The sequence below is a fragment of the Helicobacter pylori genome (assembly GCF_011140715.1).
GTDB classification, from domain to species: domain Bacteria; phylum Campylobacterota; class Campylobacteria; order Campylobacterales; family Helicobacteraceae; genus Helicobacter; species Helicobacter pylori_DA.
Map to the genome: position 1 here is coordinate 1 of NZ_SFZZ01000012.1, position 104,564 is coordinate 104,564.

A 104,564-nucleotide genomic window follows, 5' to 3' on the forward strand; every position below is an offset into this window, starting at 1 on the left:
AAAGCCCTTACTGAAACAAGGAAATGAAAGTATAGTCATAGAAAGCTTAAGGTTTGCTTAAATCTAGGGAATGTTTGGGAAAATATTTTGATTTTTTAGAGCGCTTAAAAATTGCACGATCTTTTCTTTAGGGATAATCACTAAACTTTCGTGGTTTTCTAAAGTGCTGCTAGCCATTCCCATAAACTCCCCCACTTCGCTAAAATAAGGTCTCCCTCCCCACAACACGCTCCCCTTTTTAAAAGAACTATCAAGCGAAAGAAACTTTTTAGATTTCAAAAGTTCAGCCACAGAAATATCCGTTGTCTGTATGGAAAAAGAATTCCCCTCATTTAACGCTGGGTAGTAGAGATCAGAGTTGGGTGTTTTTTGATTGGTATAGGGATTTGAATGAAAAGTTTGAGCGTATTTGGCATAAATCCTTGCATGATAATAGCTCTCTTCTCTTTTATGGCAATAATCGTCTCTAAAATCGGCGGTTTTTAAAAGCGAAAGCCCTTGATCCCTATCTATCGCTTCAAGGCGCAAACTGGCTATACAAATCAGTTCTCTAGCGCTGCTGTCTTGCATTTTGGCTAAAATCATTTTAGGGTACAAGCCATTAGAATAAAGCGTTTCAGAAGAAGCGATATAACGCCCGTTTTCTAGCAAAGTCGCATAGCCTTCTTTATAAGTCCCATCGCTAAAATACACTTTCAATAACGCAACAGAATAAACCCATGCAGGGAGCGTTGGATCAAGGGGTGAATCGTCTCTAACGATTTGGATGTTATTAGCGTTCATCATGCATGAAAATAAAACGATACAACAACCCACCGCTAATCTTTTATGCCAAAACGCCATCATCAAAACTTACCGCTTAAATTTCAAAAGTATCCTACAACACTATCGGCCAAAATACCATTTGTTTTAATTTATTGCTATAATAGATCATTTGAATGACAAAAGCTTATCGCAAAGGTTTATGATGGATCCAATTAAAACTTATGAAATTAAAGAAGAAGAGCTTGCAAAAACCGCTTACGCCACGATCAAAACCAATAAAGGCAATATCGCTTTAGAGCTTTTTTATAAAGATGCGCCCCAAGCGGTGAGTAACTTTGTGGCTTTAGCTAAAGAGGGTTTTTATGATGGGCTTAGCTTCCATCGTGTGATCGCAGGCTTTGTGGCTCAAGGAGGTTGCCCTTATGGCACAGGCACAGGCGGGCCAGGACACCGCATTAAATGCGAAGTGGCCCATAACCCCAACAAGCACAAAAGAGGCTCACTCTCTATGGCGCATGCCGGAAGAGATACAGGGGGGAGTCAATTTTTCTTGTGTTTTGTGGATTTGCCCCATTTAGATGGCGAGCACACCGTATTTGGCAAAATCAAAAACACAGAAGGCCTTAATGTCTTGGATAAAATCAAACAGGGCGATATTATAGAGAGCGTTGTGTTTAGCTCTTCTCTATAAGGAACAAGAAATTAGACATGCTCATACTCAGCCGCAAAGTTAATGAAGGGATTGTCATTGATGATAACATCCACATTAAAGTCATTTCCATAGATAGAGGGAGTGTGCGTTTAGGGTTTGAAGCGCCTGAAAGCACCCTTATTTTGCGCACTGAACTCAAAGAGGCCATTGTGAGCGAAAACCAAAAAGCTTCTGTCTCCGTAGATGAAAGCTTGTTAGAAAACATCAAAAAGGTCATTAAGCCTTGATGCATGCCTTTGAAGTTTATCCTAAAGTCAATATTTTTTTAAAAATCCTTCACAAAGAAGGGGCTTACCATAAGATCATTTCTCGCATGTGCTTGGTCAAAGATAAATTCAAAGATATTATCAGTGTCAAAAGCGCGCTTTCCTTTTCGCTAAAAGGGGATTTTGACTGCCCTTTAGAAGAAAACTCGCTCTTTAAAGCCCTCCAAATTTTAAAAAATTTTTTAAAATCAAAAAATTTCTCTCATTCCACAATCAAATCCCTAGACACCCTAGCGATTGAAGTGGAAAAAAACATCCCCACTCAAGCCGGGTTAGGCGGTGGGAGCGCTGATGCTGGGGGGCTATTGTATCATTTGAATCAAATTTTTGACTGGCGTTTGAGTTCAGAAGAGCTTTATCGCATGGGATCTTTAGTGGGCACAGACACCAACTTTTTCATCTCGCAACACAAAAGCGCTAACGCCACTTCTTATGGCGAAGTTGTTGAAAATTTTGAAGAAGAGCCTTTAGAAAATCGCCTAGAAATCTATGCACCAAACCATGTTTTTTGCAGCACCAAAGCCATTTATCAAGCTTATAAGCCTGAATCTTGTTTTTCTCAAGCTAAAGAGTGGCTTAAAAAACCGAGTTTAGAATGCCTAAAGACTTATGACAGAAGCGAATTAAACGATCTTTTAAAGCCGGCTTTACTCACTAACCAAGCTTTAAGAGGTATAGAAAGCGAATTAGGCAAGGAGTGGTTTTTTAGCGGGAGCGGGAGCGCGTTTTTTAGGCTAAAGCCTATGCAAAAAGGGGGCGAATGAAACTCATTGCCAGCAATAAAAAAGCCTATTTTGACTATGAAATTTTGGAAACTTTAGAAGCGGGATTAGCGCTTTTAGGCTCTGAAGTGAAGGCTTTGAGGCAAACTAGGGTGAATTTAAAAGATAATTTTGTTAAAATAATCAAAGGAGAAGCTTTTTTATTTGGTGTTCATATATCATATTTAGATACAATCCATGCGTATTACAAGCCCAATGAAAGGCGAGAGCGTAAGTTGCTTTTACACAAAAAGCAATTATTGAAATGGCAGATTGAAGCGTCTAAAGAACGCTTGAGTATCGTAGGATTGAAATTGTATTTTAACCAAAGAAATAGAGCTAAAATCCAAATTGCTTTAGTGAAAGGAAAAAGATTGCACGACAAAAGACAAAGTCTTAAAGAAAAAGCGCTCAATAAAGAAATTCTTGCTGATTTAAAACACCACTTTAAAGGACAATAATGAAAGAAATGGTAGATTATGGGGTTATAGGGTTTTTGATCTTTTTATCAGTCATCGTTATAGCGATCGCAATAGAAAGGTTGTGGTTTTTTGCCACTCTTCGTGTAGATGACTACACAGACAGGCGTAAATTAGAGCTAGCCCTACACAAACGACTGACTTTAGTGGCCACGATTGGCTCTAACGCCCCTTATATTGGCCTTTTAGGAACGGTTATGGGGATCATGCTCACTTTTATGGATTTAGGATCCGCTTCTGGCATTGACACTAAAGCGATCATGACTAATTTAGCCCTTGCTTTAAAAGCGACTGGCATGGGGTTATTGGTAGCGATCCCTGCGATTGTGATCTATAATTTGCTCGTGAGAAAAAGCGAGATTTTAGTCACTAAATGGGATATTTTCCACCACCCGGTTGACACGCAATCCCATGAGATTTATAACAAAGCCTAAGGATTAAGCGGTGAAAAAAGTAGAATCCATGAATGTGGTGCCTTTCATTGACATCATGCTTGTGTTGTTAGTGATCGTGCTTACAACCGCGTCTTTTGTGCAAACTTCAAAGCTCCCTATTAGCATTCCTCAAGTGGATAAGGACAGCACTGATTCTAAAGACGTGTTGGACAAAAAACAAGTTACGATCGCCATTTCTAATAAAGGCTCTTTCTATTTTGACGATAAAGAAATCAGCTTTGAAAATTTAAAACACAAGGTTTCCACTTTGGCTAAAGACACCCCTATTGTCTTGCAAGGCGATAAGAAAAGCAATTTGGATAACTTTATCAAAGTGGTGGATTTATTGCAAACGAACAATCTGAAGCAGCTTTACATTCTTGTTGAAGATAAAAAGAATCAAAAAAATTAGTTTTAGTCAATTTTTAGCATTCTTTAGCTAAAATCTGTGTTTATGTTTAATTTTTATCAAGGGAGTTTTAAATGAAACGCACTTACCAACCACACAACACACCAAGAAAGCGAACCCATGGCTTTCTTGTGAGAATGAAAACCAAAAACGGGCGCAAGGTGATTAATGCCAGACGAGCTAAGGGCAGAAAAAAGCTTTCCGTCTAAACCCTATGACTCTTTAAAAAACAAGAGCGAGTTTGATAGGGTTTATAGAAAAGGTTTTAAAAAGCATAACCCTTTTTTTTCGCTCTTTGTTTTGGATTTGTCAAAAGAGTCGCTAAAAGGAAAAGAGGGCTTTAAAGATCCGCTCTCTTGTAGGCTTAAAGACAAAAAAACGCTTTATTTATTAGGCTTGAGCGTGTCCAAAAAAGTCGGCAACGCCGTGAAACGAAACCTTATCAAACGCCGTTTGCGTTCGCTTACATTAAAGCATGCCGCTCTTTGTCAAGGGCTTGCTTTGGTGTTTGTGCCTAGAAGCGATTGTTGCCATTTGGATTTTTGGGCTTTAGAAAAACATTTTTTAGAAATGCTAACTTCCATTAAAAACTATATGAACAAAGCCTTGAAAGGCTTGAAAAAAGGAATGACTCATACCTATGCGAAACCATAAAACGCCTTTTTTGAGCGCGATTTTTACGGCATCAATTAGGGGTTACCAACGCTTTTTTTCGGCTTTCACCCCTTCAAGTTGCCGGTTTTACCCCACTTGCTCCAACTACGCTCTATGGTTGCTCTCTTTTGAAAGCCCCCTAATTGCCATAGGTAAGATCGCTATAAGGATACTCTCATGCAACCCTTTTTGCTCTGGGGGCATTGCTTACCCTACTACTCGCTTGAAACGCCCAAGCCTGATCCAATCTCATAAAGATTTTAACCGCAATTTTAAAACCATCACTTTTTGGCTCATTCCCACCAAAAGCCGCACAACTTACTACATCATTAAGGTTTAATCACAATGGATAGAAACAACAATAATAATCTCCGCTTGATTTTAGCGATCGCTCTGTCTTTCTTGTTTATCGCTCTTTATAGCTATTTTTTCCAAAAACCAAACAAAACAACAACCCAAACCACAAAGCAAGAAACAACCAACAACCATACAGCAACAAGTCCTAACGCGCCCAACGCCCAACATTTTAGCGTTACTCAAACCATCCCCCAAGAGAGTTTGTTAAGCACGATTTCTTTTGAGCATGCCAGGATTGAAATTGATTCTTTAGGGCGCATCAAACAGGTTTATCTCAAGGATAAAAAATACCTAACCCCCAAACAAAAGGGCTTTTTAGAGCATGTGAGCCATCTTTTTAACCCCAAAGCTAACCCGCAAACCCCCCTAAAAGAACTCCCCCTTTTAGCAGCCGATAAACTCAAGCCTTTAGAAGTGCGTTTTTTAGACCCTACGCTCAATAACAAAGCGTTCAACACCCCTTATAGCGCTTCAAAAACCACTCTTGGGCCTAACGAACAGCTCGTTTTAACCCAAGATTTAGGCGATCTTAGCATCATTAAAACCCTGACTTTTTATGATGATTTGCATTATGATTTAAAAATCGCATTCAAATCGCCTAATAACCTTATCCCTAGCTATGTCATCACCAATGGTTACAGGCCGGTGGCTGATTTAGACAGCTACACCTTTTCAGGCGTGCTTTTAGAAAATACCGACAAAAAAATTGAAAAAATTGAAGATAAAGACGCTAAAGAAATCAAACGCTTTTCTAACACCCTCTTTTTATCCAGCGTGGATAGGTATTTCACCACCTTGCTTTTCACCAAAGATCCTCAAGGTTTTGAAGCCTTAATTGATTCAGAAATCGGCACTAAAAACCCTTTAGGGTTCATTTCCCTTAAAAATGAAGCGGATTTGCATGGCTATATTGGCCCCAAGGATTACCGCTCTTTGAAAGCGATTTCACCCATGCTCACGGATGTGATAGAGTATGGCTTGATCACTTTTTTTGCTAAAGGCGTGTTTGTTTTATTGGATTATTTGTATCAATTTGTGGGCAATTGGGGTTGGGCTATCATTTTTTTAACGATTATCGTGCGCATTATCCTTTATCCTTTAAGCTATAAGGGCATGGTGAGCATGCAAAAACTCAAGGAATTAGCCCCTAAAATGAAAGAACTCCAAGAAAAATACAAGGGCGAACCCCAAAAGTTGCAAGCCCACATGATGCAGCTTTACAAAAAACATGGGGCTAACCCGCTAGGGGGTTGTCTGCCCTTGATCTTACAAATCCCGGTGTTTTTTGCGATTTATAGAGTGCTTTATAACGCCGTGGAATTGAAAAGCTCAGAATGGATTCTATGGATTCATGACTTATCCATCATGGATCCGTATTTTATTTTACCGCTTCTTATGGGAGCGTCTATGTATTGGCACCAGAGCGTTACGCCAAACACCATGACCGATCCCATGCAAGCAAAGATTTTTAAACTCTTGCCCCTATTATTCACGATCTTTTTAATCACTTTCCCTGCAGGGTTAGTTTTGTATTGGACCACAAACAACATCCTTTCGGTGTTACAGCAACTCATCATTAATAAAGTCTTAGAAAACAAAAAACGCGCGCATGCTCAAAACATAAAGGAATAATAAAGGAAAATTGATGCAAAATCCTATTGAAATCAAAGCCAAAACCTTAGAAGAAGCCCTCATTCAAGCTTCTATCGCCTTGAATTGCCCCATCATTAATTTGCAATATGAAGTCGTTCAAACGCCCTCTAAAGGTTTTTTAAATATAGGTAAAAAAGAAGCCATTATTTTAGCGAGCGTTAAAGAAAGCGTTAAAGAGGTTAAAGAAGAAAGCGTTAAAGAAATTGACACGAAAGGAATCCATCAAAGCGCAGAAGAAAAAAAACAAAACTTAGAAACAGAAACACCGCAAGAAGAAAGAATCACCCCTAAACCCCCTAAAAAAACCCTTAAAGAAGAATCTCATGGCGGAGACAAGCTCCATGAGATTAAGCAAGAATTGAAAGACTTATTCTCCCACTTGCCTTATAAAATCAACAAAGTGGAAGTGAGTCTTTACGAACCGGGAGTTTTATTGATTGATATTGATGGCGAAGATTCCGCTCTTTTAATTGGCGAGAAAGGTTATCGTTACAAAGCCCTTTCTTACTTGCTCTTTAACTGGATCCACCCTGCTTATGGCTATAGTATCCGCTTAGAAATTTCCACTTTTTTACAAAACCAAGAAAAGGTCATGGAAGCACAACTCCAAAGCACGATCATGACCGTGCATGAAGTGGGTAAGGGGCAGATGAAAGCCCCTGATGGCGTTTTAACCTATATCGCTTTAAAGAAACTACGAAAAGCGTTCCCTAATAAGTATGTTTCTATCAAAACCAATTTAAACGATGAAAAATACATCGTCATCAACGACTTTAACAATGAATGACACCATCGCCGCTATCGCTACCCCTTTAGGCAAGGGAGCGATTAGCATCATTAAAATCAGCGGCCATAACGCCCTAAACATCCTCAAACAACTCACCCAAAAACAAGACTTCACCCCCAGATACGCTTACGTGTGCGACATTTTTTCTAATGGCGTTTTATTGGACAAAGCGTTAGTCATTTATTTCAAAGCCCCCTATAGTTTCACCGGTGAAGATGTGTGCGAAATCCAATGTCATGGAAGCCCCCTTTTAGCGCAAAATATCCTTCAAGCTTGCTTGAATTTAGGGGCTAGGCTCGCTAAAGCGGGGGAATTTAGCAAAAAAGCCTTTTTAAACCATAAAATGGATTTGAGCGAGATTGAAGCGAGCGTTCAGCTCATCCTTTGTGAAGACGAAAGCGTTTTAAACGCTCTAGCCAGGCAGCTTAAGGGCGAGTTAAAAATTTTTATTGAAGAGGCCAGGAACGATCTTTTAAAGCTTTTAGCCAGCTCAGAAGTTTTGATTGATTATAGCGAAGAAGACATCCCTAGCGATTTTTTAAAGGAAGTATCTCTTAATTTAGAAAAACAAATCGCCTCTTTTAAAGACTTATTGGATTTTTCTAACGCACAAAAACAAAGGAATAAGGGGCATGCCTTAAGCATTGTTGGCAAACCCAATGCCGGCAAAAGCTCCCTATTAAACGCCATGCTTTTAGAAGAAAGGGCTTTAGTGAGCGACATTAAAGGCACAACAAGAGACACCATAGAAGAAGTCATTGAACTAAAAGGGCATAAGGTGCGCTTGATTGATACGGCTGGCATTAGAGAGAGCGCGGATAAAATAGAGCGCTTAGGGATTGAAAAAAGCCTTAAAAGTTTAGAAAATTGCGACATTATTTTGGGCGTGTTTGATCTTTCTAAACCCCTAGAAAAAGAAGATTTTAACCTTATGGACACCCTTAATCGCGCCAAAAAGCCTTGTATTGTCGTTTTGAATAAAAACGATCTAGCCCCCAAACTAGAGCTTGAAATTTTAAAATCTTATCTTAAAATCCCTTATTCTATCCTAGAAACTAACACCCTAAATTCCAAGGCTTGTTTGAAAGATTTGGGCCAAAAAATCAGCGCTTTTTTCCCCAAACTAGACACTCAAAACAAGCTCTTGCTCACTTCCATAGCCCAAACAACCGCCCTAGAAAACGCCATTACTGAATTGCAAAACGCTAAAAACCATTTAGAAACTTTGGAGCTTTTTTCTTATCATATTTTAAGCGCGATAGAAAACTTGAACTTGCTCACCCGCCCTTATGAAACCAGCCAAATGCTTGATAGCATGTTCAGCGAATTTTGCTTAGGCAAATGAAATCGCTTAAAGCATGGATTAAAACCCCTTTAGTGCTACTTTTTAAGACTTTTTTACCCATTAGCACCGTTTAGTATCCGTATTTGCAAAAACCATACTGCCATTTTTCAAAAAGGGGTAAAATAGGCTAGTTTAAAATATATACATGCTATCAACTACTTTTGAGTAAAAATGTTAAAAAAGACCATTAAGGAGATTCCATGCTAAAACTCGCCAGTAAAACGATTTGTTTATCCCTAATCAGCTCATTCACCGCTGTAGAAGCCTTTCAAAAACACCAAAAAGACGGCTTTTTTATAGAAGCCGGGTTTGAAACCGGGCTATTACAAGGCACACAAACTCAAGAACAAACCATCGCCACCACTCAAGAAAAACCCAAACCCAAACCAAAACCCATTACCCCTCAAAGCACCTATGGGAAATACTACATCTCCCAAAGCACCATTTTAAAGAATGCGACTGAGTTGTTTGCAGAGGATAATATCACCAACTTAACCTTTTACTCTCAAAACCCTGTGTATGTAACCGCTTATAACCAAGAAAGCGCTGAGGAAGCAGGCTATGGTAATAACAGCTTGATTATGATACAAAACTTCTTGCCTTATAACTTGAACAACATTGAGCTGAGTTACACGGACGATCAAGGCAATGTGGTCAGTTTGGGCGTGATAGAGACTATCCCTAAACAATCTCAAATCATTCTGCCCGCAAGCTTGTTTAACGACCCGCAACTTAACGCCGATGGCTTCCAACAACTCCAAACCGCCACCACACGATTTTCTGATGCCAGCACGCAGAATCTGTTTAACAAGCTCAGTAAGGTTACAACCAATCTTCAAATGACTTATATCAATTACAACCAATTTTCTAGCGGTAACGGCACTGGTTCTAAACCCCCATGCCCCCCATACGAAAACCAAGAAAATTGCGTGGCTAAAGTGCCGCCTTTCACCTCTCAAGACGCTAAAAATTTGACCAATTTAATGCTGAACATGATGGCGGTGTTTGATTCTAAATCTTGGGAAGACGCCGTCTTAAACGCTCCTTTCCAATTTAGCGACAACAACCTTTCAGCGCCATGTTATTCTGATTATTCTACATGCGTGAACCCTTACAACGATGGGCTTGTTGATCCTAAATTGATCGCTAAAAATAAAGGAGATGAATACAATATAGAAAACGGGCAAACAGGCTCAGTGATATTGACGCCGCAAGATGTTATCTATAGCTATAGAGTCGCTAATAATCTTTATGTGAATCTCTTGCCCACAAGAGGAGGGGATTTAGGGTTAGGGTCTCAATATGGTGGCCCGAATGGCCCAGGCGATGATGGCACCAATTTTGGCGCTTTAGGGATATTGTCTCCTTTCTTAGACCCTGAAATACTATTTGGCAAAGAATTGAATAAAGTCGCCATCATGCAATTAAGAGACATCATCCATGAATACGGCCATACTTTAGGCTATACGCATAACGGGAACATGACTTATCAAAGAGTGCGCATGTGCGAAGAAAACAATGGGCCAGAAGAGCGCTGTCAGGGCGGGAGGATAGAGCAAGTGAATGGGCAAGAAGTGCAAGTGTTTGACAACGGGCATGAAGTGCGAGACACCGATGGCTCTACCTATGATGTGTGTTCTCGTTTTAAAGATAAGCCCTATACAGCGGGCAGCTATCCTAATTCCATTTATACCGATTGCTCTCAAGTCCCCGCCGGGCTTATAGGCGTTACCAGCGCTGTTTGGCAACAACTCATTGATCAAAACGCCCTACCGGTGGATTTTACTAATTTGAGCAGTCAACCCAACTATTTAAACGCCAGTTTGAACACGCAAGATTTTGCAACCACTATGCTTAGCGCGATCAGTCAAAGCCTTTCATCTTCTAAATCTAGTGCTACCACCTATCGCACTTCAAAAATCTCACGGCCCTTTGGAGTCCCCTTATTAGGCGTCAATCTTAAAATGGGCTATCAAAAATATTTTAATGATTATCTAGGGTTGTCTTCTTATGGTATTATCAAATACAACTACGCTCAAGCCAACAACGAAAAAATCCAGCAATTAAGCTATGGTGTGGGAATGGATGTGCTGTTTGATTTCATCACCAATTACACTAACGAAAAGAACCCTAAAAACAATCTAACTAAGAGGGTTTTCACTTCCTCTCTTGGGGTGTTTGGGGGGTTGAGGGGCTTATACAACAGCTATTATTTGTTGAACCAATACAAAGGGAGCGGTAATTTGAATGTGACCGGTGGGTTGAATTACCGCTACAAGCATTCTAAATATTCTATAGGCATTAGCGTTCCTTTAGTCCAATTGAAATCTAGGGTCGTTTCTAGCGATGGCACAACTACCAATTCTATCACCCTCAATGAAGGGGGCAGTCATTTTAAAGTGTTTTTTAATTACGGATGGATTTTCTAAGGGTTAAAAATTGGCTTTAACTCCCTATTGACTCTAAAACGCTCTTTTTAGCGTCTGTTATATTGCTAGGCGGTTTTGGTTCTGTTTTGTACGCTGTTTTAAGCGTGGGCGTTAGTGTTCGCTCTTTTTGTTCTTGTATCGCTTGCGTGATTTCTTTAAGCTCGTTGAAGCTTTTTTCCGTCTCATTTGTTTGTTCTCTGTTTTCTTTTTCCTTTCGTTCTCAAACGCCCTTTTTTAGGAAGTTACAAAAATTAAAATTGCGTTAGCTTTTAAAAATGTTAGTTAGATTTGGGACAAATAAGTGAGCTAGGGGGTTTGAGGATTTTGAACGCCCAAAATCATTCGGTTTTTTCAAATAAGCTCGCTTGCGTAGGCTCTTAAAAAAGATTTTAGTTTTTGCGGGTTTTAGTTTTTAGTGGGTGTGTTAAGGTGAGTGTGTGGGATAAAGAGTATTGAATAATGTGTTTTAGTTTATTTGGCGAGAACAAAAGCCATGAACTTTTAGGGGATTATTTTAATAGGTGCAAAACACCACACAAAACAACAACGCTACAAAACTGAATGAATAAGCATAAAGCAAGATTAATACCCTGCTTATAGCCCCGTATTGCCCTGCCCTTCTTTATTGGCATAATCTTTCAATTTTTTATAAAGCAAAGATTGCAAGCGCGTGATAGCAAAATTCTTATTCTTCTCATCCACTTCAAGACTTCTATTCAATACGGGCGTGCCTTGACAATCGCTCGCGCTAACAACCACTCTAATGCGTGTGATGCCATTAGCGCTGTCTGTGAAAACTTCATTTTTGATTTGATAGAGTTTTTCTTCATCGCTAGGGGTTAGCACTCTGGCATAAGCGCTCATGAGAGCGTTTTTAATCTCTGCGTCGCTGTTATCATCAAAAGCGATTCGCACTTTAGGCTTGAAAGCGTTTTGATAGTAGATTTTTTCATAATTTTCTAACGAACTCACTGGGACAGAATACGCTTTTAAAATCCTTTCCATAGGCGCCGCTTTAGCCAATAAATCCCCCATGCTCTTGGATTGCTGTAAAAAAACCCCTTTACAAACCTTAGGCATTAAGGTGGAAAACTGCCCATAAAGAGCGTTATACTTATCCCTTAAACCCTGCAAAAACAAGTTTTGATTGATCCTTACTCTGGTGTAGTAGATCCCTTTTTGCGCTTCTTGATTGACAATTTCTACATTATTCAATTCCAAGTCATCGGTTTTTAAATTAATCGTTTGCGAATCACTGGATTTTAACTTATTATCCACACGACTTTTTTGAATATGGATTTGTGAATTGACCACCACGCTAATAGACGCCACTAAATCCGCTAACGCTTTTTGTTTAGAAGCCTCTTTAGAAGTGGCTGAACCACTCCCATAAAGATAGCCTTTTTGGGTGTTTGTTTTGTTATAGGCCTTGCTATACCACTTAGGCTCTGCGCTTAAATTGGCACCCACAAAAGCCACAAGGCATGCAAGAATAATCTTTTTCATTATCAATCCTCACTCATTCATTAAAGCGACATGCTTCTTAGTAATCCTTAGAAGCACATAAACTTTATCCGTATCAATAAAAGTGGCCTTTAGCTCACTAGCCTTAATCTCTACTTTATCCCCCTTGAAAGCTTCCATCACTTTCTCTAAGGCGTTTTGTCTGGCTGAGGACAAGCTATAATCCATATCTGAAAGCAATATATCGCTCATCCCACACACTAAAATTTTTTCATCTTTGGTTTGGGTCTTTTCAATCCGCATCTCTTTTGAGCAATCTTTTGCCCACTTAGGCAAGGATTTCCCCCACACAAACCCCAACACCAAAACAAGTGCGATAGCAAGGCGTTTCATTAAAACCCTACTTTTTAACCATGCCTAACTCTTCGCGCACTTTATCCACAATTTGCTTATCCAAGCCCACTAAAACAAAAACCCTATCTTTACCGACATAGCGGGCGAGCATTTTAGAAGCGATCAATTCCTTATCCACTAATTGAGAAATTTTTTCAGTATCAGTGCCGCTTATGGACCTTTTACCAGAAGCATCTACCGTTCTGGTTTTTTCATTTTCCAAATCTTTTTGTAAAGTGGATTTTAGATTCGCCGCTAAATTAGCCCTAGCCTTCGCTGTAGCCTGGTTAGTAGAATAATCCACATCATTATTAGTGATCAAATCCTCAGCCCTTCCTAAAAAGACCCCTGAATATTTTTCATACTTCGCCACTTTTTCCAAATCCCCTACAACCCAATCAGGAGCACCTTTAGTCGCTTCTTTGTAAGCCTTATTGCTTTTACTGATACCTGATTTTGGGGCATGGCTACAACCTACGATCACCATCGCTGCTATCACACTCATCCCTAAAATTTTTTTAACTTGATTTTTCATCGCTCATCCTTTCAAATATAAATTTAAAACATACGCTTATTGCTAGCATTTTTCACAATAGGCTTAACATCGCTCCATACCTCTTCACCCGTTTTCCTGTTGGTAAGGCTTAGGGTGAAGTCGTAGTCCAAGCGCTGCCTAGAACTACTAATAGAGGCTGCGATACTAGATACTTTACCACTTAAAGATAAATCAGCGGCTTTTAAAGTGCCTTTTTCTACAGTGGTGTCTTGATTATACTCTTCGCTCTCTCGTTCTTTTTCGCGCTGTTTCACCATTCGGCTATCGGCTGCAATGCCACTTCCTCCACTCGCCCTTGTGATATTGAACCTCCCATTAGATCGCAACCGCAACTGCCGCGCAATTTCAGTCGTCAAAAGATTCATATCCAAATTGGGCTGCGTGGTGTCGTTAATAACATCTGAAACTTCAATCAAATGCTTGCCCTTGAGTTGCTCAAAATTAGGGTCGCTAAACATGGAATCTAACATCGCGTTAGCGGTTAGCAATAAATCCGTGCTGTTAATACTTGCAGTCGTATTTTTAGTGGCATCATTCACATTTTGATAAGTTGCCATTTCGCTTGAACAACCCACCCACAATAAAGTGCTCAAAATCACCGAGCTTATAATTTTTAATTTTGTTTTCAATACCATAGTGATAGAAACTCCCTATTCAAAATTTAAAACAGATACTTCCGTTCCTAATTTTAAACTTCTAATCTAAACACACAGTGTTTTTGCGGATTTTAGCATTTTATGCGTCTTTTTTTTCACATTTTACAAGTTTTAGCCCTACAAATTTCACACTGCAAGCATTAATACCACAAATTCGCTCATTTTTAGCTTAATTAAAGGAACTTTTTTAACAAACATGCTGATTTAAAAACGATAAAAAACGATTTTTTGAGATAAAGAAATAACATAAAAGCTATTTGAAGTTAGCCCCCTATCAAAAAGGGGGCTAAAAAAAGGGACTATAGAAAAAAAGACTAAATAAAAAAAGAGTTAAAAGATTTTTAAACTCTTATTTTTACAATAAGGCTCTTTGATAACGCCCTTTATGATGCCCTTTACAATAACGCTTTTAGAGCGTCTTCAATCGGTTTTTGAGAGCTAGGTTCTACAAGCCTTTCACCCACTTCTTTGGCGTTTTTGTAAAAAATCAAAGTAGGGATCTTGCGGATGCCTAAGCTCTCTTTGAGATCCTGGCTCTCATCAAAAGAAACCTTAAAAAATTCCACCTTGCCTTTGTAAGTTTTGGCTAAATTTTCCATAATCGGCTCAATCTTCCTGCAATCCGGGCACCAATTCGCCCCCACATTAACCACTACTGCTTGATGAGCGGTTTTTTCTGCGTAATTCTTCCCGTTAATCACTTCTAACATGATAATCCTTATTTTTTATTTCCCCCGACCGCCGAAGTATAGCATAACTCAAGCGCTAATCCCCTTTAGTATTAGCCCTATTAGCCATAAACGCATGCAACTCATTGTATTCTTGGCGGTTTAGAAAACGCATTTTCCCTACCGGCAAGGCATTCAAATTCACAAAACCATAACGAACGCGCCTTAAATCCAACACCCCAGCGTTAAAAAACGCAAAAAAACGCCTCAGTTCTCTGTTTTTCCCCTCATTGATGATGACTCTAAGCTTAGAATATTTGGCATGGTTTTTGATGATTTCATAACCAATAAAGGGGGCAAATTCCATGCTTTTAATGGGGGTTTTTTGGTGCGCTCCCTTAGTGGCGTTTTCTAATTTCAAGCCCTCTTGCATCGCGCGCTCCATCTCTCTTGTAACAAAGCCTTGAATTTTAACAAGATACTCTTTTTCTAAATTCGCATGCATTAAAGCGCTCACCACTGCTTTACTATCGCTTAAGAGTAGCACCCCCTCGCTCGCAAAATCCAAACGCCCCACCGGCGCAAAATGGGCGTATTTTTTCTCCAAGCTTTCATAAATCACGCGCCGTTTTAAGGGATCGTTTTTGCTCACTAGTTCGCCCTTTGGCTTGTGATAGATTAGCACGCTGAATTTTTTGTTTTTTAAGGGCTTGATGAGTCGTTTGTCTAAAAACACCTTGTCGTTTTCTTTAACCACGCTAGCGAGTTTGGCATGCTCATGGTTGATTTTCACCCGCCCTTCTAAAACCAATTTTTCAGCCTCTCTTCTTGAGCACTTGGTATAATGGGCTAAAAACTGGTTGATCCTCAAGCTAAATCCCTCCACTCTAACCCTTTAAAATCGTCCTTAATCTTTTCATTTACCATTAAATCGCTTTGGATTTTGAATTGCTTATCTTTATCTTTGATGATCAAATACAAGGGGCGTTTACCCTGGTGTTTTAGAGCGCTCTCTTTGATTTGTCTTAAAAACTCTTTTTTCACATCGTTTTCTAACACGATCGCTAAAGAGCAAGAACTAGAGGCAAGCATTTCAAAGGGGGGGATTTCGCGCACATCTTCTTTTTGCTTGTCAGGGTCTTTATAGCGGGCTTTAGGGATTTTAACCTCCCTAGCGCTCTCTAAATCCAAGATTTCAAAAAGCCTTAATCGCGCCACCTCTTCTTGCTCTTCAATCTTGCATTTAAACACTAAAGGCTTATTAATATCCAACTCTTCTAAGGCGTTTAATTGCTTTTCAAACAGCATGAGTTCAAACTTGCCGTATCGATCCAAAATATCCGCTGTGCCATAAGGCTTACCGCTTCGTTTGCCAATTTTCTTTTTAACTTCCATGATTTTACCGAGCAAATAAGCCTGCGAGCCAATCTCCAACTCTTCAATATCAATGCTTTTGACTAAATTTTTAAAGCCCTTAATTTCTTCTTTAAACTCGTCTAAAGGGTTGCCTGAAACATGGATTCCTAAAGTTTCATACTCACATTCTAAAAGCGTTTTAGCGTCATGTTCGCCCAAATCAACCATATCTAAAATAACCTGCTCTTTGGTTCCGCCCTCCATGGCTCCAAAAAGAGAATTACCCCCTTGCATCATTTCATTAGCCTTGTCTTTAGCGCGCCCGGCATCGCAGATCAGATCCAAGTTAGCGAGCATGGTTTTTCTAGTGTAGCCTAAATTGTCCAAGCTCCCTGATTTCACTAATGGCTCTAAAGATTTTTTAGTGAGTTTAGAAAAATCCACCCGTGAAATAAAATCTTCCAAACTCTTATAATCCCCTTTAGCCCTTTCTTCAATGATGTTTTTAATCGGCTCACCCCCAACCCCTTTAATCGCTCCTAAACCAAACACGATTTTCTTTTCTAACTCGCCCTTTTGGTTTTTAAACTCCGCCACGCTGAAATCTTGCATAGAAGAATTGATGTGTGGGGGCATCACTTCAATTTCTAAAGCCCTGACCTCATCAATATAGCGCGCCACGGATTCAATCTTATTGGATTCGCTAGTGAGCATCGCTGCCATGAACTCATGCTTGTAATAAGTCTTTAAATACGCCGTTTGGAAAGTGATCATCGCATAAGCGGCCGAATGCGATTTGTTGAAACCATAGCCGGCAAATTTAACGATCAAATCCCACAAATTAGCCGCTTTTTGGCCATCATGCCCTAAATTTTTAGCGCCTTCTACAAACTTAGCCTTATTGTCCGCCATAATCTGAGCGTCTTTTTTCCCCATAGCGCGACGGATGAGATCCGCTTCACCCAAACTAAAACCGCCAATAGTTTGCACGATTTGCATCACTTGCTCTTGATAGACAATCGTGCCGTAAGTGGGCTTTAAAATCGGCTCTAATTCTTTAAACGCATAAGTGATAGGCATAATGCCATGCTTTCTGTTCACAAAATCATCTACCATGCCTGATTCCATGGGGCCCGGTCTCCCTAGCGCGATAATGGCGATAATGTCTTCAAAGCTTGAAGGCCTTAAGCGTTTGTTAAGCCCTTGAAACATTCCGGATTCAATCTGGAATATCCCCACCGTATCCCCGCTTTGGATCGTTTTATACACTTTCGGATCGTCCATATCCAACGATAAAAAATCCACGCTAATTTTATGCTGCGTTTTAATGATTTTAAGCGCATCATCAATCACGGTCAAGGTTTTAAGCCCCAAGAAGTCAAACTTAATCAAATCCACCGGCTCTAAATACTTCATGGAATATTGCGTAACGATACCGCCGGTTTTTTCAGAGGCAAACAAAGGGGTTTTGTGCCACAATTCTTTTTGGCTATCCACCACTAAGGCTGCGGCATGCACGCCTGCGTTGCGATTCAAATTCTCTAAATTGAGCGAATACTCCCACACTTGTTTGGCTAATTCATTACTCTCTACTAATTCCTTAATTTTAGGCTCTAATTCCCACGCTCCCTCTATGAACTCGCCATTTTTTTCATAGCCCTTGAGCGTGATGCCTAAGCGGTTAGGAATGAGCTTGGCAAAATCGTCCGCTTCTTTATAAGGCATGTCCAAAACCCTTGCGACATCTCTGATCACGCCTTTAGCCAACATCTTATTAAAGGTGATGACTTGAGCCACATTGTATTTGCCGTATTTTTCAATCATGTACTCTATGATTTCCTTACGCCGGCGCTGGCAAAAATCCGTATCAATATCAGGCATGCTGACTCGTTCAGGGTTTAAAAACCTTTCAAAGAGCAAATCGTATTTCAAGGGGTCAATATCCGTGATTTTTAAAGCAAAAGCCACCAAACTCCCGGCCGCACTCCCCCTACCAGGCCCCACAGGAATGCCCATTTCTTTAGCGTAACGGATAAAATCCCACACGATCAGCATATACCCTGGGAATTTCATGTTCGTGATGACTTCAATTTCTTTTTCTAGCCGCTCTTTATATTGATCATGTTTTTCTTTAGGCACTAAGATTAAGCGCTCTTTCAAGCCTTCTCTAGCCTTATGGGCGAAATAAGAAGCGTCATCTTCAAAATCCAGCCCCTCTTCTTTAGCGTAAGCTTTAGTGAATTTGAAGCTTGGGGGGGTTGGGGGGTTCTTTTTATCGTCTTTTAAATCAATCTCTAAAACGCATTTATCAGCGATTTCTTGGGTGTTTTCTAAAGCTTCTGGAATATCTGCAAACAGCTTCGCCATTTCTTCAGGGGATTTAATGTAAAACTCATGCACGGAGTGTTTCAAGCGCCCCTTATCGTTTAGGGTTTTACCCATCGCTACACACATCGCTACTTCTTGAGCCTTAGCGTCATTGGGCATGGTGTAGTGGGTGTCGTTGGTGGCAATGATTTTTAACCCTGTCTCTAAGGACATTTTAATGACTTGTTCATCAATGAATCGCTGATCTAAAATGCCATGACGCATGATTTCTAAATAAAAATCGTCTTCAAAAATCTCCTGGTATTCGCAAGCGATTCTTTTGGCTTCATCATAGCCTTTAGCCCCATACTTGCGGTTTCTCTCATTGTTAGTATTCAAATGGTAATTGACTTCCCCTTGCAAGCACGCGCTAGAAGCGATAATGCCCTTAGAATGCTCCCTTAGAAGCTTTTTATTGATGCGCGGGAAATAATAAAACCCTTCTAAATACGCCATAGAGCTTAAAAACATCAAGTTTTCATAGCCCTCTTGGTTTTTAGCGAACAGGCACAAATGGAAACGCTGCTTGGTTTCTTTGCTGGAGAGGTTGTCATCGTTATGGATATACGCTTCCATGCCGATGATAGGCTTGATGCCTTCTTTTTTCATGCTCGTGTAAAAATCAATCGCTCCAAACATGTTCCCATGGTCGGTTACGCTCACGCTTTTCATGCCCAATTCTTTAATGCGCTTGGCTAAGATTTTAATCTTGTTCGCCCCGTCCAAAAGCGAATATTCTGTGTGCAAGTGCAAATGCGTAAAAGCTTTATTCTCTTTCATTGTCTAACCCCTATTTGGATTTAACGCCATTATACCTATCGCTCTTTAAAAAACTCTTTATCGGATCGTTTAGTGGTGAATTATTTTAAAATGGTGGTTATAATAAGAAAGTTTTGTCTTATTTTTAATACTATTTTAGGAGTTCATCATGAAAAAATCCATTTTATTGGGCGTTTGCTTGGCTTTTTCTTGCGTTTATGCTTTAAGCGATATGGATTTGATTAAAAAAGCGAAGGAAAGCCAATTAGAACCCATGCCTATGGGCAAAGCGCTCAAAGAATACCAGATCAAAAAAACCAGAGATGTGGGCATTGGCGCTAAAAACAGCGAAATCATGACCTCCGCTCAAGTGGAATTGGGCAAAATGCTCTATTTTGACCCTAGGATTTCCACTTCCTATCTCGTGTCTTGCAACACATGCCATAATCTGGGCTTAGGCGGGGTGGATCTAATCCCAAGTGCCATAGGCTCTCAATGGAAGAAAAACCCCCACCTTTTAAGCTCCCCAACGGTGTATAACTCCGTGTTTAACGATGTGCAGTTTTGGGATGGTAGGGTTACGCATTTAAACGAGCAAGCGCAAGGGCCCATCCAGTCTTCTTTTGAAATGGGGGCTGATCCTAAAGTGGTGGTAGAAAAAATCAATTCCATGCCAGGCTATGTCAAACTCTTTAGAAAAGCTTATGGCACTAAAGTCAAAATTGATTTTAAATTGATCGCAGACAGTATCGCTATGTTTGAAGCCACGCTTATCACCCCAAGCCGTTATGATGATTTTTTAAGAGGCAATCCTAAAGCGCTCAGTAAAGCCGAAAAAGAAGGGCTGGATTTATTCATTTCTAAAGGCTGTGTGGCTTGCCATAACGGCATTAATCTTGGGGGAACGATGCAGCCTTTTGGGGTGGTCAAACCTTATAAATTCGCTAATGTGGGCGATTTCAAAGGCGATAAAAACGGGCTTGTGAAAGTGCCTACTTTAAGGAATATCACCGAAACGATGCCTTATTTCCATAACGGGCAGTTTTGGGATGTCAAAGATGCGATTAAAGAAATGGACTCTATCCAGTTAGGCATTGAAATCAGCGATGCAGAAGCGAAAAAGATTGAAACCTTCTTTGAAGCCTTAAAGGGTAAAAAACCTAAGATAATCTATCCAGAACTCCCTGTAATGACGGACAAAACCCCTAAACCCTCTTTTTGATTTCAAAAAGTCCTTTTAGGGGGCTTTTGGTGCTAAATCTAAAAACGCTCAAAGCATCTTTTGCGATCAATAATCAAAAAGCCAAAAGCAAGCGATAATCCCTTAAAAAGCACTTAAAAATTTCTTTTTAATCCCTAATTTAGTGATCTTAGATCGTTTTGAAATCAAAAACCCACTCAAGGCGTTTTCAAATAAATTTTCATTTTTTGGTTGTCTAAAATGAGCGTGTCCTTACCCTTAGTTACCGTAAAATTACCCTTAAAATTCTCCATAAATTCCAATTCAAACGCCATTAAATGCTCATCTTTACACACTTTTCTTGAAATCCCGCTATCTTCAATCCCAATGTGCCTATCGCCCTGCCATACATAGCTGGCAAAATACCGGTTGCAATAGCCTTTGCCATAAATACGATTTTCTTTTTGATCAAACACAAACTCTCCCATAGAGCTTTTGGGCTTTGGTTTCTTTTTAAAAAGCTCATACCAGCGTTTTCTTTTTTCTTTTTGCTCTTGCTCTTTGGCTTCAATCGCTGTTTTATCTTCAGGCAAAGCGGTATTTAGAGAGGAATCTTGCTCTTCTTCATGCTCTCTAAAAGCGCTATCAGCGAGCATGGTTTCAATGTCATAGACTTGATGGTTCATTTCCACTTTTTGGATATGCCAATCGTTACTAGAAAGTTTTTTATCAAACATTTTTAAAAAAAAACACCCCGAAAAGACACAAGCCGTTAAAACGCTTGCTCCAGCCAATCGTAAATTCAAACAATTCCTCCTTATTTTTTTAATGGGCTTACGCTTTGCGCTTCAATGGCTTTTTTAATCAAAGAAATCGCTTCTTGCATCGCTTGCATGCTGACATGTTGGAGGGATTGTATCGCGCTTTCTTGAAAATCTTGATTGCCATTTTTACTCGTTTTAGTCGTTTTATTTTCCAAGCTAGAAATATTTTCATGCTTAATGATCACTCCAGAATGCGAATCGCCTTTCACGCTAATATCATAGCCTAGTGCGAATTCCGCCCTATAGGTAGAATTTTCTTTTTCTAAAAGAGAAAACGATAAAATCGTAAAACGAACCGCATAAGTTGGCACGCCCGCACCATAAGGGGGCAAAGCCACGCCTAAGCATGCTTTTTGCGCTTCTTGCATGAACATGGTTTTTAACATGTTGCGAGGCAAGTCTATCCATTTTTGGTGTTTCCCATGCGTGATCTGCCCGTCTTGCGCTTTAAACACGATCTCTTTAGTGTTGAATAAATCCGCGCTCAAAATGCTAATGAGCCTTACTTCAGTCAAAGGTTTAGGGCATTGCGTCATTTCAAAAGAACTCGCATTCAAATCATAAGTTCTGATTTCTGGCAGCATTTGTTTTAAATTAATGCTCAAACAACCCTGAAGCAATAGGGCGAACGCTGATGAGAATGAAAAGATTTTTATCGCCGTAGCTCTCATGGTTATTTCCTTTCTCCAAAAATCGTTTTATAGGGGTTAGCATCAAATTTATCTATCAAAGCAGAGCCTTTTTCCACAAAATTATCAATGTTTCTTAAGCTCAACTGCGCTTGCATGATTAAAGGAGTGAACATCGCCTTAAAGTCATATTGCCCCTGTTTGACGCGTTTATCCACATCTAAAGCCACATTATTGACATTAGAAACAAGGTTGTTAGCGTTGTTAATCAAGGAATCAAATTGAGTCTTTCTTGAATCCAAGTTAGCGATGAGATCATCTACTGAGGCGAGAATGTGCTTGAATTTTTCCACATTTTCATCGTCTAAAATCCTATTCACATTCCTAATCGCTTTCATCACTTCTTGCACCACTTGATTAGCATCACCGCTCAAGCGATCCATAAGCCCTTCTTTAAAGATTAAAATCCGCTCCCCTTTATCGCCGCTACCATAAAATTCTTCATTGTGGCTTTGCTCTAAGGCTAAAAATTTTAAACCCATAAACCCTCTAGAAGAAACCGCCACTTTGGAGTCTTTACGGATCTTAACGCTGGATTTGATCATCAAATCCAAACGGACCACCCCCACTTTATCCTTTGCAAAACCCACCTTGATGACATTACCCACTTGAATCCCTTTGTAATTAATGGGCGAGTTGGTCGCAATGCCTCCCAAGTCTTTGTCCGTATAGACCACATATTCATAATACTTTCCGTCATCTAATCCCAAATGGCCTAGCCATAAAATAAAGCCTACCATGCACACTAAGCATAAAAAGAAGAGCCCGCCGATTAAAGTGTAATTCACATGCCTTTCCAAAATTTCTCTCCTCGTGTTGAATTGAATAAATTGCCTTCATCTAGCCCTTGAGTTTGAGCCTTTTTAATAAAATCTTTTAAATCCCCATTAAATTCTAATAGCCCATCTTTGAGCATGATAAATCGATCCACGCAATCATGCACGGAGTCTAAATCATGCGTGATCATCACCACCGTAAGCTGTAAGCTCTCTTTGAGTGTCATGATGAGTTCGTCAAATTTGCCCGCGCTATAAGGATCTAGCCCGCTTGTTGGCTCATCTAAAAATAAGATCTCCGGATTAGTCGCCATAGCCCTAGCTATACCCACGCGCTTTTTCATCCCCCCACTCAATTCATAGGGGTAAAGGTGGTAAGCCCTAGGGGGCAAACCCACTTTTTCAATCCACATTTTAGAAATTTCTTCAACAATTTTTTTAGAATAAGCGCCGTATTGCTCTAGCATCACGCCCACATTTTCTAAAACGGTTAGAGAGCTATAGAGCGCACCAAACTGGAAGCAAATCCCACAGCGGTTAAAAATCTTTTGCTGCTCTCTTTCTTTGAGTTTCCATATATCTTCCCCAAAAAGCAACACTTCCCCCTTTGTAGGGCGATTGAGCAAGATCATGCACCTTAAAAGCGTGCTTTTACCGCTCCCTGAACCCCCTAAAATCGCCATCACTTCGCCCTTATGCACGCTAAAACTCACGCCCCTATGGATAATGGTGCTCCCAAAAGCGCTATGGAGATCCTTCACTTCAATTAAGACTTGATTGTTAATAGCGTTCATTATACATTCAACTTAGAAAAGACAATAGAAAAAACAGCGTCTAAGAAAATGATCCAAAACAAAGCGTTCACGACACTAATAGTGGTCAAGCGCCCAATGCTCTCGGTATCCCCCTTGACTTCAAACCCGCGCATGCACCCTACCATCGCAATCGCAAACCCCCAAAAAGGGGCTTTGACAATCCCTACCAAAAAATGATTCCAGCCCACTGTGTCATGCAGTCTGTCTATATAGCTTGGAAAGCCTAAATCCAATTGGTATTTAATCGCAAACATGCCCCCAAGAATGGCGAACGCATCGGCAATAAACACCAATAAGGGCAAAACAATCACTAAGGCTAACACCCTAGGCAATACTAAAAATTCAAAAGGGTTAAAGCCCATGGTTTTCATTGCATCTAATTCTTCAGTGATCTTCATCACCCCAATTTGCGCAGTAAAACTGCTTGCGCTCCTCCCAGCAACCACAAGGGTTAAAATAAAAGGGCCAATCTCTCTTAAAGCGAGTTTAGCCGTCATTTCTACCGACATTAAAGGCGCGCCCATGTCTTGCAATTGCAAAGCCCCTTGTAAAGCAACGGCAAACCCCACGATAAACACCGTTAAAATACTCACTGGCAAAACCTTAAACCCGGATTCATTGATATGATAGAGCAAAGGAGTGATACAAAAGCGTTTGGGGTTGAAAACGCTTTTAATGAAGTAAAATAAAATCATGCCGCAAAAATTGAACGCGTTTAAAAAGGTGTTATAAGTCTCTACGATACTCTTACCCAATTTAGTGATCATGAGTTCGTATTTTTTGCCCGCTTTTTTAGATTCTAAATCCTCTTCTTTTTTAAGCCAGTCTTTAACCACTTTCAAAGCGCATGCGTTATTCTCGCTCACGTTACACAATTCAATGTTTAAAGAACGCTCCTTAACTAAATCAAATAAAAACATGCCAAAAACAAAATCCACTTTTTGGCACCCTGAAAAATCCATTTTTAAAGGCCCTTGATGATCTAATAAATTTTTTTTCAACTCATCTAAACGAAACACGCTCGTTTTAAAATCCCAATCCCCTCTTAAAATCAGCACAGAGTTCGCCCCATCTTTACGCATCTCTAAAAATTTTTGTTTCTCTGTCTTCATTAAAATATATTCTCTCTCAGATTAGGTAAAATCTATTAACAAAATTTTGTTTGTTAAAACGGCTATTTTAACACAATGATAAAACAAAAGGTTAAACAATACTCTGTTTAATAAAGGATTGATTATTTTTAAAATGTTTAAAAAAATCATTTTTTTTGGTGTTTTCTTAATGGGGGGTTTTGCTGTCTCGCCCCTTGATGCAATGCCTATTTTGCACGATAAAACCCCCAAAAAAAATTACCAAGAAGCCCATGAAAAGCTCTATAGAAGCATCATTAACCGCCAAAAGCTCACGCGCAAAAAAAGCGGATGGTATTTTTTAGGAGGGTTTGGCGCTGTAGAGGCCATTAAGGACTATCAAGGCAAGGAAATGAAAGATTGGATTGCAACGCTCAATTTAAAAACCGGCGTGCAAAGTTTTTTTAAAAAATATATCGGGATTAGGGGGGTTTTTGCATGGGATCTTGGGTCAGGAAAAGTGAATTACCAAAGCCATAAAGATCCTACAAACTCTTTTTTTACCATGCTTGCGGTGGGTTTGGATGTGATTATGGAATTCCCTTTAGGGAGTTATAAGCATTATTTAGGGGCGTTTGGGGGAGCTAGGGGGGCTTTAGTCGTTTATACGGACAAGCAAAATTTCAAGTTTTTTAAACATTCGGTGGTTTCAGGGGGATTAGCGATTAATGGAGGGGTTATGCTCACGCTTTTTTTAAGACACCGCATTGAATTAGGGTTTAAAATCTTACCCACCGCCAGATTGCTTTCTAGCTCCAAACGCTTTGAGACTTCGCCCTTATTTTATGCGGCATACAGCTATAAATTCTAATATTTAAAAATCAAGCTTTTTTATTGCCAACACTCCATTAAAAAAAGCTAAAAAGCTCTTAAAAAGCCTTTTTTTGATTGGTTTTAGCCAACTTCAAAAATCCAATCTTTAGGGGCTTCTTGTTCGCCTTGTTGGATGGATAAAAGCAAATCATAGAGTTGTTTAGTAATATGGCCCGGTGCTTCAAAAAAATAAGACTTGTTGTTGTGCGTGATTTCTTTAATGGGTGTAATGATTGCGGCTGTCCCGCACGCTCCAGCTTCTTTAAACGCGCCCAACTCATCCATTAAAATTTCCCTCTCTTCTACTTTGAGATTCAAATATTCTTTAGCCAAAACCATCAAGCTTTTTCTGGTAACGCTTGGTAAAATGCTTGGCGAATACGGGGTGATAAAGGCGTTATCATGCGTGATGCCAAAAAAATTCGCCGCCCCCACTTCTTCAATCTTAGTGTGCGTGGTAGGGTCTAAATAAATGCAATCATCATAGCCTTGCTCTGTGGCTATTTTATGGGCTAACAGGCTTGCAGCGTAATTCCCCCCTACTTTCACCCCACCGGTGCCTTTAGGCGCGGCCCTATCAAACGCCGTGGTGATAAACCTAGCCCCCCCTTTTTCTATACCCCCCTTAAAATACGCCCCCACCGGTGCACAAAACACGATAAAAAGGTATTCACTGGCCGGCTTCACCCCCAAATTATCCCCCACGCCTATGACAAAAGGGCGCAAATACAAACTCGCCCCGCTTTTATAAGGAGCGAGCCATTTTTGATTCGCTTTCACTACTTCAGCGCATGCTTTTAAAAACAGCTCTTCGCTCACTTTGGGCATGAGCAGTCTTTCGCATGAAGTTTGCAAGCGTTTGGCGTTTTCTAAAGGGCGAAAGAGTAACGCTTTCCCCTTTTGAGAGCGGTAAGCCTTCAAGCCTTCAAAACAAGCCTGCCCGTAGTGTAAGACCGGCGAGCCTTCGCTGAGCTGTAACACGTTTTCGCTCACCAATCCGCCTTGCGACCACGAGCCATTTTTATAAGTGGCGATGAAGCGAAAATCCGTTTTAATGTAGCTAAAACCTAAATTTTTCCAGTCTAAATTTTCTAAATCTGCCATTTCACACCTTTAAAGGATAGTTTAGGTGTGATTGTATCTAAAAAGGGGTTAAAAATCCCTCAAGTAACTGATTTGAAACGCATAAACTCGGCGCACATCAGCCTGTAAGGTGTATCCCTTTTCGTTGGTAAGAGAGAAAAGCTGGTGCGTGATCGTAGGCACTTTAATCCCTAATTCTAGGCTATTGTGTTTAGCGATATGGGTGCGGACCCCAAACTTCCATAAAAACTGGAAATTGGCCGGGCTGTAACTGGAATTGCTGTGGTGTTTTGCATAGTTAGCGATCTCTTTACTGATGCTCGTTGCCCAACTATCCCCGGCCAATTGAATCCCCACCACAAAACCAAAAACCATGTTTTCTTTATTCACAAAATTCCACAGCGTATCCAGCCCCACGCCATAAGTGAATAAATTGATATAGTATTGCCCTTGATAGGAATCCCTCTCCGTTAAAGTCGTCCCCCCAAAACTAAAGCTATTGTAAATAAACCCGCTCTCGCCCACCGGGATACCCTTTTTCATCACGCCAAAGCGGTTGTGCGCGTAGTCAAAAAACCCATAATAACGCATGCCAAACCATTTTTTCTTACCAAAAAATTGCTTATAGCCCACTTCAAAACCCGCTCCTGCATAAGGCGGGAACTTTATCAAAGGTTTTTGCAAGCCGTTGTCATTCACCATTTTAGTCTGATTTTGTATCATGCTCACCTGGTAATTGACTCCCACAAAAGCCGCACTCTCTTCAGCGCTCGCTCCAACACCCAAAACCCCTAATAAGATAATTCTTTTCAACATCCAGTCTTTTCCCTTTATTTTTTGATAATCACTTTGTATAATATTAGCTTAAAATGGCTAAGTATTACTTATAGAGAAATAATAATATATTTTTTCTTAAACTCAATTAAAAAACTACCCTTTTAATTCATTCCAACGCTTAGCCACAAATGCGCTCGTTTCTAACGGCACCCTCAAAGGATAAACTTCATCATTGAGGATGCGTTGGATTTCTTGTTGCAACTCTAAGGCATTTTTTTCTTCAATCTCAAAAATCAATTCGTCATGCACTTGCAAAAGCAGCCTCACCGAAGGGTTATTTTTGAAACGCTCGCTCACTTTGAGCATGCCTAATTTCAACAAATCGCTGGCACTCCCTTGGAAAATCGCATTCACGCCCTCTCGCAAATAATTGCCCTTGATGTGATCATTTGCACCGGTAAAATCAAACACCCGATAACGCCCAAGCAAAGTAAAGGCTTTAGAAGTTTTTAAAATCTCTTCTTTCATGCGGTTTAAATAATCTTTGATGCTAGGGAATCGTTTGAAATACGCTTCTATGTAGCTTTTAGCCTCATTTAAAGGGATGTTTAAAGTTTCGCTCAATTTCTTACTCCCCATGCCATACACCAGCCCAAAATTAATGCTTTTAGCGATGGATCGTTTTTCTTTGGCCAAATCTTCTCCAAACAACGCCTTAGAAGTTTCTAGATGGATGTCTCGCCCCTTTAAAAACGCCTCCATTAAATCCTTATCCTGGCTAAAATGGGCTAATAAGCGCAATTCAATCTGCGAATAATCCACCCCTAGCAAACAATATTCTTTAGAGCTAGCAATAAAGCCTTTACGAATGAGTAAGCCTTTAGGCGATCGCACCGGGATATTTTGCAAATTAGGCGAATGCGAGCTTAAACGCCCGGTAGCTGTGCCGGTTTGGATGAAAGTGGTATGGATTTTATCGTCTTTGTCTTTTAGGCGCAATAAGGGGGTGGTATAAGTGTTAAAAAGCTTATTCAATTCTCTGTATTCTAAAATCAAAGCGATGCTTGGGTGCTTGTCTAGGATTTTTAACAAGCTTTTTTCATCAGTAGAACGGCTTTTATTTTGAGGAAGCTCTAATTTTTCATACAAAATCTCGCTGAGTTGCTTGGGGGAGTTGAGGTTAAAATCCACGCCAATTAGTTCCAAAATTTGGTGCTCTAAAACATGCAATTCATTCTTAAACTCCTGCTCTAAGCGCTTGAAATAAGGCGCATCAATCTTAAAGCCTTGAAATTCCATACCCATTAAAACTTTCATTAACGGCGTTTCAATGTCTCTAGCTAAAGTAAGCAAACCCTCTTCTAGCCCCCCTTTTTCAAAATATTCGCACAAACGCTTTAAAGCGCTTAATTCCAAACTCAATTGCTCTAATTTTTCCACCTTACTTTTTGTCTTAAAATCTTTGATTTTTTCATGCGAAATTAAATCTTCTTTTAAATATTCCTTTAAAACTTCATCAAACCCCACTTTTTCCGGATTCTTTAAAAACGCTAAAATTTGAGTGTCTTGGATGCAAATGTTTTCTAAAGACACCTGGTATTTAGCTTTTAAAAAGCTTAATAAGGGTTTTAAATCATGCCCAATGATGCACGCATGCTGTAACATTTTAAAAAAAGCGTTTTGCAAAAACTCTAAAGAAAAGGGCGAAAACAACGCCTCTTCTAAAGGTAAAAAATAGCCTTGATCTTGTAATAAAAACGCTAGGGCTAGAATTTTTTTTTCTTTATCCAACACCAAACGCATAAAAACCCTTGCGTTAGGGTTTTTTAATTTTTCTAAAAACGCACTCAAAGGCGCGGTGTTTTCTAAAACGATCATGCGCGATTTTTTAGGGGTATTGTCTAATATAGGCACGCTGTTTAATATAGGGGCGTTGTTTAATGTGGGCGCGTTTTCTACAATTAAGGGCGTAGGGGAATTTTCTAAATCCCTTAAAGTGGAAATGAAACCATATTCTTTCAATTCGTCTTTAATTTTCAATAAGGGGTTTTCGCTAGGAAAAGTGCAACTTAAAAAATCAAATTCTTTAATGCATCCTCTTTCTAAAGTGGCTAATTCTTTGCTTAAAAACGCGCTCTCTTTGTCTTGTATCAAGGCTTGATACATTTTAGGACCGAGTAAATTTTTCGCCAAGTCTAAATTTTCATAGATTTTTTCCAAACTCCCTAATCGTTGCAACAATTCCTTAGCGTTCTTGCTCCCAATGCCTTTAACCCCCTTGTAATTATCGCTGCTATCCCCTACAATGCCCTGATAATCCGTGAATTGACTCGGCAAAATCCCGTATTTTTCCACGCAATCCTTCGCCAAAAACTCCGTTTTGCCATCAAAAAGCGCGATTTTATCGCTCAAAAGCTGGTTAAAATCCTTATCTTTAGAATAAATGCGGGTTTTATAAGGGCTTAGCGTGGCCAGGCTTGCGATAACATCATCAGCTTCAAACCCGCTCACCTCCACGCAAACAAAACCCATTTTTTGCAACCATTCTAATGCAATAGGGATTTGTAAAAGCATCTCTTTAGGGGCGTCTTTGCGATTTTTTTTGTATTCGCCTAATTTTTCAGCCCTTTTAGTTTTAGTCTGGCTTTCTAAAGCGAACACGATAAAAGGCATGTTTTTTCTATCTTTATAAAATTTTTTAACCATGCCCACAAGCCCCGTTAAAAGCCCTGTAGGAAAGCCCTTATCATTGGTTAAAGGCTTATTTTTGGCGCTCATGAAATAGCTTCTAAACAAATACGCAAAAGTATCAATTAACGCTAAAGTCCCCTCTTTAAGCTCTTCCATGCATCAACCCTCTTCAATCAAGCAAATTTTAAGTTTATTGTAACACAAGCTTGACCTCATCTCTTTCAAAATAACGAGTCTTTTTGGGTTGGCGTTTCTTGGCTGATGGCTTCTTTTGTAGCTTGTATTTTAGCGCTGCTGTATTGAACCACGCCTTGAATGGTTTGCTTCATCAGGGCGTTGATTAGGGTGCACATGAAGTTAAAATCAATATCCTCAAGGGTTTGAGCGTTAGCGGTGGGTTTTAGGGGTAGAGAAAATTTAAACTCCGCAATGCTTTCTGTTGTAGAGCCTAGCCCCCAAGTCAAGGGTTTTAAAATAAATTGTAAAATCGCGCTTATAAAATGTAAAATTTTAGGGCTTTTGAAAGCAAATTTTGGTTTTAAAACTTTAACCTTATTGCCTGTAAAATAAGGTTGTTTTTGATAAAACACGGTGAAAGTGTCTTGCGCGAACGAAAGGGTATTTTTTTCATTAGTAAATGTAGGGTCATCTACAATAAAGCCTTTTATACCATTGTTGGTTGTAGCACGCACGACATAAGGGTAGCTGTTTTCTATTTGTGTGTCATGGATTTTTATCGTGTTAGCATGATAAATTTTCTTACTTGACAACACTTCAAACAAATCCCCTAATCTGAAACTTTGCCATGTTAAGCCGCATGGAGTATTACCCCCCCTCCCAGAATGGTTGCCATTGAAAACGTTAAGGGCGTTTTCTTCATCGCTAGAAAGGGTGGTGTTTTCTAGCCCTGTAGCTTTTAAATAAGCCTCAAGTTCGGCGAGCCGACACTGCTCAAGTTCGGCTATGAATTTTTCCATGAAATCAAAATCAATATCCTCAAGGGTTTGAGCGTTAGCGGTGGGTTTTAGGGGTAATTGGATTTTTGCAGTTTTTGCCAAGCTCCAATGCCTAGCGTAACCCTTATCAATGATTTTTTTACCCCACATAGTGTTAATGAATAACAAAATCCTTATGCTAAAATCTTTTATAGGCTTTAAAACTTTTACATTATCTGCGATACAAAAATCATTTTTAGCAATATTAAATGTTCTCGTATGGTCCCCAAATACTACCATGCATTGATTATTTTTTAATTTATAACTAGGCTTACAATTCACATAACCAACAATACCATTATTCTTACTATCTGATGTAAATAATGGTATTTTTCCATTTTCAACGCAATCTTTTTTGCTTAATAATTTTGTTGTTTTTTGTAGCTCGTATATGGTTTCGTATGAAAACTCGCCCCACTTAATAGCGTTAAGTTGGCTACTAAGGGGGCCAATCACTTTGGGGGCGTTTGGTTTTTTAAAATCAATCCCACTTCATAAGAAAGGTAATCGGCTATCGTTCTTTTAAAATCCTCTAATTCGGGTTTAGTCTCATTCTTTTGGTGGGCTTCAAAATTAAAGTCTTTAGCATGCTTGCTTTCATGTGGCTTAGCGATAAAATCTTCAATATAGATTGTTTTTAAATCGCCCCACAGCTCTTTAGAAACTTTAGCGTTTAAGCCGGCTTTGTAAATTTTAATGATTTCTTCGTAGCGTTTGGTGGGGTTAGAGGTTTCATTTAAGCCCCTTTTGGTGCGTTTGAAGCCGTCGTTTCTAAAGTCTATGAATTTAACGGGCTTTTCATAATCGTGTGGCTCATGAGCTTTAAAAATATAAACGCTTGTTTGCACCCCGGCTTGAGGCATGAATAAATCGGTAGGCATTTTAATGCTCGCTAAAAGCGAATGTTTTTTTAAAATTTCAACATTGGATTTTAAAGCTTGCCCACTCCCTGCGCTATCTTGGATAATGATCGCTCCTAAAGCGCCTTTTTGCATATACTCTAATCCAAACTTGATAAAAGGCATGCCGTTTTCTTCGTAGCTAAAAGGAGGGTTTAATAAAAGGATATTGGGTTTAAAATCTTCATAAATCTTTTTATTGGTTTCAAAAGTGTTGCCCTTGATGATTAAACTTGAGCCATCGCCTCTTAAAATCATGTTAGTGGTGGCTAGAGAAAACATTTCAGCGTTAAGCTCCACGCCTAAAAGTTGCGTGGTTTTCATGGCTTTGATTTTTTCGTTAGCTATAGTGGTGTTTTTACCATAGGTTTTTTCAATGTCTTCAATCATTAGCACCATAGAAGAAATTAAAAAGCCCGCGCTCCCTGCGGCTAAATCCATCACAAAGGATTTCGCATTAACCCCTAAAAGCTCGCTCATCATTTTAGTTACATAAGGCGGGGTTAAAACAATGCCTAATTCCTTACCATCCCCTAAAGCGTATTTTAAAAATTCGCTATAAAGTTCGCCCATGATGTCTAAATGACCGGTATTGTCGCTTTCATTAATGGGCTTATGGACAAACTCATAAAGAAAGGTAAAAATTTGCTTGGTGATGCTTGAATCTTTTTCTAAAAGCATGCTTATGGCTTTATCCAGGCTCGTTTCTTTATCGCACTGCGGATCTTTACTGATTTCTTTAAAACTAGCGAGCATTAGTTCTCGTTTTTCTTCGCTCAAGTTTTTGGTTTTCAAAAACTCGCCAATTTGGTTAAACACTAAAACGCCATCACGGCTAGTATCGGTTACTTCGCCTTTTAAATCACTTGGTTTTAAACCCTCTTTTTTGCCCTTAATTTCTTGCATGGATAAAAGCATGCCGCTCACATATAGCACGCGCTGAGGCGCTGTGATGTTGTGGTTATGCATCAGGCGGTTGAGTTTTTTAGCGGTTTCGTTCAACTCGGCTTTGGTTTTGATTAAGATAAAATGCTTTTCTTCTTCAGTGAGCGTGCATTCTTTATAAAAAGCGTTAAACGATTCTTGATTTTCTAAAAAATGCAAGTTTTTTGTATTGGTGAGCTTGTGCGAATTGATCCCGCTCGCAAAAACATAATACACTTCTATCAAAAGGTTTTCTTCATCATCGCCGGCTATGCCTATGGCGATGCATTCTTTATATTTTTCTTTATTCCTTAGGATATTTTGAGCGTAGTGTAAAGCCCCATTCACGGCGAATTTTGAAATGGAATGATCATCGTTTGCAACCGTGCTGTTTTTGAGCTTTTTTAAATTTTTAGCGTAGAGTTTGTTTTCTATGATTACAGGGATAACGCTCCCTTTATTTTTAGGGTGCGTGTATTTTTCTAAGCTAAAATCTGGCTCGCCATAAGAAGTTTTATCTTTGGTTTTACTCGCATTCAAAAGAGCGCTTTTAAGGCTAGGACTCATTTGGCTTTTAACATTAAAATCCGTATTTTTCATAAGCCCTAAATTGGTCAATTCTTTTTTGACATAGTCATCCACATCATCTTCTAACCGAAAAGCTTGCATGGTTTTATCCTTTTAAAAAATAAAATTATAACTCATTCATCCGCGCTGCAAAGAGCGATCGCAAAGTGCGCTTTTGTGTTTAGGGTTTTAAGGTATTTTAGGGCTTCTTTTAGGGTGGTGCCGGTGGTGATAATATCATCTAATAAAAAATAATCTAAATTTTTATCGCCTTTGAAGGTGAAATTCCGTGGGTTATTGGCGCGAAATTCTAAGCTTTTCCCGGCATACGAAATAGTATTAGAAGCCCTTAAACGCCCGTAAGTGGGTTTTAAATTGCCTTGACAAAAGCCTTTTAAAAGCGCGGCTGAATGCGCGTAAAAGGATTTGATTTTATCATCAATGGCGATGCCATAAAGGGGGATATTCAAGCCTTGTTCTTGCAGGATTTTCACAAATTCCGCGCCGGCTTTTTGAGAAAGCAAGGGCAAAATGCGAGAGCCAATCAGCGCGTATTTGCTTTTAATGAGTTCTTCTATTTCGCTATAAGCGTAAAAACTATACACGCTCACGCCCTCTAAAACCCTTACCTTTAAGCTTAAGGGCAGATCGTTCAAGCAATTTGGGCAAAGAGGCTTAAAAGAAAGCTTCAAACAAGTTAAACAACGCATTTTATAAAGGCGGTGATTTGTTCGTGCAAGTTTTTAGCGCTTTTTTGAGCGTCTAATTCTAAAACTTCGCACCCGAATTTTTCTTGTAACGCATAAGCGTGGGTTTTGAGCTTTTGCTGGATGGTGAATAATTTTTCTATGCCTTGGTTTTCTATTTTGTCTAAACTTTTAAGGCTTAAGCGCTGTTTTAAGCCCTCTTTGTCTATCACTAAAAGAATGATTTTTTCAGGCAAGACGCTTTGAGTGGCGAGCAGGTTTAATTCCAAGCTTGAAAACTCGCTATAAGCCATGCCAGAGATCAAACTCCTGTCGCTAATGATGAGCTTTTTTTCTTTCAATGCCGGTTTGATCACGCTTTCTGTATGCTCAGCCCTATCGCTTAAAAATAAAAACGCTCTAGCCAATTCGCTGATATTTTCATTTAAAGCGATATGCCTTAAACTTTCGCCCATTCTCGTCCCCCCTGGCTCTTTGGTAAAAAGGGCGTTTTTAAACCGATCTTTTAACAATCCTACTTGAGTGCTTTTGCCCACGCCATCAATACCTTCTAACGCCACATACATTTTAAACCTTTGAAATCAAAGGATAGATTTCTTTAGGCACTAAATGGCTCGCATCGCCCTTATGCGCGATAATGGATCGCACGATAGAAGAGCTAATAAACGCATTTTGTAAAGTGGGCATGAAATACAAGGTTTCTAATTCGTGGTTTAAGGATTTGTTCGCATAGCCCATTTGCAATTCGTATTCAAAATCGCTCACCACCCTTAAACCCCTAACCAACACCTTACAATGGTATTCTTTAGCCAGATTGGCTAACAGCCCTTCAAACGCCACGCATTCTACATTTTTAAAACTTTTAGTGGCCAGTTGCATCATTTTTAAGCGCTCTTTTAAACTGAACATGGGGTTTTTAGCGCTTGAATGCGCCACAGCGACAATGAGCTTTTCAAACAATTCGCTGGATCGATGGATAATGTCTATATGCCCGTTAGTGACCGGATCAAAAGTGCCCGGGTAAATGCCGATTTTTTGCATCAGTTCATTCCCCATCGTGGGTATAAGTCATTTTCTATTCCCAGGCTGTCAAACCACTTCCCCACTAAAAAATCTTGCATCGCTTCTAAAGTCTTGCTCTGGGTGTAATAAGTCATCACAGGCGGCGCAATGATTGCATTAGAATGGGCGAGTTTGAGCAAATTTTCTAACATGATAGCGCTTAAAGGCATTTCTCTGGGGGCAATGAGTAAGGGGCGCTTTTCTTTCAGCATGACAGAGGCGCTCCTAGAGATCAAATCCCCCCCAAAGCCATGCGCGATTTTAGCCACCATGTCCATGCTTGCCGGGATGATCGCCATTTTATGGATACCATAACTCCCTGAAGCGATGCTCGCATGGATGTCTTGCTCGTTAAAAAAAGTGGCACCAGGCCGTAAGTCTTTCATGGCGTTTTTAAGGTTGATATTCGATTCTTCTAACGCCACGACATGCGCGTTTTTAGACGCCACGACAAAAACTTCAATTTCTTTGGGTAATTTCTCTAAAAACCGCAAGGCTAGGGGTATCCCGCTCGCCCCACTGATGCCTAAAACCAATTTCATGAATATCCTTTATAAGATTTGCGCTTTAGAGCTGCTCAACACTTTCGCTTTTAAGATTTTATTGCTTTCTAAATTTTTCGCTTGAATGATTTGATTAAGCGCGCCATTTTCTAGGGCTTTTAGGCTTATTTCTATGCTGATTTGCCCCTCTTCATACACCCCGGTGATGATGTCGTTTTTACGCACGATGATTAAAGCTTGGGTTTTATCCATGCTTAAAAGCGTGTCAGGGGGGATAAAATGTTTTGCGCTCACTTTATCGATTGCGCCCTCTAATAAAGGATTAGAAAGCGTGCCAAACGAAACGCGCTCTTTTTTGGTGTTGTTAGCGGTGATGTTTTCATCTTTTTTAATCGCGCTAGCGCTTTTAAAAGCCTGCATGCTGCCTATCACGCTATAACGCACCGGTAGGCGTAAATTAGGCTCATTTTCCAACCTTAAAAACACGACCCCATCTTTTTTAAGCTTGTTAGAAGCGCTCAATTCATAGCTTAAAATGGAAGCGTGAGAAAAACGCTCTGGGATTTCTAAGTTAATTGTTTCAATTTCCAATTTTAAGTCTTGGTATTCTTTGAGGTAAGTTTCTTTAATCTCTGTTTTAAGCGCGTTTGAATCCAGGGCGAACAATGCGTTTAAACCTATCAAAAAAAGGGTTAAAATTTTCAAAACTCGTTATCCACTTTTTCTACAAATTTTTCTGAGATTTTATCATAGACATTCCCTCCGCAATTGATTTTCAAGCACAAACCGCTCAAGCCCTTTTCTACGCCTAAAACCCTCCCGGTGCCAAAAATCTTATGTTTGATCAAATCCCCCACTTTAATGGGCGTGTCTTTTTGGTGATTTTGTTTAGGGGTTTGATCGCTTTTGAGCAGCTTGGCTTCTTCTAAAAACACAGAGGGCGAGCAAGAAATTTTCCTCCCAAAATACGAACGCTCTTTGACATAAGAGAGCTGCAATCCTTCTTTAGCCCTAGTGATCGCCACGTAAGCCAAGCGCCTTTCTTCTTCCAAATCGCTTTCTTGATTGAACCCCCTATGCGGGAAAAACCCTTCTTCTAACCCGATCACAAACACATGCTTAAACTCTAAGCCCTTACTCATATGCACGCTCATGCAGCTCACTTTTTGCGCGTTTTCTGTATTATGGACATCCAGCGCGCTTTCATTCAAAAAATCCAGTAAAGAATGCGTGGGGTTAGTTTTAAAATGCTCTTTCACTAAACTTAAAAGCTCTTTAACAAAACCCTCTCTTTCTTCGTAATTGTCTTCTTTTTCATAGCTTTTTAAAAGGTTAGTTTCTTCTAAAAACCGCTCGCAAAACTTCTCTACTGAAATTTCAAAAGCCTCCCTCAAACGCCCTATCATGGTCATGAATTTCTTTAAAGCGTATTCGTTTTTAGGGTTGAGTTTGTCTTTAAACGTCCCAATTTTTAGCGCTTCTTCTAAATCCAAACCCTCTTCATCTAAAAGAGAAAAAATCCATTCTTGAGTGATCTTGCCAAGGCCTCTTGGGGGCTTGTTTAAAACGCGCTTGATAAAAAAGCGATCGTCTTTTTTCGCCACTACATGCATGAGTGCCAAAGCGTCTTTAACCTCAGCTCTTTCATAGAAACTCACCGCTCCAATGAGCCTATAAGGGATATTCAAAGCGTTCAAGCTCTCTTCAATGCTGCGGCTAAGCCCGTTTAAGCGGTACAAAATAGCGATATTTTCTAAATTCTCGCCCTTCTTTAAAAGGGCTTTGATTTGATAAGCCACATCCAGGCTCTCTTCTTTTTGCGTCAAATATTCTTTACAAACCACGCTTTTATGCGAGCCTTTAAAACTCTGAAGCGTTTTAATGTGGCGGTGTTGGTTATGGCTAATCAAAGAATTAGCGCACGCTAAAATTTCAGCGCTGGAGCGGTAGTTGGTCTCTAATTTCACTATTTTAGCCCCTTTAAAATGCTTGGAAAAATTTAAAATGTTAGAAATATCAGCCCCTCTAAAACCATAAATGCTCTGATCGTCATCGCCCACCACGCACAAATTATGGTGCGTGAAACTCAATTGTTTTAAAAATTCTAATTGCAGGGCATTCGTGTCTTGATACTCATCTACCATGATGTAATGGTAGCGTTCGCTAGTCTCTTTGGCGAGTTTTTCATTATCTTGTAAAATCTTAAGGCTTAAACAAAGCAAATCGTCAAAATCCACTAAATTGTCTTTTTTGAGTGCGTTTTGATAAAGCTCATACGCTTTATAACATTCGCTATCTTGCATGCTCAAATCCATCATGCCGTTTTTGATTTGAGAAATGCTCGCCCTGAAGTTTGAAATTTTGAGCTGTTTGCACAGCGTTTTGACTTCATCGCTATCTAGCACCGAAAAATCGCACGCTCTTTTTAAAAGGCTCATGTGTTGCCTTAAAAACAGCAAGCCAAAACGATGGAAAGTGCAAAGCAAGGGGGGGATAAGGGCTTGGTTTTTCAACAATTTCAAAGCCCTTTCTTGCATTTCTTTACTCGCTTTATTGGTGAAAGTGAGCGTTAAAGTGTTCTCGCTAGGCACGCCACAAGCGCCAATCAAATACGCTAAACGGCTCGTTAAAGTCTTAGTCTTACCGCTCCCAGCTCCCGCTAAAATGAGCAATGGCCCTTGAATGTGGCTTGCAGCGATTTTTTGCACTCCGTTCAAATTGTCTAAAATGCTTTTTTCAAAACCCATTATTCTAAAAACTCGCCCTTTTCTTCTTGGTTTAAACGCTCTTTTAAAAGGTTAGTATCAATTTCAAAATCAAAATAAGGCGAAGAAAAATCAGAGGTTTTAATGGCTAAAAAATGGTTTAATGCTGATTTCAAGTCCCCTTTTCTTTGATACAACAACCCTAAAGCGTAACGGATATTTTCATTATTCGGATCGTCTAATTTCCCAAGCTCTAGCCATAAAGCGGCGTTATTGTAATTATTCTGCGCGATATAGGTTAAACCCGCTAGGATTTTTAAGCGCACTTCATTATCCTTAAGCCCGCTAATTAAGTTTTGATACAACGCGCCCGCTTTTTCATACTGGCCTTGAAACAAACTCACTAGCGCTAAATTTTCCAACCAATCGTTAGGGGCTTCGCCCTCTTCTAAACTGGCGATTTTTTGCTCTAATAATCTTTCTTGATGATCCAAATCATTGACCATAAATCCCATGTAAGTGTAGAAATGACGCCCTAAAATGGGTCCTTGCATGGTTTGATCCCAACTGATTTTACGCGAATCTAAAAGGGTGTAAATGCTTAAAGTGTGGCGGATACTCGCATCATAATACGAAACGATTTCATAAAAGATATTAGAGATGAGATCTTTAGGGAGCATTTTTTTCAAATTCCCAAAGGATTGCACCATCAATTTTTTATCCTTGCTCTCTTTAGCGAACACCGCTTCTAGCGCGTAATAAAAGGGGAGTTTTTTAGGGGCGTTTTTAAGCCAGTCCATATCCCAATTGGTGCGGTAATTCAAATAAGCGATGAGCGAAGAGAGTAAGGCTTTTTGCGTGGGGCTAGAAAAATCCTGACTATAAAAATTCTCTGTGATTTCTCTTAAAAACTCCGTGGTGTCTTCGTGGGTGAAATGCGAGGCTAAAATTGCAAAAATCGCGCTCAAATAATCCGCAGAATTCAAATGGAAAGCCCTTAAAAAATGGAAATAAGCTTTGTGGTAATTTTCCAATTGCGCATAAATCAAGCCCGTATTATAATGGAGGAGTGCGTTATTGGGGCTGTTTTTTAAAGACAAATCAAAAAAAGCAAGGGCTTTTTTTAAGCGCTTGTTTTCTAACGCTTTCAACCCTTTGAGCGCGTTTTTATCCGCTATCGCCATCAAACGCCCCCTTTTAAAAGCAAGGCTTGCCCCCTCTAAATCCTTTTGCGCTTCAGAGTCTAAAAGAAACAGCCCCTCTTCAATCACACCTAAGGTTTCTTTAGAGTCTAAAACCTTAAAAGGGGCGTAATAAAACAGCAAGCGGTAGATAAAATCCCTTTTGCCTTCAAAATATTGCGTGTTCCAAAAACGCTCTTTGGCCCTTTCTTTATCCAAAAAAACAGGGTTTATCGTGGGCTTGATGGGGTAAAAAGAGTTGGCTAGCACGCTATCTTCTTTGGTGTGGCTGGCTAATTTTAAGGCTTCGCTCGCTTTAAGGGTGTCGCCTTTTTTCAAACTCACCAATTCCAAAGCCATTAAAGCGTTTAAATCCTTAGGGTAGTTGTGCAAATAATGCTGCAAATGCTCCAAAGCCTGCTTGTAATGGCCCAAACGCGCCTGCAAAAGCCCTAAAGCAAGCTCATCTTGGGCGTTCGCGCTTTTTTGCAATTGCTTATAAGCGTTCGTTTCATCTTTAAACATCAAAAACAATTTAGACGCTAAGCGCGTATTAGGCTTTAAAAAGGCGTTGGAATTAGGGTGCATTAAGGGCGAAAGGGCTTCAAAATACTCCCCGGCGTAATAGGATTTGAGCGCGTAAGCGTAGGAATAAAAAGACTTTTTATAGTCTTTATACAAAGTGTCTCTTACAATTTTTAGATAATGATAATACAAATCCGCGTCTTGTAAGTGATAAGCGCTCACTAACGCATCAATCGCGCTCACGCTCGCGTTTTCTTTAGAAGCGATGCTAGAATCAAACAAATCCAACGCCCCGTTAAAATCCTTTTCTTTAAACTTAATCACTCCTAGATTATGGCTCGCAATCCCTTGCGAAAAAGAAGCGATCTTGTCAAACAAGTGTAAGGCTTCATCTTTTTGCCCTTGCTCATACAAAAGGCTCGCTTTTTGCATCATCGCATCCACTTGGCTTTCATCGTTTCTTTTCAAAGAGTCTTTGCCGATTAAATCAGGCAAGTCTAAATTTTCTATTTGCCCCTCGGCTTCTGCGTTATTGGTGTCGTTAGGCGTTTCGTTATTGGCGGTGGCGGTATTAGTTTGTAAAGAAGTTTGTTGGTTTTCTTTTTTATGCCCTAATAACAAGCTCAAAGCCACAATGAGCGCGATGAGTGAAAATAATATTCCAAGCACGATATAAAGCTTTTTTTTATTGTGTGAAAGCTGTTTGAAAAACTCTTTAGAGCTTTTGATTTTACTGATCGTCTGCTCTAAAGCCTGCTTCAAAGAGGGGATTTTAGAATGAATGCCCTTTAGGGGGGTTTCTTTTTCGTTCTTGTTTTCGCCCCCTTTTTCTTCTAATGAATTTTGCTCTTCATTCAGCACGAACTAGCCTTAAAGGTATTTTTCTAACGCCTTAGGAATATGGATGCTCCCATCCGCTTGCTGGTGGTTTTCCATCAAAGCGACCATCGTCCTTCCTACCGCTAAAGAAGAGCCGTTTAAGGTGTGCGCTAGCTGGTTTTTTTGATTTTCTTTGAAGCGGATTTTGGCGCGCCTAGCCTGGAAATCCCTCGTGTTAGACACGGAGCTGATTTCTCTGTAACAATTTTGCCCAGGCAGCCACACTTCAATATCTATCGTGTTGCTCGCGCTAAAGCCTAAATCCCCACTGCACAATTGCACGAACCGGTGCGGTAATTCCAAAGCCTTTAAAATTTCGCTCGCGCTCTCTAGCATGCACTCTTGCATGACATCGCTTTCTTTAGGGTGCGTGATAGCCACTAGCTCTACTTTATCAAACTGGTGCTGTCTTATCATCCCCCTTGTATCCTTGCCAGCGCTCCCTGCTTCGCTCCTAAAACAAGGCGTGTGCGCGGTCATTTTAATGGGGAGGTTTTCAACGCTAATGATCGTGTCGTTGTATAGATTAGTGAGCGTTACTTCAGCGGTGGGGATTAAATACAAATTTTCATTTTCTATTTTGAAAACGTCTTCTTTGAATTTGGGTAATTGCCCGGTCCCAAAAAGCATTTTTTCATTCACTAACGCCGGCGTGTAGATGATTTCAAAGCCATTTTTTTCATTAAAATCCAACATCAAATGGATGAGCGCGCGATAAATTTTAGCCCCAAAACCCCTAATGACAGAAAAACGGCTTTTGGCGAGTTTCACGCCGCTTTCAAAATCAATCCAGCCATTTTGTTGAGCGAGTTCAAAATGCTCTTTGGGTTTGAAAGTGAAATTTCTAGGGGTTAAGATTTTTTTAATCTCTATGTTGTCTTCTTCGCTTGCGCCTAAAGGGGTTTTTTCATCCACCAGATTAGGGATTATTGAAAGCCTTAAATCTATTTGTTGTTCCAATTCGCCCACGCTTTTGGAAAGCTCATTCAGTTTGATTTTATTGTTTTCTAGCTCTTTTTTGAGATCGCTTGCATCCACTTTTTGAGCCATTTTGATACCAAATTCTTTAGAAACCTTGTTTTGAAAGGCTTGCAAGCCTTCTAATTCAATGAGTCGCTTTTTATAATGCGTGATGACTTCGCGCAAGCGCTCCAACTCATCATCCATCGCATTATTACGCTTTTTTAAAGAAAGAGCCACCCTCTCAAAATCTTGCAATAAAAGTTTTTTATCAATCATTCAACCCTCTTTAATCGTTCTAAAATGCCACAATTTAGCCCATTCATCTATATCGTTTTTATCCATTTGAGCGCTCAAAGCCCCCATTTTACCCTCTAAAGAATCTTCAATAGTGCCATTAGGCAAGGCCACAAAACTATCCCCATAAAATTTCCACAAAAATTCGTTTTTTTGATTTTCTTCTACAATGATTTGGCGATACGCTCCGATTCTATTGGCCCTAACCACCACGCAAGAAGCGCAAAAAGCGCGCATCTGGCACAAAAGCCGCCACCTTTCATTGGATTCAAAGGTGGCCACACTGCTTAAAAGCACCACATCCACGCCCTGATTTTTAGCCTGAACCCATATTTCATCAAAATGCGCTTCAAAGCCAAATAAAGGGGCGATTCTCAAGCCGTCTCTTTCAAACACGAGCAATTCTTTAAAAGCGCTTTTTTCATTGTCAAAAAAGCTCTCTTCATCCCAATGAGGATAGGGGATTAAGCGTTGTTGCGTGTAATATTTCACGCTTTCTTTAGAAATGAGGGCGATTTTTTTATAGATTTTAGAATGTTCTTCTAAAAGCACCGGGGCTGAGATGATTAAGTCTAGTTCTTCGCATTTTTGCGATAAAAACTCCATCGCTCGCGCAGACTGCGCGTTAATTTCATTCACATCCAATCCCATGTTATGGTGGAAAAAGGGGTTGATCACGTATTCAGGCAACACCACCACGCTTTGCTTGGGTATGGAGTTGAATAAGGATTGCATGAGATCTTCTTTAAAAGATTCTAATTGCAAAGCAAACACTCGCATGCTTTAAGCCTTTTTGTCTGTCGTTTGGAGTTTTTCATGCTCTAAATAAGCGTTTTCTAAAAGCTTTTGAGCCAAAAACAACTCTTGCATGGCCACTTTATACAAATCCATCCCGTCTTTTAAGGATAAACTAGGATCATTCAAGCGATCTATGGCTTGCTCTAGGGAATGAACATGCTCTTCAAAGCTTTTTTTAGGGGCGTTTTTAGCGTTTTTAGTGTTTTTTTGGGGGGCTTTTTCGGTTTCAAATAATTCATCTTGCATGGCATTCCTTTAGCTTTTTCTAACAAGCATGGTCGTTGAAATTTGAGCGACAGAATCTTCCGTTCTTAAAATCTCAAACCCTGCGTTTTTTAATTCAAATTTCAAACCCTCCAAACTCAAAAACCCCTCAATGGATTGCGGTAAATAAGAATAAGCGCCATAATTCTTACTGATAGCCCCTCCCACTAAAGGCAAAACCTTATTCGTGTAAAACCCTGAGATTTTATCCAGCCATGTGGGGTTATCCTTTTTCAAAAATTCTAAAATCACTAAAACGCCCCTGGGTTTTAACACCCTAAAAAACTCTTTTAAAGCTTCTTGTCTTTCCACGACATTGCGCAAGCCATACGCAATGGAGAGGATATCCACGCTGTTATTTTCAACGCCCTTTAAATCTTTGGCTTGAGCTTGGATGAAAGAAGCTTTGTTTTCAAGCTCTTCACATTTTTTAATGGCCAATTCAAGCATGTTATTAGAGGGGTCAATCCCCAAACATTCCTTAAACTCTATACCGCAATTTAAAGCGCTTTTTTGCCAAGCCACAAGCATATCCCCCGTCCCGCACGCTACATCCACAAGCCTTAACGCTTTTTTATTTTCCAAAAACAAAAACGCATGCTCGCAAGCCCTTTGGCGCCATTTAACGTCTAAGCCAAAACTCATCAAGCGGTTGGCTTGATCGTAAGAGCTGGCTATATCATCAAACATGTTGATGATTTTTTCTTGCTTGAGGTGTTTTTCTTTTTTCATGACTTTTCTTTTTTCATGGCTTGTCTTTAAAAAGGCTTGACAACCACTAAGATCACAATGAGGATCATTAAAATCGTGGGTATCTCATTAAACACGCGATAAAACTTTGCGTTTCTTCTTGTAGGGTCTTTTTCTAGCTCGCGCATGCATTTTTTGCAATAAAAATGATAGGCTAAAAGTAAGATCACTAAAGCCAATTTAGCATGCAACCAACCCCCACTTTTAAAGAGTGCAGGCTCTATCAACAGCATTAAAATCCCTGTAATAAGCGTGAAACCCATAGCCGGTGAAGCGATAAAGGAATAAAGCTTTTTTTCTTGGATTTTAACCACTCCTACAAACTCTTTTTTATGGGCGTTTTCTGCATGATAGACAAAAAGGCGCGGCAAATAAAATAACGCTGCCATCCACGAAATGACCGCTATCACATGGAAAGCCTTAACCCATAAAAAATACCCGCTCAAAAATTCCATTCATTCTCCCTAATTTATCTTATTTTGTTGTAAAAACGCTTGCAAATTACCTCTTGCGCCGCTGATTTCCACTTCCACGCTTTGGTTTGAAAAATTCTTTTTGCTTAATTGTAAGCTAAATTTCTTAATTTCACGCTGAAGAGCGTCTAATTCTTTGTAAGAATAATGAGCGCTTAAAGTTTCCAACTCCACAAAATCCTTCAAAGCGTCCTCTTTTTGAGCGTTTTCTACGCACAATAACGCACTTTTAGCATAAGCTTTCATCAAGCCTCCCACCCCTAAAAGCGTGCCTCCAAAATAACGCACGCTCACTAATCCTATATTGATCAAATCCTCTCGCCTCAAAACGCTAAGCATAGGCATTCCTGAACTCCCTTTAGGCTCGCCATCATCGCTAAAACCCTCCGTGATTTTACCCTCTAAAGAATAGCGGAACGCCGTTACAAAATGCGCGGCTTTAAAATGCTCTTTTTTCAATTGCAAAAGGGTTTTTTCAAAACCATCAAAAGGCATAAGATACCCTAAAAAGCGAGACGCTTTAGTCTGGTGCTTGGAGGTGATGAGGTTTTTAAGCGTTTTCACAAGCTTTCTTTAAAGAGCTGAGTTTGAACACGCACCCTATAAAACTCACGATAAAAATCGCAATAAGCGCGTAAAAATGGACAGACACATCCACAAATTCCGCATGCATTTGATTCAATCGCCCTAGCAAACTAATCCCATGATAAGCGGGCACTATTTGAACGAAAGCCTGTAAATAAGAGGGCAAGGATTCAAAAGGCCACACAAAACCCATCATAAAAATCAAGGGCAAAGAAGAAATCAAAACGATTTGAGTGGTGTGGGCTTCATCTTTGATCCATGCGCCTAAAAACGACCCCAAACTCAAGGTTGCAAGCATGAAGATGGAGCTATTCAAAAACACCATTAAAGCGCTCGAATGCCGTTCGATCCCATAAAAAGAAAACAGCGCCCCAAAATACCATAAAATAAAAACGCTAAACGCTCCTACAAACACCAAGAGTCTTGCGCACAGCCTTAAAGCGATTTGCTTTTTATCTAAAAAGGCTAATTCCAAACGCCTGGAGCTGACAAACATGCTGCTTGCAATGAGCATCACCTGGTGCAAAATGAAAATAAACACGCTAGAGAGCGCGTAATTCAAATACCCCTCACTAGGGTTATACAAAGCGATAGGCCTAATTTTAATCCCATCTGTCCCTAATTCAGCTTCTTCTATTTGAGCGTTGCGTTTGAACCTTATTTCATCGTTTAAAGCGTTGATGCTCTCCACCACCGCATTCGCTAACGCGCCATAAATCAAAAAGTAATTGGAATTCGCATAAAAATCTATCGTTACCGGCACTTGCTTGTGGATATTGGCTTCAAAATGCGAAGGGATATGCAAGATCCCATAAATTTTTTCTTCTTTTAAAAGCTTTTTGGCTTCCAGCATAGAGGGGCTAAAAAAAGCGATTTCTAACTCGTTGGAGCTTTGCGCCATGAAGGCTAATTGCCTAGAAAGGAAGGAATTGTCTTCATCTACAAGGGCGATTTTTTGCTGCGTTACGATGTCTTTTAAATAAGGCAAGGGATAAAGCAAGCCATAGATTAAAGGAGCGCCTATAAGGATTAACAAAACGCCCTTATGAGAAACAATAGCCCTTAATTCCATTAAAAGGATTTTAAAAAAATTCATGCGCTAGCCTTGTCTTTTTTAAAAGAAAAATAAAAAATCAAAAGCCCTAAGACTAAAAAGATTAAAAAGAACACAAGCGGCATTAACGAATTTAAAGACTCGGTAAAATCCGTCTTATAATAGGCCTCTTGTAAAAAGAACTTCATAAAATGGCTAATAGGCAAGCAATGGCTCCAAAAATCCCCAAAAATTTCCATGTTGTTTTGCGGGTAAGTCACCCCAGCAAACGCAAAGCTTGGAGCGGTATAGACCCCAATCGCGCCAGCGGTTTCAATAACGCTTTTTGAAATGCCATAAACTAGCACCACAAACCCGCTCATAACGAGCGTCATTAAAACTACCGCCAAAAAGACCAACAACAAATGCGCATAATTCCCCTGCATGCCAATGAAATTAAAATAAAACGCCATGCCCATTCCCCAAAAGCTAAACACACACGCATTCGCTAAAATACTGATTAAAAGCTCTCGCATGTTAGAGGTTTTTTGAATGAAATTGAGCATGCCAATCGCAATAAAAATGAGCCACATGCAAGGCAGCATCACGCTTAAAAGGTATTGCGTGTAATTGTTTTCTTCATTGTATAGGGCATGCAATTGCAAAACAATAGGCATTGCTTGGGCTTTAGCGGAAATCAAGTTAGAATCTCGCACTAAAGCTTTGGTGGCCAAGGTTTTAGCGTCTAAGGTCAAAGCGGTTTGCAAAAAGGCGTTTTTGAGCGTTTTACCCACTAAAACGTACTCAGCGTTATAATAAAAGGGCAAATCCACTTTTCGCCCCATTTTGATTTTTCTCTCCAAATCCTTATGCAAAACTAACGCCCCATACACTTCAGCGGAGTTTAAAAAGCGTTTGGCTTCTAAAAGGCTAGTAACTTGGTATTTGATTTCAACCGCGCTCGTTGCGCCTAATTCAAACGCCACTTGATGGCTTGTAGTGGTCTTATCCAAATCCACCACCACGATAGGGAGCTGTCTTGGGGTCTCTTGTTTAAAGATTTGCGTGCCTAAAACCCCTAAACAAAAAGGCAATATAAAACACACGACAAACAAGAACTTGTCTTGTAAAACCCATGCGCTTATCAATCTGAACAAAACAATCCTTTTTAAGGTTTAATGGTAACCAACACGCTCATCCCCACCCTAAAGTTTTCCAACTCTTCTAAGGGTATGGCCTCCACTTCATAGCTTTTCATGTCATAAGTGTTGGAATTATTCGTCGCTTTCCAAGTCGCAAAATCCCCCATCACGCTCAAATATTTGACCCTGAATTTCGCGCTTCTTTTCAACGCTGGGATATACCCTTCAAATTCCTTACCCACTTTAAACTCGTTCAAATACTTTTCAGGCACGCTGATTTTTAACCAACTATCCTTTAAATCTATCATCAACACCACAGGAAAGCCCTTAGGGCTAAGCTCGCCACCGCTTAAAAGCACGTTACTCACTTCCCCGTCAATTGGGGCTGTAGCTTTGACGTCTTTTAAATAGGACTCCACTTCATTCACTTGCCCTAGTGCCGCGCTCTCTTTAGCCTTAGCGGCAATCTTACTTTCAGAACTAGCCCCCCCTAAAGCCATTTTATACTTTTGATAAGCTGCGCTCTCGTTGTATTTAGTGCTTTCATAAGCCGCATAGGCTTCATCGCGCTTTTGCAAACTCGCCACGCCATTATCATACAAATCTTGAACGCGCTTATAAGTCTCTTTAGCCAAATTCGCTTGGGATTTTGCCGCTTGCCAAATGTCCCTCGCAGAATTGATCGTTTCATCTCTTGAGCCTCTTTTCACTTCATCGCTAAGCGCTTTAGCGGCTTTATGCCCGGCTTCAGCTTGAGCGAGCTTGGCTTCTAATTCAGGGCTAGAAATGCTAAAAACTAAATCGCCCTTTTTAATGTGATCGCCTTTTTTAACAAACACCTTTTCAATGCGGCCAGGGACTTTAGAGCTCACGCTGTATTCCCTAGCCTCTAAAAACCCTTGCAACACTTCAGCCTTAGGGCGATAAGCCAAATAAAAAAGCACGATTAGCCCTAATAATAAAGCCCCACCCCCTGTAAAAATCGCTTTATTTTTATCCAACATGCTATTTGACATGATTTTTTCCTTTAATAAACAAATTCATAAAATAAATCAATGTGATCGCTTAACGCCATTAAATTCGCTAATGAAACGATGTATTTATAAGCCACGCTTTTTTGCTCCACAATAATAGAAGAAAGCGTGTTCCTCGCATCAATGACTTGAGCGTTCGTGCTTAAGCCTTGTAAAAAAGCCTGCTCTTGGAGTTTTAGATTTTCTTTGGCTAATTCCACGCTAGAAAGCAAGCTTTTGTATTCTTTCAAATAAGAAAGCGTCTCTTTATAAGTCTTATTCACTAACAATTCCATGTTTTTTTTAGCCTGGATTTGCTCGCTACTCACTTGCAACTCGGCTAATTTGCTCGCTTGGTATTTTTGAATGCGCCCTGTGGGGGAAAGGATAGGCATGCGCCCAGCTACGCCCACAAACCAATTAGGGATCATGTCTTCAAACACCGAATTGTTTTGTTTCATGAGATAAGAGCCAAAAAAACTCACTTGGGGCAAGAATTTAGCGATCTGTAATTTCGTGTTTTCTTTAGAAATTTGAACCTGATTTTCTAAAGTCTTTAAAGCCGGGTAGGAATTGAGCGTGGAAGAAACAAAAAAGCTCAGATCGGGCAGATTTTTCTCGGTGTGGATCTCTAATTTGCTTGAAGGCGCTAAATCGTCCTTGCTAGATAAAATAGAATTGAACGAGAGCTGCGAAACCTCCAACACATCTTTAGCCTTAACGCTAGCGATATGAGCCTTATCATAAGCCACTTGAGTACTTAAGGTTTCTACCCTAGCGATTTGCCCTACTTTTTGCATTTTCAAAGCGTTTTGGAAATGCTTGTAATGGCCTTTTTCCACCTCTTCTAAAGTTTCAGCCACTTCTGCGTTTAACACCATGCCATAATACACGCTCACAAGCTCTTGAAAAGTGGAAAGCTTTTTCAAGCGATACACTTCGTTAGCGTCTTTTTGCATCAAATCCGCAATGCGCACCATCGTGAATCTTGCCCCACCCATATAAAGGGGATAAATAATGCTCAACGCCCCAATCACCACATTTTGCTTAGAAAACAATAAGGGGGCTTCTAAAGTGCTGCTCAAAGCCCCAAAACCTTGTATCACCCCTTGCATGCCCGCTTGGATTTGAGGGGTTAATACTTGAGGGGGGATATTTTGTTGGATGTTTTGCAAGCCTTGATGGATCTGGTTGGTGGCTTTTTGCACGCCCGGTTGTTTTTGGCTGGCAAAATCCATTTTAATGGGGTTAGAGAGGTACACATAAAAAGCGCTCAAATCAATTTGAGGCAAAAAAGAAAGCTTAGCCGCTAATTTCATTTTGCTCGCTCTTTTAATAGCGTATTCTTGCGCATGCAAGCCTTCATGATTAGATAATACCCTATTCCATGCGTTTTTTAAAGAGAGTTTTTGGGCGTTAGGGTGGTTCAAAGGCGCACTATCTTCAGCCAAATTCAAAGAAGAAGGCTCGGTTTGAGAAATCCCATCAACAGCGCTTAAAGAGCCATTGAATAATAAGCCCAATACAAAGAGGGTTGTTTTTTTCATGCTTTATTTTCTCCCTGATCTTGTTTAACCGCTTTCAAGCGTTTTATCCTAGCCCCATCCACGCTTAAGACTTCAAAAGCATACCCATGCGAAACGATTGTATCCCCCTCCATAGGCATGCGTTCTAACAAGCTGAAAACATAGCCCCCAAGCGTTACCTGCTCGCATTCTTTGTCAAATTGGATATGAAGCACTTCTTCTACGCTTTCTAAATCCAGCATGCCCTCTAATTCAAACACGCCTTCTTCAAGCTTGTTCACGCCCTCTTGTTTCAAATCGTATTCGTCGCTAATCTCGCCCATGATCTCTTCAATAATATCTTCCATAGTGAGCAACCCAGCCGTGCCGCCGTATTCATCAATCACCAAAGCGGTATGGATTTGCTCTTTTTTCATTTTAATAAGGATTTGAGAAATAGACGCACTTTCAGGGACGATGATCATTTTCCTGACGATTTGATTGAAATCATGCATTTTAGGGGTAAAAATAGAGCGAGAAAGCAAGTCTCTAATATGCACCATGCCGATAATGTTATCCTTAGAACCCTTACAATAAGGGTAGCGCGTGAAGCGGCTTTTTAAAACAATGTCTATATTTTCTTCATAGCTGTTTTCTTCGTCCAAACACACCATGTCTTTTCGTGGGGTCATGATTTCTTTAGCGCTCGTGTCAGAAAAGTCCACCGCGTTTTTAATGATTTCCCCCTCCACCGAATCAATAATGCCCTCTCTCAAACTCTCGCCCACAATGATCTTTAACTCTTCTTCAGAATGCGTGCCGTCATGCTCTTTAGGATTGATGCCCACTTTTTTTAAAAAGAAATGAGCGATCACATCAAACAGGCGCACCACCGGGTAAAACACGACCCAAAACACATGCAAAGGGCGCGCGGCAAAAAGAGCGGCTTTTTCAGATTTAGCGATCGCTAAAGATTTAGGTACAATCTCGCCCAACACGACATGCAAAAAAGTGATGCTTAAAAACGCTATAACCACGCTCATTGAATGGATAAAAATAGGATTTTCTCTCAAATCCATAGACTCAAACAGCGCGGCTAACAACCTTGCGATAGCTGGCTCACCCACCCAGCCTAAAGCTAATGAAGAAAGGGTGATGCCTAACTGCGTGGCGCTCAAATAAGTGTCTAGTCTTTGACTCATCTTTAAAGCGAGTTTAGCGTTGGAATTACCGATTTTAACCAGCTCTTCTAAGCGGGTTTTACGCACTTTCACAAGGGCAAACTCTGAAAGCACAAAAAAAGCGTTCAACAGCACCAATAAAAAAGCAACCATCAACATCAAAATCGACTCAGACGGATCCAAATAAGCTCCTTGATTCCTCCCCATGATTTAAACCTAAAACCTAACGATAAATATAAAATATATAAAATCTCAGAATTTTAACATAAAAGATTAAGCCTAACTTTAAAAATCAAGCCTTCAAAAACCCTAGAAATACTTTTCTATAAAACCAAGAGCCACAAAAAGAAGCGCGCCTAAAAGCGCAGAAACCGGCACGGTTACCAACCAAGCGGTAACAATCTTTTTTAAAATGGAGCGTTTGATCACTTCTTCTTTATACACTTTTTTAAGCGACTTTTTTTCTTTCTTTTTCAATTCCAAAGCGATGGCGGTGTTCTTGCTTTTTTTCAAGCTCTCTAGCATGAGCGATTTTTCTTTCAAATTGGCTTTATCAAAGCGTTCTAAAAAACCTTCAATTTCTTCTAAATCTTCCCCAAAGTGTGCGGCTACAATGTTGTCTCTGATTCTAGCAAAACGCCTTCTGGATTGCTCCCTCAAACGCTCCCTTAAAAAGCCCACCCCAAACACCGCGCCCACCACAATATGCGTAGAGCTTACCGGTAAGCCTAATTGAGAGGCTAAAAGCACGGTGATGACTGCTGAAAGCGCGATGCAAAAAGCTTGCATTTTGTCTAATTCTGTGATTTCAGACCCCACCGTTTTAATGAGCTTTGGCCCATACAAACTCAAGCCTAAAGCGATCCCAGCTGCCCCCACTACCATAATCCACAACGGCACAGAGCTTAAAGTACTCCCCATAGGGCTATTTGCATCTTCTAAAGTTTGACTGATAGCCGCTAAAGGGCCAATAGCGTTAGCCACATCATTAGCCCCATGGGCAAAGCTTAAAAGCGCGGCAGCAAAAATCAAAGGGACATTAAAAAGCTCATTAACGCTTTCATGGCTATTTTCTAATTGCGGGGCTTTTTTTAACACAAATCTTTTAAAAAGGATAAAAATCAAAAGCGCAAGGATACAGCCGCAAGCCAGCTGGATTTCAAAACCCACCGCATAGAGGCGTTTTAAAACCTTAACCATCAAATACCAGCTAAAGGTTAAGCTCATCAACGCTACCAAATAAGGCACGACTTTTAAAGCCGCGCTCTTTTTATCTTCTTTATAAGCGATAGTCTTTTTAATGAGCATTAAAAAAAACATGGCTATCAAAGCCCCCATTAAAGGCGAAATTACCCAACTAGCCACAATGCCTAATAAGAAATGCCAATTAATAGCAGACATTCCAGCTGCTGCCATTCCAGCCCCCATAATCCCCCCCACTACAGAGTGTGAAGTGGAAACAGGAGCGCCTATTAAAGTCGCTACATGCAACCACAACGCCCCACTCAAAAGGCTAGCCAACATGACATTAATGAAAACATGCGCATCGTTAATAAATTCAGGCGAAACGATACGGCCCTTAATCGTAGAAACCACTTCCCCCCCAGCAATGATCGCTCCAAGCATTTCACAAATCGCAGCGATCAAGATCGCCCCGCCCATGCTAATGGCTTTAGAACCTACGGCAGGGCCGACATTATTAGACACGTCATTAGCGCCAATATTCATCGCCATATAGCCCCCAATCACAGCCGCAAAGATGAGCAACAATCCCTTAGAATTAGCCTGCCCAAAAATGAGAGCGAGCAAAGCAGCGCCAATGAGAAACAAAAGAGCGAGAGCGATCTTTAAAGTGTCTTTTTGGAGTTTTTTGGAAGCTTTTTCAAACTCTTTGATGTTTTTAATTTCCATATCGTCATCAAAACCTTATCCTAATAGTGAATCCATTCTATCCAATTAGCCCTTGAGCCACTCTTAAAAAGCGTTGTTTGATAAAAATGGCTCATTATATGGTATCTTAAAGTAAAATTTTAAAAATAAGGTTTTTAAAAATGATAGAATTTAGCGATGAAGATTTACAAAAACCGGTGCGTATTGTGATAGAAAAAATCCGCCCTTACTTGCTCAAAGATGGCGGTAATATTGAAGTGCTGGGGGTGAAAAGCATGAAAATTTATGTGGCTTTAGAGGGAGCGTGCAAGACTTGCTCTAGCAGTAAAATCACTCTAAAAAATGTCATTGAAAGGCAGCTTAAAATGGACATTCACCCTAATTTAGAAGTGGTGTGTTTAGAAAACGCCAAGGAGTTTGATAAGCTTTAAGGATGATTAGGCATGCAAAAGTTTGATTATGAATTTAAAAAGCGAGCGTTGATTAAAGATGGCTTTTTAGCGTTCAAACAAGCCCATTACGCTGAAGCGTTACGCCTTTTTTCTGAAGTGTTGTTTTTGGATAAAGACAACCAAAAAGCCAAAGTGGGGGCGTTATTAAGCGACATCGCTAAAGATTTCCCTAAAGAAGCCCATAGCTTTTATGAATTGTATCAAAGCTTGATCGCTATGCAAAAACGGAGTTTAAAAAACCAGGCTGAAGAGCAAATCATCAATTTGATCGCTTCTTTTGATGAGGGGCTAAACCAAATGGCTGAAAAGATTGATGCGCAAATTTCTCAAAAAGGCGAGGAGTTGAACGGCATTTTGTATGCGGATTTCAAACGCTTGAGCTTGGAGCGCGGCTTTAAGGAAGCGTTTGAAGATTTGATGTTCAGCTCTAGGGTGATTTTTGACAATAAAGAGGATTTTTATGAATTTTTGAAAGAATTGAACCACTATGGCTATTATGAATTAGCAATAAATTACATTGAAAACATGCATGAAGATTCTTTTATTTACGATAAATTTTTGCGTTCTCTTTTAGAAGACGCTCTCAAATCCAATAAGGCTTAAAGAATGAAGCTTAAAAAAACCCTGACTTATCAAAACTGCGCCTATTCTTTTTTGAGCGATAACACGCATGAAGTTTTAGAAAACCCTAAAGAAATCCTTTTTGTCAAAACGCCTCTAAATGAAAAATACTCCCCTTTAATTGCAGAAAAAAACCTGGCTATTTTAGATTTTAACGAGCTTAAAAACTATTTTGATTTTAAAATGAAAATTGTAGGGATTACTGGCACCAATGGTAAAACGACCACAGCGGGTTTGATGTATTCCTTGCTCTTAGATTTGAATAAAAAGACCGCTCTTTTAGGCACAAGAGGGTTTTTTATCAACGACAAACGAATCAAAGAAAAGGGCTTGACCACGCCCACCCTTTTAGAGCTTTATAGCGATTTAGAAGAAGCGATTCGTTTGGGGTGTGAATACTTTATTATGGAAGTGAGTTCCCATGCGATTGTCCAAAAGCGCGTTGCTGGGCTTGATTTTGCCATTAAAATCTTAACCAATATCACAAGCGATCATTTAGATTTCCATCAAAATATAGAAAATTACAGGGACGCTAAAAACAGCTTTTTTAAAGATGAGGGCTTGAAAGTGATTAACAGAGATGAAACAAACGCCCTTTTTAACCCCGTTAACGCGCACACTTACGCGCTGGATAAAAAAGCGCATTTAAACGTTCAAGCCTTTTCGCTCACCCCCTTTATCAGCGCGTCTTTATGCTACCAACAAGATTTAAGGGATCCTAATCTCAAAGAAATCGCTCTCATGCATTCCCCCCTTTTAGGGCGTTACAACCTTTATAATATCTTAGCGGGCGTTTTGGGGGTCAAACTACTCACTCAATTACCGCTAGAAACGATCGCGCCGTTATTAGAAAACTTTTATGGGGTGAAAGGGCGTTTGGAAATTGTGCATTCTAAACCTTTAGTGATCGTGGATTTTGCCCACACCACAGACGGCATGCAACAAGTTTTTGAAAGCTTTAAGAATCAAAAAATCACCGCTCTTTTTGGAGCAGGGGGCGATAGGGATAAAACCAAGCGCCCTAAAATGGGAGCGATAGCGAGTTGTTATGCACATAAAATCATCTTAACTTCAGACAACCCCAGAAGCGAAAACGAAGAAGACATTATTAAGGATATTTTAAAAGGCATCAGCGATTCTTCTAAAGTCATTGTAGAAAAAGACCGAAAAAAGGCCATTTTAAACGCTTTAGAAAATTTAAAAGACGATGAGGTGTTGTTGATTTTAGGCAAGGGCGATGAAAACATTCAAATCTTTAAAGACAAAACGATTTTTTTTAGCGACCAGGAAGTCGTTAAAGATTATTATCTCAATTTAAAACAAGGATAAACATGCAAGAATTCAGGTTGTGGTGCGATTTTATAGAAAGGGATTTTTTAGAAAACGACTTTTTAAAGCTCATTAATAAGGGGGCTATTTGCGGGGCGACGAGTAACCCTAGTTTGTTTTGTGAAGCGATCACAAAAAGCGCGTTTTATCAAGATGAAATCGCTAAACTCAAAGGCAAAAAAGCTAAAGAAATTTATGAAACTTTGGCGCTAAAGGATATTTTACAGGCCTCTAGCGCATTAATGCCTTTATATGAAAAAGACCCTAACAACGGCTACATTAGCCTAGAAATTGACCCTTTTTTAGAAGATGATGCCACTAAAAGCATTGATGAAGCCAAGCGGTTATTCAAAACACTAAACCGCCCCAATGTGATGATTAAAGTCCCGGCGAGTGAGAGCGGTCTTGAAGTCATTAGCGCTTTGACTAAAGCCTCTATCCCTATTAATGTAACTTTAGTCTTTTCGCCTAAAATTGCCGGTGAAATCGCTCAAATCTTAGCCAAAGAAGCGCAAAAAAGAGCGGTCATTAGCGTGTTTGTCTCACGATTTGACAAAGAAATAGACCCACTAGTGGTGCAAAATTTGCAAGCTCAAAGCGGGATCATGAACGCTACCGAGTGCTATTATCAAATCAACCAACATGCCAATAAGCTAATAAGCACCCTTTTTGCGTCCACCGGCGTTAAATCCAACGCTTTAGCTAAAGATTACTACATTAAAGCGCTGTGTTTTAAAAACTCTATCAACACAGCCCCCCTAGAGGCTTTAAATGCTTATTTGCTTGACCCAAACACCGAGTGTCAAACCCCTTTAAAAATCACAGAAATTGAAGCATTCAAAAAAGAATTGAAAACGCGCAACATTGATTTAGAAAACACCGCCCAAAAACTCCTTAAAGAAGGCTTGATAGCGTTCAAACAATCCTTTGAAAAGCTTTTAAGCAGTTTTTGATTTTTAAGGGTTTTTTGGATAGAATAAGCCCTTATTTTATTTTAAAGGATTGACATGTTAGAAGGCGTTATTAGAGAGAGTATTACTAAAGCTAGCGCTAAAGCTTTAAAAAAAGATGGCTATCTAATCGCAAACGTTTATGGAAAGGGTATTGAAAACATGAATTGCGCGTTCAAATTAAACCCTTTCATTAAATACCTTAAGGAAAAAAAGCATTTGATTTTCCCGGTGAAATTAGGGGATAAGACTTTTGAAGTCGTGGTTCAAGAATACCAAAAAAACCCTGTTACTAATGAGCTTATCCATGTGGATTTACTCGCTGTTACTAAGGGCGTGAAGTCCAAGTTTAAAGTCCCTGTCAAACACCAAGGCACTCCAGTGGGCTTGAAAAATAAAGGGATTTTGATGCTCTCTAAAAAGCGTATCAGCGTGGAATGCGCTCCAGAGCATTTGCCCGATCACTATTTAGTGGATGTAGCCCCTTTAGATGTGAATGAGTCTATTTTGGTGCGCGATTTAGAAAAACACGAGAATGTGAAGATCTTAGATCATGATTCTATCGCTGTGATCGGTGTGATTAAAGCGAAGTGATTTGAAGTCATGACGCTTTTAGTGGGTTTAGGCAACCCTACTTTGCGTTACGCTCACACCAGACACAACGCTGGTTTTGATATTTTAGATTCACTCGTTAGCGAGCTGAATCTTTCTTTCACTTTTTCTCCCAAACACAACGCTTATTTGTGCGTTTATAAGGATTTTATCTTACTCAAGCCCCAAACTTACATGAATTTAAGCGGCGAGAGCGTTTTAAGCGTCAAAAATTTTTACAAAACTAAAGAGCTTTTAATCGTCCATGATGACTTGGATTTACCTTTAGGCGTTGTGAAATTTAAAAATGGTGGGGGGAATGGGGGGCATAATGGCCTAAAATCCATTGATTTATTGTGTTCTAATTCTTATTATCGCTTGAGGGTGGGGATTTCTAAAGGAATTGGTGTGATTGAGCATGTGCTTTCAAAATTCCACAAAAACGAAGAGCCTTTAAAAAACGCTACATTTGAACATGCCAAAAACGCCTTAAAATTTTTTATAGAAAGCCATGATTTTAACGCCATGCAAAATCGTTTCACGCTTAAAAAACCTTTAAAAATAGAAAGTTAGGGGTTTAAAGTGCGTTTGTTTAGATTTGTGGGGTGGTATTATTTCAAATACTTTTTAATCGTGCTTTTAGCTTTAGAATTGTTTTTTGTAGGCATTGACAGCCTGAAATACGCCGATAAAATGCCCGATTCTGCGAACATGATCATTTTATTTTTCACCTATGACATTTTATTTGCACTCAATTACGCCTTGCCCATTTCCTTGCTTTTGGCGATGGTTTTATTTTATATCGCATTCATTAAATCCAACCAATACACCGCCCTGCTCTCCATTGGCTTTTCCAAATGCCAGATTTTAAGCCCTATTTTTTTGATTAGCCTGTTTTTCACGGCTGTTTATGTGGGGTTGAACGCGACTCCTTTTGTGTATATGGAAGAAAAAACGCAAAATTTGATCTATAAAGACAATTCTTTGAGCGTCTCAGAGCATTTGTTAGTGAAATATAACGATGATTACGTGTATTTTGATAAGATTAATCCCTTATTGCAAAAAGCCCAAAACATCAAGGTTTTTCGCCTAAAAGATAAGACTTTGGAATCTTATGCTGAAGCTAAAGAAGCTTTTTTTGAAGACAAATATTGGATTTTGCATGACACTACTATCTATGAGATGCCCTTGAGTTTTGAACTGGGCGCGAACGCTTTAAACACCACGCGTTTAGAAACCTTTAAAACGCTCAAAAATTTCCGCCCTAAAGTTTTAGACACCATTTATCAAAACAAGCCTGCGGTTTCTATCACAGACGCTCTTTTATCCTTGCATGCTTTAGTGCGCCAAAACGCCGACACGAAAAAAGTGCGATCGTTTTTGTATGTGTTTGCGATTTTGCCCTTTTTTGTGCCGTTTTTAAGCGTTTTAATCGCTTATTTTTCGCCTAGTCTCGCCCGCTATGAAAACTTGGCTCTTTTAGGGCTAAAGTTTATCATCATCACGCTCGTTGTTTGGGGGCTATTCTTTGCTTTGGGGAAGTTTAGCATTTCAGGGATACTCATTCCTGAAATAGGCGTGCTATCGCCCTTTTTCGTATTCTTAGCCCTCAGTCTTTGGTATTTTAAAAAGCTTAATAAGAGATTGTGATTTTTAAATCTTATATGTTACTAAGTGGTTTTATTCCCTTAGTTTAAAGGTGGCTAGTGGAAAAATTTAATCTAAAAAACCGCCGGTATATCGGCTCAAAAACCAAGCTTATAGAGTGGGTATTTGGGAGTTTTATAAAAGACTTGTTTATTGCGATCATGTTGATTTTTATAGCATTTTTGCTATAGTATTTGCCAAGAAATCAAAATTTTATAGGAATGCTTGTTTGTTAACTTATGCAGATTTATTTGCAGGTATCGGTGGCTTTAGACTTGCTTTAGATTCTTTGGGCTTAAAATGTGTTTTTAGTGCAGAGAATAACCCCCATGCTATAGCCATGTATAAAGCGAATTTTAATGATGACTCCACTTGTGATATTACTATTTTAAATCCAAATACTATGCCAAATTTTGATATTTTATGTGCAGGGTTTCCTTGTCAAGCATTCTCAGTATGCGGCAAACAAAAAGGTTTTGAAGATACAACAAGAGGAACGCTGTTTTTTGATATTTGTAGAATTCTAGAAAATAAAAAGCCAAAAATTTTTATCTTAGAAAATGTAAAAAATCTCTTAAAACACAATAAAGGCAACACACTATTTGTAATGTTACAAGCCCTTAGTAATTTAGGTTATAGTGTTAGTTATAAAATTTTAAACGCTAAAGATTTTTCAGTCCCACAAAATAGAGAAAGAATTATCATTGTAGGATATTTGGGTTCTCAAGTATTTGATTTTAATCCTATCAAAAAAAATCCTATTATTAGCATGCAAAATTTTTTAGATAAGAGTGGTTATTTTGAAATTTTAAAACCCCATGAATACACATTGTTAGATAGCCAATTGCTCAAAAGACAAAATTCAGGACTCATTTTTTGTGGCTATCGTAATAAGAAAATCCGCACTAAGGGCACAAGAGAAAATACGGAACACTTAAGTAGGGTTCATAAACAGCCTAATAGAATTTATCATGCAGGGGGAATACACCCAACACTTGCCAGTCAAGAACAAAGCGGTCGCTACTTTATCTATATTAATAATTTAGTGAGAAAATTAACCATAAATGAATGTTTTTCTTTTATGGGGTTTCCTAAAGATTTCAAAAAAATCGGTACAAATTCACAGCTTTATGAACGCATTGGTAATAGCATATGCGTTCCTATGGTTAAGGCTATTATAAAAGAAGTGTTAAATCAATTTTACAAACAACCCCTTAAGGAAAATAACATGCAAAATAAAACTTTGGAATTTTTAGAAAAAATTTATAAAGAATGCGTGAGCTTAAAAAATTTAGACAGCTTGGGTTTAAGCGAAATACAACTCCAAAAAACCCAAACGATTGTTGAAAAAGAAGAAACATTTAAAGGTGTTTATACGGTTTTAATTACGAGTTTAGTTTATAAGAGCAACTACCCCAATCAAGATATTAGATTTCATCAAGCAAATATGGATAATGGGTATAGTGGTAGAAGTTTTGATACTAAATTTATCACACCTTTTTTAAAACAAAAACAATTTCTAGGGGCTATGAAAGAGAGTGGATGGCTCACAAGAAGTTTGGAACAAAATTTGCCATATACACTAGACTATCCAGGAAAAATTTCAAATATTGCTGTTAAAAAAGCGTTTTTAGAAATCTTAGATGATATAGAAAAAAATCCAAACTTATCTATACTATACTTAAAAGCCCTATTTTATTTAAGCATTAGGGAGAAAACTAAAAAAGCCATTATTCTTGTTAAACCCACCATAAAGGAATCTAGTTATACTATAGACTTTATTATCAATACCCTGCAAAAACATTTTAACTTCACTTATAAAAGTAGGGGAGCTTCTATACTGCCTGTGGTAGCTTTGTTTAGTCTATATGAATGTCTAATTTTGGAATTAGAGCGTTTTACTAATAAAAGCTTAAAACCTTTAGATTCTCATTATAGTTGTGATAAAAGCAGTGGCAATGCCGGAGATATTGTAATTTTAGATGAACAAAAACAATTGTTTGAAGTTATAGAGATTAAATTTAATATTACTATAGACAGCATTATATTACAAGATTCTTATAAGAAAATTGCTCAAACACCTATTAAAAGATATTATATATTAAGCACTTTACCTATTCAAAATAAAGCAGAATTACAAAAAATTACAGATAAAATTGAACATGAACATGGTTGTCAAGTAATTGTTAATGGGATTTATGATACTTTAAGGTATTATTTAAGACTGATTAAAAACACAGAAAATTTTATAAACAATTATCTTAAAAATATCTCACAAAATACGGAAATCAACGAGGAACACAAGCTTGCATGGAATAGTGTTATTGACTTAAATAAATAATTTTTTTAACAAGCCCAACAATGAACTTTTAAAAAACAAAATAGTTGGGGCTATATTTTTAAACGCTCTGTCTAAATATGAAGTAGGAAACCCTTACAAGAAGAACTTAAACCATAACAACCCTTTCAAACTATTGCTCTCGCTTTTAAAACGACTCAAAAATGCCCATCTAACCCCCCTATCTGTCAAAGAAATCCCTATTTTACTTTGTTGGAAAGACGATAACGCTAAAGGGCTTTATGACTACATTATTCGTTTAAGACAAGAAATTGTTACTATCAATAAGACAGAATTCAGTTACTCAAATGAATTTATCTATGAAAAATGCCTAAAACTTTTAGAAAGCACCAATAAAAACACGATTTAAAATGAGCCAAATCACTAATGAAGCCGTTGATGAATACATTAGAAAAATGCGTATTACAGGACTTATTTCATTGCGTGGTAATGGTAGGTTTATTGATATTAATACTAATGAAAATAATAAAATAGATTACATTTTACAAACCCATAAGGCTTTTAAAGGGGATTATTTAAACGACACTCAAGCTAACAAACTCGTCTTTTTTAACTACATGTCAATCGTGGATAGCTTTCTTGTTAGTGTTACTCCAATCAGCGCTAATGAGAGCGTTAAATCAAGCAAATTGAATGAACTAGCAACCACTTATACCAAAGATTTTATCAAGCAAGAATTACTCATTACTTGCAACAAGCAAGAATCAAAAGATAGTTTTTTAAGACTCATTGATAAACCTTTACGCTTGGAATTTTTAAGCGCTATTTTCTTGAAACAACATTTTGAAAATTTAAGCGTGATACCCAATTATAAAAGCGATGATGAAGGCTTGCCCGTATACACAGCAAGCGGTAATAAACCTGATATTGTAGCTATGGACACAAAAGCCCAAAGTTATATAGAAGTGAGCTTGATTAGAGACAGAAGTCAAAGCACCTTAGAAATGATACCTATTGCCAGACATTTAAAAGAATTGATTAAAAACAGCACCGATATTAGAGAAAAATTTAGTGTTTTTGTAGCTCCAAATATCCATGATGACGCCAAAGAATATGCAGGATTTGCCCATTTCAAAGACAATATTAACATACGCTGTTATGCCATTAATGATTTTATCAAAAAAGTAGAAAACAGCGCAGAGTTATTGCAACTCAATGACAACCCTAAAGCTTGACAAATCAAGCTTTCATATATTCATATATAAGCTATAAGCCCTGCCTAAAACCCCTACCAAACTTAAAAAGTATAAACATAGCGCAAATACATAGAATACTGACGGCGTAAGGTTTGGGTTAAGCTGAAATTGGTTTCTGCTCCGGTGATAGTAGTCGGGTTCCCATTCTCTAGCGGGCCTTGTTTTTTCGCTCTTATGGTAGTAGAGCCTTTGAAAAAGTGATTAGGGAGCGTGGGGATTTTGATGCCAAACTCAATGCCATGGTGTTCAAAAATATTGGTTCTAATGCCCACATTCACTAAAAATTGGAAAATCGTGTGATTCACCTTAGCGTTCAATTTTCCTGTGGTATAGACGCTATTAGGGTTAATCCCCACATCACAACTCGCCGGCGTCGTATCCCCGCATGTGATCGTGCCATCAGCGTTAGTCATGTAAGCGTCAGCGTCCGTATTGACGCCATAAACATACCCGTCCTTAAAATACCCCACACGATTATTGGTCCAAGTGTTACCCGCAAAATTCACGCCTAGAAAAAACCCGGCCGTGGCTTTAGGCTTGTCTATAATGTTAAAAAGCATGTCTGTGCCAAAACCATAAGTATACATATCCGCTTTTTGATCGCTCAAATAAAAAGGCGATATAGCGTTAGCGGCTCTGGAGTTAGAGAAGTTGGTATGCCCGTAATCAAAAAAGCCATAATAACGCAACCCAAACCACCTTTTTTTACCGATAAAATGCTTATAGCCTGTCATCACGCCTAGCCCATACATCGGCTGGTTACGGCCAGGAATGTTTTTATTGGTGCTTAGCATGGTGCGAGAAGTCCAATTGACCACGCAATTAGCTTTAGTATAGCCTGGCGTTCCTGGCGTCCCTGAAGCTGGCTGACAGCCACCGGTCTGCCCGTCAGGAACTTTGCCATCATCATTGGCTGAAACATCGCCAAAAGGCACTTGAAACAACTCGCCGTTTCTATAAGCGTTGGTCTTTTGATCAGCCCTACCCACTTCCAAGCTAATCCCCACAAATGCGCCATTCTTTTCATGAGCATTTAAGGGGTTTGTCAGCCATAACGAACTCAAAAGAGCGCCTAAAATTACCGAGCCTTTTTTAGAAATATCTAAAGATTGAGCTATCAAAACAGATTCCTTACGATTAAAATTTTTACCAACCATTTTGCAATCTTGCATTCTATTTTTCTTCTTTGTCATAAAATTGAGCATCACTCTCTAGGGTACTCCGCTTAAGTGTTACTTTTTTAATTATTTTATTATAGCTAATTACAATCTTAAAAGTCAAACAAAAACCACCCCTAAAATTCCCATAATAATGGGCTACTTGACAATAAAACCCTTTTATAGTAGATTAAAAACTCTTTAATTTTCCCATGAATAAAGGATTTTAAATGGATGCGATTTATCCTTATGTGTTAGTTGTTCATTTATTGTGTGCCATTATTTTTATTGGCTACTTGTTTTTTGATGGGGTAATTTTCCCTAATGTGAAGAAAATCTTTGGCGAAGAGTTTGCCAATAAAGCGAATACAGGAATCACTCAAAGAGCGATCAAAATCATGCCCTTATGCGTTTTAGGGCTTGTTTTAACAGGGGGCATGATGCTTAGTCAATACATGGGGGGCGATAAAGGCTGGTGTGAAACCCCTTTTCAAAAGATACTGATGCTTAAAGTGATCTTAGCGTTAAGCATTTTTCTTTTAGTGCTTTTTTCTTTATCGTGTAAGTTTTTGGGCAAGAAAAACCCTATTGGCAAATATATCCACCCTATCGCTCTAACTTTTGGCTTTTTAATCGCCATTTTAGCCAAAACAATGTGGTTTGTTTAAGAGCGTTTCAACCTCAAAGAATTTAAAACCACTAAGAGCGAGCTAGCACTCATGCTCAAACTCGCTATTAAAGGGTTAATGTATCCTAGCATAGCGACTGGGATTAAAATAGCGTTATAAATCAAGCTCAAAACAATGTTTTGCAACACCACTTGATAGACTTTTTGAGCGTTATGAAACGCTTTTTCTAGCAAACTCAAATCCTCTTCTAAAAGCAAAATATCGCATGCGCTTTTACTCAAAGCGCTTTTTTCAAACCCTAAAGAAACGCTCGCTTGTTTTAAGGCTAGCGCGTCATTATTGCCATCGCCTATCATTGCGCACACGCCCTTATAAGAGCTGATGATTTGAGCCTTATCTTCAGGAGTCAAATGGGCATGATATTTAGAAATCCCTAATTTTTTCGCGCACTCCTTAACCGAGCTTTCATTATCCCCGCTTAAAATTTCTAATTCTAAACCTTTATTTTGTAAAGCCTGAATGACTTCTTTAGCGTTAGCTTTCAAACGCTCTTCTAAAATGAATAACGCGCATAAAGTCTTGTTTTTCGCAAAGCCCACCATGATATTAGCGCTCTCTTTGACCTTTAAATCAACCCCCATAGCGTTTAAAAATTTCAAACTCCCCACTAGCAGGGTTTCGTTTTGATAGCTCGCTTTCAGGCCATGAGCGAAAAACTCTATCTTTTCTAAAACAACCTCATCGCCATCTAGAGTTTTAAGGATTGCGCTATGGGCTAAATGCTCCCTGGTTTTTAAAAGGCTCTTTAAAAGCCTTCCATCAAATTCTTCGTAAATGATTTTTTCTTTTAAAAGGACTTCTTTTTGCGTGAGCGTGCCGGTTTTGTCTATAAAGATTTTTTTCACTTTAGCCAGAGTTTCTAAAAACAACGTTTCTTTAAACACGATCAAAGGGTTTTTAAACACCCCTATCACTAACGCAATGGGCGTAGCCAGAGCGAACGCACAAGGGCAGCTGATGACTAACACGCTAATACACACCATTAAGGCTTTTTCAAAATTACCCCCCAAACCAAATTGCCACAATAAAAAGCTCACAAAGGCTAAAAACAACACCGCTTTAGAAAAAATATCCGCGATTTGATTCGCGCTGCTCTCAATTAAGGGTTTTTCTAAAAAACTCTTTTTTAAAGTTTCTAACAAACTAGAAAGGCGTGAGTTTTGGAAATTAGCGCTCACTTGATAGCTAAAAGGCACGCCCACATTCACATAACCCCCTAAAATTGGATCATTAACCCCCAATTCCAAAGGCTTAAACTCCCCACTGATCAAAGACGCATCCACGCTCGCGTTATTTAAAAGCACGCCATCTAGTGCGATTTTGGCCCCGCTTGGCACCCAAACAACAGAGCCTATCGCCACATCTTTAGGGTGTTTTTCTATCTGCTTGCCATTTTCTACAACAATCACGCTATGGATCTCATGCGATTCTAGGGCCAGACATTTTTCATTCGCAAACAATCTGGCCTTTAATTCCAAAAACTTAGAGCCAAAAACAAGCGTTAAAATCGTGCTACTCGCTTCAAAATAAGTTTCTTGAGACACCAACATGGCATAAATAGAATAAACAAACGCCGATAACGCCCCAAAAGACACGCTCAAATCCATGCCCAAAACGCCATTTTTTAGCCCATAAAACGCCCCCTTAATGAAAAAACGCCCCACCACCACTAGCACCAACAAGCTTAAAAAGAGCGATACGAGATCCAAATTCCTTTGCATGAGTTTATCCATACCACCACCATAATTCGCACCACCATAGCTTGCGTATTTGGCAATGGCAATAAACATCAAATTCATGGTGGCAAAAAACCCCACGCTCAAAGTGAGCAAGTAGGAGCGTTGCTCTTTTTGGGCTTTCAGGGCGTAATTTTGTGCGTTATAAATTTTAGCCCCATAGCCCAAACTCTCAATCTTTTGAATAATCTCTTTAGGGTTTAAAGATTTGTCAAACACGATTTGTAAATGGTGGGTGGTGAAATTCACGCTCACTTTTTTAACCCCACTTAAACGCTCTAAAACCTTTTGATTGAGCCACAAGCAAGCGTTACAATGCGTTTTTTCTAGCAAAAGATTAAGGATAAAATCGCCCTTATTGTTTTCTTCAAGGGCTTGTTCTAATTCCAAAGCGCTCATTGAATCTTGGGGCGTTACAGGGGCTAAAGTGGAATCGTTTAATTTGTCATAAAAGCTCTCTAAATTCAAATCTAACAATAACGCATACACCCTAGCGCACCCTGCACAGCAAAAATGCAATTCTTTATGATTAATGGTCTCTTTAAAAAGCTCACTTTCTTTAAACTCCAACTGGCAATGCGAACATTTCATTTTTAATCCTCAATCTAAAGGCGCTTTGATAGAATAGGTGTTACAAATTTGATAGATATTTAAAACTTCTTTGGTGTTGTCGCTTTGGTTTTTGGAATGGTGCGTGATTAAAGGGGGCAGAACTTTTAGAGCGCTTTTGGAATTATTCCTGGCCGCTCCAAGCATCAAATGGGCGTTTTTGTCTTTAAAACTTTGGACAAACCTTAAAGTTTCTAGCGTGAGTTTAACGCTTTTTAGGCTTTCTATGACCAAGCAAAGCGATAAGGCTTCATAGCAAAAAATAAAATACCCTTTAGGTTTCAGGCATTTTTTCACTTTAGCTGCTAAAGAAGCGAAGTCTAATTCGCTCTGGTGTCTCGCATGCCCTTTGTTTTTAGATTTAATAGAGCCTAAAGCATAAAAAGGAGGGTTGCACACAATCGCATCATACAAAATCGGGGGGTTGAAATCTAAAAAATCGCCCTCAAACGCTTGGGCGTTAGGGAATTTGAGGGCGTTTTTTTGGGAGCAAAACGCCATTTTGCTATCCTTTTCCACTAAATGAACGCTCGCCAGCGGGTTATCTCTAGCGCAGAGCAAGCCTAGAACCCCACACCCTGAGCCTATGTCTAAAATCGTGCCGCTATTTTTGATAAAAGGGCGTGAAAAATCGTATAAAAAAAGCGAATCGCTATTGTAAGAATAAGCGTTTAAGGGCTGGTATAATCTTAAGAGTTTTCTATCCATAAAAGGGCTTCATTTTCTAAGATTTGTGCATGCAACAACCGCCCTTTAAAAGGGGTTTTTAAAGCGAATGCACTAAACGCTTCGTTAATCATAGACGCATGCGAATGCAAAAGCAACGCATCAATTTTGTCCCTCAAGCTCTCAAACAATCCCCACCCCCCTTCAATGAAATTAAACCCTTTCTCTAGGGGTAAATCTTTAGGGTCATGGAAAGTATTGACTAAGCGATTAGGCGCAGAAAAAACTTTTGAACTAGGGCTAATTGAACGCTTGGATAAAATAGCGATATTGGGGTTTTTACCTTGATAAAAATTATCGCAAAAGCGAGCGTCCAATAAGGGGTTATCCGTTCTTATGGTTTTCCCAGAAATGATGAGCGTGTCGCATACCGCTCGCTGGTTGTGCGTGAAAATAACGCTTTTTTGCCCGGTGATCTTGCCATGATGATAATCCCCATTCATCCTTAAAGCGAGTTTGAACAAATTAAAACGCCCCTTTTGTTCCATTACCCTAAAAGGCAAGAGCAAGTCCTTAGCCTTGTTTTCTAAATTATGACAAATCATTGTTTCAATATGAGCCTTTTGTAGCCTTGCTAAACCCCCTTTTTTAGCTTCGTTTTCTTCTGTGGCAATGACCACTCTTTTAGGCTTTAAAATTTCTAACAATCCGCTGCACGCCGGGGTTTTGCCATAAGAATTGCATGGCTCTAGGGTGATTAAAAAAACGCAGTCTGTAAAGGCGTTATCGTGGCGCGTTTTTAAAAAATCGCTTAAAGTTTTAGGATCTTCTAACTTTTCTAAATCGTTTTTTAAATGGGGGCGTAAAATCTTTAACGCTGATTTAGCGGCTAAGACTTCTGCATGCGGGGTTTTGGCTTTTTTATGGGTTTCTAAACTCAAGATCTCATGGTTTTTATCTAGCACCATGCAAGCCACGCTCGGATTTTCTAAGGCTAAGGTTTGATATTCCCACGCCTTATTCAAGCAAGTTTCTAATAAACTTTCATAAAGTCTCATGGTTTAACTAGGGAAAAAAGGCAAAAGCAAAAAGCCTTTAATCGCTAAAGCGTTAATAAGATCAACAAAAAACGCTCCCACTAAAGGCACGACGATAAACGCCACATGCGATGGTCCGTAGTGGTTGGTGATGGTTTGCATGTTCACCATAGCCGTTGGGGTCGCTCCAAGCCCAAAACCGCAATGCCCCGCGCACAACACCGCCGCATCATAATCCTTCCCGCATACCCTAAAGGTTACTAGCACCACATAAAGGATCATAAATACCACTTGAACGCTCAAAATAACCGCTAACGGCACAGCGAGTTTTAACAATTCCAATAAATTCACACTCATTAAAGCGTAGGCTAAAAACAGACTCAAACTCACATTCCCTATGACTGAAACCTCTCTGTCAAACACGCTATGGATCTTAAAAAACGACAAGGCGTTCCTTAAAATAACCCCCACAAACAAGCACCACACAAAAGTCGGCAAAGTGAAACTTTTAGGCATCAGATGCGATAAAAAAGTCCCCACTAATAAAGCTATTGCAATGAGAGCTAAGGTTTCTACAAAACTGGATGCGGTGATTAGGCGCTGCTCTTTAGGGGTTTCAAAACCTTTAGACACCACGCCCTCTAAAGTGTCTTTTTCTTTAGTGTCTTTAGGTTCTAGTTTGTATTTAGAAATCAAATACTTGGCGACAGGCCCCCCAATAATCCCCCCGCTCACCAAGCCAAAAGTCGCGCACGCCATGCCCACTTCCAAGCTAGAGCTAAAATGATAGGGTGGTTGGGTGAAAAAATTAGCCCATGCCGCGCTAGTGCCATGCCCACCCACTAAAGCGATCGATCCCCCTAAAAGCCCCATTAAAGGATTGACCCCTAAAAGGCTGGCGATAGAAATCCCCACTGCATTTTGGCACACCACAAACCCCGCCACAGCCAGCAAAAAAACCGCAAGCATTTTCCCGCCTTTTTGTAAAGATTTGAAATCCGCGCTCAAACCAATGGTGATGAAGAAAGTCAGCATTAAAGGGTCTTTTAAAGAAGAATCAAATTGCAAGCCAAAATGATAAAATTGACGCGCTAACATGATAAAAAAAGCGACTAAAACCCCACCCACAACAGGCTCTGGAATATCATAATCGCGCAAAAACTTGACTTTAGAAATCACATAACGCCCCAAGAGTAACACTAAAACCATGCACACCAAAGTGGCATAAATATCCAACTTAATTTCTTGCAAGCTTGCATCCTTATTAATCAAATTTATCTTATTATAATATAATACCCCCCTAAAAGAACGAGATTAGTTAGAAAGTAGGTGTTCCTTGCATACAGTATTACAAATTGGAGCTGGTGGCGTAGGCAGTGTAGTAGCACACAAAATGGGCATGAATAGAGATGTGTTTAAAAATATCATTTTAGCGAGCAGGAGCTTAGACAAATGCCATGCAATTAAAGAAAGCATGCTCAAAAAGGGTTTGGGGGAAATTGGTGTTGAGCAAGTGGATGCCGATGATACGCAAGCCTTAGTCGCTTTAATCCAAAAATACAAGCCTAAAGTCGTTGTTAATGTGGCTTTACCCTATCAGGATTTAACGATCATGCAAGCATGTTTAGAGACTAAAACGCATTACATTGATACCGCCAATTACGAGCACCCGGATTTAGCGAAGTTTGAATACAAAGAGCAATGGGCGTTTGATAAGGCTTATAAAGAAGCAGGGATTTTAGGGATTTTGGGGGCTGGGTTTGATCCAGGCGTTACGAACGCTTATGTCGCTCATGCTCAAAAACACCATTTTGACACTATCCACACTTTAGACATTTTAGACTGCAACGCTGGGGATCACAAACGCCCTTTTGCCACGAATTTTAACCCTGAAATCAATTTAAGGGAAGTCAGCTCTAAAGGGCGTTATTATGAAAATGGCAAATGGATTGAAACAAAGCCTTTAGAAATCAAGCAAGTGTGGGCTTACCCGCAAATTGGCGAAATGGATTCGTATCTTTTATACCATGAAGAATTGGAATCGTTAGTCAAAAACATTAAAGGCTTGAGGAGGGCGAGGTTTTTTATGACTTTCTCTCAAAACTATTTAACCCACATGAAATGCTTGGAAAATGTCGGCATGCTAGGCATTAAAGAAATAGAGCATCAGGGCGTGAAAATCGTGCCGATACAATTTTTAAAAACCTTACTCCCTGATCCAGCGTCCTTAGCTAAAGACACTACCGGCAAAACCAATATCGGGTGCTATATGACCGGCATTAAAAACAACCAAGACAAAACGCTCTACATTTACAACGTGTGCGATCACAAAAAATGCTATGAAGAAGTGGGTTCGCAAGCCATAAGCTACACCACCGGCGTGCCAGCGATGTGCGCGGCTAAAATGATTTGCAACGACACTTGGAGCGTGGAGCATTTTAAAGCTGGGGTGTTTAACATAGAAGAATTAAACACCGATCCTTTCATGGAAGAATTGATCAAACAAGGCTTGCCTTATGAAGTGATTGAGCGCTAGTTTTAGGCTTCAATCTTCACTAGGCGCGATAAACACCGATTCCCTTTCTATCGTAATATTCTTATCGTCTGCGCTGTAAGCTTGTATCGTAATAGGGATTAGAATATCTTTAGCGCGTTTGTATTCTGTGGCGTTACCCTTTAGGGGTTTTCGTAAAATCACTACCGCTTTGATCTTTTGCCCGGCTTTAATGGCGATAGGGTTTAAAGGCTTTTTGATGTGGATGTCTTTTTGCCCTAAAATTTTGAAATAAAACTCATGGTCTTTATTGTCCGTGTTATGGAATAAAAACACGTAATCGTTATCCACATACCCACTAGATCGCAATTCATACAGATCGCTGTTGCGGTTAATGTCTAAAAGCATGCGTTCTTTTTTAAACGAAGTGATGGCTAAAAGGGCTATCACAATAGCGATAACCCCCATGTAAGCGATCGTTTTTAAACGCACTAGGCGCACTTTTTGGCGCGTATTAATGGCGTTAGTTGAAGACCATTGGATGAGTGAAGGGCGGTTGTATTTGGCCATGGTAATCGTGCATGCATCCACGCACTCTAAGCAATTGATGCATTCTAATTGCAAGCCCTTTCTAATATCAATATGCGTGGGGCAAACCTGCACGCAATGCAAACAATTCACGCATTCGTTTTCAGCACTGCGTTTTTTAGGGGGCAAGGGGAAGAGGCGGCCTTGATTGTCATAAAGCGCTCCGCCGCGCTTTTCATCATAAATAGGGTTTAAGGTGTCATTGTCATACAACACCGATTGCACCCTAGCGTAAGGGCATAAATAAATGCAAAAACGCTCCGCAACCACCACTATATCAAAAAGCACCACTAAGGCGCTAAAAAGCCAAAAACCCATAGCGATAGGGTGATCGCTAGGGTTTTTAAGATACATAAAAAAGTCTTCTGGGGCGATGAAATAAAAGAAAAACAACATCATTAGCCCCGCCACAACAGGAGCGAACAACAAAACGCTCAATACTTTACGGATCTTATAGCTTGGGGTGTTTTTAGGGCTTTCTTGCTTGTTGCTGATCTTTTTATGGAGTTTGAAAATCTTGGTTTCAATCACATCTCTATAAAGCACCCTTAAAAAGGTTTGCGGGCAAGCCCAACCGCACCACACGCGCCCAAGGCTAGTGGTGATGAAAAAAATCCCTATAAAAAGCAAAATAACCATGAAAGGCAAAATTTGCAATTCTTCAGCGCTAAAGATCTTGCCTAAAAAATGCAGTTGCTTATGCTCAAAAGAGATCAAAAACAAATGCGCCCCATCAATGCGAACAAATGGCGTGATCAATAGCGCTAAAGAAATCAATAAAAACCCTATATAACGCTTCAAGCGAAACGATTTTAAAAAATGGCTAGAAGTTTCAAGCATTCTCAATATCCTAAAATTTTTAAGCCACTATACCCTAACAACTTAACGCTTTCACTTAAAAAGCAACATGTTATAATGATCGCTATTTTATTTGAAAGGGTATTTATGGAAGGCGTTTTGAATTTCCTAACCAATATCAATGTGATTTTCACCCTTTTGGGCTATTTGATTGGGGGGATTCCTTTTGGCTATGCGTTAATGAAAATCTTTTATGGCATGGATATTACTAAAATCGGATCGGGGGGTATTGGCGCGACGAATGTCTTACGCGCTTTACAAAGTAAGGGCGTGAGTAACGCTAAACAAATGGCCTTATTAGTCTTAATCTTGGATCTATTCAAAGGCATGTTCGCGGTGTTTTTGAGCAAATTGTTTGGGTTAGATTATAGTTTGCAATGGATGGTCGCTATCGCGAGCATTTTAGGGCATTGTTATTCGCCTTTTTTGAATTTCAATGGAGGCAAGGGCGTTTCTACGATCATGGGCTCTGTGGTGTTGCTCATCCCTATTGAAAGCCTCATCGGCTTGACGGTGTGGTTTTTTGTGGGTAAGGTGCTTAAAATCTCTTCACTCGCTAGCATTCTAGGGGTAGGCACAGCGACTGTTCTTATCTTTTTTGTGCCTTATATGCATATCCCAGATAGCGTCAATATCCTTAAAGAAGTCGGCACGCAAACGCCTATGGTATTGATTTTTATTTTTACCCTTATCAAGCATGCGGGCAATATTTTCAATTTATTGACCGGTAAAGAAAAGAAAGTCTTATGAAAACTAAACAAGGCGTCCATATCCATAACTTGGTGTTTGAAACGATTTTAGGGATTTTAGAGTTTGAACGCTTAAAACCCCAAAAAATAAGCGTGAATGTGGATCTTTTCTACACGGAATTACCTAATAAGGCTTATTTGGACTACATGGAAATCCAAGAAATCATTCAAAACACCATGCGAGAAAAACAATACCTTCTCATTGAAGACGCCCTTAAGGATTTGAGCCAAATTTTAAAAACGCGCTACAAGGAGATCACTGAACTTTATTTGAAAATCAGCAAGTTAGAAATTTCTCCCAATTCTCAAGTGGGAGCGAGCGTGAAAATTTACTATGAAACCAATCTTTAGCCTCTTTTTCCTCCTTATGGTTTTAAAAGCGCACCCCATAAACCCTTTATTAGAGCCGCTATATTTCCCGAGTTACGCGCAATTTTTAAATCTAGAATCTCATTTTGTCATTAAAAAAAAGCGCGCTTATAGACCCTTTCAATGGGGGAATACCATCATTATCAAACGCCATGATTTAGAAGAACGCCAGAGCAACCAGCCAAGCGATATTTTCCGCCAAAACGCTGAAATCAATGTGTCTTCTCAAACTTTTTTAAGAGGGATCAGCAGTGCTTCTTCACGCATAGTGATCGATTCAGCCGCTCAATAAAATGCTAAAACTTTTTTAATCATATTTTTCTTCATATTTTCTTAATCCTAAAACAAATTTAAGGTATTATTAAATAGAATAATGTAATAATAACCTTAGGTTTAAAACTTGACTAAATTTTTTAGAAAAAAGTAAATAAAAAGGCTAAAAGAAATGCTTAGAAATCAATTTCGTATCGTGTTTGTCTCTTGTATTGTCGCTAGCAGTTTGCAAGCTCAAGAAAATACCCACACTTTGGGTAAGGTAACCACTAAGGGTGAAAGGACTTTTGAATACAACAATAAAATGTATATTAACAGGAAAGAGCTCCAACAACGCCAAAGCAACCAAATCCGTGATATTTTTAGGACTAGGGCGGATGTGAATGTGGCCAGTGGGGGCTTAATGGCGCAAAAAATCTATGTTAGGGGGATTGAGAGCCGTCTCTTAAGGGTAACAATAGATGGCGTCGCTCAAAATGGTAACATTTTCCACCATGACGCTAACACGGTGATTGATCCTAATATGATTAAAGAAGTGGAAGTGATTAAGGGGGCGGCGAATGCTTCAGCAGGCCCAGGTGCTGTTGCAGGTAAATTGTCTTTCACCACGATTGACGCTAACGACTTTTTAAGGAAGAATCAAACTTATGGGGCTAAAGCGGAAGCGGGCTTTTACACCAACTTTGGATACCGCATGAACGCCACTGCGGCTTACCGGGGGAAAAATTGGGACATACTCGCTTATTACAACCATCAAAATATTTTTTATTACAGAGACGGGAACAACGCTTTTAGGAATCTCTTCCACCCTAACTACGATTTACAAGATCCAAGCAATAGCGACATTGGCATAGGGACTCCAAGCGAAGTCAATAGCGTTTTAGGTAAAGTCAATGGCTATATCAACGACACGGATACCATCAGCTTAAGCTACAACATGACAAGGGAGAATTCCACCAGGCTTTTACGCCCTAACACCACTTCAGCCCTCTCCAAAGCCAATGACCCAGGAAGCCAGCCAGCCCCCTTTGTGATTGACTTTGGGAAAGAATTAGCCCATACGATCAACTTCAACCACAATTTGAGTCTGAAATATAAGCATGATGGAGGCACTAGTTTTAGTCAGCCGCGCGTTGAATCTACTGCCTTTTTAGGGGTAAGGGGGGGCGATTATAACCCTGTGGTGAATCCTTTCGCTTACAATTCTAACGAGCCGGCTAACCCGGATTACATCCCTGAAGTTAAAGATTGGTGTAACAACCCGGACAATATCAGCCAGTGCACGCAAGGAGCTATCAGGCCTTCTGATGGAGGCTATCAAATAGGCTATGGGCAGCCGGGATCGATCAATTGGCAAGGCGCTTCTGCAATTTCCACAGGTTCTAATATTTACCATGGGCTTGTCCCTAAAAACCCTGATTATGACATGACCCCCCCTAACGCTCAAAACCCTAGTGCGAACGATTGGACCTTAGGGAATGCGGACGCTGAGGGGACTTTAGCCAGAAGGATTTTCTTAGTCAACTCAGGCGTTAATTTTAAAGTCACCCACCCCATTAGCGAAGATTATGGGAATGTGTTTGAATACGGCATGATTTATCAAAACCTGAGCGTTTTTTCTGGATTGGATAAAGGCAAAAACGGCTATTATAAAAATAATATTGACCCTAACGACCCTAATGGGCCGGGCCTACCTTACCGCCATTACTACACCGATCAGAGCTCCCAATACCCCCAAAATCTAAACGCGCCTAACCCGCTCTATCGTAACATGCCCCAAAATTCGCATGCGATTGGGAATATCATCGGAGGGTTCATGCAAGCGAACTACAATATTTTAAGCAATGTGATCGTGGGTGCGGGAACTCGTTATGATATTTACACCTTGCTAGACAAAAACGGTCGCACGCATGTAACTTCTGGTTTCTCGCCTTCTGCAACCGTGCTTTATAACCCCATTGAAAGCATTGGCTTGAAAGTGAGCTATGCGTATGTGACTAAGGGGGCCTTGCCTGGCGATGGCGTTTTGATGCGCGATCCCACGGTGATTTATCAAAGGAATTTACGCCCTGCGATCGGTCAAAATGTGGAATTTAATGTGGATTACAACAGCAAGTATTTCAATGTGCGCGGGGCAGCGTTCTATCAGGTCATCAATAACTTCATCAACAGCTACGGGCAAGACACTTCTAAAAATGGCGGGGGTAACGCGACCGCAAAAAACATGTCAGGGAATTTACCCGAAACCATTAATATCTATGGTTATGAAGTTTCAGGGAATGTGCAATATAAAAATTTCGTAGGGACTTTCTCAGTGGCTCGCTCTTGGCCGACGGCTAGGGGGCATTTATTAGCGGACACTTACGCTCTAGCTGCAACAACGGGGCATGTGTTTATTTTAAAAGCCGATTATGATGTTCGCAGATGGGGGCTTACTTTAACCTGGCTCTCACGCTTTGTAACTAACATGTTTTATGAAGGCTATTCTATCTACTACCCTCAATACGGCTTGATGAAAATCCATAAGCCTGGGTATGGTGTGCATAATGTCTTTATCAATTGGACCCCCACTTCTAAAAAATGGCAGGGGTTAAGGATTTCAGCCGTGTTTAACAATATCTTAAACAAGCAATATGTCAGCCAGGCTTCCGTGTGGCAAGCGAGCGCGGACGCTCCAGCGAGCGATATGATCCCTAAAAATAAGCGCATGGCGCTCCCGGCTCCTGGATTTAATGTGCGTTTTGAGGTATCCTATCAGTTCTAAAATGAAAGAAATCTTAGGATTTCTTTTTGAATTTTGAACATGGAAACAAGCATGAAAAAACCCTATAGAAACCGCCAAGCTCTATGGAAAAAGTTCCGCTCGCTCAACAAACTCATTAAGACGCTCTTAAGGATTTTAAAAAAGTAGTTTTATCAAAAATTTAGCGGGTTTAGTTTAAAATAACGCTTTATTTTAATTTTCAAAAAGGAAAAGCAAACGCGCTTATTATGGCTAAAGAAACGCCCGAAATAACCCCGGATCTTTTGAAAAACCCTTATCAAAAAATCATCAATGCGAGCGCGAGCGTTTTTGATGAAAAGCATGGGCGATCGTTTTTTAGCCCGCAATTTTATGAAAAAATTGAACCTTATTTAAAAGAAGTTTTAACCCAACCCATTGATTTAGAATGCGATCTCAACACCGCTAAAAAAACGAACCGCTTAACCCCCTTAAAACAGCTTTTTAAGGCGTGTTTTAACGCTGAAGAGGTTTTGATTGTGAATAACAACACCAGCGCGATTTTCCTCATCGCTAACGCTTTAGCGCAAGAAAAAGAAATCGTTGTTTCTTATGGCGAATTAGTGGGGGGGGATTTTAACCTTAAAGATATTTTATTAAATAGTGGGGCTAGGTTGCATTTAGTGGGGAATATTAATCGTGCTTATTTAAGGGATTACCGCTTAGCCTTGAATGAAAACAGCAAAATGCTCTTTAAAACCCACAACCCCGCTTTTCAAAAAGACACGCCTTTTAAAGATTTGCAAGCCCTAGCCAAAGAGCATGGTTTGATTGATTATTACAATTTAGGGGATGTGGATTTGTTAAACAGAGCGGCTTTAGAAGAAGTTTTAGCCCTAAAACCATCGCTTTTAAGCTTTAGCGCGGATAAATGCTTTAACAGCGCACAAGCCGGCATTATTATGGGGCAAAAAGAACGGATTGAAGCGTTAAAAAACCACCCCCTTTATAGAGCCTTGAGGGTGGGTAAAATCACGCTCACCTTGCTTTTTTGCAGCCTAAACGCATGGGTCAATCACCAAGAAGAAATCACCATTCATGCACTACTAAACCAAACTAAAGACGCCTTATTACAAAAAGCCCTCAAACTCTACGCTCTTTTAAAGCCTTTAGAATTGAATGTGAGCATAGCCTCTAGCTTTTCTAAAATAGGGAATTTGCCCAACAAAGAATTAGAATCTTTTTGCGTGAAAATCCAGTCCAAAAACACCCAGAATTTAGATTGCGAGAAACTTTATTTAAAGCTTTTCCAAAAAGGCGTTATTACAAGAATTTCATGCGAATTTGTGTGCTTTGAAGTCTTTAGCTTGAATGGAGAAGATTTGGAAAAAATCGCTCTGGTTTTAAAAGAAATCCTTAACAAGGCTTAAAAATTCGCTATAATAAAATTTCTTTTAAACGCGCCGCTCCCCCACAATAGAGAATGACAAAAAAACGATAGAACATCAATTTAAAGGAACTTAAGAATGGAAAAAATCAGCGACCTTATAGAATGCATTGCGTATGAAAAAAATTTGCCTAAAGAGATGATTTCAAAAGTGATTCAAGGCTGTTTGTTAAAAATGGCGCAAAACGAATTAGACCCCCTAGCGCGCTACTTGGTGGTTGAAGAAAACAAGCAGCTCCAGCTTATCCAGTTGGTGGAAGTTTTAGAAGATGGTGATGAAAGATTGGTTAACGACCCTTCTAAATACATCAGCCTGTCTAAAGCCAAAGAAATGGATCCAAGCGTTAAGATTAAAGACGAATTGTCTTATAGCTTGAGTTTGGAGAGCATGAAACAAGGAGCGATCAACCGCCTTTTTAAAGATTTGCAATACCAACTAGAAAAAGCGTTAGAAGACAGCCACTTTGAAGCGTTTCAAAAGCGTCTTAACAGCGTTTTAATGGGGCAAGTGATTTTAGTGGATCACAATCAAAACACTTTTATTGAGATTGAGCAACAATTTCAAGGCGTTCTTTCCATGCGCCATCGCATCAAGGGTGAGAGTTTTAAAGTAGGCGATAGCATTAAAGCGGTTTTAACGCAAGTCAAACGCACGAAAAAAGGCTTATTATTAGAGCTGAGCCGCACCACCCCTAAAATGCTTGAAGCCTTGTTGGAATTAGAAGTCCCTGAAATTAAAGATAAAGAAATTGAAATCATCCATTGCGCGCGAATCCCAGGCAACAGGGCGAAAGTGAGCTTTTTTTCCCATAACGCTAGGATTGACCCCATAGGCGCGGCTGTGGGGGTTAAGGGCGTGCGCATCAATGCGATAAGTAATGAATTGAATAAAGAAAACATTGATTGCATAGAGTATTCTAATGTGCCTGAAATTTATATCACTTTAGCGCTCGCTCCTGCTAAAATTTTAAGCGTTGAGGTTAAAAAAATCCCCATAGAAGAATTGAATGCTGAAGAAAAAGAATCCATTCAAGAGCGTTTCATTGTCAATAACCATTTGCAAAAGGCTAAAGTGCGTTTATTGGACATTGAAAAATCTAAGGCTATCGGTAAGGGCGGGGTGAATGTGTGTTTAGCGTCCATGCTTACAGGCTATCACATAGAGTTTGAAACCATTCCTAGCGTCAAAGAAAACGCAGAAAATGAAAACGAAAAAGAAACGCCAAAAGTAGGGGTAGAAGCTTTAGAGTCTTTGTTTAAGAATTGAAATGATTTCTGTGGAACTTATTGAGTCCTTAATCAAAAGGACTTTAAGCTAAGAGCGGTATTAAATAGGTGCGTGATTGAATTTCTTAAGGCTAAATTTGAAAGAAATAATTCAGGTTTTTCAATGAGTATTGAGATTTTCAAAATTGCAAAAAACACTCAATTAAGAAAAATTTGCATCAAATTTTATTAGAATGGACACAAAAAATGGGTTGGATTGAATTTAAAGATATTTAGAAACTAAGCCTTGTATATAGAAACTAATCTCTGTATTATATGCAATTCTCCACAAAAACCAATCACAAATAGAATTGTAGCTATTAGATTAAACCAAAACATGGGTTTTTTGCAAAAATTTTCTTGTTTATCTTTTTCTCTTTTGATAAGGATACTTTTGATAAAAAAGAAAAAAGCAGATACAAAATATTCCCAAAAAATAAAGCTATAAAAGCCATAACAAAAACCAAGCGATAGGCGTTCGCTTTGTCAATATTTGATAAAACAGAAGTGGAAAATGCCAATCCCCCAACAAATGTTAAAACAATAGAGGCAAAAATACCTAAAATGGTTATGTATTGCGTTTGTTGTTTATTCAATTCTTCGCTTAATTTTTTATAGTTTTTATTTAGATCATCTTTTAACTTTATAGAAACATCTTTAACTCTACTCATTTTCTTATCAAAATCTTGCAGTCTGATACACTCTAAATTCATGTGATCATAAAGCTTTTCTAGTTTTGGCTTAATGCTTTCAACTTCTTTATTATCTTGAATCTCTTTGAGTGTCCTTATATTTTGTGTGAGCGTCATAAAGGCTTGCTCTTTATCCCTTGTGGAATTTAAAATAATAGTTGTGATTTTTGAGTATTTATGCTTGTATTCTCCTTCATAGATTTCTTTGAGATCTTTGATGATTTGATCTTTTTGGCTAGACAAATCCCCCTCTTCGCACAGCAATACAATCATTTCTTCTAGCTTTTTATCTTTATCTTCTTCTTTAGTCTCCATTTGTTTGTTTGGCTTCTTGTTTGATCAAATCTTTGCTAATGATTTCTTTTCTGTCTTCTTTGAAGCTTTTATGCCAAGCGCCATTTTCTTTATGACTCTCTTTCACTAAGTCCCAATAGGATTTTTTGCTGCATTTTTCTATGGAGTGGTTGATGGTTTCAAGTTCATCTTTTTTAAGATTTTGCGAGAGAGTTTCTTCTTTGGGTTTGTCAATAGAATTGACACCATAATTGCGGTATTCATAATACACCTCTCTTGCAACAGGCCCGTATTTCCAAGCTTCAAAATCATCAGAAACTAGGTGTTTGTCAAACTTTTTGATATAATCAAGCTCTGTGAAATACAAAGTTTTTTGTAATTCTAAGTTACTCAATTCTTTGTTTGAATGCTTAAGAATATATTGTGCTAGTTCCAAAGTATTGACCATTAATACCTCCTAGTTAGTTTTTGCTAATTTTAACTAAATATTGTTAACTTTTCTAACCATTTCTTTTCCAATGATTTTAATCTCTTGAATTTCTTAAAGCTAATTCTAGAGAAATAATTCAAGTTTTTTCAATGGATATTTAGCCTTTCAAAATAGTAAAAATCGCTTAATAGTTCAACTAGTGAGCTATTCACATGTTTAAGGAATTCAGTAACTTTTTTAATTTATTTTTGAAATTCTTTTTTGATGAATGAAATTCCTTTTTTTGACAATTCACTCCAACCATTGCAATTTTTTAATGCATTTTCGTTTTCAACTCTCAATACTTCATATGCAAAAAGCCAAAATTCATCATCTAATATATATGTTCCATCTTCTGACTTAATCATCGTTTCAGCTCTTTTTAAATATTCATCAATCGCAGAACTCTCTGAATCTTTTCTTGCCCTTAAATATCCTAAAAGCATAAAAATACAATCATTACTTTCAAGGGCCATACTATGGCAAGTTTTTTCCATCTCAAAATCATATTTTAGAGAGAAATACAACGCATAAGAACAAGCTTCATGATTATTGTTTTTTGATCCTGCTTTAAATATATTCTTAGAAATTTCTTGAATTTGATTGGTTTGGATCGGATAGTTATTGTTATCAAACACTTCTTCAATACAAGGGATTAAATAAGGATAGAGCAAAGCTAAATGGTGCAAGGTGCTAAAATAATATTCTCTTGCGTTATCTGTCATCTTCTTTTTGTTGAGCATTTTTATAGCTTATTTTAAAATGGAAGCCTTATTATCATTTTGCTTTATCAATGCAATAGATTTATCTAAAAAAGCAACAACGCTAGGGTATTTAATTTTCCCTTTATACTCATCCATTTTAAAAATTTTTAACTGATTGATCCATTCTTCTTCATGCATCAAAGGGAGTTCAAAAATTTTTGTTTTTTTGTGGTTGAGTGAAAGGTTATATTTTTTAAGACACTTTGCGAGATCGATTGTAAATTGTTCTGCCTCATCTCTTGAATTCACATAGCAAGTATAATCATCAATGTGCCTAATATATTTATATTCTGTTTTATTTTGCCCTTTTCTTAAATTTTTTAAATCCCCATCAACGGCGACTAAAATAATTTCTGAAATCAAATTGGAACTATGCGGTCCAATAAGAATCCCCGTAGTTTCCTTATGATTCATGTTTCTTGTTTGGGTATCAATCTCATCGCTCCAATGATTTTTGTCTTTTTTAGCAATTTCTTTACCTCTTATTGCCCAAGGAATTGAATGCGTATAAATGCTTGGGAAGCAAGTGGATATATCAGCCTTTAGCTTGCATCTAGCACCAATACGAATACTCCTCCTTAATTTCCCCTCACAAAAAATATCTTTATGACCCATATCAAAAATACTTTTTCTCATAGCAACTCTATCTTTAGAATAATCGTTTTGAAAAATTTTTTTATTTTTAGGAATTTTTTGAATGTGGATGCGGCTGATCTTGTGGGTATTGCCATCTGTCTTTTCTTTAAAATACCCCTTTAATTTATCCCAATTATCCCGTAGAATTTTGCATTGATTATAATAAGCCAAAGGATTAGGGATAGCAAAATATCTGGGCGTTACAATATCTCTTATTCCCTCGTAGGTAATATGCTGATACCCCATCTTGCGTTTAGGGAATATCTTCTCTTTATTATTCTTGCAATATCTGTAAAAAGGCTTTGATGTCAGAAAATTAGGAATTCTTTCTACAAACATCCCGTATCCTAACAATCCCTTAAAAAGTTTATTTTGAGAAATCTCATTAAGACATTCAAAATAAGTCTTTTCTTTCACTTTTTTCACTAACATTACCCTCTTTTTGAAAGTTTTCCCATTGCCAATATACAGATTCAAAAGCAATTCTATGGTATTTTTTACACCGAATTTTTAAGGCGTTTGTTTTAAGCATCACAATCCCTACTATTTATGGTTTTAGTCCAAAGCCATGCGGTAGAAAAAGCTTTTTTAATCTTTAAATCGCATTTGATTGTTCTTGCTTGTTTTAAGGGTTAGGATAAAATAACGATCACCCCCTAGTTTTTATTTTGCTAGAGATTAGGGGGTAAAATCCACTTTTAGGAGCTTACTATGAAAAATCATCGTAGTAAACACTCTTGGAGAGAATTATACCTAAAAATCAGTTTTTTAGGTTTAAAGTTTGATCTAGTGATTAAACGCTAATTCTTAAAAAGAGTTGCCCCCTAAATTAGGGGGTTATCCTTAAGTGGGAAATCAGCTTTTCACTGCCCGTTTTCAATGATCTTAATTTCTTCATCGGTGAGGTGGTAGAGCTGATAGACTAAAGCGTCAATTTCTTTTTCTAACTTTTGGGTGTTGGCTTTAGGGTCTTTTTCTTTTGCTTTTAAAATCCGCTCCGCGCAATCGGTGATTTTATCGGCTAATTCTTGGTTTTTAGGGGTGATTTTAGGAATGGGTATTTTTTCTAAATTATTTGTTTTTAACTCGCCCTCAATACCCCCTCCCATATAAAACTTACGCATAGCAAAATAAATGCATTTAGAGTTTAGTAAAGCTGTAAGATATTTTATTTCTATCTTATCGCCTGTAATAATATTTGCAGGTGCTGGAGCATAAAATCCTTTTTCTTCATAAACAAAACAAGGCTCTTTAGCCATAATACAAGGATACACAATTTTCTCTTTTTCAAAATCTTGATAATAGCTTGCCGCCCATCTTTGCAAGCAATACCATTCATATCTCTTTCCGGTTTCATCTTTATTGCGTTTTAAAAGTTCATCTTTATATGAAAGCAAATGAGCATAGATAATAGGATAGTGGGTAGAAAAATCTTGTTCATTTTTCTCCATGCTTTTTGGACTACCGGTATTTGGAAAATGCCAAGGTATAAAAATCACCCACAAATCCGCCCACTCATAAGAATACCTTTTAATGTCTTTCCCTCTTAAAATGGGCTTGATAAGCTCAATTGTTCTTTCTCTTTCGCTCATTCCCCTTTCGTCTTTTTGCAAATCGTCGCAGTTTTTTAAGATTTCGTCTCTTTTTTCAGTGGGAATGATGAAGGCTTCGTTACAGCCGGTTAAGATACCCCGATAGATTTGAATACCCCAGTCTTTAAGCGGGGTGCCGATGTTTTCCATTTTGTCCCTTAAATCCAAAAGCGTGGTGTTGGCAAAAATAAAGCTTTCTGTTGAAAGCGCGTTTTGCCTCATCAAAAGAGAGGGGGTGTTTTTCAAATCGTCTTTATCGTTTGGGGTGGGTTCGTAATACTTAAAAACGCTCTCTTTAAGGGACGCTTGCTTGATGAAATGAATGATGCTGGTATCCACTGCAGCACTTTCAAAGACTTTTAAGGCGTTTAATTCCATGTAGCTGACAAGGGTGGTTTTTTTGAGTAATAATTCTCTCAATTTGGCGCCGTATTTGGCTCGCGCGTATTTGTTGGAAGTGATGAAAGCGTTAAACCCCTTTTCTTTTAAAAGATTCAAAGCCAGGGCAAAAAAGTAGGTGTAAATGTCGCTTGAGCTGTTATAGAAATCTTGGTATTGCTTTTCTAATAAAGGCTTTAAGTCTTTGATGTGTTCTTGGCGGATATAAGGCGGGTTGCCAATGATGCAATCAAAGCCTAAAAAATTCCCCTCATCGTCTAGCACTTCAGGGAATTCAAAGCGCCATTCAAGAGCGTTAGCGTAGCGTTCGTTTTCATCTTGTAAATCCTTATAAGATGTTAGGACATAGCGGTTAAAATGTTCTAGCCCCACTACTTTATCCGTTTTGTCTAGTTTGGGGTAGGGTGTATAATCATGAAAAAGACCTTCATGCGCCATTTTCTTTTCTAATGCTAGGGCTTCCAATTCTAAGCCGTTATCGTTTGCCTCCTCCAAGATACTCTTGCCATAGAGTTCTAAATGCTCTTTTAAAAATTTTTTAAATTTTAATTCTTTTTGAGGGGGTTCTAAAGTGAGTTTAAAAGCTTCTTTAATTTTCTCTATCCTATCATTGAGAGCCTTTTTAAAATCTTTGTTAGGGTTTTGTGCTAATTCTTGATAAAGGCGTTCTTTAGCGTATTTTCTAACAGCGTTAGAGTCTTTTATGGGGTGTGTTAGGGTTTCTAAGATTTTAGGGTCTTTGTAGATTTTAACGAGTTCTTTATATTCAGCGATGTAGTATTCTAGGTTTTTATTTTTTTCGGTTTTTAATAAGGCTTTATCTTTGAGAGCAAACCTAGAAATGAGCGAATTACCGCACTTGATGTTAATGTCAATGTTGGGGAGGGTTTCAAGATTGTTAGTGTTCTTGCCCTTTTCAAAAATATAATAGCTGTATTTTAAAAGCTCTATCCATAGCCTGAGCTTGGTGATTTCGCATGAATTGGGGTTAATATCCACGCCAAAAAGGCAGTTTTCAATGATGTCTTTTTTAAGCTCAAAAAGTTCTTTTTGGATTTGGTGGTGGGGATCGTTTTCGCTATGCGGTATGGTGTAGTTAAAGACTTTATCCTCTGGCGTGTGAATGATGATTTCATCGTTTTCTAATTTAAGATCGTAGCGATACAAGGAAACAATAAGCCCTAGCTTGTAAGCAATCCACACCATTTCATTGAGCGCTGAAACCAAGAAATGCCCGCTCCCCACCGCCGGATCGCAAACGCGTAGAGTGAGAAGCGTGTTTAGGTATTCTTTGCGTTTATTCTCTTTATAGCTATTTTGGAGATGATTTCTTAATTCTGTTAAATTTTCGCACTCTATTTTATAGGTTTGATTGAATTTATCCAACACAATCGGCGTGATACTCTCTTTGCACATGTAGCTCGTGATAAAGCTTGGGGTATAAAAGCTCCCCTCTTTATAGCCGTTGAGTTTTTCAAAAACAAGCCCTAAAACGCTAGGGTTAATCAAACGGCTTTCGCTCTTATTTTGATTATCTTTAATGTCTTTAGGGGTGGTGGTGAAATCATAAACGCGCAAAAATTCAAAAAGGTATTCCAGCAAGGGCAAATCTTTTTGTTTTTGGTAATTTTCGTGTTTTTTGAGAACGGATTTAGGATAAATCTCTAAAGGCTCGTTATTGAGTAATTTGATTTCATGCCCCTTTAATTCCAAAGGCGTTTGATCAAACAAACTGGAATTCAAATAAGGGATTTTTTTAAAAATCTTGTCTTCTTTATTTAAAGAACGCTCGCTGTTTTTCTTGGCCAGGACTTCAAAAAAGAGGGTGTTTAGGGCGTTGAAATCTTTAAAGTTTTCTATGGTTAAGAAAGGTTTTTCAAAATGGTTGAAAGAATTTAAAAGGCTTTCTAAAAGCCGTAAAAACAAGATGCGGTTATTCCAAGCGATGAGTAACGCCATGACTTTTTCATCGTCTAAATCTTTGTATTGTTTTTTTAAAGCATCGCTTAGGGAGTTTTGGGTGCGGCTGGGCTTGATTAAAGTTTTCCCTTTTTCATTTTTCTCTTCTAACCCTAAAATATAAAGCAATTCTTCATAAAAATCTTTGTTAAGCGTGTTAGCGTCAGAATATTTTGGGATTTTGAGCAAAAAATTAGGGCTTAGGGCTTGATAGATTAGGGCTAAATTTTCTTTTTTGAGAGGGATATGGTGGTATTTTAAGGAATGATCAAGCTCATTAAGGCGTTTTTGGCAAGCATCATAAAACGCTTTTGTGCGTGGATCGTTACCCTTTCTATCGTGGCAATTTTCAAAGGCTTTTTGAATTTCTTTATCTTTATTAAAAACCTCAAATTCGTTCGCATCAATGATATAAAGCTCTTTGATAGTGGCTAAGATAAGACGCTTAAGGTTGTTATTACCCCCTTTTCTTTCTATGAGGTAATACAAAAGGCTTTCATGCAAGGCTTTAACATTCAAATCGCCCTTTTTAATAAATTCGTTGGAGTTTTTAAGGGCTTTAAATTCAATGATCACTTCCACTTTGTTATTTTCATTAAGAATAGCGCTGTCTATTTTTTTGATGGGATTAACCTTGTATTCAAAAACACCTTTCAATAAATCACTAAAAGCGCCTTTGTGGTGATCTTCATTTTCTCGTTGGTCGGTTTTTAAAAAGGCGTTAAAAGCGGTTTCAAAAGCTTTCAGTTGCTCTTTACTTGGGTAGTTTGTGTTGGGTAAATCTAATTTTTTATAATCCATGTTAATTCCTTACATCGCTTAAAAACGCATGCTTTAAAAGTTTATCGTTGTTTATAAAAGCATTTTTTAATGCCACGCTTTTATAAGCGTAATGCTCTTTAATGCTTGAGATTTTGCCTAAAAACTTATTGATTTCATTTTTTTGAAATTCTTCATCATCTTGTCTTGGCGCGTTTTCTAATAAGCTGTTTATTTCTTTTTTCAAAATTTTCTATAGTTTCTTTTGTGGGTGTTGGGGGATTGTATTTTTTAATGAAATCCTTGAGTAAAATGCGAGTGAAACGAATCATAAAACGCCTTTAAAATTGGATAAAAACGATTATAACAAAAGCGCCATGAATTTTAAATAAAACGCTTTTCTTTGAAATTGTTCCATGTGAAACATTGGAGTAATTGATCTATTGATAAGACTTATTTAATTTAAATTTTTGACTTTCTCAAAACATGTATATAAATGATCAAGGGATGTGTCTAAAATGGGTTCGAACATGAAAGAGTTAATGTGGATATTTTCAGGAGTAATCATTAAAACCTTTTGTATAACCCTTTTTTCATCATCAGATAGTTCTTTTTTAGTGGCATCATATAACTCCCTTGTTTGATTTTTCTCCGATTTGAATTCTCGATTTAGTTTATTTAACATCCATTCTTCAGCTTTTAATCTGATCGCCATTGAAAGAATAATCTTATTTTGTAATTCAATATGATTACAATCTTTATCGTTATAAATTTCTTCTGCAATATCATAAATTGCTTGAAAGTATAATTTTGAGTTATCTTTTTCAATCTTTTTATTTTTTCGCTCTATGCCAAAAACGCTATCAAAAATCTTTGAAATATCCTGAATGTGAATAGTTTTTGTATCTTTTTTCATGTGCAAGCAATTTGTAAGTTTTATATAATTGCTGTCTTTGTCTGCTTGAGAACTTGTGTATTCAATCAAATTCCTCACAAAAGGTATCAGTGCGAAAAAGTCTTTATCATTTTCTGAGTCTCTAATACATTTAATAAAACTCTTCAAATACCCACCATTTTCAAAAATTATTTCTCTAGCATCATTTTTGCGGATCATTTTAATCTGTTCTCTAGGAATATTCAAACGGCTTGCTAGGGTGCGATAAAAATCAAAATTATGCGTCATCACGAGCAATTTAAATTGTCTGCATTCTTGCAAATCCTTAAGATACTCAATAATTGCATATTTATTTCTATAATCAAAAGAGTCTGAAATATCATCAAAAACTAAGAGTTGGATTTCGTCGCTTCTTTTTCTAGCCTCAATTTCAAACAAGATTTGTAAGATATATAACGCTCTCTTTTCTCCTCCGCTTAAATGTTTTTGCAAATCTTCTTTTTGAACATTCATATCCTGATTGTCATCAGAAAATATAAATCTAAATTGCGCGGTGTCTTTATTCAATAAAATATCTTTTTGATTTTGAAGCTCCACTTTAAAGGGAACAAGAAATCTTTGATTAAAAATTTCAATGACAGATTCCCATTCTTTCTGGTCTTTGTTAGCCTGTTTTATAATTTCTTCTATTTTAGGCTTTTTCTCTCTATAAAGATTAACCAAACTCTTAACATTTTGAATAACTTGTTTAAGATAGCTAAACAACACCTTTTTTCTAAAAGAATCATAATCTAAAAGTTCTGTCAATAATGTATTATCCTTACTGATAGCATCTTTAAAGGCTTTAAGTTCCTTATTAGCATTTATGACTTTTTCAATCTTATCAAAGCTCTCTTTAAGCTTCTCATCATTGACAATTCTATTTTTTTCATTTTCAAAAATATCTGACAATTTTTGATAATTCGTAATTTCCTCTCCAGCAATTTTCAAACTATGGTTAGCTTTAAAAAACCTGTTATTTTCTAAAGCTTTTTTAAGATCATCAGCATGGTTTGTTCCAAAATCTCCACCATCCATATGTTTAAAAATCTCAGATTGAGACAATAATTCTTGATATTTATTAAAATACTGCTCAATCAAATCATGATGCTTATTGACAAAATCTTTCACTTTTTTTGATCTATCAAATATATCACGATATTCAAAAGAATAGTGTTTTTCGCTGTTTTCTATTTCAGTCAAATAAGTGTCTAAAATTTCATAAAAATTTTTATTTTTTTCATTTTTAATGGTTTTTATTTCTTCTTCACAATCAAAACCGCTTGCAATATCTCTAAAACTTTTTAAAAGTGTCTTCTTTTCTTTTTCTAATTCTGAAAGAATATTATCATATCGTTGTTTTAATTCTGATTTTGCCATAAAAGTTGTAACGCTGTCTTCAGAGCTAAATTTTTCATCATAAGAATGAAAAACAGCAACATTTTCTTTTGACATTTTCTTACCATTAAATTCAATCTCTATTTTACTTCTACGATTAGGATAAAAATTATCTTTTGGCATTTCGTTATTTATCAAATCGGTCAGGCTTTTTGCAAATGAAGTTTTAAAAACCCCATTTTGAGCATATAAAAGATAGCTGTTTGCTTGTGAAAAATCTAAAGATATGTCTTTTATCTTGCCTATTCCATAGCAATTCTCTATATTGATTTTTAACTCCATTGACTACTCTTTAGTAAATTTAATTAAACTTTATCATATTCATTTCAATAAAACCTTTTTAGAGATTAGGTTAAATTGATCTAAATCAAAATTGTTCCATGTGAAACATTAGGGTAATTGAGCTTATTAACTCTAATCTTTACGATTTAAAACTTCATTAACCAACGCGCTTAATTGATCATTGCTCAACTTGGTTTCGTATTCAATATTCACGCCTTGCTTTTTTAAAGCTTCAAAAAATTTCTTAGCGGTTGAAATTTTCCGCTTTTCTTCATCGCGCAATTCGTTTTCATGTTCAACCCCCTTAGTTTCTACCACTAACAACACTTTTTTATCGTTGTTTTCAACCACATACCCAAAATCAGGGCTATAAGTTTGATTCAACCCTATCGGGATTTTAACCCTAGGGAGCTTACCAAAAACAATGATTTTAATGTCGTTAGATTCTTCAATCGTGTCTTTTTCAATCTCGCTATCCACTTGCATGAAATTTTCATACAGGCATTTTTCTTGAGCGCTTGAATTTTTAATCTCATATTTATCCGCCCCCAAACTCCTGTCTAAAAACTCTCTAATCTCTCCCTTTTCATCATAAAACGCATCGTTTTTTCTGTTTTTAATCGTCGTTTCGCGCATTTGATAGGAAATTTTATCTTTAATATTTTGATAAATGATTTCCAAAAACAGCTCTTCTAACCGCCTTAAGCTCTCTTGTTCGTTTTTTTTAATTTCATTAAACTTGTTTTCATCAATTTTTTCCAACACTTTAGCCACGCTTTTAAAACTCAATTTCACCTTATTGGACAAGGCGCTGATAAATTCATGCAGACTCCACACGCATGCGTTTTCTCGCTCAAAAGTCTCTGTTTTGGCGTTATTTCCCATCGTTTCTACTTTTTTATGCGTCGTAACCGAAACGCTTTTTGAACTGACTTTAAAAGAAGCATTGATCTTTTTGACAATCTCATCAATCAAGCTCTCGCTGTCAATGGCATAAGCGATCCTAGCTTGATGATTCAAACCCGCCCATAAGGTTTCAAATTTTTTAAAATTTTCTTTATTGATTTTGATTTTTTCAGTTTTTCGCTCGTTTTTGTTCCTAACTCTAAAATGGCCAACTAAACGATCTTTTAAAAAATCTTTTAATTTTTCAAAATCCGTTAAATATGTTTCATCTTTTAATTTTTCTAGTTCCGGCTCTTTTTTTAAAAATTCGTTTTGATTGAGGGTGAGTTTAAAGTTTTCATCATCTGTTCTTTCTCCAAAACCCAAACCCTCTAACTTTTCAAATAAAACCCCGTAATACCCTTTTTTAACAACGCCGCTTTTTTCTAACTCTTCTGCGCTAAATACTTGTTTGATCAAGCTATGTTCGCTTATCTCTTGCTGGATCGCTCCCACAAAATCCCCCTCAACTTGCGGCACGATCACCACTAATTCATTGACAAAATCAAAATCAGCATGCTCTTTAGTGATGCGCTCACCCCTATCATTCACAGCGAGCCTTAACCCCCTACCGATTTGTTGCAATTTAGTGATATTGGAATGGCTAGGGGCTAATTTGCAAATCGTCATCACATTAGGGTTATCCCACCCCTCTTGCAACGCCCATTGCGAAAAGATAAACCTGAGATCGGATTCAAAACTCAGCAATTTTTCTTTTTCTTTTAAAATGAGCGCGATCACTTGCGCTTCATCGCTATCTTTATTGCTTTTAGCAAAATACCCTCCATGCACTTTTTGAATATTGTCTTTGGTGCGTTCTAAATACGCTCTGTAATTGTTATCTAAATCATCTTTTTTTAAGACTTCTTCAAGCTTTTGCTGGTAGAGTTTTTCAAATAAAAGGGCTAATTTGGCCGGCTTTTCATTCTCGCTTAAATAGCTATTCACCCCGCTAATAAACACCATGCACAAGGCTTTAATCCCCTTTTTAAAAAGCCCTTCTTCTCTTTCAAAATGGCTTTTTATCGCTTCTTTCAGCATCACTTCTTGCTCGCCCTCTAAAAGATGAGAAAAAGGCTCTTTTTGATCCAGCAACAAATTAAAGCCATTGAGAAAACGAACCTCAGTTTTAGTGATATTTTCTACAATATAATCTTCTAAAGCGCTGATTTGAGTTAGCACCCCTAAATTATCATGCTTTTTGACTTTGACGCTTTGAGTTTTATTTTCTAAATTCGTGTAGTTAATTGCAGCTTCATAGTCGTTTTGTGTCTTTACAACCCCTTTAAGCTCTAAAAAATACTCGTTACTCTCCCCCACAGACGCCACGCTAATGCTTTTCACTAGGGCGCAATCAAACGCTTTTTTGCTATCTAGTGCATAAATCAAATTATTATAATCATCTTTAAAAGTCGCCCCAAACCTGAGCGTGATTAAAGCGTTTAATTGTTCCAAATATTTTTTTGTTTTATCGCCTAAAAATCGGTGCGGTTCGTCCATGATCACTACCGGGTGGATACTGGCTAAAGCTTGCATGTAACTTTTTGCGCCATTGAATAGATTCGTGTTTTCTATGCATGATTTATTAATAACATTACCCTCTTTATTGAAAGCAGAAAAAGTCATCACCAACACGCAGCATTTGTGATTGCTCGCTAAAATAAAGCTCCTTATATCTTCATAGCTTTCCAAATGCGTAGAATACTCGCTTTTAAAAAATTCTCTGGTGATTTCAACGCTCTTTAAAACCCCTAATTTAATGGCGTTGCTTGGCACTAAAACGATAAATTTTGACAAATGGTAGTTTTGGTGCAAGGCATAAATGCATTCCAAAAAGCAAAAGGTCTTCCCGGTGCCTGTTTCCATTAAAATATCGCAGTTTAACGACTTGTCAATCCCCACGCTTTTCTGGGTTATTTTTTGTTCTGATTGCAAATTTTGGATATTTTCTAATAAAAGATCTTTGAGTTCCCCTATTTCAAAAACAGGGTTAGAAATCCTTTGAGCGTCATTTTCTGGCTCTCTCAAATAAATCCCCTTAAAAACCCCTAAAATTTGATTCAAGCATTTTTCTTGATAATCCAATCGTTTGAATTTGATTTTCATCTCTACCCCCTAATCTTTAAATCGCCGCTCTCTAACTTCAAATCCGACAAATTACTGCCCAATTCCAAACAAAGCCTGTCGTTACTGATAGCTGGCATATACACGCTAATTTTTTCCACCCCTTTATCTTTCAAGTTTTCTAAAACTTCGCTCATTTCTATATCCCCCACAATGAAAGCCGTATTTTGAGCCAGATACAAGGCGTTTTCAATCAAGCACGATATAGGGGTGGTTAGCTCTAAACCCTCACAGCATAAAAGCTTGATTAAAATCGTTTGAGTTTCTCTTTTTTTGGGGTTAGAATAAGCGAATAAATCCTTTTGATTGGCTTCATTGAGATTTTTATCGTTCGTTTCATCATCAATGATTTCAAACGCTCTAAACCCCACATCTAAATACGCGCAAGCTTCTTTGATTTTAGCCCCCGCTCTTTTAATCCTTTCTTCGGTGATGTCAAAAATGCTTGGGGAGGGTGATTTTAAGGTGTTTAAACAAAAATCATGCGCGCTTTTGTTTTTCTTGGGATCAATTTTTTCATCTAATTGGACGAGAATGAAGCGCCTTTCTTTAAATGCGGCGTTCAAGCCATTAAATAACCCCCCCCCCCTCACTTAATTTTTGATAATCGCTCTTATTACTCTCAAACACGGCATGCGCGGTTGTCCCGCTCCCGGCAAAAAAATCTAAGATGATGTCGCCCTCGTTGGTGGATAATTCAATCAGTCGGCTAATGAGTTTTGTAGGTTTTGGGTTATTGAAAATCTTTTGATTAAAAAGATCATTAACTTCTTTTGTCCCATTACCACCGCCGATATTTTCTATCACATTTCTTGCGGGCGATGACTTGTCTAAAATAGCATAAAATTCGCCGTTTTCATTTTGTTTGACTTGGTTTTTATCTAAAAATTCTTTTTTACAAATTACATATTCATTTCTACTATTTTTTTTAATAGAAATAATATTTTTATTACTATTAAAAGTATCCAACGCCCAAGTCCAACACCCAAGTCCAACACCCTTTTTTGGAGGTCTTATAATTTCATAACCTTGTTTTAATAAGTCTTGTCTATCACTATAAACTAAATTTTCATCATTACTACTTTTTGCTAATTCTTTATCATAATCATCTACACCTAAAAAATCTAGCGTTTTAGGATTATAGTAAATACTATAACCTAAATTTGCTCGTGCGTTTAAAGTCCCTCCAGCTCCACCTGTTGTAAGCCCAGCCCCTTCATAATAGTATTTATCATTTTCACAAAATACTTTGACTTCTTTTTTTGAAGTCATGCGATTAAGACTGAGCGCTTCAACATGCTTTGCATAAACAAGAATATTTTCGTAATTGTTTTGAAAATATTGCGCATCATTTTGAGCGTTACCTTTAAGCCAAGTCAAAGATGATAAAAAATTCCTCTCATCAAAAATTTCATCGCATAAAAGTTTGAGTTGGGCGCATTCGTTATCGTCAATAGAAATGAAAATCACGCCGTCTTGTTTGAGCAAATCTTTAGCGAGCAACAATCTAGGATACATAAAACTAAGCCACCCGCTATGGCATTTTGACCCAAAAAGATTCTTGATATAATCCAGCTTTTCTTTAGAATAATCCAATGTTTTCAAAATCTCTTCATTGGATTGCGAGAAATCATCGCTGTAAATAAAGTTATCGTTTTTTGTGTTGTAAGGCGGATCAATGTAAATCATTTTGATTTTTTCGCTATAACTTTGTCTTAAGATTTTGAGAGCGTCTAAATTATCGCCCTTGATGAGAATGTGCTTACTAGTGGATTCGTTTAATGGCTTTAAAATCTTATTATTTTTCTTAAAAGCTTGATTTAAGGCGATTTTCTTACCCACAAAATCCAACCCATAGCCCTCTTCTTTTATCTCGCTAAAATCCCCTAGTAACGCTTTTAATCTTTTCACATCCAGCGTGAGCTTGTTATCATTTTCCACACTCAAGCAACCGGGAAAATAACGATTAAAAACCTCTAAATTTTTTTCCTTAACGCTTTTTTCTCCACAAATTTCTTTATTTTGCATCTCTATCCTTTTTTTAAATGATTTAAATTACCCAATTCCACCTTAATTTTCAAATGTTCCCCGTGAAACGCTAGCGGTCTTCAAAAAATCCCGTTTCACTTCAGCGATAATGTTTTCATCTTTGGCTAAGTCAATGTATTCAAAACTATTCCCGCTCTGCTCCCCCCCTTGGAGTAAATCCCCGCTTTTTCTGTATTGTAAATCCAATTCAGCGATTTTAAAGCCGTCCAATTCATCAGCAAACTTTTCCAATCGTTCGTTTTCTTCTTGGATCGTGCATAAAAAACAATAGCCTTTCAAGCCGTTACGAGACACGCGCCCCCTTAACTGGTGTAAAGTCGCTAAGCCTAACCTTTCGGGCGCTAAGATCACCATCACGCTCAATCGTGGTAAAGAAATGCCCACCTCAATGAGCGTAGTCGCTAAAAGAATGCTCCCTAACTCTCTAAATTCTTCAATCACTTCTTCTTTATTTTTATCTTGCCCTGAAGTGGTATAAACCTTTTTAAAGCGTTTTTGCCAAAAACTCGCCCCCTCACTGAGCGATAAATAAGGGATTTTTTCGCTCTCATTCACCAGCGGATAAACGACAATGACTTGGTGGTTTTTAGCGATTTCTTCGCTAATTTTCTCCATCACTATTTTAAAATCTCTTTTATGCAAAACCAGAGTTTCAATTTCTTTAGGATAAGGGATTTCTCTAATCATGGTCGTTTTCACAAACGCGCTTTTGGCTAAAGCCAGAGTGCGAGGAATGGGGGTAGCGGAAAATTGCAAGGAATGGGGTTTATTGCCCTTACTGCTTGCCATTTTTTCTAATTGGTAGCGCTGCTTGGTGCCAAATCGGTGCTGTTCATCAGTGATCACTAGAGCGAATTCATTCAAATCGCGCTTATCAAACAACAACGCTTGCGTGCCTATAACAACATGCGTGATTTTTTCAAACAAATGATTGGATCGCTTTTTATGGCTCCCGCCGAGCAGTAATTCCACTTCAAAATAAGGGGGTAAAAATTTTAAGGCTTCGTTATAAAGCTGTTTAGCGAGAATGGAAGTGGGTGCCATTAAAAGGGTTTTATTAGGGTAGGCTAATACCATGCTCGCTAAAATCACCATCGTTTTCCCGCACCCCACATCGCCTATAATCAAACGCTTGCACGCTATGGGGCTGGTGAGATCGTTTTGGATTTCTTTAATGGCGTTTTGTTGATCGCGCGTGAGCTTAAAGGGTAAAGAAGCGATAAAATTATCCAAGCGTTCGCTGTTATTGGGGCATGCGATTTTAGCGCCAAATTGCAATTTTTTACGCTCTAAATTTTTCATATAAAAAAGCATTTCAATGTATTTTAATGCATTTAAATGTCGTGAAGGAAAATTTTTATTCGTTTCAAAATCCTTGACAAAATGCGGCGTGGGGAAAAAAATTTCTAACAATAAATGCGCGATATTCTCTTTAATGCCTTCCTTTTTTAAATTTTCTAGTGAAATGAGTTTTTGTAAATTTTCTTGTATTTTTTTATGGTTTTTAACTTTTTTAAAAATTAAAGAAATCTTTCCAAATTCGGTAAGGATTTTAGGCGTGTTAATGGTATAAGCTTGATTAAAAGAGCTTTGCTCTAATTTACCATAAATGAACAAACTCTCGCCGGTTTTAAACTGGTTGTAATAAAACGCGCTGTGATTGAAAAAAACAAGCTCTAAATTTTTGTAAAATCGTTTGGAATAGGCAAAAATCTTTAAAACTTTGGCGTAGTTCCTTTTTTCTAAAATACCCACTTCTAAAACGCCGCTCAAGCCCGTTTCAAAACGCTCTAACAAATTTAAATCCTTATAACCCTTAGGCGTATAAATAAGCAAGGCTTCTAGAAGCGATTTCACGTTCAATGTTTTTAATAAATGATTTATTTCTTGCAATTTGTTCTTAGTCAATCCTTAATCGTTTTTATGATAAAATAAACAAATTATACATTGACTTAAGGAAATTTAATTGATGAAATCTAAAATCACTCATTTTATCGCTATCTCTTTTGTTTTAAGCCTGTTTAGTGCATGCAAGGACGAGCCTAAAAAATCGTCTCAATCGCACCAAAACAACACTAAAACCACTCAAAACAATTCAATCAATCAAGCGAATAAGGATATAAAAAAAATTGAACATGAAGAAGAAGATGAAAAAGTCACCAAGGAAGTGAACGATTTGATCAATAACGAAAACAAAATTGATGAAATCAATAATGAAGAAAACGCTGATCCTTCGCAAAAAAGAACGAACAATGTTTTGCAACGAGCCACTAACCACCAAGACAATCTCAACTCCCCACTCAACAGGAAGTATTAAAGTGTGAAATTTTTTTCAAAGGATTTATTTAAAAAAGTAATCCCCTTATTTTTAAGCGTTTATTTTTTAAACCCTACCCTTACGCAAGCCAAAAGCCGTTTTTATGTGGCTTCTCAATACCAGGTAGGGAAAATGATCATGAAAAAATACAACGATCTCAAACGCACGATTGAAGGGGCGAGCTTTTCTTTAGGCTGGGAGATTAACCCCACTAACTACTGGTTTTATTCCCGCTATTACTTTTTTATGGATTACGGGAATGTCATCCTCAATAAAAGAACGGGCGCTCAAGCAAACATGTTCACTTACGGCTTTGGGGGGGATTTGATCGTGGAATACAATAAAAACCCCTTGTATGTATTTTCTCTTTTTTATGGCATGCAAGTTGCTGAAAACACATGGACGATTTCCAAGCACAGCGCGAATTTCATCATTGACGATTGGCGCAGCATTCAAGGGTTTTCGCTTAAAACTTCAAATTTTAGGATGCTAGGTTTAGTGGGGTTCAAATTCCAAACCGTGCTATTCCACCATGATGCTAGTATTGAAGTGGGAGTCAAATGGCCTTTTGCTTTTGAATACGACTCACCCTTTGTAAGGCTTTTTTCTGTCTTTATTTCGCACACTTTCTACCTTTAAACTAATTCCAACCCCACTGGGCAATGATCACTCCCTAAAATATCTTTATAGATTAAAGCGTCTTTTAAGCGCGTTTTTAAAGGATTAGAGCATAGAAAATAATCAATGCGCCAACCAATGTCTTTGTCCCTCGCTTGTTGCATATAACTCCACCAGGTGTAAGCCTTTTCTTTGTTAGGGTAAAAATAACGGAAAGTGTCAATAAAACCAGCGTTCAAAAGCTCGCTGAATTTTTCTCTCTCTTCATCGCTAAAGCCGGCGTTTTTTCGGTTGGTTTTAGGGTTTTCTAAATCAATTTCATTGTGGGCCACATTCAAATCCCCGCACACAATGACCGGTTTTTTCAATTCTAAAGCTTTTAAAAATTTTTTAAATTCCACTTCCCAACTCATGCGGTAACTAAGCCTGGATAGAGCTTGTTGGGAATTAGGGGTATAAACATTCACCAAGTAAAACGACTCAAATTCGCAAGTTACCACGCGCCCTTCTTTGTCATGCTCTTCTATATCAATGCCATAGCTCACGCTTAAAGGCTCTTTTTTAGTGAAAGTTACCACCCCAGAATAGCCCTTTTTAATCGCGCAATTCCAAAAATCAAAATACCCTTTAAATTCAAAGGTGTTTTGTTCTTGCTGCATTTTAGATTCTTGAATGCAAAAAACATCCGCATCAACGCTATTAAAAAAATCCATAAAGCCCTTAGTCATGCAAGCCCTTAACCCGTTCACATTCCATGAAATCAATTTCATTTTAATCCTTGTTTAATTTTGAGTGAATTATATCTTTTTAGTCATTTTTTTAAAAATTAAGCTTTATTTTACCTTTTTTATGTAATAATTGTTTTTTGCTTGGCTTGATAGCTCAGTCGGTAGAGCAGAAGACTGAAAATCTTCGTGTCGGTGGTTCGATTCCGCCTCAAGCCACCATTTTAAACTTCATTGAATAAATAATTCCCCTTTTTGACACACACCACACGAGAGTTTTCAATACTCAAAGGCGTGCTTTTGGCTCGTGGCTGCTCTTCTATTTCTAAAGCCATGCACACTCCTTCTTTAAAGCGCACATGGTTTTTAACCCATTCTTTGTATTCACTGCTCTCTTTGACTATATCGTTTAAATAATGCCCCTCATACACTTCTACAAATTCCATGAATTTGTTATCCAATTTCAATTCATCTTGCTTGACTTCACTCTTTCGCGTGGAAGAATAAGCCAATTCGCTGGTTTCATAAAAAGTCGGCTCTACTTGGTCGTCTTGTTTGGGGCGCTCATAAATGGCTTTCACTAATTGCGTGGTAATTTCATACTCACTCTCCCACGCTTGTTTTAAAGGCTCTTCTATTAGATAGCATTGCCTAGTCGTGCCGTCTTTTCTTGCTCTAGCCCTTTTACACTTTTCTGTAGAGCTTCTGGCTTGGAGAATGGCGAAATTGTTTTTAGCTTCAAAAGTTTGCGGCTCTTCTAAAGGCTCTGTTTTATGAACAGAGATTTTAGTATAAGGGGTAATGATTTTACCGCTTTTATTTTCAGCGGTGCTGTAATCGCAAGGGGTAATATCTGTCGCAGTCTGTCTGTCTTCATCAACGCGTTTTAAAATGCTTGGGCGATAGGCTTGTAAATTTTCATCATCATAAACCCATTTTCCGCATGCGAATTCTTTAATATTAGGATCTCTAATCGCTTGTTTTTCCACATTGTCCCTATTTTCGTTGTTTTCATTGTTTTCACTCGCATCAGCGTTAGAGGTGTTGTTATTAGGGAGCGTTTTTTCAGTGGGTGGCACTACAAAAAGGTTGTTTTCTTGATCTTGTGAAGAATGCTTTAAAGGGGGATTAGCGTCGTTTGTTGGCGTTTGAGTTTCGTTAGTGGGGCTTACTTTGCTAGGAGTTACTAAAGGCTGTAAAAGGCTGTTTTTAGAGTTTTTAGAGCCTAGTTTGGACTCTGGGTAAGAAAAGTTTTGAGGAGATTGTTGCGATGAACTAGGCTTGTTTTGTGGTTTTTGCATGGGTGCGTTTAAAGAAGGCATTTGGTGCGGGTGCGACTCTTTCAATTCTTTTGAAGAAAAAACAATCTGGGTGTTTCTAGGGATAGTAGGGCGGTTAGGGTTTAAGGTCGTTTCTAAAGAAAGTTTTTCATCAAGGGGTTGATAGACGATTGCAGTGGATATGTGGGTGATAGTGAGCGTGAGTTTTTTGTGTGGGGAGATATTATAAACGCCCAAAACTTGTTTGGGTTCTTTAGAATCAAGGACTTTAGCTTTAAAAGTGCCTTTATGCGGCGAAATTTTAATTTCTTCTAAAAGCTCGATCACAAGGGCTTGAAGAGGGTTAGAGAAAGTCAGAAAGAAAGACAGACAAAGGGATTTTTTCATGCTTATTCCTTTTTATTTTAGATTTTTGGATTATATCTTAAAAAGAGGTTTAATAAAAGTTATAGATAAGTTATAGATAGGTAACACTTTAATTAATAATAATTAGTAACAGTAGTAGGGGTGTGAATGGATGGAATGAAAAATTAAAAAGCTTTAGGGGTGCGCGTTTTTAGGGGGGTTGTAGGATTTGAAAAAAAGTGAATGGAACGCTTTTTCATAAGCCTTTTTTCATTCACTCAATTTGAAAGCGGTTTTTTTGTCGTTCAATTCGTTCAAGCGGTTTTTGATTTCTTCTCTAAGGCTTAAAATAAAAGGGCTTTTTTCTTCTTCAAGCATTTTTTTAACGCTAGAATACATTTTGGAAATGCTTGAATGATCCTTTAAATCCAAAAACTGGGCGAGCGAAAGCGTGGGGTTGGGGGTATAAAGCCTGGCGAAATACACGACTAATTTTCTCGCCAAAGCGACATTTTTTTGGCGCGAAGAGACTTTGATTTCACTGGATTTGAGATTCAAGCTTTGCGCGACAGCGAGTAAGATATTTTCCAAGCTTGAGCCTTCGGCATGATCTTTTTGCAAATCTTCTAAAACGGTTTTAGCGAGATTCAAATCAATGGGAGCGTTCATTAAGTTCGCGTTCACGCTGATTTTAATGATCGCACCTTCCATTTGGCGGATATTGTCGCTGATGTGTTGGGCGATGTATTCCATCACTTCTTCAGGCAAAATGATTTGATTGAGTTGGCATTTTTGTTTGACGATGGAGAGCTTGGTTTCTAAATCAGGGGGCATGACTTTAGCGGTTATCCCCCATTCAAAGCGCGATTTTAAGCGATCTTCTAAGCCGGCGATGTTTTTAGGCGATCGGTCTGAAATCAATACGATTTGTTTGCTGTTGGCGTGCAATTCGTTGAAGGTGTGGAAAAATTCTTCTTCTAGTTTGGGTTTTCCTTGCAAAAATTGGGCGTCATCTAACAAGAAAAAGTCGCAATGGCGGTATTTTGCTTTAAAAGAATCCATGGTTTTGTTGTCTAAATGCTTTAAAAAGTCTGTCAAAAAATCTTCTGAAGTGACTAACACGACTTTTTTATGCTTTTCTAGGGCATGGTTGCCGATAGCGTTTAAAATGTGCGTTTTGCCTAACCCTGTGCCGCCATAAAAAAGCACCGGGTTATAAGGGGGGGTATCGCTTTGGGCGACTTTTTTAGCGATTTCATAAACGGTGTTATTGCATGATCCTACGACAAAATTTTCAAAAGTGTAAGAGTCTTTGACGCTCGTTTTTATGGCTTTGTAATTGATATTAGATTGGGCGCTAATTTGGATTTTAGGCGCTACTTCAATACGCACATCCACGCTATGGGCTAAGTGCATGCCGACTTTATTCTGGCTTAAAATTTCTTTAAGCAACGCGCCGTATTTAGCCGTAATCGTGGTGCATAAGACTTTGTTGGGGGCATAAAAAAAGGCAATATCGCTCTTGCTCGCGTTAGGGTTGTATTTGAGCTGGCTAAAGTAATTTTCATACTCTATGAGACTAACTTTAGGATTTTGTTTGACTAGCGCCAAGATTTCTTTTTCAATATTGTTGTTGGTATCCATGGCGTTATTATAGCGTGAATAAGTGGTGAATGAAAAAGGAATAACATGTGAATGAAATGTGAATGAAGCCTTAAAATTAAGGTGTTTCTTTTAAGGGTTTGTCTATAATGCTTGCTTTATAATAAGCTAATGGATGCGAAAAAAGGATTTTCATGCTGCTTTGCGCAGGAAGGAATGAGACTTTAAAAGGGGCGGTGCCTATTGGTGTGGGCTTGATAGAGAGCGCGATCAATTTAACGAGAATGTGTTTAAAAAACCCTAATATTAAGAGCCTTATTTTTATAGGGAGCGCGGGGAGTTATAGCCCAGAAACGGAGCTTTTGAGCGTGTTTGAAAGCACTCAAGGCTATCAAATTGAAGAGAGTTTTAGCCATTTAAACAGCTACACGCCTTTAGATAATTCCATTCACATAGAAACTAAAGAGCAGGCTCTTTTTGAAAGGGTGGGTGTGAATAGCAGTAACTACATCCACACGAGCGAAATGTTTGCTAAAAAAATGGTTCAAAAGGGCGTTTTATTAGAAAACATGGAGTTTTTTAGCGTTTTAAGCGTGGCTAAAATTTTTTCTTTGAAAGCTAAAGGGATTTTTTGCGTGAGCAATCATGTGGGACTTAATGCGCATAAGGAATTTAAAGAAAACCACGCCAAAGTCAAACAGATTTTAGAAAACATCATTGATAGTTTAATAGTTTAGCTATCATGGAGTATCATGGAGCATTCTAAATTAAAGGCGGTTGAATGTTTGAAAAAATACGCAAGATTTTAGCGGATATTGAAGATTCGCAAAATGAAATTGAAATGCTTTTAAAATTAGCGAATTTGAGTTTGGGGGATTTTATTGAGATTAAAAGAGGGAGCATGGACATGCCAAAGGGCGTGAATGAAGCGTTTTTTACGCAATTAAGCGAAGAAGTGGAGCGCCTAAAGGAGCTTATCAACGCTTTGAATAAAATCAAAAAAGGGTTATTGGTGTTTTAAATGTGCGGGATTGTAGGTTATATAGGGGATAGCGAGAAAAAATCCGTTCTTTTAGAGGGATTAAAGGAATTGGAATACAGAGGTTATGACAGCGCTGGCTTAGCCGTATTGAGCAATGATCGTTTGGAAGTGTTTAAAACTCAAGGGAAATTAGAAAACCTTAGATTGGAGCTTAAAAATAAAGAGTTTTTGGATTTTGGCGTGAGTATCGCTCACACCAGATGGGCCACGCATGGCAAGCCAAGCAACGCGAACGCCCACCCGCATTTTACAGAAAATTTAGCCTTAGTGCATAATGGCATCATTGAAAATTACGCGAGTTTGAAAAAAGAATTGGAAAACAAAGGGCATGCGTTTTTAAGTCAAACGGACACGGAAGTCATTGCGCATTTATTAGAAGAAACGCTTAAAAGCGAGGGCGATTTATTGAAAGCCTTTGAAAAAAGCATCAGCCTTTTAAAAGGGAGTTATGCGATTTTAATGCTCCATAAAAGGGCTAAAGAAAGCTTGTTCTACGCTAAATCTTCTTCGCCTTTAGTTGTGGGTAAGGGCAAAGAGGGGGTGTTTTTTGCGTCCAGTTTGAGCGTGTTAGCCCCTAAAGTGGATCAATTTGTCATTTTAGAAGAAAACAGCGTGGGGCGGATTTCTTTAGAAAATTTTAAAGATTTAAAAAATATTGAAAACATGAAAGATTACGCTTTTGAAAACAAGGATTATTCTAAAGGCAATTTTAGGAATTATTTAGAAAAAGAGATTTATGAGCAGCACAGCAGTTTGCTAGAGTGTTTAGAGGGGCGCTTGGAAGCCTTGAGTGTGTATTGCGAGATCGATCCTGAATTTTTAGAAAACGTGAGCGAGATCACGCTGTGTTCTTGCGGAAGCAGTTACCATGCGAGTTTGGCGAGCGTGTATTTGTTTGAAAGATTGGCCAAAATAAGAGCGAGAGCCATTTTAGCGAGCGAGTACCGCTACGCCCATTTTAAAAGCAACCCTAACGAGCTTTTTATAGCGATTTCTCAAAGCGGCGAAACCGCCGACACTTTGGAGGCTTTAAAATTAGCCAAAGCCCAAGGGCTTAAAACCATTAGCTTGTGTAACGCCCCTTTTAGCATGATGAGCCGCATTAGCGATCACACGCTTTTGATTAGAGCGGGGGTAGAAAGGAGCGTGGCATCCACTAAGGCGTTTTCTTCGCAAGTGATGCTTTTATGGCTTTTGAGCGTGTATGTAGGCAAACAATTAGGGACCATCTCTAAAGAAGAAGAAAGAATCCAAGCCAAAAACATGCTCAATAGCGTGAAGGCGATGAAAGTAGAGCCTAAATTGCATGAAAAAATCAAGCGCTTATCCAAACGCTACTTGCATGGGCATGGCTTTTTTTATATCGGGCGCGATGTGTTTTACCCGCTCGCTTTAGAAGGAGCGTTAAAGCTTAAAGAAATCAGCTACTTGCACGCTGAGGGGTATGCGAGCGCGGAAATGAAGCATGGGCCTATTGCGTTGGTGGATTCTAACCTTTTTACCATTGCTTTATTGTCTAAGCATCTGTTATTTGATAAAACCAAAAGCAATATTGAAGAATTGAGCGCTAGGGATTCTACGATTTGCGTGTTAAGTTCTGAAATTTTAGAGATCGCTGATGATTTTATCCAATTAGAAGAGAGCGAAAGTTATATGGAAGAATTTTTCCGCATGAATTTAGCGATGCAGCTTTTAGCTTTAGAAATCGCTATGCGTTTGAACCACGATGTGGATCACCCAAGAAACTTAGCTAAAAGCGTTACCGTGGAATAAAAAGCGATATTAGGAGTCAGATAATGGAAGTGATTTGTAAGCATTACACCCCTTTAGGCATTGCAAGCCAAGCGATCCGCACTTGCTGGCAGAGCTTTGAATACAGCGATGATGGAGGTTGTAAGGATAAGGATTTGATCCACAGGGTGGGGAATATTTTTAGGCATTCTTCCACTTTAGAGCATCTTTATTACAATTTTGAAATCAAGGGTTTGAGCAGGGGGGCGTTGCAAGAATTGAGCCGGCATAGAATAGCGAGCTTGAGCGTGAAATCAAGCCGCTACACTTTAAGGGAATTGAAAGAAGTGGAGAGCTTTTTACCCCTTAATGAAACGAATTTAGAAAGAGCCAAAGAGTTTTTAGTTTTTGTGGATGATGAAAAAGTGAATGCAATGAGCGTTTTAGCTTTGGAAAATCTCAGGGTTTTATTGAGCGAACATAACATTAAAAACGATTTGGCCAAATACGCCATGCCTGAAAGCTATAAAACGCATTTAGCGTATAGTATTAACGCTAGGAGCTTGCAAAATTTATTGACTTTAAGAAGCAGTAATAAAGCCTTAAAAGAAATGCAAGATTTAGCCAAAGCCTTATTTGACGCTTTACCTGGCGAGCATCAATACTTATTTGAAGATTGCTTGAAACATTAGGCATAAATACCGCTTGATTAGTTCTTTAATGTTCTAAAAACGCCTTGTTTTTTGCGTTTGATGAGATGGAGTTTTAAGGGGGTTTGTTGTAGGATTTTATCACGCCCCATAGTTGCGTTATGGGGCAAATCCTATGTCAAAAGGAGCATGCCATGAAACACAAAAATGGCAAACGCTCTTGGAGATCATTATACTTTGAGTTTGCTTTTTTGGGGCTTAAAGTGA

Annotated in this window: 90 protein-coding genes, 1 tRNA gene and 7 pseudogenes; 41 read left to right on the top strand and 57 right to left on the bottom strand. The window is 38.5% G+C overall.

Annotated elements, in window-relative coordinates:
• Positions 1-63: 63 nt before the first annotated feature.
• A complete protein-coding gene (locus EWZ81_RS01130; protein WP_165548744.1) occupies positions 64-843 on the bottom strand; it encodes a hypothetical protein in 780 nt (259 codons plus the stop codon).
• 124 nt (positions 844-967) lie between these two features.
• Between EWZ81_RS01130 and EWZ81_RS01135 the strand changes: the two genes are divergently transcribed.
• From EWZ81_RS01135 to EWZ81_RS08655, 14 genes are all read left to right on the top strand, one after another.
• The gene (locus EWZ81_RS01135; protein ID WP_017281049.1) at positions 968-1,456 is read left to right on the top strand and encodes a peptidylprolyl isomerase; all 489 of its coding nucleotides are present in this window, start codon (positions 968-970) and stop codon (positions 1,454-1,456) included.
• Positions 1,457-1,473: 17 nt separating this feature from the next.
• A complete protein-coding gene (locus EWZ81_RS01140; protein WP_060758328.1) occupies positions 1,474-1,704 on the top strand; it encodes a carbon storage regulator in 231 nt (76 codons plus the stop codon).
• Positions 1,704-2,507, top strand: a complete 804-nt coding sequence (locus tag EWZ81_RS01145; protein ID WP_165548745.1) for a 4-(cytidine 5'-diphospho)-2-C-methyl-D-erythritol kinase — start codon at positions 1,704-1,706, stop codon at positions 2,505-2,507. Before EWZ81_RS01140 ends, EWZ81_RS01145 begins: the two co-directional genes overlap by 1 nt.
• Positions 2,504-2,965, top strand: a complete 462-nt coding sequence (smpB, locus tag EWZ81_RS01150) for an SsrA-binding protein (protein WP_165548746.1) — start codon at positions 2,504-2,506, stop codon at positions 2,963-2,965. The genes EWZ81_RS01145 and smpB overlap by 4 nt, the downstream gene beginning before the upstream one ends.
• Entirely contained in the window at positions 2,965-3,417 is a 453-nt protein-coding gene (gene exbB, locus EWZ81_RS01155; RefSeq protein WP_024751164.1) for a TonB-system energizer ExbB, read from the top strand. The genes smpB and exbB overlap by 1 nt, the downstream gene beginning before the upstream one ends.
• A gap of 10 nt (positions 3,418-3,427) precedes the next feature.
• Positions 3,428-3,829, top strand: coding sequence for an ExbD/TolR family protein (locus tag EWZ81_RS01160; RefSeq protein ID WP_000755082.1), 402 nt, complete (start codon positions 3,428-3,430; stop codon positions 3,827-3,829).
• 71 nt (positions 3,830-3,900) lie between these two features.
• On the top strand, positions 3,901-4,035 hold the full coding sequence (rpmH, locus tag EWZ81_RS01165; RefSeq protein WP_001847286.1) for a 50S ribosomal protein L34: 135 nt from the start codon (positions 3,901-3,903) through the stop codon (positions 4,033-4,035).
• Positions 3,995-4,480 carry a ribonuclease P protein component gene (gene rnpA / locus EWZ81_RS01170; protein ID WP_165548747.1) on the top strand — a complete coding sequence of 162 codons (486 nt, stop codon included), beginning with the start codon at positions 3,995-3,997 and terminating at the stop codon, positions 4,478-4,480. The genes rpmH and rnpA overlap by 41 nt, the downstream gene beginning before the upstream one ends.
• Positions 4,467-4,820: a membrane protein insertion efficiency factor YidD gene (yidD, locus tag EWZ81_RS01175; RefSeq protein WP_165548748.1), complete on the top strand. Its 354-nt coding sequence runs from the start codon at positions 4,467-4,469 to the stop codon at positions 4,818-4,820. Before rnpA ends, yidD begins: the two co-directional genes overlap by 14 nt.
• A gap of 5 nt (positions 4,821-4,825) precedes the next feature.
• Complete coding sequence (gene yidC, locus EWZ81_RS01180) at positions 4,826-6,469, top strand: membrane protein insertase YidC (RefSeq protein ID WP_165548749.1); 1,644 nt, start codon at positions 4,826-4,828, stop codon at positions 6,467-6,469.
• A gap of 13 nt (positions 6,470-6,482) precedes the next feature.
• Positions 6,483-7,277 (top strand): Jag N-terminal domain-containing protein, encoded by a 795-nt coding sequence (locus EWZ81_RS01185; RefSeq protein WP_079340632.1) that lies wholly within the window; start codon positions 6,483-6,485, stop codon positions 7,275-7,277.
• Complete coding sequence (gene mnmE / locus EWZ81_RS01190) at positions 7,270-8,622, top strand: tRNA uridine-5-carboxymethylaminomethyl(34) synthesis GTPase MnmE (protein WP_165548750.1); 1,353 nt, start codon at positions 7,270-7,272, stop codon at positions 8,620-8,622. The genes EWZ81_RS01185 and mnmE overlap by 8 nt, the downstream gene beginning before the upstream one ends.
• A 200-nt stretch (positions 8,623-8,822) precedes the next feature.
• Complete coding sequence (locus EWZ81_RS01195) at positions 8,823-11,051, top strand: outer membrane beta-barrel protein (protein WP_165548751.1); 2,229 nt, start codon at positions 8,823-8,825, stop codon at positions 11,049-11,051.
• 86 nt (positions 11,052-11,137) lie between these two features.
• Positions 11,138-11,317, top strand: a complete 180-nt coding sequence (locus tag EWZ81_RS08655; RefSeq protein WP_331458897.1) for a hypothetical protein — start codon at positions 11,138-11,140, stop codon at positions 11,315-11,317.
• A gap of 328 nt (positions 11,318-11,645) precedes the next feature.
• Here the strand turns inward: EWZ81_RS08655 and EWZ81_RS01200 are convergent, their stop codons facing one another.
• The 7 genes from EWZ81_RS01200 to dnaE all read right to left on the bottom strand — a co-directional run bounded on the left by EWZ81_RS01200 (position 11,646) and on the right by dnaE (position 19,291).
• Entirely contained in the window at positions 11,646-12,557 is a 912-nt protein-coding gene (locus EWZ81_RS01200; protein WP_165548752.1) for an LPP20 family lipoprotein, read from the bottom strand.
• 9 nt (positions 12,558-12,566) lie between these two features.
• Positions 12,567-12,908 carry a hypothetical protein gene (locus tag EWZ81_RS01205; protein WP_000824761.1) on the bottom strand — a complete coding sequence of 114 codons (342 nt, stop codon included), beginning with the start codon at positions 12,906-12,908 and terminating at the stop codon, positions 12,567-12,569.
• Positions 12,909-12,915: 7 nt separating this feature from the next.
• Positions 12,916-13,443, bottom strand: coding sequence for an LPP20 family lipoprotein (locus EWZ81_RS01210; protein ID WP_000795968.1), 528 nt, complete (start codon positions 13,441-13,443; stop codon positions 12,916-12,918).
• A 23-nt stretch (positions 13,444-13,466) separates the two neighbouring features.
• On the bottom strand, positions 13,467-14,099 hold the full coding sequence (gene lpoB / locus EWZ81_RS01215; RefSeq protein WP_000243401.1) for a penicillin-binding protein activator LpoB: 633 nt from the start codon (positions 14,097-14,099) through the stop codon (positions 13,467-13,469).
• 416 nt (positions 14,100-14,515) lie between these two features.
• A complete protein-coding gene (locus tag EWZ81_RS01220; protein ID WP_000895149.1) occupies positions 14,516-14,830 on the bottom strand; it encodes a thioredoxin family protein in 315 nt (104 codons plus the stop codon).
• A 55-nt stretch (positions 14,831-14,885) separates the two neighbouring features.
• Positions 14,886-15,674 carry a pseudouridine synthase gene (locus EWZ81_RS01225; protein ID WP_165548753.1) on the bottom strand — a complete coding sequence of 263 codons (789 nt, stop codon included), beginning with the start codon at positions 15,672-15,674 and terminating at the stop codon, positions 14,886-14,888.
• Positions 15,656-19,291, bottom strand: a complete 3,636-nt coding sequence (gene dnaE / locus EWZ81_RS01230; RefSeq protein ID WP_165548754.1) for a DNA polymerase III subunit alpha — start codon at positions 19,289-19,291, stop codon at positions 15,656-15,658. The genes EWZ81_RS01225 and dnaE overlap by 19 nt, the downstream gene beginning before the upstream one ends.
• 148 nt (positions 19,292-19,439) lie before the next feature.
• Between dnaE and EWZ81_RS01235 the strand changes: the two genes are divergently transcribed.
• Positions 19,440-20,492, top strand: coding sequence for a cytochrome-c peroxidase (locus tag EWZ81_RS01235; protein WP_165548755.1), 1,053 nt, complete (start codon positions 19,440-19,442; stop codon positions 20,490-20,492).
• Between the two features lie 176 nt (positions 20,493-20,668).
• Here the strand turns inward: EWZ81_RS01235 and EWZ81_RS01240 are convergent, their stop codons facing one another.
• The 5 genes from EWZ81_RS01240 to EWZ81_RS01260 are packed head-to-tail and all read right to left on the bottom strand — an operon-like array spanning position 20,669 to position 24,666.
• Complete coding sequence (locus tag EWZ81_RS01240) at positions 20,669-21,256, bottom strand: META domain-containing protein (RefSeq protein WP_001053529.1); 588 nt, start codon at positions 21,254-21,256, stop codon at positions 20,669-20,671.
• A gap of 11 nt (positions 21,257-21,267) precedes the next feature.
• The gene (locus tag EWZ81_RS01245) at positions 21,268-21,945 is read right to left on the bottom strand and encodes a hypothetical protein (RefSeq protein WP_165548756.1); all 678 of its coding nucleotides are present in this window, start codon (positions 21,943-21,945) and stop codon (positions 21,268-21,270) included.
• 2 nt (positions 21,946-21,947) lie between these two features.
• The gene (locus EWZ81_RS01250; protein WP_000439506.1) at positions 21,948-22,763 is read right to left on the bottom strand and encodes an MlaD family protein; all 816 of its coding nucleotides are present in this window, start codon (positions 22,761-22,763) and stop codon (positions 21,948-21,950) included.
• Complete coding sequence (locus EWZ81_RS01255) at positions 22,748-23,533, bottom strand: ABC transporter ATP-binding protein (protein ID WP_000991536.1); 786 nt, start codon at positions 23,531-23,533, stop codon at positions 22,748-22,750. The genes EWZ81_RS01250 and EWZ81_RS01255 overlap by 16 nt, the downstream gene beginning before the upstream one ends.
• Positions 23,533-24,666: an ABC transporter permease gene (locus EWZ81_RS01260; RefSeq protein ID WP_165548757.1), complete on the bottom strand. Its 1,134-nt coding sequence runs from the start codon at positions 24,664-24,666 to the stop codon at positions 23,533-23,535. The genes EWZ81_RS01255 and EWZ81_RS01260 overlap by 1 nt, the downstream gene beginning before the upstream one ends.
• A gap of 133 nt (positions 24,667-24,799) precedes the next feature.
• Between EWZ81_RS01260 and EWZ81_RS01265 the strand changes: the two genes are divergently transcribed.
• Positions 24,800-25,495, top strand: a complete 696-nt coding sequence (locus tag EWZ81_RS01265) for an outer membrane protein (RefSeq protein ID WP_053577703.1) — start codon at positions 24,800-24,802, stop codon at positions 25,493-25,495.
• A gap of 83 nt (positions 25,496-25,578) precedes the next feature.
• Here the strand turns inward: EWZ81_RS01265 and ilvE are convergent, their stop codons facing one another.
• The 24 genes from ilvE to EWZ81_RS01385 form a co-directional block, all read right to left on the bottom strand.
• Positions 25,579-26,601, bottom strand: a complete 1,023-nt coding sequence (gene ilvE / locus EWZ81_RS01270; protein WP_165548758.1) for a branched-chain-amino-acid transaminase — start codon at positions 26,599-26,601, stop codon at positions 25,579-25,581.
• A gap of 48 nt (positions 26,602-26,649) precedes the next feature.
• Positions 26,650-27,396 (bottom strand): outer membrane protein, encoded by a 747-nt coding sequence (locus EWZ81_RS01275; protein ID WP_165548759.1) that lies wholly within the window; start codon positions 27,394-27,396, stop codon positions 26,650-26,652.
• Positions 27,397-27,510: 114 nt separating this feature from the next.
• A complete protein-coding gene (gene polA, locus EWZ81_RS01280) occupies positions 27,511-30,204 on the bottom strand; it encodes a DNA polymerase I (protein WP_165548760.1) in 2,694 nt (897 codons plus the stop codon).
• Positions 30,205-30,269: 65 nt separating this feature from the next.
• Positions 30,270-31,499: a restriction endonuclease subunit S gene (locus tag EWZ81_RS01285; RefSeq protein ID WP_165548761.1), complete on the bottom strand. Its 1,230-nt coding sequence runs from the start codon at positions 31,497-31,499 to the stop codon at positions 30,270-30,272.
• Positions 31,496-33,535: an HsdM family class I SAM-dependent methyltransferase gene (locus EWZ81_RS01290; protein WP_165548762.1), complete on the bottom strand. Its 2,040-nt coding sequence runs from the start codon at positions 33,533-33,535 to the stop codon at positions 31,496-31,498. Before EWZ81_RS01290 ends, EWZ81_RS01285 begins: the two co-directional genes overlap by 4 nt.
• Before the next feature lie 32 nt (positions 33,536-33,567).
• Complete coding sequence (locus tag EWZ81_RS01295) at positions 33,568-34,143, bottom strand: ComF family protein (protein WP_165548763.1); 576 nt, start codon at positions 34,141-34,143, stop codon at positions 33,568-33,570.
• A complete protein-coding gene (gene tmk, locus EWZ81_RS01300) occupies positions 34,131-34,706 on the bottom strand; it encodes a dTMP kinase (protein WP_165548764.1) in 576 nt (191 codons plus the stop codon). The genes EWZ81_RS01295 and tmk overlap by 13 nt, the downstream gene beginning before the upstream one ends.
• Position 34,707: 1 nt before the next feature.
• Complete coding sequence (coaD, locus tag EWZ81_RS01305; protein WP_001169276.1) at positions 34,708-35,181, bottom strand: pantetheine-phosphate adenylyltransferase; 474 nt, start codon at positions 35,179-35,181, stop codon at positions 34,708-34,710.
• On the bottom strand, positions 35,181-35,744 hold the full coding sequence (locus EWZ81_RS01310; protein WP_000780097.1) for a UbiX family flavin prenyltransferase: 564 nt from the start codon (positions 35,742-35,744) through the stop codon (positions 35,181-35,183). The genes coaD and EWZ81_RS01310 overlap by 1 nt, the downstream gene beginning before the upstream one ends.
• 9 nt (positions 35,745-35,753) lie before the next feature.
• Complete coding sequence (gene flgA / locus EWZ81_RS01315; protein ID WP_165548765.1) at positions 35,754-36,410, bottom strand: flagellar basal body P-ring formation chaperone FlgA; 657 nt, start codon at positions 36,408-36,410, stop codon at positions 35,754-35,756.
• A complete protein-coding gene (gene uvrD, locus EWZ81_RS01320; protein WP_205250203.1) occupies positions 36,407-38,452 on the bottom strand; it encodes a DNA helicase UvrD in 2,046 nt (681 codons plus the stop codon). Before uvrD ends, flgA begins: the two co-directional genes overlap by 4 nt.
• Positions 38,452-40,977, bottom strand: a complete 2,526-nt coding sequence (locus EWZ81_RS01325; protein ID WP_165548766.1) for a tetratricopeptide repeat protein — start codon at positions 40,975-40,977, stop codon at positions 38,452-38,454. The genes uvrD and EWZ81_RS01325 overlap by 1 nt, the downstream gene beginning before the upstream one ends.
• Positions 40,978-40,986: 9 nt before the next feature.
• On the bottom strand, positions 40,987-42,234 hold the full coding sequence (gene serS / locus EWZ81_RS01330) for a serine--tRNA ligase (protein ID WP_165548767.1): 1,248 nt from the start codon (positions 42,232-42,234) through the stop codon (positions 40,987-40,989).
• Complete coding sequence (locus EWZ81_RS01335; RefSeq protein ID WP_165548768.1) at positions 42,235-43,032, bottom strand: carbon-nitrogen hydrolase family protein; 798 nt, start codon at positions 43,030-43,032, stop codon at positions 42,235-42,237.
• A gap of 3 nt (positions 43,033-43,035) precedes the next feature.
• Complete coding sequence (locus tag EWZ81_RS01340) at positions 43,036-43,296, bottom strand: exodeoxyribonuclease VII small subunit (protein WP_165548769.1); 261 nt, start codon at positions 43,294-43,296, stop codon at positions 43,036-43,038.
• A gap of 9 nt (positions 43,297-43,305) precedes the next feature.
• Positions 43,306-44,046, bottom strand: coding sequence for a bifunctional demethylmenaquinone methyltransferase/2-methoxy-6-polyprenyl-1,4-benzoquinol methylase UbiE (ubiE, locus tag EWZ81_RS01345; RefSeq protein WP_120903703.1), 741 nt, complete (start codon positions 44,044-44,046; stop codon positions 43,306-43,308).
• Positions 44,047-44,072: 26 nt separating this feature from the next.
• Positions 44,073-44,519 (bottom strand): protoporphyrinogen oxidase HemJ, encoded by a 447-nt coding sequence (gene hemJ, locus EWZ81_RS01350; protein ID WP_165548770.1) that lies wholly within the window; start codon positions 44,517-44,519, stop codon positions 44,073-44,075.
• Positions 44,520-44,528: 9 nt separating this feature from the next.
• Positions 44,529-45,101: a YigZ family protein gene (locus EWZ81_RS01355; protein ID WP_165548771.1), complete on the bottom strand. Its 573-nt coding sequence runs from the start codon at positions 45,099-45,101 to the stop codon at positions 44,529-44,531.
• The gene (locus EWZ81_RS01360; RefSeq protein ID WP_165548772.1) at positions 45,088-46,218 is read right to left on the bottom strand and encodes an ABC transporter permease; all 1,131 of its coding nucleotides are present in this window, start codon (positions 46,216-46,218) and stop codon (positions 45,088-45,090) included. The genes EWZ81_RS01355 and EWZ81_RS01360 overlap by 14 nt, the downstream gene beginning before the upstream one ends.
• On the bottom strand, positions 46,215-47,303 hold the full coding sequence (locus EWZ81_RS01365) for an ABC transporter permease (protein ID WP_165548804.1): 1,089 nt from the start codon (positions 47,301-47,303) through the stop codon (positions 46,215-46,217). Before EWZ81_RS01365 ends, EWZ81_RS01360 begins: the two co-directional genes overlap by 4 nt.
• Before the next feature lie 20 nt (positions 47,304-47,323).
• Entirely contained in the window at positions 47,324-48,313 is a 990-nt protein-coding gene (locus tag EWZ81_RS01370) for an HlyD family secretion protein (protein WP_205250204.1), read from the bottom strand.
• Positions 48,314-48,324: 11 nt separating this feature from the next.
• Positions 48,325-49,857 (bottom strand): TolC family protein, encoded by a 1,533-nt coding sequence (locus EWZ81_RS01375; RefSeq protein WP_165548773.1) that lies wholly within the window; start codon positions 49,855-49,857, stop codon positions 48,325-48,327.
• Positions 49,854-51,203, bottom strand: a complete 1,350-nt coding sequence (locus EWZ81_RS01380; RefSeq protein ID WP_165548774.1) for a hemolysin family protein — start codon at positions 51,201-51,203, stop codon at positions 49,854-49,856. Before EWZ81_RS01380 ends, EWZ81_RS01375 begins: the two co-directional genes overlap by 4 nt.
• Positions 51,204-51,305: 102 nt before the next feature.
• Positions 51,306-52,907: an inorganic phosphate transporter gene (locus EWZ81_RS01385; RefSeq protein WP_165548775.1), complete on the bottom strand. Its 1,602-nt coding sequence runs from the start codon at positions 52,905-52,907 to the stop codon at positions 51,306-51,308.
• 140 nt (positions 52,908-53,047) lie between these two features.
• Between EWZ81_RS01385 and EWZ81_RS01390 the strand changes: the two genes are divergently transcribed.
• The 10 genes and pseudogenes from EWZ81_RS01390 to EWZ81_RS01440 form a co-directional block, all read left to right on the top strand.
• On the top strand, positions 53,048-53,317 hold the full coding sequence (locus tag EWZ81_RS01390) for a NifU family protein (RefSeq protein ID WP_000569296.1): 270 nt from the start codon (positions 53,048-53,050) through the stop codon (positions 53,315-53,317).
• A 12-nt stretch (positions 53,318-53,329) separates the two neighbouring features.
• Positions 53,330-53,941: a hypothetical protein gene (locus EWZ81_RS01395; RefSeq protein ID WP_001168585.1), complete on the top strand. Its 612-nt coding sequence runs from the start codon at positions 53,330-53,332 to the stop codon at positions 53,939-53,941.
• A gap of 3 nt (positions 53,942-53,944) precedes the next feature.
• Entirely contained in the window at positions 53,945-55,288 is a 1,344-nt protein-coding gene (locus EWZ81_RS01400; RefSeq protein WP_165548776.1) for a UDP-N-acetylmuramoyl-L-alanyl-D-glutamate--2,6-diaminopimelate ligase, read from the top strand.
• Between the two features lie 2 nt (positions 55,289-55,290).
• On the top strand, positions 55,291-56,241 hold the full coding sequence (gene tal, locus EWZ81_RS01405) for a transaldolase (protein WP_165548777.1): 951 nt from the start codon (positions 55,291-55,293) through the stop codon (positions 56,239-56,241).
• A gap of 54 nt (positions 56,242-56,295) precedes the next feature.
• Positions 56,296-56,832 (top strand): 50S ribosomal protein L25/general stress protein Ctc, encoded by a 537-nt coding sequence (locus EWZ81_RS01410; RefSeq protein ID WP_001935171.1) that lies wholly within the window; start codon positions 56,296-56,298, stop codon positions 56,830-56,832.
• A 9-nt stretch (positions 56,833-56,841) separates the two neighbouring features.
• The gene (gene pth / locus EWZ81_RS01415; protein ID WP_165548778.1) at positions 56,842-57,402 is read left to right on the top strand and encodes an aminoacyl-tRNA hydrolase; all 561 of its coding nucleotides are present in this window, start codon (positions 56,842-56,844) and stop codon (positions 57,400-57,402) included.
• Between the two features lie 9 nt (positions 57,403-57,411).
• Entirely contained in the window at positions 57,412-58,479 is a 1,068-nt protein-coding gene (locus tag EWZ81_RS01420; RefSeq protein WP_165548779.1) for an LptF/LptG family permease, read from the top strand.
• A gap of 56 nt (positions 58,480-58,535) precedes the next feature.
• Positions 58,536-58,610: pseudogene (locus tag EWZ81_RS08385) on the top strand (type II methylase); the annotation flags it as partial.
• Positions 58,595-60,817: a DNA cytosine methyltransferase gene (gene dcm / locus EWZ81_RS01430; RefSeq protein ID WP_241824588.1), complete on the top strand. Its 2,223-nt coding sequence runs from the start codon at positions 58,595-58,597 to the stop codon at positions 60,815-60,817. The pseudogene EWZ81_RS08385 and the gene dcm, both read left to right, overlap by 16 nt.
• A gap of 40 nt (positions 60,818-60,857) precedes the next feature.
• Positions 60,858-62,010: pseudogene (locus EWZ81_RS01440) on the top strand (AlwI family type II restriction endonuclease); the annotation flags it as partial.
• A gap of 62 nt (positions 62,011-62,072) precedes the next feature.
• Here the strand turns inward: EWZ81_RS01440 and EWZ81_RS01445 are convergent.
• On the bottom strand, positions 62,073-63,236 hold the full coding sequence (locus tag EWZ81_RS01445) for an outer membrane protein (protein WP_165548781.1): 1,164 nt from the start codon (positions 63,234-63,236) through the stop codon (positions 62,073-62,075).
• A 182-nt stretch (positions 63,237-63,418) separates the two neighbouring features.
• Here EWZ81_RS01445 and EWZ81_RS01450 point away from each other — a divergent pair, with 182 nt between their 5' ends.
• Positions 63,419-63,856 carry a CopD family copper resistance protein gene (locus EWZ81_RS01450; RefSeq protein ID WP_047417782.1) on the top strand — a complete coding sequence of 146 codons (438 nt, stop codon included), beginning with the start codon at positions 63,419-63,421 and terminating at the stop codon, positions 63,854-63,856.
• Here the strand turns inward: EWZ81_RS01450 and EWZ81_RS01455 are convergent.
• From EWZ81_RS01455 to gltS, 4 genes are read right to left on the bottom strand one after another with little or no spacing between them, the layout of a single operon-like run.
• Positions 63,853-66,204: a heavy metal translocating P-type ATPase gene (locus EWZ81_RS01455; protein WP_165548782.1), complete on the bottom strand. Its 2,352-nt coding sequence runs from the start codon at positions 66,202-66,204 to the stop codon at positions 63,853-63,855. The genes EWZ81_RS01450 and EWZ81_RS01455 overlap by 4 nt on opposite strands.
• 9 nt (positions 66,205-66,213) lie before the next feature.
• Positions 66,214-66,930 carry a tRNA1(Val) (adenine(37)-N6)-methyltransferase gene (locus EWZ81_RS01460; RefSeq protein WP_165548783.1) on the bottom strand — a complete coding sequence of 239 codons (717 nt, stop codon included), beginning with the start codon at positions 66,928-66,930 and terminating at the stop codon, positions 66,214-66,216.
• The gene (locus tag EWZ81_RS01465) at positions 66,912-67,946 is read right to left on the bottom strand and encodes a dihydrofolate reductase family protein (RefSeq protein ID WP_165548784.1); all 1,035 of its coding nucleotides are present in this window, start codon (positions 67,944-67,946) and stop codon (positions 66,912-66,914) included. Before EWZ81_RS01465 ends, EWZ81_RS01460 begins: the two co-directional genes overlap by 19 nt.
• Before the next feature lie 3 nt (positions 67,947-67,949).
• Positions 67,950-69,176 (bottom strand): sodium/glutamate symporter, encoded by a 1,227-nt coding sequence (gene gltS / locus EWZ81_RS01470; RefSeq protein ID WP_165548785.1) that lies wholly within the window; start codon positions 69,174-69,176, stop codon positions 67,950-67,952.
• A gap of 85 nt (positions 69,177-69,261) precedes the next feature.
• Between gltS and EWZ81_RS01475 the strand changes: the two genes are divergently transcribed.
• A complete protein-coding gene (locus tag EWZ81_RS01475) occupies positions 69,262-70,461 on the top strand; it encodes a saccharopine dehydrogenase family protein (protein WP_001927089.1) in 1,200 nt (399 codons plus the stop codon).
• Positions 70,462-70,470: 9 nt separating this feature from the next.
• On the opposite strand, the gene ccoG is transcribed toward EWZ81_RS01475, so the two are convergent.
• Positions 70,471-71,847, bottom strand: a complete 1,377-nt coding sequence (gene ccoG, locus EWZ81_RS01480; RefSeq protein WP_165548786.1) for a cytochrome c oxidase accessory protein CcoG — start codon at positions 71,845-71,847, stop codon at positions 70,471-70,473.
• Between the two features lie 105 nt (positions 71,848-71,952).
• Here ccoG and plsY point away from each other — a divergent pair, with 105 nt between their 5' ends.
• From plsY to nusA, 6 genes are all read left to right on the top strand, one after another.
• Positions 71,953-72,615 (top strand): glycerol-3-phosphate 1-O-acyltransferase PlsY, encoded by a 663-nt coding sequence (gene plsY, locus EWZ81_RS01485; RefSeq protein ID WP_001877123.1) that lies wholly within the window; start codon positions 71,953-71,955, stop codon positions 72,613-72,615.
• Complete coding sequence (locus tag EWZ81_RS01490) at positions 72,612-72,965, top strand: FolB domain-containing protein (protein ID WP_165548787.1); 354 nt, start codon at positions 72,612-72,614, stop codon at positions 72,963-72,965. The genes plsY and EWZ81_RS01490 overlap by 4 nt, the downstream gene beginning before the upstream one ends.
• Positions 72,949-73,275: a Plug domain-containing protein gene (locus tag EWZ81_RS01495; protein ID WP_165548788.1), complete on the top strand. Its 327-nt coding sequence runs from the start codon at positions 72,949-72,951 to the stop codon at positions 73,273-73,275. The genes EWZ81_RS01490 and EWZ81_RS01495 overlap by 17 nt, the downstream gene beginning before the upstream one ends.
• Positions 73,276-73,428: 153 nt before the next feature.
• Positions 73,429-76,020: a TonB-dependent receptor gene (locus EWZ81_RS01500; protein WP_165548789.1), complete on the top strand. Its 2,592-nt coding sequence runs from the start codon at positions 73,429-73,431 to the stop codon at positions 76,018-76,020.
• Positions 76,021-76,247: 227 nt separating this feature from the next.
• Positions 76,248-77,408 carry an L-seryl-tRNA(Sec) selenium transferase gene (locus EWZ81_RS01505; protein WP_165548790.1) on the top strand — a complete coding sequence of 387 codons (1,161 nt, stop codon included), beginning with the start codon at positions 76,248-76,250 and terminating at the stop codon, positions 77,406-77,408.
• 96 nt (positions 77,409-77,504) lie between these two features.
• Positions 77,505-78,692 carry a transcription termination factor NusA gene (gene nusA, locus EWZ81_RS01510; RefSeq protein WP_165548791.1) on the top strand — a complete coding sequence of 396 codons (1,188 nt, stop codon included), beginning with the start codon at positions 77,505-77,507 and terminating at the stop codon, positions 78,690-78,692.
• Between the two features lie 239 nt (positions 78,693-78,931).
• Here nusA and EWZ81_RS01515 read toward each other — a convergent pair.
• The 11 genes and pseudogenes from EWZ81_RS01515 to recG form a co-directional block, all read right to left on the bottom strand.
• A pseudogene (locus EWZ81_RS01515) lies at positions 78,932-79,698 on the bottom strand (hypothetical protein).
• Positions 79,688-80,125 (bottom strand): Panacea domain-containing protein, encoded by a 438-nt coding sequence (locus tag EWZ81_RS01520; protein ID WP_165548792.1) that lies wholly within the window; start codon positions 80,123-80,125, stop codon positions 79,688-79,690. Before EWZ81_RS01520 ends, EWZ81_RS01515 begins: the two are co-directional and overlap by 11 nt.
• Positions 80,126-80,349: 224 nt before the next feature.
• A pseudogene (locus EWZ81_RS08300) lies at positions 80,350-81,978 on the bottom strand (RNA-directed DNA polymerase).
• Between the two features lie 431 nt (positions 81,979-82,409).
• Positions 82,410-85,721 (bottom strand): annotated as a pseudogene (locus tag EWZ81_RS01535) (type IIG restriction enzyme/methyltransferase); the annotation flags it as partial.
• Positions 85,719-86,297, bottom strand: a pseudogene (locus tag EWZ81_RS08765) (DUF7149 domain-containing protein); the annotation flags it as partial. The pseudogenes EWZ81_RS08765 and EWZ81_RS01535, both read right to left, overlap by 3 nt.
• A 79-nt stretch (positions 86,298-86,376) precedes the next feature.
• Positions 86,377-86,587: pseudogene (locus EWZ81_RS01540) on the bottom strand (DUF7149 domain-containing protein); the annotation flags it as partial.
• 125 nt (positions 86,588-86,712) lie between these two features.
• Entirely contained in the window at positions 86,713-88,869 is a 2,157-nt protein-coding gene (locus EWZ81_RS01545) for an AAA family ATPase (RefSeq protein ID WP_165548794.1), read from the bottom strand.
• Between the two features lie 132 nt (positions 88,870-89,001).
• Positions 89,002-91,920 (bottom strand): type III restriction-modification system endonuclease, encoded by a 2,919-nt coding sequence (locus EWZ81_RS01550; RefSeq protein WP_165548795.1) that lies wholly within the window; start codon positions 91,918-91,920, stop codon positions 89,002-89,004.
• A 2-nt stretch (positions 91,921-91,922) separates the two neighbouring features.
• The gene (locus tag EWZ81_RS08660) at positions 91,923-92,504 is read right to left on the bottom strand and encodes a site-specific DNA-methyltransferase (protein ID WP_205250206.1); all 582 of its coding nucleotides are present in this window, start codon (positions 92,502-92,504) and stop codon (positions 91,923-91,925) included.
• 4 nt (positions 92,505-92,508) lie between these two features.
• A complete protein-coding gene (locus EWZ81_RS01555; RefSeq protein WP_205250207.1) occupies positions 92,509-93,966 on the bottom strand; it encodes a DNA methyltransferase in 1,458 nt (485 codons plus the stop codon).
• Positions 93,967-94,008: 42 nt separating this feature from the next.
• Positions 94,009-95,880, bottom strand: a complete 1,872-nt coding sequence (gene recG / locus EWZ81_RS01560) for an ATP-dependent DNA helicase RecG (protein ID WP_165548796.1) — start codon at positions 95,878-95,880, stop codon at positions 94,009-94,011.
• A gap of 76 nt (positions 95,881-95,956) precedes the next feature.
• On the opposite strand from recG, the gene EWZ81_RS01565 reads away from it, so the two are divergent.
• Complete coding sequence (locus EWZ81_RS01565) at positions 95,957-96,304, top strand: hypothetical protein (RefSeq protein WP_165548797.1); 348 nt, start codon at positions 95,957-95,959, stop codon at positions 96,302-96,304.
• Positions 96,305-96,307: 3 nt separating this feature from the next.
• Positions 96,308-96,943 carry an outer membrane protein gene (locus tag EWZ81_RS01570; protein ID WP_078283378.1) on the top strand — a complete coding sequence of 212 codons (636 nt, stop codon included), beginning with the start codon at positions 96,308-96,310 and terminating at the stop codon, positions 96,941-96,943.
• Here the strand turns inward: EWZ81_RS01570 and EWZ81_RS01575 are convergent.
• Positions 96,940-97,692 (bottom strand): exodeoxyribonuclease III, encoded by a 753-nt coding sequence (locus tag EWZ81_RS01575; protein WP_000767512.1) that lies wholly within the window; start codon positions 97,690-97,692, stop codon positions 96,940-96,942. The genes EWZ81_RS01570 and EWZ81_RS01575 overlap by 4 nt on opposite strands.
• A 101-nt stretch (positions 97,693-97,793) precedes the next feature.
• Between EWZ81_RS01575 and EWZ81_RS01580 the strand changes: the two genes are divergently transcribed.
• A tRNA-Phe gene (locus tag EWZ81_RS01580) sits at positions 97,794-97,869 on the top strand.
• 2 nt (positions 97,870-97,871) lie between these two features.
• Here EWZ81_RS01580 and EWZ81_RS01585 read toward each other — a convergent pair.
• Complete coding sequence (locus EWZ81_RS01585) at positions 97,872-99,314, bottom strand: competence protein (RefSeq protein ID WP_165548798.1); 1,443 nt, start codon at positions 99,312-99,314, stop codon at positions 97,872-97,874.
• A 228-nt stretch (positions 99,315-99,542) separates the two neighbouring features.
• Positions 99,543-100,916 carry a chromosomal replication initiator protein DnaA gene (gene dnaA, locus EWZ81_RS01590; RefSeq protein ID WP_165548799.1) on the bottom strand — a complete coding sequence of 458 codons (1,374 nt, stop codon included), beginning with the start codon at positions 100,914-100,916 and terminating at the stop codon, positions 99,543-99,545.
• A gap of 152 nt (positions 100,917-101,068) precedes the next feature.
• Between dnaA and EWZ81_RS01595 the strand changes: the two genes are divergently transcribed.
• Genes EWZ81_RS01595 through thyX form a run of 4 tightly spaced genes read left to right on the top strand, consistent with a single transcriptional unit; the run spans position 101,069 to position 104,339 of the window.
• Positions 101,069-101,611, top strand: coding sequence for a phosphorylase family protein (locus EWZ81_RS01595; protein ID WP_165548800.1), 543 nt, complete (start codon positions 101,069-101,071; stop codon positions 101,609-101,611).
• Between the two features lie 44 nt (positions 101,612-101,655).
• Positions 101,656-101,895 carry a DUF2443 domain-containing protein gene (locus EWZ81_RS01600; protein ID WP_000461837.1) on the top strand — a complete coding sequence of 80 codons (240 nt, stop codon included), beginning with the start codon at positions 101,656-101,658 and terminating at the stop codon, positions 101,893-101,895.
• Entirely contained in the window at positions 101,896-103,689 is a 1,794-nt protein-coding gene (gene glmS / locus EWZ81_RS01605) for a glutamine--fructose-6-phosphate transaminase (isomerizing) (protein WP_165548801.1), read from the top strand.
• 23 nt (positions 103,690-103,712) lie between these two features.
• A complete protein-coding gene (gene thyX / locus EWZ81_RS01610; protein ID WP_165548802.1) occupies positions 103,713-104,339 on the top strand; it encodes an FAD-dependent thymidylate synthase in 627 nt (208 codons plus the stop codon).
• The last annotated feature ends 225 nt before the right edge of the window (positions 104,340-104,564 follow it).

Bases quoted from the DNA above. Each gene is read 5' to 3' on its own strand.
- EWZ81_RS01555 (WP_205250207.1), bottom strand. From the start codon at position 93,966: ATGCAAAATAAAGAAATTTGTGGAGAAAAAAGCGTTAAGGAAAAAAAT.
- EWZ81_RS01265 (WP_053577703.1), top strand. From the start codon at position 24,800: ATGTTTAAAAAAATCATTTTTTTTGGTGTTTTCTTAATGGGGGGTTTT.
- EWZ81_RS01380 (WP_165548774.1), bottom strand. From the start codon at position 51,203: ATGGGGAGGAATCAAGGAGCTTATTTGGATCCGTCTGAGTCGATTTTG.
- EWZ81_RS01550 (WP_165548795.1), bottom strand. From the start codon at position 91,920: ATGAAAATCAAATTCAAACGATTGGATTATCAAGAAAAATGCTTGAAT.
- ccoG (WP_165548786.1), bottom strand. From the start codon at position 71,847: ATGCTTGAAACTTCTAGCCATTTTTTAAAATCGTTTCGCTTGAAGCGT.
- EWZ81_RS01390 (WP_000569296.1), top strand. From the start codon at position 53,048: ATGATAGAATTTAGCGATGAAGATTTACAAAAACCGGTGCGTATTGTG.
- dnaE (WP_165548754.1), bottom strand. From the start codon at position 19,291: ATGAAAGAGAATAAAGCTTTTACGCATTTGCACTTGCACACAGAATAT.
- EWZ81_RS01360 (WP_165548772.1), bottom strand. From the start codon at position 46,218: ATGAATTTTTTTAAAATCCTTTTAATGGAATTAAGGGCTATTGTTTCT.
- polA (WP_165548760.1), bottom strand. From the start codon at position 30,204: ATGGAAGAGCTTAAAGAGGGGACTTTAGCGTTAATTGATACTTTTGCG.
- EWZ81_RS01600 (WP_000461837.1), top strand. From the start codon at position 101,656: ATGTTTGAAAAAATACGCAAGATTTTAGCGGATATTGAAGATTCGCAA.
- yidD (WP_165548748.1), top strand. From the start codon at position 4,467: ATGCGAAACCATAAAACGCCTTTTTTGAGCGCGATTTTTACGGCATCA.
- ilvE (WP_165548758.1), bottom strand. From the start codon at position 26,601: ATGGCAGATTTAGAAAATTTAGACTGGAAAAATTTAGGTTTTAGCTAC.
- dnaA (WP_165548799.1), bottom strand. From the start codon at position 100,916: ATGGATACCAACAACAATATTGAAAAAGAAATCTTGGCGCTAGTCAAA.
- EWZ81_RS01245 (WP_165548756.1), bottom strand. From the start codon at position 21,945: ATGAGAGCTACGGCGATAAAAATCTTTTCATTCTCATCAGCGTTCGCC.
- EWZ81_RS01495 (WP_165548788.1), top strand. From the start codon at position 72,949: ATGAAACCAATCTTTAGCCTCTTTTTCCTCCTTATGGTTTTAAAAGCG.
- smpB (WP_165548746.1), top strand. From the start codon at position 2,504: ATGAAACTCATTGCCAGCAATAAAAAAGCCTATTTTGACTATGAAATT.
- EWZ81_RS01145 (WP_165548745.1), top strand. From the start codon at position 1,704: ATGCATGCCTTTGAAGTTTATCCTAAAGTCAATATTTTTTTAAAAATC.
- EWZ81_RS01400 (WP_165548776.1), top strand. From the start codon at position 53,945: ATGAAGCTTAAAAAAACCCTGACTTATCAAAACTGCGCCTATTCTTTT.
- lpoB (WP_000243401.1), bottom strand. From the start codon at position 14,099: ATGGTATTGAAAACAAAATTAAAAATTATAAGCTCGGTGATTTTGAGC.
- tmk (WP_165548764.1), bottom strand. From the start codon at position 34,706: ATGTATGTGGCGTTAGAAGGTATTGATGGCGTGGGCAAAAGCACTCAA.
- EWZ81_RS01295 (WP_165548763.1), bottom strand. From the start codon at position 34,143: ATGCGTTGTTTAACTTGTTTGAAGCTTTCTTTTAAGCCTCTTTGCCCA.
- EWZ81_RS01385 (WP_165548775.1), bottom strand. From the start codon at position 52,907: ATGGAAATTAAAAACATCAAAGAGTTTGAAAAAGCTTCCAAAAAACTC.
- EWZ81_RS01490 (WP_165548787.1), top strand. From the start codon at position 72,612: ATGAAAACTAAACAAGGCGTCCATATCCATAACTTGGTGTTTGAAACG.
- EWZ81_RS01220 (WP_000895149.1), bottom strand. From the start codon at position 14,830: ATGTTAGAAGTGATTAACGGGAAGAATTACGCAGAAAAAACCGCTCAT.
- EWZ81_RS01210 (WP_000795968.1), bottom strand. From the start codon at position 13,443: ATGAAAAATCAAGTTAAAAAAATTTTAGGGATGAGTGTGATAGCAGCG.
- EWZ81_RS01200 (WP_165548752.1), bottom strand. From the start codon at position 12,557: ATGAAAAAGATTATTCTTGCATGCCTTGTGGCTTTTGTGGGTGCCAAT.
- EWZ81_RS01370 (WP_205250204.1), bottom strand. From the start codon at position 48,313: ATGTCAAATAGCATGTTGGATAAAAATAAAGCGATTTTTACAGGGGGT.
- EWZ81_RS01340 (WP_165548769.1), bottom strand. From the start codon at position 43,296: ATGCAAGATGAATTATTTGAAACCGAAAAAGCCCCCCAAAAAAACACT.
- uvrD (WP_205250203.1), bottom strand. From the start codon at position 38,452: ATGGGTTTTGAAAAAAGCATTTTAGACAATTTGAACGGAGTGCAAAAA.
- EWZ81_RS01310 (WP_000780097.1), bottom strand. From the start codon at position 35,744: ATGAAATTGGTTTTAGGCATCAGTGGGGCGAGCGGGATACCCCTAGCC.
- exbB (WP_024751164.1), top strand. From the start codon at position 2,965: ATGAAAGAAATGGTAGATTATGGGGTTATAGGGTTTTTGATCTTTTTA.
- EWZ81_RS01520 (WP_165548792.1), bottom strand. From the start codon at position 80,125: ATGGTCAATACTTTGGAACTAGCACAATATATTCTTAAGCATTCAAAC.
- EWZ81_RS01585 (WP_165548798.1), bottom strand. From the start codon at position 99,314: ATGAAAAAATCCCTTTGTCTGTCTTTCTTTCTGACTTTCTCTAACCCT.
- EWZ81_RS01235 (WP_165548755.1), top strand. From the start codon at position 19,440: ATGAAAAAATCCATTTTATTGGGCGTTTGCTTGGCTTTTTCTTGCGTT.
- EWZ81_RS01575 (WP_000767512.1), bottom strand. From the start codon at position 97,692: ATGAAATTGATTTCATGGAATGTGAACGGGTTAAGGGCTTGCATGACT.
- EWZ81_RS01460 (WP_165548783.1), bottom strand. From the start codon at position 66,930: ATGGATAGAAAACTCTTAAGATTATACCAGCCCTTAAACGCTTATTCT.
- EWZ81_RS01195 (WP_165548751.1), top strand. From the start codon at position 8,823: ATGCTAAAACTCGCCAGTAAAACGATTTGTTTATCCCTAATCAGCTCA.
- EWZ81_RS01130 (WP_165548744.1), bottom strand. From the start codon at position 843: ATGGCGTTTTGGCATAAAAGATTAGCGGTGGGTTGTTGTATCGTTTTA.
- EWZ81_RS01395 (WP_001168585.1), top strand. From the start codon at position 53,330: ATGCAAAAGTTTGATTATGAATTTAAAAAGCGAGCGTTGATTAAAGAT.
- EWZ81_RS01505 (WP_165548790.1), top strand. From the start codon at position 76,248: ATGGCTAAAGAAACGCCCGAAATAACCCCGGATCTTTTGAAAAACCCT.
- EWZ81_RS01410 (WP_001935171.1), top strand. From the start codon at position 56,296: ATGTTAGAAGGCGTTATTAGAGAGAGTATTACTAAAGCTAGCGCTAAA.
- EWZ81_RS01275 (WP_165548759.1), bottom strand. From the start codon at position 27,396: ATGTTGAAAAGAATTATCTTATTAGGGGTTTTGGGTGTTGGAGCGAGC.
- EWZ81_RS01205 (WP_000824761.1), bottom strand. From the start codon at position 12,908: ATGAAACGCCTTGCTATCGCACTTGTTTTGGTGTTGGGGTTTGTGTGG.
- EWZ81_RS01260 (WP_165548757.1), bottom strand. From the start codon at position 24,666: ATGAAGACAGAGAAACAAAAATTTTTAGAGATGCGTAAAGATGGGGCG.
- thyX (WP_165548802.1), top strand. From the start codon at position 103,713: ATGGAAGTGATTTGTAAGCATTACACCCCTTTAGGCATTGCAAGCCAA.
- EWZ81_RS01595 (WP_165548800.1), top strand. From the start codon at position 101,069: ATGCTGCTTTGCGCAGGAAGGAATGAGACTTTAAAAGGGGCGGTGCCT.
- EWZ81_RS01255 (WP_000991536.1), bottom strand. From the start codon at position 23,533: ATGAACGCTATTAACAATCAAGTCTTAATTGAAGTGAAGGATCTCCAT.
- EWZ81_RS01335 (WP_165548768.1), bottom strand. From the start codon at position 43,032: ATGCGAGTGTTTGCTTTGCAATTAGAATCTTTTAAAGAAGATCTCATG.
- plsY (WP_001877123.1), top strand. From the start codon at position 71,953: ATGGAAGGCGTTTTGAATTTCCTAACCAATATCAATGTGATTTTCACC.
- EWZ81_RS01140 (WP_060758328.1), top strand. From the start codon at position 1,474: ATGCTCATACTCAGCCGCAAAGTTAATGAAGGGATTGTCATTGATGAT.
- EWZ81_RS01455 (WP_165548782.1), bottom strand. From the start codon at position 66,204: ATGAAATGTTCGCATTGCCAGTTGGAGTTTAAAGAAAGTGAGCTTTTT.
- EWZ81_RS01290 (WP_165548762.1), bottom strand. From the start codon at position 33,535: ATGCAAGCTTTTCGGTTAGAAGATGATGTGGATGACTATGTCAAAAAA.
- ubiE (WP_120903703.1), bottom strand. From the start codon at position 44,046: ATGAAAAAAGAAAAACACCTCAAGCAAGAAAAAATCATCAACATGTTT.
- coaD (WP_001169276.1), bottom strand. From the start codon at position 35,181: ATGCAAAAAATCGGCATTTACCCGGGCACTTTTGATCCGGTCACTAAC.
- EWZ81_RS01185 (WP_079340632.1), top strand. From the start codon at position 6,483: ATGCAAAATCCTATTGAAATCAAAGCCAAAACCTTAGAAGAAGCCCTC.
- EWZ81_RS01445 (WP_165548781.1), bottom strand. From the start codon at position 63,236: ATGCTCAATTTTATGACAAAGAAGAAAAATAGAATGCAAGATTGCAAA.
- serS (WP_165548767.1), bottom strand. From the start codon at position 42,234: ATGATTGATAAAAAACTTTTATTGCAAGATTTTGAGAGGGTGGCTCTT.
- EWZ81_RS01565 (WP_165548797.1), top strand. From the start codon at position 95,957: ATGAAATCTAAAATCACTCATTTTATCGCTATCTCTTTTGTTTTAAGC.
- pth (WP_165548778.1), top strand. From the start codon at position 56,842: ATGACGCTTTTAGTGGGTTTAGGCAACCCTACTTTGCGTTACGCTCAC.
- rnpA (WP_165548747.1), top strand. From the start codon at position 3,995: ATGCCAGACGAGCTAAGGGCAGAAAAAAGCTTTCCGTCTAAACCCTAT.
- hemJ (WP_165548770.1), bottom strand. From the start codon at position 44,519: ATGGAATTTTTGAGCGGGTATTTTTTATGGGTTAAGGCTTTCCATGTG.
- EWZ81_RS01545 (WP_165548794.1), bottom strand. From the start codon at position 88,869: ATGGAGTTAAAAATCAATATAGAGAATTGCTATGGAATAGGCAAGATA.
- nusA (WP_165548791.1), top strand. From the start codon at position 77,505: ATGGAAAAAATCAGCGACCTTATAGAATGCATTGCGTATGAAAAAAAT.
- EWZ81_RS01135 (WP_017281049.1), top strand. From the start codon at position 968: ATGGATCCAATTAAAACTTATGAAATTAAAGAAGAAGAGCTTGCAAAA.
- glmS (WP_165548801.1), top strand. From the start codon at position 101,896: ATGTGCGGGATTGTAGGTTATATAGGGGATAGCGAGAAAAAATCCGTT.
- EWZ81_RS01500 (WP_165548789.1), top strand. From the start codon at position 73,429: ATGCTTAGAAATCAATTTCGTATCGTGTTTGTCTCTTGTATTGTCGCT.
- mnmE (WP_165548750.1), top strand. From the start codon at position 7,270: ATGAATGACACCATCGCCGCTATCGCTACCCCTTTAGGCAAGGGAGCG.
- yidC (WP_165548749.1), top strand. From the start codon at position 4,826: ATGGATAGAAACAACAATAATAATCTCCGCTTGATTTTAGCGATCGCT.
- rpmH (WP_001847286.1), top strand. From the start codon at position 3,901: ATGAAACGCACTTACCAACCACACAACACACCAAGAAAGCGAACCCAT.
- EWZ81_RS01375 (WP_165548773.1), bottom strand. From the start codon at position 49,857: ATGAAAAAAACAACCCTCTTTGTATTGGGCTTATTATTCAATGGCTCT.
- tal (WP_165548777.1), top strand. From the start codon at position 55,291: ATGCAAGAATTCAGGTTGTGGTGCGATTTTATAGAAAGGGATTTTTTA.
- EWZ81_RS01465 (WP_165548784.1), bottom strand. From the start codon at position 67,946: ATGAGACTTTATGAAAGTTTATTAGAAACTTGCTTGAATAAGGCGTGG.
- EWZ81_RS01450 (WP_047417782.1), top strand. From the start codon at position 63,419: ATGGATGCGATTTATCCTTATGTGTTAGTTGTTCATTTATTGTGTGCC.